This window comes from Gelatiniphilus marinus (assembly GCF_042684345.1).
Lineage (GTDB): Bacteria > Bacteroidota > Bacteroidia > Flavobacteriales > Flavobacteriaceae > Gelatiniphilus > Gelatiniphilus marinus.
The window spans coordinates 173,014-288,356 of sequence record NZ_JBHULK010000001.1 but is presented as its reverse complement, the minus strand read 5'-3'; the positions used below and the strand labels follow the sequence as shown (position 1 = coordinate 288,356).

Sequence of the window (115,343 nt, the reverse complement as noted above, 5' to 3'; positions counted from 1 at the left end):
ACAATAAGCATCTTATTATAATTGAAAACCTAACCAAACACTATAACAATTACCAACTTGCCGCACAAACCAGAAACGAATTTATTATAAACTCTCAAATATTAGAACTAAAGAACAAGTATTTATTAGAAAAAGAGACGTTTAAAAACAATTTTATAGCCAACTTTAGCCACCAGCTTAGAAATCCAATAACCGCATCAATTATATTTAGCGATTTATTAATTAACAGTAATTTAAGTTCAGACCAAAAAAATTATCTGGACATTATCCAATCTGCTAACAAAGATTTAAAGAATAGGATTGAAGATATTTTAGATATTTCAAAAATTGAATCTGGAAAATTAATATTAACCGAAAAGGTTTTCAGTTTAAAAAAACTTTTAGTAGAAATGGCTGTTTTTTACAAAGTTATAGCAGAAAAAAAAGGGCTTGTATTTAATTTTGAAACAGATAAAAAACTACCAGATTTTCTTAAAGGCGATCAATACAGGTTAAAACAAATTATTAGCAATCTTTTAAATAATGCCATTTATTATACCAACAAGGGATCTGTAAGCCTTAATGTATCACTTAATTATATGCGAGCCAGAAAAGCCAATCTTTGTATTGAAGTTTTAGATACTGGAGTTGGCATTGCGGCCAAAGATATGGACTCTGTTTTCGAGAGATTTACCAAAATTGAATCTGCTACACAAAATGATGAGCATACTGGTTTGGGTTTGGCGGTAGTTAAGCATTTAATCTCTAAAATGAAAGGGAATGTTAAAGTTGAAAGTGAAATTAACATAGGTTCAAAATTTATATGCAATTTAAGTTTTAAACTTTCAGATTATAGCCAAAACTTAAAAGCCGATCTATTACAAAACCAATTACCAAAACAGGACAAAAAACACCATATTTTACTTCTAGAAGATTCAGAGTTAATACAACTTACCATTTTAAAAATCCTTGCAGCTACCGGTAGCTTTTATTTAACCATTATCTCCAAAGGAGAGGAATTAATCACTAATATTATAGACCAAGATGTAGATGTTGTTTTAATGGCCAACACTATTTCTGGTTTTACCGCAATGGATTTGGCAGTTTCTGTTAGAAACCTACCAAAAGCGTATAAAAAAACCCCTATAATAGTTTTATCAACCGAAGCCTTTAAAGAAGACATTAAGCGCTTTAAACAGCATGGCGTTAATGAGGTTTTAGTAAAACCATTTGATGAAAAAAATCTACTAGATAAAATCTATAAGCACATAAAATAAAAAAGCGAGCATATAAGCCCGCTTTTCTCTATCAAATGGTTTGTATGCAAAACTGCTATTAATTAATCTTAGCATCCATAAGTATAGATTTTATAGTCTTTTCTACTTACATTTTAACAATTATAAATTCTGATCGTCTATTTTGTTGATGCTCCGTTTCAGAACAACTTACACCATCAGCACAAATATTTACTAGTTGCGATTCGCCAAAACCTTTTGCACTTTCAATTCTGTTGGCTTGAATGCCTTGACTTATAATATAATCTCGTGTAAATTTTGCTCTTCTATCAGACAAGCTTAAATTGTATGCATCAGAATTTCTAGAATCTGTATGCGATTCTATTTTAATTACCATTTGCGGGTATTGAGCCATTAACAAAACAATCTTATTCAACTCTATTGCGGCATCATTTCTTATATACGATTTATCTAAATCAAAATAAATAATACCTATTTTAATTTTTAAAACGCCTTTTTCTTCAACAATTAATTCGTTAAGCGTTTCTAAACCAAGAACAACAAGTGTTTCTCCATTTTCGTTTAATGTTAACACTGGCTTTTCTGTGCTTTCATAACCTGTTTTTGCGGCTGTAACTTTAAATTTTGTAGCACAGTTTAATACGGTTTTAAATGTATAGGCTCCAGCTTGGGTGGTAGTTGTGGTTTCTAAGGTTTTTCCGGTTTCAGTGAATAATGTCATTTTTACATTTGCTATACGCTCGCCTGTTATGGTATTAGTTACATAACCACTAATTTTTTGCTCACATAAAACATCTTCTTTTGGTAATCGTATAAAGGAATAAATATCGTCGTCGCCTTTACCCGTTAATCTGTTTGAACAAACAAAACCTTTATTTTTTTCTTCGTTTACAATAAATCCAAAATCGTCTAGTTTACTATTTAACGGCGCTCCTAAATTTTGTGGTTTTTGAAAACTTGAATCTATAATTGTGCTTTCAAAAACATCTAATCCGCCCAGTCCTAAATGCCCATCGGAAGCGAAATACAGTGCGTTATTTGTAATAAACGGAAACATTTCGCGACCAGCGGTATTTACTTTTTCTCCTAAATTTCTTGGTTTGGAATAGCCTGTATAGGTACTGTCTTGAGTTTTATTGTTAGCGTTTTCTTCTAGAATATCGACTACAAAAATATCTGTTGCTCCTATTGATCCTGGCATATCTGAAACAAAGTAAAGCAGCTTACCATCTTTACTTACTGTTGGGTGGCCAACCGAATAATCTTCGCTGTTAAACGGCAATTCTTTTACATTTTGCCATGTTAACACACTATCTTCATTTTTACGTAAATCTGCACTGTACAATTTTAAATGGTTTGTTCCTTTGTTATCTCTACCTAAATTGCCATTGTAATTATTTCTTGTAAAATATACTTTGGTTTGATCTGGAGAAAACGCCAAAGTAGCTTCGTGATAGCGGGTATTTAATTTATTTGAAAACTCGTCAATTAATTTTAAATCAGATTCAATTTGATTCAGCTCGCCCAAATACATATTTAAAAAGGGCTGCTCGTTCCAATGGTATATTCTGGTATGAAATGTTGAACTATCCACTGCTGATGAATAGACCAGTTTGTCTTTGTAATACATGGGGCCAAAATCTGAATATTTGGTATTTGTTGATACGTTTTTAAGAACAAATCGAGGTTCTATATTTAAAATATCTTCAATCGTTATCTTTTTTTGGTTTAGTTTTGGCGACCTATCGTCTTTATTTTCGGTTCTTTTTGCAAACTCTTTCATCCAGCGTTTTGCCTGCCTGTTTTCGCCTATACCTTGTAAGCTATGTGCATACCTAAAAATATATTCGGCATCGACTTCTTGATAAAAACCTGAAACAAGCTTATCGTACCACCGGTATGCATTTTCCATATCGGTGTTAAAATAATAGGCATCTCCTGCTCTTTTTAAAAGATTTGCATAATTTGTATTGTTATCTGTATTGTTTCTTCGTTCAATCTTATTAAGCTCTAATTCGTATAACACAGAGGCTTCTTTGTACCACATTCTATCAAAAAGTTTGTCTGCTTTTTTTGTTGAACTTTGAGAAAAAGAGATACTTATGGTAAATAGTAATAAAAGTGTAATTGTATTTTTCATGTAGTTCATTTTTTAAAAGAAACGTGGCGATTTTAATTGTTTTTCTCTAGATCTTAACTCGAAACGCAACATAATTTCGTGCGTTCCAGAATTAAAGTTTCGCAATCTGGTAGTTGTGGCATCATAGGCATAACCAACCATTAGTTTTGGGCCAAGTTGAAGGCCTATTAAACCGCTTACAGAATCGTCCCAACGGTATGCTACACCTAGCCTTAATGCGTCGTGAAACATAAAGTTTGTAGATAAGTCGGCAATTATTGGTGCACCAACAACAAACTTTGCTAAAAATGCGGGTTTAAACTTAATGCGCGGACTTAAATCAAATATTTTACCTGCTATTAAAAAATAGTGTAATCGCTCTGCTGCAACTGCATTTTGCACACCATCATAGTGCTGATCTGTTAAAAAATTTGGAACAGACAATCCTATGTAACTATTAACACTATGCCAATAAACTCCTGCGCCAATTGTTGGTAAGAATTTATTTTCTATATTTTGCTGAAATACATTTTCTTGTTCTTGATACGACCCTCTAGACCAATCAATATTTAACAATCTTCCGCCTCCTTTTATTCCAAAGGATAGACGACTATCATTATTTAAATTTATGGTATATGAAAAATTGGCGTCTAAATAAAACTCGTCTGATGGTCCTAAACGGTCGTTAACCAAAACCACGCCCAAACCAACATTCTTACCAACTGGCGACTCTATGCTAAACGACTGTGTGGTTGGTGCACCGTCTAAACCTACCCACTGTGTTCTATGCAGTCCTGTTGCTGTTAAATGCCCACGAGAACCTGCATAGGCAGAATTTACTGTTAAGGTATTAAACATATAGTCGGTGTACTGTGGGTCTTGTTGCGCGTTACTGGTTTGTATTGCCAGTACTAATATTAAACCAAATACTATTTTTAATTTTAAATTCATCTCTAAATTTTATATTATGGGTATTCTCTTGTTTATAAATCTACTTTTATCTAACTATATACAACCAACCTGCTCTAGGTTTGGATCCGTCGCCAAGGTCTAAAATATAATAATAAGTACCTACTGGTAATTTTTCATTTTTATTAACTACGGCTCTTCCGTTTGATATGCCATTAAAAGTATTGTTATATCCTTCTTTTACATATACCACATTACCCCACCTGTTATAAATTTGAAGCTCATTGTTAGGATAATTATTTATGCAGTCTATATAGAAGAATTCGTTTTTACCGTTTCCGTTTGGCGAAAATTCGTTGTATATTTTTAAACACTGTGGATTGATTGTAACATTATCCGTATCGTTAGTTTCATCGGAATCTATTTGATCTAAAAATTCGAGTAAAGCCGTATTTACATAATCGTTAACATCTAAGACTTCAACAGTAATTTCTAGTGTTTCTGATGTTCCTGCTGAAACTAATGGAATATTCCATAAACCTGAACCTTCATCATAAATTCCAGATGATGCGATATAAGATATAAACTCGTATCCGCTTGGCAATGCATCTAAAATTTCTATTGATGTGGCATCGATACCTCCTAAATTATTTGCCGTAATAGTGAACACTACCGTTTCGCCAATTGATGGGTTTGCATTGTTAACAACTTTTGTTACTGCTATATCTGCAATTGGTGTGTTGATAAATGTGCTATCCTCGTCGTTTTCGCTTTGGTCGCCATCATCATTATTGGGCTCGCTATTTGGATCGAACTGATCGCTTGCGGTAATTTGAGCAATATTCAAATATTCGTTAGCTTGCAATGTTGGCATGTTTACAGTAGCACTATACGTAATTGTTAAGCCAGATAATGGCACGCTTAAACCGCTCCAAATAATTTTATTACCAATGTGTTGCCCACCACTAGTTATGTTTGTAATATTACTGTAACCAATTGGTAAAACATCTTCTAAAGCTACACCTGTTGCAGTATCTGCTCCTGCATTATCTATTTGAAGTGTAAAGGTTACCACATCGCCCACATTGGCATTTACGTTACTTACAGATTTACTTAAACTTAAATCTGCGGTTTCAGTCATTACTAATATACTATCTTCATCATCTTCACTTTGGTCGCCGTCATCGTTATTAGGAGTACTATTCGGATCCATTACATCGCTTGCTGTAATTTCAGAAACATTTAAATATTCTCCCGCTGTTCCAGTTGGCTCATTAACTATTACATCTATAAATAAACTTTGCGAACTTCCGTTAGGAACTGTCCCTACGGTCCACAGCCCTGTTACTTCATCATAAATCCCTGAGGTTGCACTAAATCGAACAAAATTAAAACCTTGAGCTAACAAATCTACAACCTCGACACCTGTTGCGGCATTTGGTCCTGCATTACTAACCGTGATTTGGAATGTGATTTCGTCTCCAACATTTGGCATAATCTCGTTATCTACGACTGTTTTTGTAAGTGATAAGTCTGCAAGAGAATCAACAGGTGTTACCAAAACATTATCTTCATCATCTTCACTTTGGTCGCCATCATCGTTGTTTGGAGCAGAATCGTTGTCTAACACATCCGAGGCTGAAATTTCGGCTATATTAAAATAATCACCAGATCCGTTTACCAAGACATCTATTAATAAGATTTCGGAAGTACCATTAGCGATGTTTCCAACAGTCCAAATTCCTGTTGCTTCGTTATAAGTACCAGAGGTTGAACTAAACAAGATATAATCGAATCCAGATGGTAGTAAATCTGTTACTTCTACACCCGATGCGTCTTGTGGCCCATCATTTGTTACTGTTATTATAAATGTGATTTCCTGACCCACTAGAGGTGTTGTATCTCCATCTACAACATCTTTGGTTAACGATAAGTCTGCTATAGCTTGAACTGGTGTTACTGTGGCATTATCTTCATCGTCCTCACTCTGGTCGCCATCGTCGTTGTTTGGTGATGAATCTATATCAAACACATCAGTGGCTGTTACTTCTGCAATATTTAAATAATCTCCTGTGGCGTTTACTAAAACATCGATTAATAGGGTTTCAGACTCGCCATTGGCAACACCTCCAATATCCCAAACTCCATTTGATTCATTGTATATACCCGATGTTGAGCTATACAATACAAAATCATACCCAGAGGGTAACAAATCTGTAACTACAACTCCAGTTGCATCTTCAGGACCATCGTTAGTTACTGTAATTTGGAATGTAATTTCAGAGCCTACAAGAGGTGTTGTATCGCCATCTACAACATCTTTGGTTAACGATAAGTCTGCTATAGCTTGAACTGGTGTTACTGTGGCATTATCTTCATCGTCCTCACTCTGGTCGCCATCGTCGTTGTTTGGTGATGAATCTATATCAAACACATCAGTGGCTGTTACTTCTGCAATATTTAAATAATCTCCTGTGGCGTTTACTAAAACATCGATTAATAGGGTTTCAGACTCGCCATTGGCAACACCTCCAATATCCCAAACTCCATTTGATTCATTGTATATACCCGATGTTGAGCTATACAATACAAAATCATACCCAGAGGGTAACAAATCTGTAACTACAACTCCAGTTGCATCTTCAGGACCATCGTTAGTTACTGTAATTTGGAATGTAATTTCAGAGCCTACAAGAGGTGTTGTATCGCCATCTACAACATCTTTGGTTAACGAAAGATCGGCTTGTGCAGGCGCTATCGTTAATTCGTCTTCATCATCATCATCGCCGTTGCCATCGCCGTCTTCATCTACGGTGTTATCTGTTGTTGGGTTACTGTCTGGATCGTACTGGTCTGATGCTGTGACCTGTGCTACATTGGTGTACTCTCCTAACGCGCCGGTTGGAGCATTTACCGTTGCTTGGTATGTTACTACTCTAGTGCCGTTGTTTGCTGCTACGGTTAATCCTGCCCAAGTCGCGGTGTTACCTGATGCTATTCCGCCGTTGTTTACCGTACCTAAAGTATAACCTATTGGAAGGTTGTCTTCTATAGATACACCTGTGGCCACATCTGGACCAGCATTGGTTATTACTAAGGTAAAGGTTACCACATCGCCTACATTGGGGCTGGTGTTGTCTATTGTTTTTACGATACTTAAATCGGATTGTTGAATTGATACACCTACAGTGGCCTCGTCATCATCGGGTAATCCGTCGCCTTTATCATCGGTATCCGAATCACTTGTGGGTTCGCTGTCTGGATCAAACTGATCTGATGCGGTAATCTCTACTGTATTGATATACTCATCTGATGCGCCTGTTGGTGCTGCTACGGTGGCATCAAAACTTAAGGTTAATGTGTCTGTTCCTACTGGCACTGTAAGTCCTAACCAGTCTATTTGGTTTGCTACAGTCTCTGTTCCAGATCCACTAATGTTTGTAATATTGGTATAGCCCACAGGTAAAATATCTTGTACTGATACACCTGTGGCTGAAACTGTACCAGCGTTGCTTAACCTAATGGTAAAGGTTACCACATCGCCTACATTGGGCGTGGGGTTACTAACGGTTTTTACTATACTTAAATCTGCCGTTTGTGGGAGAATGATATAGCTATCTTCATCGTCTTCACTCTGGTCTCCATCATCATTAGCTGGTGTACTGGTTGGGTCGAATTGATCGCTTCCTGTAATTTCGGCAACGTTATTGTACTCGCCTATTGTACCGGTTGGGGCATTGACCACTACATCGTAACTCAACGTTACTGATGCACCGTTGGCAATACTCGCTATTGTCCAATCTATTTGATTACCTGTTGCTACCCCGCCATTATTTATTGTACCTCCTGTTACCGTATAGCCCGATGGCACTAAATCGCTCGCGCTTACATTGGTTGCAGTATCTGGACCGTTGTTGGTTATCGTTACTTCAAAGGTTACTGTACCCCCTACGTTTGGTGTCGGACTGCTTGTGGCACTGATGCTTTTTGATAATACTAGGTCGGCTTGTGCTGGTGCAACCTCTTCTGCATCTTCATCATCTTCACTTTGGTCTCCATCATCATTGTCTGGGGCACTGTTTGGGTCAAACTGATCGCTTGCTGTTACTTCTGCTACGTTTCGGTATTCTCCTACTGTTCCTGTTGGAACATTAACCGTAACTTGGTAGCTTAGTGTTATGCCTTCTAGTGGTACGTTAAGGCCACTCCAAATAATAGTTGTTGCACCTGTATTATAAACACCGCCATTGCTAATACTACCAGGTACTAAAATGTAACCTATTGGCAAGGCATCATCTATACTTACTCCTGTTGCTGTTGTAGTTCCTGAATTGCTTACTGCGATACTAAACGTTAATACATCGCCTACATTTACAGGTGCTCCGTTGTTGTCCACTGCAGTTTTATCTAGTGATAAATTTGCTGTTTGTGGTACAATGATAAAGCTATCTTCATCATCGTCATGGCCATTACCGTCTCCATCTTCATCTATAGCATTTCCTGTTGTTGGATCGCTATCTGGGTCATATTGATCGCTCGCTATAATTTGCGTACTATTTAAATACTCGTTTGCTGCTCCTGTTGGAGCATTTACTGTCGCTTCATAAGTTACGGTTATACTTCCGCTTGACGGTACACTTAATCCTGACCAATTTGCCGTGTTTCCTGTGGCTGTTCCTGCATTGTTTACAGCACCTAAGGTATAGCCTATTGGTAATACATCTTCTACTGAGACGCCTGTTGCGTTATCTGGTCCATCATTAGTAATTATTAATTCGAATACCAAGGTATCGCCTACATTTGGTGTGGCACTTCCTGAGGCTAAGCCTTTGGATATGCTTAAATCGGCTTGTGCAGGCGCTATCGTTAATTCGTCTTCATCATCATCATCGCCGTTGCCATCGCCGTCTTCATCTACGGTGTTATCTGTTGTTGGGTTACTGTCTGGATCGTACTGGTCTGATGCTGTGACCTGTGCTACATTGGTGTACTCTCCTAACGCGCCGGTTGGAGCATTTACCGTTGCTTGGTATGTTACTACTCTAGTGCCGTTGTTTGCTGCTACGGTTAATCCTGCCCAAGTCGCGGTGTTACCTGATGCTATTCCGCCGTTGTTTACCGTACCTAAAGTATAACCTATTGGAAGGTTGTCTTCTATAGATACACCTGTGGCCACATCTGGACCAGCATTGGTTATTACTAAGGTAAAGGTTACCACATCGCCTACATTGGGGCTGGTGTTGTCTATTGTTTTTACGATACTTAAATCGGATTGTTGAATTGATACACCTACAGTGGCCTCGTCATCATCGGGTAATCCGTCGCCTTTATCATCGGTATCCGAATCACTTGTGGGTTCGCTGTCTGGATCAAACTGATCTGATGCGGTAATCTCTACTGTATTGATATACTCATCTGATGCGCCTGTTGGTGCTGCTACGGTGGCATCAAAACTTAAGGTTAATGTGTCTGTTCCTACTGGCACTGTAAGTCCTAACCAGTCTATTTGGTTTGCTACAGTCTCTGTTCCAGATCCACTAATGTTTGTAATATTGGTATAGCCCACAGGTAAAATATCTTGTACTGATACACCTGTGGCTGAAACTGTACCAGCGTTGCTTAACCTAATGGTAAAGGTTACCACATCGCCTACATTGGGCGTGGGGTTACTAACGGTTTTTACTATACTTAAATCTGCCGTTTGTGGGAGAATGATATAGCTATCTTCATCGTCTTCACTCTGGTCTCCATCATCATTAGCTGGTGTACTGGTTGGGTCGAATTGATCGCTTCCTGTAATTTCGGCAACGTTATTGTACTCGCCTATTGTACCGGTTGGGGCATTGACCACTACATCGTAACTCAACGTTACTGATGCACCGTTGGCAATACTCGCTATTGTCCAATCTATTTGATTACCTGTTGCTACCCCGCCATTATTTATTGTACCTCCTGTTACCGTATAGCCCGATGGCACTAAATCGCTCGCGCTTACATTGGTTGCAGTATCTGGACCGTTGTTGGTTATCGTTACTTCAAAGGTTACTGTACCCCCTACGTTTGGTGTCGGACTGCTTGTGGCACTGATGCTTTTTGATAATACTAGGTCGGCTTCCTCTATTGTAAAAGTAGCTGTATCTTCATCATCATCATCGCCACCTGTATTTGGGTTATTATCACCATCGGCATTATCTTCATCTAGAGTATTATCTGTGTTTGGATCACTATCTGGATCATCTAAGTCGCTTGCTGTTATTTGAACACTATTTGTATAATTTCCTGTATCATTTACAACAGCATCATACGTTAAAGTTCTTGAAAGACCATTTTCTAAAGTTAAATTGTCCCAAACAATAGATTTATTTCCTAAGATAAATACTCCTGCATCAGAAATTGTTCCTGGTACAATATCAAAACCTGAAGGTAACAGGTCTTCAATTTCTACTCCAGTGGCATCTCCTGGGCCAAAATTTTCTAAGATAATTGAAAATGTAACTGTATCGCCAACAGCACCTGAAGTTGGTAAAACAGACTTTGTTATCTGTAAGTCTGCAAGTTCTAATGTTATTTCAGCATTATCCTCATCATCTTCACTTTGATTGCCATCATCGTTATTTGGTGTGCTATTTGGATCTGCTTGATCGCTATTTGTAACTTCTGCAATATTGAGATATTCATTACTTGTTCCGGTTGGCGTATTAACAATTGCTGTAATATTTAAAACAGCAGGAATTCCAGTAGTAATGGAACCAATATCCCAAACGCCTGTTACTGAATTATAATTACCGGCAGAATCATCAGATTGGTATGTGTAACCACTTGGTAATTGATCTATAACCTCAACATTTGTAGCTGTATCGGCTCCTGCATTAGAAACTGTGATTGAGAATGTAACAGTATCACCAATACTTACATTTGTTGGAGAAACTGTTTTTTGTAATGATAAATTTGCAGATTGAATTGTAATTTCCGCAGTATCTTCATCATCATCATCTCCATCTCCATCTCCATCTTCATCTACTGTTTCATCTGTTGATGGATCACTATCTGGATCTAAATTATCACTTGCCGTAATTTGTGCAAAGTTAACATACGGACCTGAAGCGTTAACGGTTGCATTAAAAGTTAAGTTTAAGGTGGCTCCGTTTATAACGCTTAAATTAGTCCAACTAATGGTTTGTGTTCCCAAATCAAAAGTACCTCCATTTGATACGGTTCCCGGCACTAAAGAAAACCCTAATGGCAAAACATCTGACACGTTAACTCCAGTAGCATCAGAATTTGTTGCACTTGCATCATTATTAAAAATGGAAACAGTAAATGTTACAACATCTCCTATATTTACGTTTGAATTTGATACCGTTTTGGTTAATTCTAAATCTGAAATTGGATTAATGGTAATAATAACTTCATCTGAAGCATCGCTACATGTTCCATTAGAGACTGTCCATCTAAATACATAAGAACCTACTACTGTTGCTGTAACAGCAGTGGACGGATCATTTTCATTGATAAAATTAACCGTATTAGGCCCTGATACCTGGGTCCAAGTACCTACTCCTGAAGAAGCTGGAGTTGCTCCTAAATTTACCGCTGAAAATTGTGGCAAAGATTGATCTGGACCTGCATTGGCTGTTATCGGATCTGAATAAATAAGTATCTCCATAGTATCTGAAGAAGAACACCCCCCTCCAGCTGCGGTCCAGGTAAATTGATATGCACCTGCTGATAATCCGAGTACCAAACTATTTGGATTGTTAGGTGCTGCAATTGTAGCTGGTGTACCTGCGGTCTGGGTCCAAGTTCCTGTACCTTTAGATAAAGGTGTAGCTGAAAGAAAAGCTTGGGTATTATCGCAATATTCTTGATCTGGACCTGCAAAAGCTTGAGACGGTGGTGCACCTGCATAAGTTAAAGTAACTGTATCTGTTTGCGGTGCGCAGGTAGATGGGGCTATAAAAGTTACTCCAGACGACGCTGGAGGATCGTTATTAACTGTCCATGTTAAGACATATACATCGTCAATTCCATCATTTCCTACATCGTCAGGTATATTTGATAATGTAGTTTGAGGATTATTTGGACTATCTATTACCACTATTCCTCCTGATGGATCGTCTCCTGGGTTTGCAAAAGTCCATTGACCAGTACCTGCGGTAGGTGTAGTGGCATTAAGCTGTGTATTTTCTTGACATGCAAGTGGCTGGTTAGCGCCAGCTTCAGCTGGACTAGGAGCTTCAAAAACTTCAATTCTAACTATATCTGCATTGTCTAAACAAAAACCAGTAACAAAGTTTAATTCTACAACATAAACACCCGGAACTGTTAATCCTGTAACATCAGTAGTAGTACTATTATTAGGTGTAGTAAATCCAACTGTTGCTCCTCCAGGTTGCGATAATAGTCGCCATTCTGAAGTTACATCTCCAGGAATAGCAACATTACCAGCCAATAAAGTTGCAATAGTAGTATCTCCTAAACAAATAACCTGATCTAACCCAGCATCGGCATCTTCACTTGGGCCGTTACTAACTGTTACCGTTACTTGTTCGGTATTATTACATGCTGCTCCTGCGCCAATATAATCCGTTGTATATTCAAATATATATACTGAACCTGCATCTACGTTTACATTTGCAGTATTACTATTACTTGGCGATTGTGTTGGTGCATATGGAGCGATTACCGCAGGTGTTGTATCTGCATCTACAGAAACTATACTCCAAGTACCTGTTGTACCTGGTGTTGCTTAAAGAAAAACACTACTAACCAAACATAGTTCTTGATCTGGCATAGGTGCAGCGGGTGCAAAAACATCAACCGTTAGGTCATCAGAAGAATTTGGACAAAATGGAGAACTTCCTACGGTAGTCCATCTAAAAACGTAAGAACCTGTTTGAAGGTTTGTAACATTTATTGAATTATTTCCTGGATTGTCTATAGTAGGTGTATTTGGTCCTGATACTACTGTCCATGTTCCAGTTTCAGCATCTGGATTAGCTAAAGGGTTTGCTGTAATAATTGTATTAGTTACTCCACAGATTACTTGGTTGCCCCCTTGTATTACAGCCGCTGTTGGAGGTATTCCTACTTCTATTGTAACCTGATCTGGTGTAGCAGAAGCTAAGCAATTACCATAATCTATTACCCATTCAAAAACATAAGTTCCATCTAATAAATTTGAAAATGTTGCTGTTGGGCTATTAACATCATCAACTGTATAACCTCCAAAACCAGAAACCAATGTCCATGTTCCTTGACCTCCATCTGGCGCAGGAGAGGCATTCATGGTAAAAGATAAAGTAGGATCTAAACATAATTGTAATTGATCTGGCCCTGCGTTTATAGTTGTACTTGTATCTGCCACAACCACTTCAACTGTATCTAATGTTGAAGGGCAAGCATTAGGAGCTGGAACTGAATATGCTATTTCCCATTGAAACTCGTATTGTCCATCAATTAAACCTGTTACTTCAGAATTTTCACTGTTTGGGTTGGTAAATGTTACTACCGAAGGCCCCGAGATTTGTGTCCACGTTCCTGTTTCATCTACATCTGGTGTGTTTCCACTTAAATTTGGAATTGTTGTTACCCCTGTTCCAAAGCAAAAATCTGCTCCAGCGTCAGCTATTGTTGGCGATTCATCTGCCGTGGTTGTTATTATAACATCATCGGTTGCTGCAGGTCCACAATTAATAAAATCATTTAAAAGCGACCAAGTTAGTGTGTAAGCTGTTGATGGCAAAACAAAACCAGTTGCAATAGCATTCGGGTCATTTACATCTGAAAAAACAACACTTGGATCTGATGCTGTCCATGTTCCTGTTTGACTAGCCGTACCGGGATCTGCTGCTAATTGCACAGGCGCATTGAAACAAACCGCTTGATTTGCACCAGCCTCAACTGGAGAGTTATCTAAAGGAGAAACAAAAACACTAGTATCCGAGACTTGCGGTGGTATACAATTTGGACCAGCTGTTACTGTATATCTAAACACGTATTCCCCAGGAATAAGCCCAGATATTGAAGTCGTTCTAGCGTAAATATCTGCAATAGATGCCGTATTGGGGCCAGATACCTGAGACCAAACTGAAGTTTCTCCAGGTAAAATAGCACTGCCTGCAATATTACCTATAACTTGACCACAAATAAATGTTTGAGGTGATCCTGCATTAGAGCCCGATATGGGGGTAGAAATAAATATGTTGATAGCATCGTTAGCCGTATCGCAACCTTGTAAAAGATTACCTGTTCTTCTTCTCCTAAAGTTTACTGTATATGTACCAGCTACATCAAAAACATTAATATTTGCTGTACCACTACCCGCACTACCTAAATTTGTATAAGCTGTTGGAAAAGTTAACCCCGAATCTGCAGGCCCACTAACAATACTATATTCGGTTATATTACCACTGGTTGAAATATATGGCACATCAATTGAAGTATCTCCGCAATCCCCAATAATATCAGCACCAGAATTAACACTGATACTTATAGGGTTTGTATTGTATGTAATATTAACAATATCTACTGAAGTACAATTAGTAATTGTATTAGTAATTGTATACCTAAACCTATACGAGCTAGGAGAAGACAATCCGGTAACTTGGGTTGTAGCACTTGTAGGGTTTGCAATTGTTGCTGCTGGTCCTGTTAGCTGCTCCCACAATACTGTTTCGTTTGTAAAATCTGGCGAGTTACCTACTAAAGTAGTTTGGGTAATTGATGCATCACAAAACCTCTGATTATCGTTTGTAACAAAAGCTTGGGTAACATCCTGTGTTGCAGGAGGTACAGTAACAGTAACTGTATCACTTCCAGAAATACAAGGTCCAACAACATCCCACCTGAAAGTATAAACCCCTTCAGATAAACCATTTACACTTGTATTATTTGCATTAGGACCAACTATGTTTGGGCTTGATGGCCCACTTACAAAAGACCAAGTACCAACTTGACCGTTAATGTTATTACCTGCAAAACTTCCGTTTAAATTTGTATTTTGGCTTACGGTATAACAATTGGTTAATACTTGATCTGTACCAGCATCAACTGGAGTTTCCCCACCATAATTTGTAATTGTAATTTCATCAAAAGATTCACAAAATTGACCAGGAGCGTATTCAGCACCAGTAATTGTCCATCTTAATGTTGTTGTTCCAGCACTACCTTCAGGCAAAGTAATTGTTGAAGTTGGAGAATTTGGCAAATTAATAGTTACTCCAGCTCCATTAGTACCATTTACAGTCCAAACCCCTGTTTCACCTGGGTTACTGGGTGTATTACCACTTATTAACAAGGCTCCCGAATTATCTGGACAAGACAACACGTCTGGTCCTGCATCTGCAATAGTTATTGGCTCTACAGTAAACGATACTGTTTGAGAGGGTGTATCTCCGTTTAGACAAACAGCAGATAATTGAAACACGTATGTATTTCCGCCTGTAAAACCTGTAATAGTAGGGTTATCTATTGAAGGATCACTAATTATAACTGTAGGCCCTCCTATTTGTGTCCATGTTGGTCCTTCTGCATAGGTATCTGGTGAGTTTCCGCTTAATTGAAAAACATCATTTACACATATAGTTTGATCTATACCTGCATTTATAGTACATGATTGGGCGTTTAATGAACCAGTACCAAAACATAACAAAAACAATAAAAAAGTAAATGTGTATGTAATTATATATTTTTTGCCAGAGTAGAAATTATCCATTTAAATTTATTTATAGTTGATTTAATTTTATTAAAAATATTAATTGATTTTTTAGCGACCTTATCAACGAAAAATATTTACATTTAATAGATAAAAAACATAATAATACGACTAAAAATCTAATTTGAAAGAAAAAACACCTTTTTACAAGGGTGTTACATTCAAATATAAAATCATTTTTCTACTTCTTCAAAATAATTTGTTAACAAATATTTGTTAATATATTTCTCACACAAAAAATATTTGATTGTTTTTAGCAGTAGTTATAGAGCATAAAATTTTAAGCCCCACCCGTTGTTGGTTAAGACTTAAATAAAAAATTGTGAATCTTACATAATCAGCAAGTTATTTTAAAAATAAAAAAACTGATTATAACTAACTTAAATATATATTTTAAGAAAACAGAAAACACCATTATATCAACTATAAAGCTATAAAAAACGTAAACCCAAAACCAAAGACTTAAAACTGGTTGGTTATAGCCTAACGTTAAAAATTATGCAAATCTGTAGTGATAGTTAATTATTTATAAAAATACCCAATCCCTATTTAGTAAAGATATTTTTTTCCTAAATACAATTGGGCTTTAAAAACGCCTATGAATTTTATTGTAAAATCCATTTAAGATTATAACATTGCTGCCATAAAGCTATTACCAATATCAAAAAAATAATATTATTTAATATGGTTTTTTTATAAGGAAATGTATTTATATTTGCTAAATATTACTATATATATAAATAATATTACCTAACTAAATTATGCGTTCTCAATCCAAAATACATTAGAAATGAAGACCTTACAAAAACTATTATTTATTTCTATACTGTTTGCCCTCACTTGTCTTTCTTGCGTAAATAAAAATAAAAAAAAACCTAATATTGATAAACCTCAAAAAGACGAGCTAATTTTAGCTATTGGTGGCGAGCCAGAAACTGGTTTCGATCCTACAACAGGTTGGGGCCAATACGCAAGACCCATTTTTCAAAGCACATTACTAAAACACGATAAGGACTTTAATATTATAAATGATGCCGCTACCAACTATAAAATCAGTGATGATGGCTTAAAATGGACTGTACAATTGCGCGATAGCATCCAGTTCTCAGATGGCAAACCACTAACTGCAGACGATGTTGTTTTTACTTTTAAAACGGCAAAAAACAGCGCATCTTTAGTAGATTTAACCAACCTGGAAAAAGTTGATAAAATTAATAATCATGCCGTAGAATTCACATTAAAAAAACGAAATTACACCTTTATACATCATTTATTAACCATGGGCATTGTACCAAAACATGCGTATAGTGCTTCATACAGCGAAAAACCAATAGGTTCTGGCCCTTATCAATTTGTTCAATGGGATAAAGGGCAGCAGCTTATTCTTAAAGCCAACCCGCTTTATTACGGCAAAAAACCCTATTTTAATAAACTTGTGTTCTTGTTTTTATCTGAAGACGCCGCTTTTGCCGCAGCTAAATCTGGACAGGTTGACGTTGCTGCAATATCGCCTACATTAGCTGATGAAAACATTAAGGGTATGAAATTGGTAAGTTTAAAGAGTGTTGATAACCGAGGTTTGGCATTGCCATACTTGCCAGACGAAGGAAAAACAGTTAACGGCAGAACCCTTGGAAATAACGTAACCTCTGATATAGCCATACGCAAAGCCATGAATATTGGCATAGATAGGCAGGCTCTGGTTAATGGATTGTTAAAAGGTTACGGTACACCTGCCTATTCTGTAGCCGATAGCTTACCTTGGTGGAATCCAGAAACCAAAATTGATAACGATGGTGATATTGAAAAGGCAAAAGAAATTTTAGATAAAGCGGGTTGGAAAGAAAATAAAGAAGGCTTTCGAGAGAAAAACGGCACTGAAGCAGCATTCACCATATATTACCCAACTAGCGAACAAATCAGACAATCTTTAGCCATTACCTTTGCCGATATGATGAAAAAATTAGGTATAAAGATTCAAACCAAAGGCGCAAATTGGAACGAGATTGAAAAGCATATGCATTCCAGTGCGGTACTATTTGGCTTAGGAAGCCATGACCCGCTTGAAATATACAATGCCTTTAGCAGTAAAGTAAAAGGCATAGGGCTTAACAATGCCAACTTTTATGCTAATGATACTGTTGATGCCAATTTTGAAAAAGCACTAGGAGCCTTATCTCAAGAGGAAGCAAATACCTATTGGAAAAAAGCACAATGGGATGGAAAAACAGGATTTTCCAATAAAGGAGATGCTTCTTGGGTTTGGTTGGTTAACATAAACCATTTATTCTACATGAGGGAAAAACTTAATATTGGCACTCAAAAAATACAGCCTCACAAACACGATTGGCCTATAATGGATTTTATTGAAAATTGGCACTGGCAAGACTAAAAAACTATAAATGATTAAATTCATCCTTAAAAAAATCGGGAAATTAGCTGGCTTATTGTTTGCTATAAGCCTGTTGTCTTTTACCTTAATAAGCTATTCGCCCGTAGATCCTGTGCGTTCTTATGTAGGTGCTGAGGTATCAAAAATAAGTCCCGAACAACGTAAAAACATAGAAGACTATTGGGGATTAAACCAATCTAAACCCGAACAATTTATGCTATGGGGCAAAGCACTGCTACAAGGTAATTTAGGAAACTCATTAATTTATAGAGAACCCGTTTCAGAAATTATTTCCAATCGTTTTTCGGCATCTATCGCCCTTATGGGTATTGCATGGGTTTTGTCGGGTATTTTAGGATTTTTATTAGGTGTTTTTGCAGGAATGAATGAGGGCTCTTTTATAGATCGCTTTATTAAGAGTTTTTCTTTCATCTTAGCTTCTACACCATCCTTTTGGTTTGGTTTATTGCTTTTAATGGTTTTTGCTGCTTGGTTGGGTTGGTTTCCTGTAGGGCTAGCAGCCCCGGCTGGTAGTATTACAAGCGAAGTAGGCTTTTTTGATAAAATGAAACACTTGGTTTTACCAGTTTTAACATTAAGCATTGGTGGTGTAGCAAGTATTGCATTACATACCAGATCAAAATTAATTGAAGTTCTTAATAGCGAATTTATCCGTTTTGCCAGAGCCAAAGGAGAAAGTGGCACCAGATTATTATGGCGCCATGGTTTACGCAATATTTCATTGCCCGCTATATCATTGCATTTTGCATCTTTTGGAGAACTTTTTGGTGGTGCGGTATTAACCGAACAGGTGTTTTCGTATCCTGGTTTAGGGCAAGCCGTTGTAAAAGCTGGTCTGGGAGCAGATATTCCTTTACTACTTGGCATTACACTTTTTAGCGTGATATTTATATTTATCGGAAATTTTTTGGCCGACCTATTATATGTTGTTATTGATCCTAGAATGAAAACTAAAGCATCGCATGGCTAAGATAATCTCTAAATCCTTTCCCTTAAGTCAATTTAAAAATTTGAATACACGAAAACGTGCATTACTGGCCTCTGTTTTAGCCGTTGCTTTGTTGTTAATACTAGTAATTTCTGGATTTTTTATGGGAGATAACGGCTTAGCTGTTAACCTCGATGCTCAAAATAACGCCCCCTCGTGGAAACATCCTTTTGGTACAGATTGGTTAGGGCGAGATATGTTTGTTCGAACCGTTAAAGGTTTAGCCCTAAGTTTTTGGGTAGGCTTATTAGCTGCTTTTCTAAGCGCGCTTATTTCGCTTGTTCTTAGCTTATTTTTAATAGTTAGTAAAGCGGCAGACTCCTTTGTAACCGGACTAATAGATTTATTTCTCGGTGTACCGCATATTGTAGCGCTTATCTTAATATCTTTTATGCTTGGTGGCGGACTAAAAGGGGTTATTATTGCAGTAGCATTAACGCATTGGCCACGATTGGCACGTTTGCTTCGTGCAGAAATTAAACAAATTAAAAACACAGAATATATAACAGCATCTCGAAATATGGGCAAATCGTGGTTCTGGATTGCACAAAACCACATCCTCCCGCATTTGCTACCGCAATTGGGTATCGGGTTTCTTTTAACATTTCCGCATGCCATTTTACACGAAGCCAGTATTACGTTTTTGGGCTTTGGGCTACCTTCAGAGCAGCCTGCTATTGGTATTATCTTATCTGAAGCTATGGGGTATTTATCATCGGGCATGTGGTGGTTAGCTTTATTTCCTGGACTAATGCTATTGGTTATGGTGGGTATTTTTGATAACCTGGGGCGTAATTTGCGTAAAGTTTTCGATCCGCTTAAAGGGCAAAAACATTAAATATTTGCTATGAAAAACAACTCGTTCTCCATTCCAGAAAAGAAAAAACCGTTACTTGAGGTTAAAAATTTCTCGCTTTCATTTCCGCAGTACAAGGAAGGCTTTGAAGAATCTAATATTCATGTCATAAAAAATTTCGAGCTAAGCATTAATCCAGGCGAAATCGTTGCCGTTTTAGGTTCTAGTGGCTCCGGAAAAAGCCTACTTGCAGATTCTATATTGGGCATTTTGCCCGAAAACGCAAAAACTCAAGGCCATGTTTTTTTTGAAAATGAACCTTTAACAGCAAAAAAACAGAGCGAACTTAGAGGAAAGGAAATTTCGCTAATTCCGCAATCGGTAAAAGCTTTAGACCCCTTAATGAAAACAGGGAAGCAAGTACAGAGCATTGTTCGCAATAAAAAAGATAAAAAAAAGATTCAAGAAGATGCATTTAAAAAATTAGGGCTACCAACTGCTACCGGCAAACAATATCCTTTTGAGCTTTCCGGAGGTATGGCTAGAAGGGTTTTAATTGCTACCGCCATGGTTTGCGATGCCAAATTAATAATTGCAGACGAACCTACTCCCGGACTAGATAAGAAAACCTGGAACGAAACCTTAGAATATTTAAAACAATTAGGTAAAGCTAATAGCGGTATGATGTTTATTACTCACGACATTCATGCTGCCCTAAAAATAGCAGATAAAATTGCAGTATTTTATGCTGGTGAAACGGTAGAGATTGCAAATAAAGCAGATTTCTCGGGACATGGCGAAAACCTTCAGCACCCATATACTAAGGCGTTATGGCAGGCTTTACCAGAAAACGACTTTATACCTTTAAAGGGTAACCAACCCGGATTTAACGAGCTTATACCCGGTTGCGCCTTTGCACCACGATGTTATAAAGCTACCGAACTTTGTCAAGAAAAAAAACCAGAATCAACTTGGGTAAATAATACAATGGTAAGATGTTTTTATGCTAGAAATTAACAACATAAGTTTTCGATACAATCCAGACAAATGGATATTTAATCAAATTAACTTCGTATTAAAACCAGGAGAAATAATAGGATTATACGGAGAAAGTGGCACAGGAAAAAGCACCTTTGCAAAAGTTATAGCCGGCCATTTAAAACCCGATAAAGGAAAGGTTACCGTTAACGGTGTGCCATATAATCAAAAAGGCAGAAACCCAGTACAAATAATTGGCCAACATCCAGAAAAGGCCATTAACCCACGCTGGAAGATGAAACAAGTTTTAGCAGAGTCTGGTGGTTTTGATGAGGCGCTTTTAGAAATGTTCGGAATTAACCAAGAATTATTGCAGCGTTACCCCTCGCAACTTTCTGGAGGTGAATTACAGCGCTTTTGCCTAGCACGAACCATGGCACCAGAAACCAAGTTTTTAATAGCAGATGAAATGACCACCATGCTAGACACAATTAACAAAGCACAAATCTGGAAAACCGTTTTACAAATCGTAAAGCAACGCCAACTTGGTATGTTGGTAGTTAGCCATGAGCTGCCTTTGTTAAATCGAATCTGCACTAGTCTATTAAGTTTTGAAGATATGTTAAAAACAAATCAAGAAAAAAAAAATCATGGTTTTAACATTTAAAAATACTTTGTAAACACTACAATAACCAATAATAGCCCCACTCGAAAACGTAAATTAACTACTTAAAAACCTAAAAACAAACAAGTATTACTTTCCTTATAATACTAAAAATTAAACCCATAAAATAAATATGTAATTTCTTTTCCAATAATTAAAATAGTATATATATTTGCAGTATTACGAATTACAAAAAAAATATTACTTGTTAAATGTTTAAACTATAAAATCATTAAAATGAAAATTGCAAAATCACTATTTTTAGTAGCTGTAATGCTACCCTTAGCCAGTATAAATGCCCACGAAACGGGTACTATTAGCGGGAAAATTATTTCTCCAACAAATAAACCGCTAGATCGTGTTAGCGTAGCACTGGTAGGAACCCAAACAGGGTCTTATACTAATGAAAAGGGATTGTATTCAATATCTGATGTTAAAACAGGTGAATATATTCTTGAAGCCACAGCTATTGGTTTTAAAACCTTTAGAAAAACCATTATTGTTGAAGCCAACAAAACCACCATTGTAGATATAACACTCTACGAAACACCATTGGAATTAAATGAAATAGTTGTGAAAGGAGCGGGATTAAAAAAACGCAATAGAACAGAAACCGTTAGCACCATAAACCTTTTAAGCCTAAAAGAACTAAGCCTTAGCAATCCGTTTGAAATTTTAAATCAAGTACCAGGTGTAGAAATTGGTGCATACAATCAAGGCGGAGTTGCAGATGTTTTTATTATGCGCGGTTTTAACGGTGGCGGACACTCTGGTGAAGCCGCTATTGAAATTGATGGTGTTTCTTTAAATGAAGGCGAAAGCCATAGTGATGGTTACGCCGATGTAAATAGCATTATTCCTTTAAATATTAGTAAGGTTGATGTTTATAAAGGCCCTTCCTCTGCTCTTTTTGGTCGTTTTGGTATGGCAGGCACATTAGCCTTCGAAACTAGAAAAGGTGGAGAATATCAAGACTTAAGCCTTAAAGGCGGTTCTTACGAAACTTTTGATGCTCAGGTAGCTCTTGGAAACCCTATTGAAATTGGTGAGAAAACCTTAGAAACCAATTTTGCTGCGCAATTGTTTAGAACCAATGGATTTACTGAAAACTCCAAGTTCTTTAAAGGAAATTTAAACGCGCGTGTAGGCTATCAACTTACAGATGCCACAGATATTGCATTAACACTAATGGGCTATAGCGGTAACTGGAACGGCCCGGGCTATATACCAACCGAACAATTTAACGATAAACACCGCCGTTTCGATCAAGCTATAAATGCTGAAAACGATGGTGGAAGCAAAGTTTTTGCCTCAGAACGATTTGATATAAACCATACGTTTAACGATAACCTCCGCTTATTGGTTTTTGGCTATGCCGTGCAACAAGATTTTCAGCGTTTTGCGAAATTTGGATTTAATCCAGGTGGGCAGACCGAATATTTTGCCACTCGAAATGTTTACGCTACCGGCGCCAACTTAAACGGACAAAATGCTATTGGCGCTACTGAGGTTAATTGGATAAGTGGAATTGAATATTTTAATGAAAATACAGATTACGAAAGATGGAATACAAGTAACAGAGTACGCAACGGCTTAAGTGAAAATCGACTATACAAACTCAATTCTTTTGCAGTTTTCGGACAAGCCGAATTTGATATTAGCCCATATTTTAGACCAACCATTGGACTGCGTTACGATGTGTATAATGGCAATATGGAAATTCTTGATCCCGGGGTTACTTATGAAAATAAACCATTAAATGATTTATCGCACATTAGCCCTAAGTTTGGATTTCGTTCTACTTTAATTGAAGGGTTTGATTTTAGAGTTAACATTTCTAATGGGTTTTCTTTACCAAGCGGATCATACCGATATAACAAAGATACCGATTTAGATCCCTCTGAAATTTGGCAATACGAAGCTGGTTTAGAATATAACCATAGTGATAAATTAAGCCTTAATTTAACTGGTTTTATATTAAACAGTACTAAAGAAATTAACGAAACTGCTCCTGGTTCTGGTGTGTTTATTAATGCTGGTAAGACACAACGTAGCGGACTTGAATTTGGAATTAAAGCACAACCCGTAAAACGCCTAAACTTTAACGGTTCGCTTACTTATTTTAAAACCGAAATAACAAAAAATCAAGATCAATCTATTGTTGGTAAAGAGTTAAGTAATGTACCTAAAACAATAACTACCGCCTCTGTAGATTACACCTTTAACTCTGGTTTTGGTGCGCGATTAAATGTTAGAGATGTTGGTAAATGGGCAAGTGGCATTGAGAATTTTTTCTACTATGGTGGTTATACAAGAACAGATGCTAAACTATTTTACAACTTTGCAAAAACATCTCCCTACAAAGGTCAGCTTTTTATAGAAATTAATAATATGTTTGATGAGCATTACTCGACATTTGCTTACGATAACGGTGGACCAGCTGATGGACAAGCATATTCTGTAGCTGCTCCTCGGAACATATCAATTGGAGTGAGTTATAATTTCTAATAATTTTGCTTTATTTTCTCATAATGCAATAAAAAAAGACCTGATATTTTAAAATATCAGGTCTTTTTTTGTTCTAAACGAAACAAGTAAAAAAATTACATCAAGTTTTACTATGTTAATTAAGAAATTTCCTTGCCAGCTGTTGTAAGTGTTAATTTACCGTGTTTTACCCCTTTTATTGTAATTAAAGAATCTGCTAATTGCCTAATTTTATTACCCTTACCTTTTACAGCAATAATCTCCAGACAATTATCATGGTCTAAATGAAGGTGCATAGATGAAATAATTAAGTTATGGTGCTGGTGCTGCCTGTCGTTTAACTCTTCTGATAACGAGTAACGGTGGTGATTATAAACCAGGGTAATTGTGCCAATAGCCTCTTCCTTTTCATCCCAATCTTGGGTAACTAAGCTGTCTCGTATTAAATCTCGAACAGCTTCAGATCTATTAACATAACCCTGTTTATCTATTGCACCATCAAAACTTTCCAGCAATTCACGATCTAAAGAAACGGCGAATCTTACAGTATTTGACATAGCTTTAATAATTAAATTTAACGTAAAACTACAACCTAAAAACCTAAAAACCTAACAAATAATAAAGCACTTACCACAATTCTATATGTTTTGATATTCTTTTAATAAGTTGCGCTGTATTTTTAACTTTAAATTTTTCTATAAGGTTTTTTCTATGCGTTATGGCAGTATGGTTACTTATAAAAAGCTTATCGGCTATTTGTTTTGAAGAAAAACCATCGGCTACCAATTTTAACACCTCTTCTTCTCTGGGTGAGATTAATTTTTTTTGTTTATATGCATTTTTATTTGTGCTCTGCCGATTAAAATAAGCTTCAATTTTTTCCTTTTCTGTAATATCAAAAAAATAATTAATGGCCAAAAGGTTACCTTGCAGATAATGTAGCAATAATTCGTGCCTTAGCAAAATTAGTCTGCCCGAATGGTCTCTGATATGGTATTTTAAAACATAAGGCGCTTTAAAATAAGGCATTGAAAGAAAGTTGTTTATTTTATTTTTTACAGCCAAAAGTTCGTCTTTAATAACCAAATCGAACCAAAAATCCCAATTTTGGTTTATAATTTTAGAAGCCTTTACTCCTATAATTTTCTTTAGCGCCGCATTGCTATAAATAAATTTTTCTTGGCTTATGTGATAAATTGATATCTGCAAATTATCAAGGCAGTCGCAGGCTTTGGTTAAATCTGAAATTTTACATTGGTCAGATTTGTTTTTAATACGGTTAAGTACAGTATGGTTACCTTTAGAGCTCATAAAATTAAATTTACATCAGGTAAATGGCTTTGTACAATAGCAAAGCATAATTAATTTTCAAGCTATTAAATTAGTTGATATTGTTTATAGATTTTTAGGGGAATCTAAAATATAAATTGAGAGAAATTTAGGGTTTATAAGGTAAATTTGCATGATAATTACCAAACACTAATTAGTAAATATACTGATTTGCAATTGTTTAAACAAATTTTTTTTATTAAAAACACTATAATTTACAAATATAGCGACTTCCCTTCTTTTTGGTATTCTTTCTTTATGCCTTCTATAATATGGGATTTTAAAATGAACGCATGCTTTTCTGAGATGGTTTTTAAACAAGCATATTGGATAACGTTTACAATATTGGCGCCAGTGATTTCGTACTTTTTTGATAACGCTTCCAAATCCATTGATTTTTCAACGGTAATGGTTCGAGGTAAATTATTTTTCCAAAGTGCCAAACGTTCTGCGGATGTTGGCAACTCAAACTCGATTATAGACTGAAACCGCCTTGTAAATGCCGCATCTATATTGCTTTTAAAGTTAGAGGCTAAAATAACCAAACCTGGATGCGCCTCGATACGTTGTAACAAATAAGAAACCTCTTGATTGGCGTATTTATCGTGGGCATCGCGCACATTGGTTCGCTTTCCAAAAATCGCATCAGCTTCATCAAAAAACAGAATCCAATTTTTACTTTTGGCTTTATTAAAGAGTTTCGATAGGTTTTTTTCGGTCTCTCCAATGTATTTTGAAACGACTAACGACAAATCTATTCTATACACATCGCGTTGGGTATATTTACCAAGCAAATTGGCCGTTAAGGTTTTTCCGGTTCCCGGTGGCCCATGGAACATAACCCGATAACCAGGTTTTATTCGGCTTTTCATGTTCCAATCATTAAGGAGGATGGTGTTGAATTGAAGCCAAGTTTCTATTTCCTTTATTTGTTGCAGAGTTTTTTTGTTAAGTATAAGATCTTCCCAAACCAAATCGGTATCGATGCGTTGCGCTGGGAAATCGTTAGACAGTTTTGGTTTTAATATGTTTCCTGTGGTGAGCAATTGTACAAATTCTTCATCGAGAATAAGTCGCCCACTCATTGCTGGTTCGCCTTGTGGCACGTTCTGGATATATAATATACCTTCTTTTGCAAACACGCGGTCTTCATTAAACAACTTGCTAAGTTCTATGCGTTTTTCAACATCGTTACCCGCTAAAATAAATTGTACAGTTTCCCCCGTAGGCAAAATACCCCGATGGTTTTTACCTTTTACTCCACCAAATTCTGGAAATTCGCCGCCTTTGGGCAGATACTCTGAAATAATGCTATTAAAGAAATTTGGTGATATGTGTGGGACTAATGCGATTAGTAAGATTATGGTTTCGGTTTCTGATAAATTATGGCTTACTATGAGTTTTGAAAGATGAGAGTTGTTTATTGCAATGGGTTTTGGCGAGATTGGTGTGGTATTACCATATTCACTATCCAAACGGTATTCGATAACCTGTTTTAGGTAGGAGAGTGATTTGTTGGTGTTATGTTTTTTGGTTTGGTTCATGATATTATTTTAAATTTTTAGCGTTTTATAATTTTTTATAGCTTATATTTTTTTATAGCTTATATTTTTTGGTGTATTTTTCAAACCTGATACTAAACAACACTTATTAAATATGTGGCTTTTCATGTAGCACACAGATTTCTTTTTAATTTTTTAAAGTATATTCTTTGACATTCATTATAAACATTAATACCAATTGATATTATTTAATTATTGGCATAAACTAAGTGCTTTGTATCTGTTCAATGGTCATTTCTTCCGATGTTGCAGCTTCTCCTGAAGGCATTGGTCCCGAAATATTCCAACCAGCATTTCTCAACCTATTTAAAGATTCATCTGTCGAATCCAATTCTCTACAAACACCTTTTGTTGCGAAAACCTTTGACCATGAAATGGTAAAAACCGTTGAAGAATTTAGGTTGGAATCATTAATTACCCTGATTAGATCAGACACACAAAAAGCACATGGACTAAGAGATTGAAGGCTTAATTCAACTTGATTAATCCCTGCCTTAAAGCTAGTTGATTGCGTATTAAACCATTCCACAAATTGGTGTTCTGCATGGCTATCATTATGACATACATTAGTTTGGATTCCTCCATTGCTCCAAGTTAATAACTCTATCACATTAGAAGGTGTACTCGGGATTAAAATAGCCCCACCTACACTTCCCGAAACTCGTCCTCTTGTTGCTAAACTAGCAAAATCAAAAGTTCCATCTTGAGAATGTCTTGATGGGAACTCCCTCGTTCCAACGGTACCACTTTCGATACCGGGTTGACCTTCTACCACATATGGTCTAACATATCCCGGTATAATTTCTCGATTCTCTGTTGCGACTTGAAAACTCTGCTCAGGATTAAGAGTAATTCTTACGGCTAAGGTCACGGCTGGTCGTGTATTTTTAATCTTTGGTCGCAATTTCAATAAATGGGACAATGGACTTGCTGTAGCATCTAAATAAAATTCATCTTCAAGATTAGGAATTGGAGTGATTTGCAAATTATCTAATCCTTGAGGTCGTAAATCAGCAAGGACTCGAGTAACTATCTGTCTTGCTCTTTCAGTAGTGAAATCTTGACCAAGCCCCTCAATTACACGTCGTTCGGCCAATTGTTTCACATCTTCATCTCCATCATCTTCTTCACCACTCCTACCAATTCCTAATCTTCTCAAAAGTTTCCTAGCTGCCTTCTTCGCCTTCAAGATCAACTTATTAATGGCTCTATCTATACGTTTTCGAATTTTCTTAATAATTTTTTGTACTTTTTTAACCAAACCACCCAAACCGATAATGCGTGCAAACAATTTAATAACGAGTGGCAATAGTGTTGCCAAACCTCTTTCTACAGCGTTGGCAACCATAGAAATACTACCAACTGCCATGGCACGAATGGCCTCTATTAATGTGGGAATAAGCATTATTGCAGATTCTACAAAAAAGACAATAAAATCCTTTATAGCCATAATGGCTTTAATGAATCCGGCTCCCGGAATAAGCAAACTTACTAACCATCTGATACCTGCTTGAATGACTTGGACGATTAGCATATCTTTTATAGAATCCATAATGGTTTCCTTAAGGTCGGTAAACTGTTCTTTAATGTATTCCCAAATCCCTTCTATACCTTTCTCTTTTATAATTTGAAACATTTCAAGACCAAATTCCATAGCTCGAACCACTGGCTCACCTAAAAGTTTAACCGCTTTTTGACGCATGTAATCCCAGGTTAATCCCAAAACTTGCATCACTAAACTAAAAATGCCTTTAAGACTGAATAGATTTTCTGGAATAGTAATGCCAACAGGTCCCAATGCACCTGTAAGCCATTGAACAAATCCTGCGATAAGATGGGTTTGAATATTGCTAACAAAATTATCAAAGCCTTGTTTTACCCCTGCAAATAGATTGGATACAAACCCAATGGGATCTGCCATGATTATTGCAATTGACGACCTAATCTCTGCCAACAAATCTGATATTAACTGTTTGAGTTGTCGTATGGTATCAATCACACCATTAATGGCATCTAAAGCCATGTCGATAAGCCCTCTATTTGCAGCCTGCATTTCTTCGATACGGGCATCTACTTCCTGAAGGCTGTCGTTATATTGCTGCGCAAGGGAATCGATTAGTTCGTCTTGTTTTGAGTTAACGTCATCGGACAATTGATCGAACCTATCTTGAATAGCTTCGGAGGCTTCTTCTCCTATCGATTGCAAGTTTTCAGGCAAGGACTCTACATAGGTGGTAACATCTTGTTTACCTGTTTCAATTCGTTGTTGCGCTTTGGTAAGTTGCTCTGCGACATAGTTGGAAATATCGGTCAATGCCCTATCCATTTCGGCGATATACAAAGCTCTTCCATCCACAAAAAATTGGTTTACCTCGTCTGGAAGTCCTTTAAACTTATCTACAAGCCATCGTGCTGCGCCTCTAAGTCCACTGTAACGCCTGTCTTTGTAACGATTCATTTCTCGGGTTACATAGTTCTCGAATTTTAGTTTTGCTTGTCTTGCTGCTTTATCAAATTTTTCGGTGACTTTGGCATCAAGTTCTTCGAGAATGGCTTCAACATCGGTTTTTGTGGTATTGTAGATGTCGTTAATTTCATTTGAAATACGTTCGCGTTCTGCTGTGTTTTGAGTGCCCGTTTCGGTTTGTTGGCTAACTACTTCATTTAGAATATTACTGCGATCACCGTGCATACTTTCTAAATTAGTCGCACTTGCTGCCTCTGCTTGCTGTTGCGAATTGCCCAATGCTTGCGATTCTTGCTGTCTGAATTGCGAAGGTGCCGTATCGGTATTGGTTCTTGCTTCGCTTCTGGAATCTAAAGCACTTGTAAATTCAGGCTCGTTGGATCTTGCTAATTGTTCTTCGGTAACCTCGTTGTCTATCATTTGCTGGTCGACTTCTTGCATATTCTCTTGAAGCGGTTGGGTTACCTGACTGTTTGGTCTAGGGTTGGGCATGGCCGTATTAGCATTTACAGAGGTTGGCGCACTACCTATTGGAGCTTCTGGCAATGCAATAACCTCGCGCTCTGGTACAGTATCTACGTTTGGAGTTGCGGCTGTAGCTTCTGAAATAGGTCCCGCTGTATGTTCTTGTGCTTGAGAGGCATCTTCTGATGCGGCATCACTAATCTCTTGTATATTGTTATTATCTTCAAAATCGGTGGCTTCTTCTTGGTTTTCTGGAAGCTGCATACTTTCAATACGTTGCATCAATGCAGCTTTAAATGCTTCGGCATTAAACGCTTCAGGCTCTTGCTCATCCATTACTTCCACCTGATTTGCCTGTGCAGCACCCATACGCTCGTTCGATGGAATAGCCGCCGCTACTTGAGCTGCTTGGGCTTCTTGTTGAGCCGGAGCGGTAGTTTGTTGGTTCTGGGCCGCACCTTCCACTCGATCTTGTAAAGCATTAAATGCTGGATCTTCTTCTGGGGACATTGGAAATACTTCGACAGATTCACTAGCTTCTGCGTCTTCAGCTTCAACTATGTTTTCGCTATTTTCTAGACTTTCCTGCCCGCCTTCTAAGTTATCTTCTTCTTGGGTTTCAACACGGGTGTCAATTTCGGGCAGTTCCGATTCTATCGCAGCTTGGTTTGTTGTATTAGTGTTAAAAACATCTGCTGTTTCATTGTCTTGTTCAACTGTAGTGTCTGCCAAGGGTGTTTCAAGATTAGCCTCTGGTTTTTGTATGGCCACTGAAGCTCCTTGTTGAATGGTATGCGTTAGCTCGTGCGCCAATAATGTTTGTCCGTTTTTTGATTGCGGATTGAATTCGCCTGCATTAAAAAAGATGTTATTTTTATTGGTAAATGCCCTAGATCCAAGGTCGCGATTCATAGATACCGACTCTGAATCTGTATGGATTTTAACACCGCTAAAGTCTGCACCAAAGCCCTGTTGCATTTTACTTAAAATAGGATTAGCAAGTGGTTTGCCACGACCTCGGTTTTGTTGAATACGGGTGCCTAAATTAGCAAGAGGATGGGTTTGTTTCTCGGTTTTGGCCTGTACGTTTTCTACGTGGTCTTCTTGTTTTTTTTGTAGTGCATCTTCATTTTTGGAATTCTGATATTTTTCCTGAATGGTTTCCTCGTCTTCAACAGCTTCTAACTGAACTACGGGCGTTATAGTTTGGGCAATAGGTTTCTCTTGAATAATTTTATTATCCTCTTGCTTTTGAATGTCTTTTTTTTGGATGTTAGTTACTGGAGGGAAAAACGAAGATTTAGTGTGTAAATTGGTTTGATTTACTACTTTATCGGCTATGGTATCGGCTTCAATTTCATATTTATCGTTAGGCTTTCCAACATTAAGTTTAGGCTGTATAAAGGTTTCTTGCTCCGTTTCTCTATGAAAGGGAGAAGAATTACTCGATTTAGCACTTGCCCTATCTGCTGTAGCCGATTTAAACATGCCTAGTTTTTACAAAACCACGAGCCCCACCAGCTTGTTTAAAACAATGTTGATAACCCTGTTTTTATAGTGTCCCGCTTTTATTTTGTTGACTCCCGCTTTTACAAGAGCTCGCATAACCAACAGGTCTTTTTGGCTTTTTAGCAACCATTCCAACTCGTCTTTGTCTATGGCGCCCGCAATAAAAAGGCCTGCCCATTTTTTTAGTTTTTCTTCTGAAGATTTAAGATAATCTTTCATATCTTCAACAATAAGTTTGCCTTCTTCTCCGAACTTTTCTTTGGCATCGGCTACAATTTCTTCTTTTAATTCTTTTAATAGTTTTTCAAAATCCATGATATTACAAATTAAATTGGTTGATAAATTGGGTTAACGCATTTTGGCTTTGTTTGTCCTTTTTTTCCTCATAATAAATCATAAGATTAAAAGCTTCTTCAATTTGGGGTTTTGCCTCTTCTTTAAATGCTGGATTTAGCGCCCCTTTTTCTTCCCAAAGCTTAAGATAGCTTCCCATTAAATGTTTATCGCTACTTATAAGTTCCCACATTTTTGTGGTAAGTTGGTTTTTAGCTTTGCCTTTTTCGTAAATAACCATTTTTTCCATTTGGTTTTTTAGAGCCGTAATTTGTACTTCTGAACCGCTATAAGGCGTATCGCTTTTATCGATAAGGCTTATGGCATCCAGCTTGGTTTTTATGGTTTCGGTATAGGTAAAATGGTCGTAAAGACTGGTGCAACTTACCAGAGTTACTGCCATAAAGGCGATAAAGGTTTTTTTGAGTGTTTTCATAATGTATTAGTTTTTGTTAAAAGTTGATGTTTTTGTTTGTATGTATTTTCTATTAAAGTATTGCTGCGTTTTTGGGTTGATGGTTTTAATACTCTGAATACGCGCTTTTAGCAGCAGACTATCTTTCAAAATAGTTGAATCTTTTTTTATGTCTTTTTGAATATTGGCCAATGCCTTGATACCTTTTAACTCCCCGACTCTACTTGAAACAACATTGTTAGCCTTAACTAAATCTTTTGGAGTGGTTTTATCTGATGGTGGTTTAACTGGTATTGTTTTAGCATCTTTGTTAATCGCTTTATCTGCAAACGAAATAGCCTTTTCTGGTTTTTCAAGCAATAAATAAGACTTACTTATTACTGCCAAATCTGCGGGAGTTGTTGCTCTTTTTTCTAATTTATCGGTTATTTTTGCTAGTTCTTCTTTTGCAGACTCGTCTTCGGGATTGTTTTTAACTTTATCTTGATACTTTACAATGGCGAGTTTATCCTTTTCAATTTGGATTTCTTGAATACTGGGATAGGCAATCATTATTATGGGAATGGCAAAAAAATACAGTAATTTCTTTATATCGTGCTTTTTAGCTACGGAATAGACCAATGATGCGCATAAAATCATAAAAAGAAAAACACCTAAAAAAAGTAGGACGATTTCGTATATAAATAAGTTTTCAAATAGTTTTTCCATGGCTTTTTGTTTGATGATCTATATTTCTGATTTATTTTTTCTTATCCTTAAATTCTTGAATATCTGGTAGTCCACATTTTTTGCTGGCCAAATCGTTGGTGGCTTCGGTGTCTTGACCCGCGAGGTGCATCATTTCATGAATAAACATGCCTGCAAGAGACCATTTGCCCCATCGCCAAGTTTCGGAGGTATATGCCAAATCGTTTGGAGTTATGCTTGAACCGTAAACCGAATCGTCTTTATCGAACCAAACAGTCATCCTATCATAAATCTCCTTTAGCGTTTTTGCTGTACCGCTCGGGGTATTGTCTTTAAAGAAATTGTGGCAAACAGGGTACTTATCTGGGTTATCGGCAATTTTTTTTACTATGGCCATGGCTGTATCAATTCTTCCCTTTTCGTCGGTTGGCACCTCACTATAATCGCTATGTGGTGCACTACCGCTACCATAAGACAGTTTTTGTATTTTCTTATGTACCATGCCTTTTTGCTGAATGGTATGCGTCAACTCATGCGCCAATAAATGCTTGCCCGCATTTGATGAAGGGTTATACTTGCCTTCATTAAAATAAATATCATTACCATGCGTAAATGCCTGTGCTTGCAACTGCTTGCTCATTTTAACGGCATTGTGGTCTGTGTGAATATTAACCTGACTAAAATCAGTACCAAAACTAGATTCCATATTCTGCTTAACTGGTTTTGATAGCTTTTGCCCGCTGCCTTTAGAGTTTTTTAAAGAAGATTCAACGTTTGTTAATGTCCCTTTTGAGCCTTCAGTTTTCATTTGTAAGGGTTCTTCCTCTTCTTCCATGCGCTGCACGTTTTCTTCTTGTTGGCAATCGGTACATTTGGTTTGAACGGTTTCTTCATCAGAGGCTTCAGATTGTTTCTGAACTAAAGGAGAAATTGATGCCGCCAATGGTTTTTGCTGCACATCTTCTTCTGAACTTTCTGCTTTTTGAATGGTGTTCTGCGTGCTGTTGTTGCTCACTACTTTGTTTGCCATGGCATCTGCTTCGACTTCGTATTTATCTCCTGGTTTGCCAATATTTAACTTGGGCTGGATAAAAGGCGTATGCTTTGTGTCGTTAGCTTTTTCTTTATAGCGTCTGTAAGTTTTCATAAGTCGTTTGTATTTACCATTCTACAAATATTAAATTATCAAGCCAAGGCAGTTTTATTAGGTGGATATTCCACGGCATTTTATCTAAAAGGATGTCTTGTGCTTTTCGCTCAACAATAATTTTGCAATTATTATTCTCAACAATTAATTTACCTTCGCGCTGTAAAAACCCTGTTCGCAAACCATCTGGCGATGTGTTTTTTAGTGCATCCCAATGCGTTATGGCAGATTGCAACACCTCTTCTGCCATAAGTTTTAATTCTGGTGGTAATGCTGTAAATCGCTGCATGGTTTGGTTTATAGGATAAGCACAAAGAAATTTCTCAAGTACCAATTCGCTTTCCAACTGCTGCTCTTGTTTTGTACTTAAATAATGTAACAAATGAATGGCGGTTTCTTTTTCGGAATCCATCAAGTTACCTTTAGAATCTGCAAGTTTTGCATTAATGAAAAAATGTTTTAAAAATGGATGCATAAGTACCAATCCAGCATTGTTTATATAGATGCTTTTATCTGATTCTATTTCTTTTTCCTGTTCTTTAACTTCTTGTTCTTTAGTTGCATTTGTTTTTAAAAACGCATCTTTTTCGTTAGGCGGTTCAATTTCTTTTTTTAGCTTTATAGGCATATCCGCCATTTCATTCGCAAAATTCTCAAGCATTTCAATCTCTTTTAATCTACTGGTTTTTATTGCCTTTAATTGATTTAGCATGGTTTTAATACTACTGCTATTGTTATGTCTGTAAGTCTCGATAATGGCCATCCAAAACGTATTCCTCAATTCGATTCTCCTCTCTAAAACACTAAATATCTTAGGTTTAGCACTTATTTTTTTAGAATTGGGTTTTGATAAAAGCAGCACTAGAATATTATCGGGAAACTGATTTACGAGTCTTTGTCTTACTTTTTTGTACGCTAATATTTTTATGAATCTTGAAGAAAACCCTGTTTCTGTAATAATGGTTTTTATGCCTTTTTCGTTAAATAAGGTCGATATATTTATTTGCCACCACGGTTTTTCACCCGTTTGCAAAAAATACAAGAAAGTATCTAGCTTGCTTTTGTTTTTAGATAGTACGACTAATTTATTTTGATCTTCTGTGTGGTTACCTGCATTTTGAATTTCAGAATCAATCTTTTCTTTGAGTTTGTTAAAAATGTTGGTTTTAAGATTGTTTAAATTTTCAATATCCGACTGATTTATTTCAATTTCAATTGTATTGAATCGCAATGTTGAATCCGATAAAACGGCATTTTTTGTTTCAAAATACTGTTCAATCATTGGGAATAATTGCTGTTTTAAAAACGCACTTAAATTATCTTTTAAGGCAAAGGCTTTTTTACTTGAGTTGGTATTAAACTCAATAAAAACCTTATTTATTATGTGTGTTGCCTTTTGCATTGTAAATTAAATTAAGCGTTGCACACGTATATTTACTTTTGTTTTAAACGTTTTGGTGCCACAAACTTTACTACTAATATTTAGTTTAGCTTCAAAAGATAAAACCTGTCCGTTTACAGCATTTCTAGGTGCTTTATAAACGTGTCTTGGGTTTTTAAGTGAGCTTTTGCCACCATCACCAAAATCCCATGCGTAGGTTTGGGTATTTTCGCTAAACGCATTTAAATTATGTATTCTAAAAGGTACATCAAGCCTATCGGAAGCAGCATTAATTACCAATTTATCTGCTGGCGGTAAAATAATACGCGCCTGTGGACTTATTCTTGCTATACATTCGGTGCCAACAGCTTGCCCGTTTACCGTAAATCTAATAGGTATGTTAAAGGCTTTAAAGCCAGCTTGAAAAATGAGATTGTTGTCTTTAATTAACAGTCTTTCAATTGATCTTGCTAGTTTAACCGTAGCATCTTCTGGTGTAATCTCAAAAGGTATTACAGTATCGCCGTTTTCTCCGCCCGTTAAGCATATTTCATTAACAATACTTAATTTAAAAATAACTGGAGCTATGGTAACATCGTGTTCTACGGTATGGCTACAACGGCCATTGGCTACTGTTAATGCCACTTTAAAAGTTTGGCTTCCATCGTCTCCAAGTTTTAATTGATAGACGTGTTTAGGGTTCTCTTCGTTGAAATTATCTGGCAGCGAATCATCTCCAAAATTCCATTCAAAAGTTACATTATCTGGTAAATCATCGTCTTTTACATTAAAGTTTACACGGGCAATAGTATTGTCTTTAAAGAACACGGGCTCTGAAGCCACGAAATCGAAATTTGGTTTTTTAAATACGGTAATTCGCGCATCTGTAAATTGATCGTTAACCTTAAATTTTATTTCATTACCGTGCAACGATTCGCTTACGGCATTGGCATCGAACATATATTTACCATCTTCTTGTATAACCCCACCATTAAGTCCTGAAGCCACATCGGCAGTAACAACGCCATCAGATGGCGATACTTCGAAGGCTATTTTATCGGTGTCCTCGTCCAGACAAACAAAATCTACCGGCAATCTCAACGATATTGGGGTTTTAGGTACAATAAAAGCAATTGGCGAACAATCTGAACAACAGATGTACGGCAACATAAAATCTGCTACAACCGTGTTTTCGGAGATATTGGAAATGGGTGGTAAAATAAACCTATCTTTTATAGCCTCTAAAATATTTGGGTTTATTAGATTATCTATATCTAATCTATCTTTTATACTCGGATTGATGTTCGATAAATCTATATTTCTGGTAAGCTTGTCTTTTATAACATGACTTCCAAAATTCCTAATAGGCGATATATTTTGTACAGGATTCCTAATTGCACCAATGTTTGGGTTTATAACGGCGTTGCCGAAAACATTGCCAAATGATGGGTTAATAGGAAAAACAGGCTTCACTTTTGGTATGCCGCCTTTGTAAACCATAACAAAAGTACCACCTGGTTTTACGCCTGCTTTATGTTCCAATCCCGTATGTTTTTCAACAAATTTTGAAAGTAATTTTTGCTCTAAAATTTTCTTTTTACGGATTTCAATTTCGGCTAAAAGCGATTTCATTTTTGCGGCCGAACAGCAATTAACCGACAATTGGTTGAGCAACAAGGCATACTGTTGTTCGTGCCCAAATCTTTTATAAGTGGTTTCGGGTTTATATAACAACGATGTCATGTTTTTCTTAAATCGCTCTACGCGAGAACAAAGATCTTTAATGGTACTGTTGTATTTATCTACTCTTTCGGGATCTATTTCTGTAATATCGTTAGGTATATACCTCGACGCTATTTTGGTTGAAGCCAATATTTCTGCGGTGTGGTACAAATTCACTTTTTTAATATCTGCATCCCAATTGGCTATATCTTGATCTTCATCGATTTTAATTTTAACCAAATTTACAATATCTTCTGCCGAACCTTCTGGTTTCTCGCGCATCGCCTTATCAACTATATTACCCAAAACATCGTCGTCTTTTTCTAAATTATCCAGAACTACCGTATCTAAATTATATAACTTTAAGCCGTGTAAGGTTTTAAAACTACCTAAAATGGCTTTGGTATCAATGGTTCCGAATCCGCCAAATGCAGTATCCGAGCTCAAGATTTTTCTAGTAGATCCGAACAAAGGCTGATTGAAGGTTGCCGATGAAATATGAGAAATTGCTCCAGTTGATGGACGCTCGGTTGGAGTAACATCATTTGATGCCGAATCTCTTAAAGTTGCCCTGCCACCTTTAGATAATTTATAAAATTTATGCTCGCCTTGTTTTTTTATACTAAAGCCCGAAAAGAATTTTGAAACGCCAGCATTCAGGCAATTTTGCTCTGCTCGCCATGCTTTTAACACGGCATTAATATCCTCAAATTCACACTCGTAATCATTGGGGTTAATGCTTTCAATAGTTTCGTCGATGCTTAACACTTTTACATCAAATGCCAATCCTTTTTCGGTTTTTATGGTATCTAAATCTTTTATGGCATCGCGGTAATCTTTTCCTAAATGACCTTCAATTCTATAAAAATTATGGGCGTCGAGATCGTAATCCAAAGGGTTTTGAATGGCATCACTTTCTGATAAATTAGCAGATTGATAGCCTAGATTTTCATCGGATTTATATTTTATTGTTTTGTCGTAATCCCAGTTTTTAATTAGATTTCGCGATGTTTTGTAATAATACGGAACTGCTCTTTTACCGAGTTCGACCGATGGTTTTTTTGATGGTGTTATTTTTATTTCCGAAGAAGAACTCGGGATGTTGTATTCATTCAACATAAAATGAATTCTTAAAATTAGGGTTCTTATTTTTTCTAATTTTTCCTTTCCGTGCGGAATTATTGGCGACGGATAAAATTTATGGCGGCATTGAAAAAATGCTTCAACTGGTTCAAGTTCGCCCAATAAAACGTGTTTTGGAAATGAACTGATTTCTGGATAGCAAACCACCCTTAAGTCGAATAAAAGACACTTTATCTCGTTATAAGTATCAATCAAATCCTTTAGTAAATCATAACGATATTGAATATCTAGCGGCAAATTTCTGGACGATAATTTAAAAAGTGCCGTAATTTTTGAATTGATGGTGCTGGCTTTGGTTCCTACCGAATCGGTATCCAACAGCACCTTAAAATCTGTAAATATTTTATTAATACCACTTTTAAGATTGGCAATAACCGTGGTGTCTTGCATGGCTTTTCTGTAGCTATCCTTTAGCCTGAAATAACTTGCCGTATTGGAGTCTTGCGAGATAACCTGAACCCGATTTCTTGTTAAATACGTGTTCTTTAAAACCACTTTTTTAAGATTAACATCGGGCAAATCAATAAATTTTTTATCGTTATTGTGCGCATCAAATATGGGGTCGTTGTCTTTGTTGCTAATGCGTTTGGCATAGTCTTTATCAATTAAAAGCACCCTTACTTTTGCGGTTTGCCCCTCGCCTTGGGTATCGCAATCGGTGGTTGTGCATGGGGTTTCTTTTTTGCTAAAATACTCCAAATACAGCACCACTACCATATCCTCTAAATTGGCAATACTGTTTAAGGGTTTCGTATTTTTTTCTTCTGAAGCCTTTGTAAAAAGCTCCATTAAATTTACGCCATTAAAATGGCCGTATTTAGCCTCGACATCATTATATGTTTTGGCCTGCGAATAAATAGCACCAGGAAAGGGTATTAAATCGCCATCGGTGGTTACCGCACAACCTTTACCAACTTTAATCGATTTGTTTTTATTGTATGTTATTTCCAATCCGCAAGCAATACCAACGCCACTAAGGCAAATACGCGTAAAACGGTCTTGGCATTCAAAATGGTCGATAACGTCGTTAAGCTGCGATGCCGTTAGCACTTGGTCGGGTACAAACCTTCTGTATGCGGGGTCATTTATGTCTTTATCTAATTTTGTTGTTCCCATGATGTTGTTATTTAGAGGTTGCCAATGTTTGTTCTTCCTAATATTATTTTATTACCTTTTGTTTCGGTGGCGTCGTTGTCGCAGTCGTGCAGATTTCCTGAATGGTAAATCGTGTGAATGTTGTTAAATGTTTGAATAAAATCGCTTAAAACATTTCTATACGTTGTGATTTCAGCTTCTCTTAAAGGATGATTTGCACATTTAATTTGTAACTGCTCCAAAAACAATTTATACTTAAGTTGCATTTGAAGCATGTCGTTTTCGGCATCTGGTTTTACACCTTTTACATGCCCAATCCAACAGATGCGCGCCAAAACATGCGCTGGTATTTCTTCGCGAATAATTTTTTCGGTGTAATTTCTAAAATCCTTATTTGAAAACCGCGTGGTCCAACCCGGTAATATTACAGAGACCCTAAACGAATACGGATCTGTTGGTCCGCAGCTCTCGCAATCGCCATCCAAACACGAGGGCATAAAGGTTTGTGCTGGTGCATCTGGAATTTGAGATTTTGGAGTTTTCGGTTTTTTATCGGCGTTGGCCGCATTGTAAGTGTCTGGTCTGAGTAGTAGGTGTTCTATTAAATACAAGCCTTCTTCGTACGCACTCAAATCTTTTAAATAAGCAATAATTTCATCACGCTTTTGTTCCGATTTTTCTTGGGTTGCCGTATAGGCTATTCTGCGTGCCACAATAAAATCTTCACTTTGTTTATCTGTAATTTTTGGGTTGACAATGTTAAAATACGTTCTACCTGTTTTGGTTTTTTTTAGCTCGTAATGTTCGGTACTTTTTGCCAATTCAAAAGCCAAAAAGAGTTCTTTTAAAGCATCGCTTAGCGCATGGTAATGCTTGCTTGAGGAGATCAATATATCATCGCCGTTTTTTATACGCCATCGGTATTCGGTAAGGTTGTCTTCGGTTTTGTCTTTTTCATCATAAATTTCAATAGCATCGCCCAATAGATTTCTACGACTATAATCCGTAACGCCAATAAGTCTAGCGATTCGTTTTTGTACGCCTGAGACATTTTCGGTATCCCAAACCTCGGGATCGCAGTAATTAAAACCGATACCGCGCTCGCAACTTATGGTTTTGTAATCTTCGACAAACTTGGTCTTTGCCTTTAAAATTTCGTATTTGGCATTGGCATCGCCATAAATCATTTTCATAATAAAGGCGTAATCGCTAAACCTTTCGGCAAAACGTGCGATTAAATGATCTAATAATTGGTTTCGGCGTTCGTAAAATGTGTTTTCGGCGGAATTGGTCGTATCATTTTTTAAATTATTGAATATTTTAATCAAATTAGCGTTGTAGTTTGCCGTGTCAACCAATTCGTCAATTTCAGGAATATCGGTAACCGTTTGAGAAAAATAAGTCTGTTTATTGGCTTCGGACAGTTCTGAAATCGCATTAACCTTGTACAGTGCTTTTAAGCCATCATCAACAGTCAATAAATCTTTTACTTTTGAAAGATGCGCAAAATAATTAGCCAAAATTTGATCAAAAAACAACAAATATGCTTTTAGCTGTTTTGCTTTGGCTTTACGTTGTTTATTGGCGTTGGCGGGCAATCCGTTTCTAGATATGCCATAAGTTTCTGGAAAGTCGTTTTGAATACTCGTGTAAGCCTTGGCACTTGAAAATTCTCCCAATGGAAAAACAACATCTTCGGTTTTAATGTTTTCGAGTTGATTTTGTTCCTCTAATTCTAATTCTTTAAGCATAGCGATAACCCGTTTTTTGTTAACGCCAATTGGCAAAAAACCTTTACTAAAATTGAAAATACTAGTACTGCAATTTTTACAATCTTCATCGTCTTTATCCCAGCACAACACGGGTTTGTGGTTCTCTTTTACACAGATTATCCATGGGTCGCTGTTGGTTTCATCGCCGTCGCAGGTTTTTATAGAAATATCTTTGATGGTTAAAACACCTTCAATATTCATTATGATTTTAATAATATCAGAAAGCCGAATCTCCTTTCGCAAAGACGCGTTGTAAAGTTCTTCGTTATCAACAAATCCGCCTTGAAAATCCTCGGGGTCAATACAGCCTTTTTCAAAAGGTACGGGCCCTTCAAATATTTGATCGGTTGTGTAGCCTTTATCATACATTTGTTTGAGCGAATAAAACGAAACCGATGGTGCCAAATAAAGCCCAATCGCTCTAATTATTAAGGCCTGAATACGCTCCTCGTCGGCATCGGGACTAATATCCAAATAGGCGCAAACCGATATGTGTTGCTCGGGTATTTCGCATACATTTACTAAATCTTCGCAAAGATTTCTATTTTTATGATACAGTTTTTTTACTTTTTTGAATACCGCATCTTTATCTTCAACATCAGCTTCAAAATCGATGTAAATATCATTTAGGCCTTTTAAAGTGAAGTTTTTCTGACTATCATCATCAACCTTAAAAGCGTTGTACGACATTTGATGGTTTTCGCAATTCAAGAAAATCTTTTGTTCGTGCTTAACTATCCAAGCGTTTTTTACTTCTTTTATATGAACGAATAGCTTGCGATAATCCAAAGCCGACACGGGTTTTGATGGCAAAATATTAACAGCCGACAAAAACTGCTGATGCATCTTTTTAAAGTTATCGGTTTCTGATGCCAATAGGTTTTCAATGGGCATCTCGATGCGTTGAGACAAATCTGTAATGGCATAACAGAGCATTTCCATGATGGTAATTCCGGGGTCATGGGTGTTGTAATCGGTCCATATTTTGCTTCCAAAACTTTCAAGGTGTTTAAGCCCTAATTCGCGCAGAAAGGCAAAATCCAAATCGTTTTTGGTATTTACTTGTTTTGGTATGGTAACAGATTCGCTCATTTAATTTATAGTTTTAAGTCGTTACACATGCATTGGTGCTAATCGTTTCAACACTATGTTTTTCATATTTTACTGAGGTTAAAATCACCTTTTGGTTAGCGGGTACAATGGCACGCACAGGATTGAATATCATCTCGCCCTTGTTGTCGGTTTTATTGGTTTCTTCAAGCAATTCGAAATCTTTTATATAATCTACATAATCCAATTGTTCGATGTAATAAAGCACCACGCTTTCGTGCAATGTTAGTCCAAAATTGATTTCGGCGGTTTCTTCGTAAGCCCATGGTGCCAAGAATTTCGAAATGTCTTTTTGAAGTTGTTTTTTATAAAAACTCTCATCTTTTCCGGCATAGAATTTTACTTTCAACGCAATTTTAACTTCTTGGTACATGGGGTTTTCAACCAATGCATCGACATGCAAAGTGTTAATGGCATTGATAAAATTTTGAATTTCATTGCGTTTTGCCTTACTAATTCTTGGCTTAAAAACATCAAAAATATTTTGGTTGATAATATTTGGCACCACTATTATAGTTACAAAACCAGGCGCTAATTCCGATTCTCCAAAAGTGTGCTTTAAGCAATTCACCTTATAAATTTCTGGAAATTGCTGAAGGATTAATTGCTCGTAATCCCATATGGTTATAGCTCTTTGTTTGTGGCGCAAGCGCTCGCTAACACGTCTGTAAAACTGGGCATCGGTTTCTTTTGGCACACCACCAAACGAACTGTAAGGCTGTGTTACGCCTTTTAAAGTGGCTTTTCGCTCTACTAATTTCGAAATGGTTTTTTCGGGCAACCCGTTTTCGAGATGCGAAAGCTCATTATCGTTGTTGTAAAACTCAGCAATTTCGGCTTGGGTATGTATGTTTACCATTTGGCAAACCGCATCAAAGGCTTTTATATTGGTAACTTTTAGCCAAAATAAATCTCCGGGGATTCTGTTGTTATTACTTGTGGCTTCTTTTGGAATGGAAACTTTTACGATACCAGATTTTAGGAAATTATCGGTGTTGTTAAAGATTATAAAATCATTGTTTAACGGTTTCCATTCGTCTTCACTTAAAATATACCACGCTAACTTTTCATTACCCTGGTAGGTTTCTTCACCCTCGTATTCGGGGTTTTCACTACCTTCTAAAACCTGTATTAAAAAAGATATTTGCTGAAGTTGATTAGCGTTTTCAAGACCTATAAACAATTCGCCTTTTTCGTATTTAGGAACCAGCGTGCATTGCGTTTTTGTACCTAAAAATTGGTGCTTAGATTTTAAATACGTATGCTGTTCGGACTGCCCAAACGGATGCTCGTGGAACAACTCCAAAGACTCATCTAAATAATTGCTTAGGTTTTGTTTTAAGCTATCAGAAGACGCTGATAAATTAAAGGTTTTGGTAACCGATGCCTTGTAATCAACGCTCATGTTTTCAGCCAATGGCGTGTAGGGTTCGTTGGGAATTAATGCGGTTTCTCCCTCTTTAGACAGAGCCACGGCGTAAATCCTTGGAAAGAAATCGTGCAGAAAAGATTGCAATAACGATATTCTAATAAATCCTTTTTTGGCATTCGATGAAAAATTTTCCTGTTGAATCGGGTTATCGAAAAGTCCTGATACACCTTCGGAAATGGCATCCCTAAAATCGAAAAACGAATTGTTGAAAACGTTTATAACATCGTTATAAATAGTATTGTTTCGCAATTTATTGAATCCAGCGATGCGTTCCATAAAACTGCCGCTACTTGTTTTTTTTGATTTAGAAGAAGTTTTTGGAACCCTGGAACTTGCACTGGCATTCTGTGTATTCGAAATTGTAAAATTAGAACTGTAGCTGCCGTTTTCGTTTTGGTTAAATAATGCGCCGCCAGTTATCTTTGGTTCCCAATTCTTATCAGCAAGCACTTCTAAATCAATTTTAAAAACGTTTGAATCCGGGACAATTAAATCACTTTCAACAATAGGGTCAGACGAATCGGTACTCAGCGTATAAGTTGTTTTGGATAGATTTTGAAGATGACTTTTTCGATACGCCAAATAATGCTCCCTAAAATGGTCGTTTTCAGAAGCGTTTTCGTAAAGTGGCGTGTCTTTCCATTTTAGGTTTAGCTTAACTTCTGTCCATGGTTTGTTCAATGCTTCTTGGCAACCAATATAAAATTTTGAATCTCTTAGGGGTTGTGGTCCAAACGGAAAAAAGGGTTTAGATGCATCCAAACGGCCCAAATCGTTTTCAAGCAGAACATCCTGCATGTTTTTTATATCCACATCTATTTTAATTGATGTTACAATGGCGCCACTTAAAAACTCATAAAATTTATAGCCCAAATCATCATCGCCGGTTTTAAATAAAAAACGCGCAATGGGGTTTGTTGATGTAAAATTTTCAAGCAGAACGGTTACATCATAAGGCACAATGGGATCGGTTGCTTCAGGGATTTCAACAACCAATTTTAATGTATTGTTTACTACGGAAGAAGTAACCGTGTTTATTTGAGCCGAAATCCATTCTTTTTCACCGCTTAGCAATACATCAAAAACATTTTCGGGTATTTTATTTGATGGCGTTGAGGGTAGTTTAGAACCGAAAGTTATGGTAAAAGTGATGGTTCGCAACCCTTCTTTTAACAATAATATGGGCGATGCTATGGCAAACCCTAATTTTGCATTTGGAAGGTTGGGAAAACCATCTGAATCTTTAAAATTAGGATGTCCAAACGGCCACCATTTAATATTATCATCTGGAAAATCGCCCCCTAATCCATCAAAGGAGTTGGCGATTTCGGAATATTTTACACCCGCACCTTTTTTATGTAATACGTTTTTTAACGCGGTTACTTTGGCGCTGTTAACAATAAGTTCGTTTTGGGTTTTATAGATTCTTTTGTTGCCATTGATGTCTTTACCGGCATCGGTTGCGGTGCCTTCTTCAACCCTAACATCCGAAGCATTTTTAGCCAATTCAAAAAGCAGGTGTACTTTATCTGGCACAGCCTCTTTGTTGCTGAGTTTAAGAACCTCTTTATAATAAAAATCCAAATGCCGTTTCGAGAGGTTGTTTAAACGATTTTGACTTAATTCAATTAGTCTTAAAAAGCAAACAAACAATGTTAAATGCGGATTTAAGTCCTTGTTGGTTTCAGCTTCATTCAAAAGATTTTTAATGTTTTCTTTTTCAACAAAAAATTGCTCCCAGCTTCCATCTTTGGTATTCATTTTAGTGTCAAAATAATTGACATTTTTGGCAAAAGCATGAGCAAAGGCCATCCAATCATCAATACTAAAATCGTGAAGCTTTACGGAATTTGGACTGAGCGCATCAATATGCCTTTGGCTCTGGCTGGTTCCGTTTCGCTTTAAAAGGATGTTGTTATGGTTGCAATCTTTACTCATCGGTTATTTTCGGTTTTAGGTTTCGGTGCCTTCGGCTTTGTAAAACGGATACACCAAATTGGCTCTGGAATTTGTGGCTCTTACGCGATAATCTATTACAATTAGCAGTTCGCCCTGTAACTCGTTGGTGGGATCGATATCTATTTTTTCAACATCAATTCGAGGTTCGTGGTACAGGATGGCGGTTTTAATCAAATCGACAACAAATGTTTTTAAGGTGGTATTTAAAGGTTTAAACATCAATTCTTCGAGGTTGCAGCCATAAGTGGGTTGCATGATGCGTTCGCCCAATCTTGTAGCCAATAGAATTTCGAGGCTTTTTTTAATATCTACCTCGTCTGAAGTCATGACCACTGTTTTTTTAGCCTTGTCAAATTCTGGAGGAAAACTCCAACCTGTCCCTAAAAATGATTTATTATTATCCATAATTATCCTATTAAAACCGTGGGCAAGCCCAACACAATTACACCACCATGCGCGGTAGAATCTCCCATGCGTGCGGCCGGCATACCTCCAATAAGTACCGTTGCAGACCCCGCAATAATGGTATCCGGTGGGCCAACGCAAACTGCCATATCGCCAACCCGTGCTGCGGGCATACCACCAATAAGTACGGTGGGTGCGCCGGCTGGTAAAATGGGACCGCCAACATGTGGTACTGTACCTGTTACCATAGGGCAAGTGTGCATATCTCCTATTCTTGCAGCTGCTGGCATATTGTTTTATTATTTATTGTTATTATTATTCTTTATTTTCTATGCACTTTTATAGTTTGAGGCATCAATTAATTTGCACCAATGAGCCTTTTAAAACGGCTGTTGCGCTAGACGACATTTCAACACCCGCAGACCCTTCTGCCTTAAATTGAATATTCGCCTTAGCATTAACATTGCTGCCTTCTATATTTACATCGCCACTCGCTTTTATTTGAATATCCCCAGCACTTTCCATGGCAATACCGCTGGAATCCATAGTGAGTATATTGGAGTTATCATCTTCAATAACAATACTTCCCGCGTCTTCATCCATGGTGATTTTTTTACCTGCCGGAGTTTCAATGGTGATTGATTTTATATCGTCGTTAAACATAATTTTCATGTCGCTTCGCGATACAAATCCTTTTTCGTGGTTATCATCCGATGCTACCACGGGCGCAGGTTTCGCGCTACTATGAAGCATGCCTAAAACAATGGCATCGTTAGGATCGTCGTTTATAAAACCGACAATCACTTCATCGCTTATTTCGGGTCTGAAAAATGCCCCCCTGGAATTACCCGCATCTAACGAGGATACTCTACACCAAATGCCTTGTTCTTCGTTATTAATTATGGGCAATTGTACTAAAATGCGATCTTCGCCATTGGGGTCGTCCTGCAATTGGGAAACGATGCCCACTTGCAGTCCGTTGATTGCTGAAATAATGCCTGAAGCGGGTTGCGGACTGATGTCAAAAGTTTCGGAAAACCACTCTGGGTTTAATCCAAATTGGGCATCGACAGTCCAATTGCCTTCTGCAATTTGATGCCTTACGCCTGTTACATATACTTTTCCGTTAAAACGGTCGCCCACACCTTCAAGCTTTAACAAGGTTCCTGGTTTTACCGCAGGAATACCTTGAAATTTTACTTTGCCCCGAACCTTTGCCAGTTGTTGAAACAGCATTTTGGCATCTGCCCAATCTTGTAACTCGACATCGCTTACCTCGCCACCGTGCCTTAATTCTAAATTGTCTAAATCTATAGTAGATGCCAAATCTGACGACGACAGGTTGCCATTAAGTTGAATGTTTGGATTGTTGGCTTCAATTTCAATGATTTCCTGATCGGAAGGATTCCAACCATAACTCGACACTTTTTTTACTTGGCTTCTGGCATCGATTTCGGCATCAAAATCCAATAAAGTTGCTCCGAAGCTAATGGTTTCAATCGCTTCGTCATCCACCTTGGGTTTCATAATCGTTATTTTACCATCATCAGTAAAACACAATTTACCGTTGGCTTGTGCTCGCGATACCATAAAATCCCAATCGGAAGTATGGTATTGTACGAGTACTTTATGCGTTTGGTTGGTGGTTTCTACATCCTTTTCCAAACCATACGTATTTATAATGGTTTCGAAAATATCGCTATCTGTATTCTCGTAATAGTATTTGCTTTTTCTACCAATGGTTAGTTTAACGGCTTCGTCTTTACATTCAATTATGAGCAACGAGGAATTGGCTCTGATTTTTAAATTATGTTTAATGACCAGACCTTTGAAAATGGTTTCTTCATCAGAATGATACCCCGCAGTAATCTCTATTTTTTTTCCTGGAATCAACAAATCTTCATTACTTAATTCGAAGTCTTGTTTTGCCGCATCACCATCAATCAAGGTTATTGTTGCAGACGCAATTCTGTTCACTTCTTTATTGACCAGAATGTGTTTAACCTGATACTTTTTTGAAAGCTCCTCGCCTTCCACAAGCACTTTAAACGTGATAAGGTCGGGACTTTTTGAGGTTTGTATGGTTCTGCTGTTGTTCATAATTTACGAGGTTTTCTGTATCGGCGGAAAAACAAGTTGCTGCCCAATGGTTAATTGCCTAAAATTGGTAATACCGTTAGCTTTTGCTACTTCCAAATAGTATTTGGAATCGCCATAAATTCTGTAGGACATCAACGGCAAGGTGTCGCCGTCCTTTACAGTCCTTAGATGCGTTAAATCCGGTGATTGGTTGTTTTCTTTTGCCAATCGCAAATCTTCTTCGGCCGTACCCTGAAACTTAACATTGGCCATGGCTCTAATTGGTGTGCCATCCGGATTAAAGAGCTTGTATTCAATACTCATTTCGGTTAAGCTTCCTTTAAAAAGCAAAGTGCCCCACGCAATTTTTAAATAATTGGGTTTGTGCTGATCGCCATTATAATCGAACACCACTTTTTTAAATTGCTCGATGTCCTCAATAACACCATCTTCTGAGGCTTCGGAGGTTTTTATAGCACCCGTGCGGTCGAAAACAAAATTAATATCGAGATGCTCTGGCAGAATTTTGTTAAACCTTGGCGCAGTTGCGCTGGTGCCCTGTGCTTGGTCTTCGTTTTGTTCAATTTTATAATTAAAGGCGTATTTTTCCGGATTGATTAGCGTGGTAAATTCGCCATCGCTAACCTCGTTTTCAAACGTGTCGTCGCTATAAGCAATGATTTTCAATTTTGTAAGTTCACCTCTAGAAAACATGGTTTATCGTTCTTTAAAATTTGATATGATTTGCATAACCTGATCCACACATTCTGCAACGATTTGTTCTTTATTACCGTTTGAATTCGCTCTGGTATTTGACTTTTTATCGATATCGTTATCGACATTAATCTTAACATGTAATTCTTTAATTTCAATGGGCATAATTTTGAAAACTTAAAATGGTATAAGGTCGTTTGCTGAAATGGACTGATAATATTGGTATTTAAGCTCTAAACTTTCAATGGCCAATTCGCTGTTCTCCGCGTTAAAATCGGACACCGACCAACTCACCGGAATGGCATGTACCACTTTCCATGAATACAACGGCAAGTGTTGCTCGTTATGAAGAATAACCAACAGATCGATGGGTTTAAAGATGAATTTTTCGATAGCATCTTCGCACCAAGCCGTGACGCTTGAACTTATTTGCAAACTTCGTTTTAGCACCAAATTAGGAAACGTAATGCCGGTTGGAAGCTGATGCTTAAATCGGTTTTCTCCACCTTCGGCAACCGTTTCTGTTTCAATAGTACCCGAAAGTCCGCTAACGGATTGGAAACCAATTTCGATATTAGGCTGCAAATCGAGAAAAATCACCGAAAAATGAAAGCTCGTAATAGGCGGTAACAATCCCATATTTAATCATTTTGAATAACCAAGCCTTCGTGCACAACTTCTACCGATTCTATAGCGGTTTCGTTGCCATCGGCTTTTAGGTCTGTAGATTGTACTTTTGTAGGCCATGCATTTTTTACTTTCCATGTAACCACTGGTTCGTGCTCTTCATTTAGAAGATTAATGGTGATGTCTCGTCTTTCAATGGTATTTAATTTTACGGTGTTCCACCAGTCAAAATATTCGTTATCACTATTAAACGTACCTCGTTTTAAAGTAATATTTGAAAATTTCTGCATCCCGGGCATTTTTATTTTACTGTATTCAGGACTTGAGCCTTCTCTGTATTCGATGACTTCTGTTTCTACATCCAGTCCTGAAACTTCAGTGAAACCTATTTTTGTTCCTCCCCAATCTACTGAGAAATGAAACTTTGCTAACGGATAATCTGCCATGATTTTGTGTTTTTTAAATTATTTTTTTGATTTGTGAGTTCCCACTTTTCAGCGGGATTAATTCAACCTTCAATATTGAAAATCGTTTATAGCGAATTCAATATTGGGTTTCATTAAGCTTCTTGCATTTTATGAGAGAACTTAAGAATGATAAATTCTGCTGGACGCACAACGGCCATTCCTATTTCAACATTCATGCGGCCTTCCAAAATATCGAGTGCTGTCATGGTTTCGCCCAAAGCAACACGAACGTAAAAAGCCTGCTCGGGTTTTGCTCCTGCCAACGCACCTGCACGCCACTGTAGGGTTAAAAAGTTCTCGATCATTGCCCGTACCTTAATCCATGTATTGGCATCGTTTGGCTCGAAAACAAATTGCTCGGTGGCTTTTTTTACAGATTCTTCAACCATGTTAAAAAAGCGTCTTACGGGTACGTATCGCCATTCGTTGTCGTTACCTGCTAGTGTTCTCGCGCCCCAAACAATAACGCCTTTTCCTGCAAAGGTGCGGATGGCATTAATGGATTTGCCCGAGGTATCAATATTCAAACCTTCTTGTTGCTCGTGTGTGATTTTTATGGTGGGCTCTAAACAGGAACTTACCGAAACATTTGCGGGTGCTTTCCAAACACCGCGATTGCTGTCTACTTTAGCGTAAATACCGGCCATAGCGCAACTTGGTGGTAAAGTGACTGTTTTTTTGTTGATTTCCAACTTAATTTGATTGAAGGCTACCAAATCGAAAGACGCCGAAGTGCTATCTTCCAAATCGCTTAAATTGCCGCCATCAAATTGTCCCGTTCCGGCAGTTGCAGTTTCATCAACCGTGTTATGCGCTATGGTAACATCGGCCGCATCAAAAGCAAAATTATATACTGTTTTAAGGAAGGGATGGTACGAAGCGCCGTACTTTAAAAGGTCGGTGCCGCTACCCAAGGTATTGCTGCTTCTTAAATTAGCACTATCGTTTCCATACATATCTATAATGGTAAAACGATCACCTAAATCGACACATTGGGTCATGGCCCTATTAATTAAGGTATAGTAGTTCGCAGCCGTACCAAGATTTATGGCATCTGGAAAAACAAATAACGTGGGCTCATCAAAAGCTTTAACGGCATTAAGCCCATTGGTTAAATCGGTTAAGCTAATGCTTGCCGTATAATCTCCAACAGAGGTTATATAACATGGGCCACCGCCATTATCAAAATACATACGCATGGCGTAGTGCATTAAATACGGTTGGGTAGCACCTTCGGCGACACTTATTCTGCGATTGAGCAGTGTTGGTCCGGTGCTATCAATTTCATCGTCAATAGTTACGGTTATATTGGCTTCGTTTAACGCTTTGCCAAAGTACGTTTCGTACTCCAGAAGCGAGGTAATTCTTGTGGGTTTTAGCACTAAGCTATTGGTATCTTTATCTGCTTTTTCTGTGTAGCCAATAAATGCAGGTATTGCGGTCTCTACTTGAGCTACCGACGGAGGAAATATTGAAATTTCTTCGACGTAAACTCCTGGTGTTCTGTACGTTTTTGCCATGGTTTCTTAATTTAAATGTATATTTCTGAAAAAAAGTTATTATTATCTGGAATGAGATGATTGGCGCTTGGATTTGGAAATTTATCACCGGCATGAATCACCTCAATAAAACCGTATTTGGTCAATGGATTTGCCGTAGCCGTTGTGAAAATTTCCGAATCGTCTGAAACGCGTTTGTAACGCCAAAACGTCTCTCTGTTTTTAAAATGAATTTTAAATGTGGGCAATTGGCTTCTTAAATCGCCAAGTGTGGTTAAGATGCTTAAATCGCTGTTATCACCGGTCATGGTTAACTCAATAATCCCGAAAACCCCTATTTTATTTTGGTCTTTTAATTTTTCCAAAAGTGCCGTTGTTCCTGCGGCAGATAATTGGTAAGCATCTGTTACTTGTGTGTTATCGGTGCTTTTTGCTATGTACTCGAAACCCGAGCCTTCGGTACTTGGTTTGGTGTTTCCGAAAAAGAAAATATTGGTGCTGCCTATTGCTAATTCGGTATAGTTCTCAAAAAACGGGTCGCTAAGCTTCATTATAAAAGTTAATTCCAAATCGCTTGGCAGCGGAATAAATGGTGTGTTTTGCGCTGGGTTTTCCAATTTACAGTAAGCCGATAATCCGGTTTTATACTTTTTAAGAACAATTTTGTGGCCTGCCATTTTCTCAATGGTGTCTTGAGACGGTATAACATCTATAAATTCTGAAATGTCAATTAGTTTTAAACGCTCTTTTTTATCGGTATCACTTAATGTTGAAAACACGGTAGTGCCATCATTCAAAAAATAATCGTGCAGCAGTTCAATTTCAAATAACTGTTTATATGTGGTGCAAAATGCCATTAGTTTTTGTGTGTTAAATCGCCATTTACCTGACTTATTAAACCGCCTTTGCCCAAAATGGCCTCTCGTTCTATTTCAACCAGACTCACTTTGTACATTACGGACGGTATTTGCTTGCCGCCCAATGTGCCCCAAACAAAATTGAGCTCCTCAAAAGTTGGGGTAAACAAATCGACCACGAACCTAAAATTGGTGATGTTGCCCATCGATACGTTGTCTCTATTATAAATGGTATTGGCTTGGGTAAACACTTTTTTACCTTGAAAAAACTCAATAATCTTGGATAGGTTTTTAAGAGCCTCATCATATTTATCGTTAGTGGCGCTAAAAAGGACATAAAGATTAAGGTTTACAATGTTGTTTTTGTAGGAAATACGCGTGCCTTCAACTGCATAATTGGGTTTGTTTTTAAGTGTAGCCTCTTCTTGTAAATTAAGTAAGGTTAAGATGATATCTGATGAAGTGCCCGTATTATCACCTTGTTCTGAAGCTACAGATGCAATATTATCGAGCGACACGGGACTGTCTCCAAAATAATTATTAACATCTTCGGTAATAATTTGTAGAACTTCAAAAATCATAATTTAAATTTTAAATGCACATCTATTTGTTAATCAATATTTTGCACATTTAAAGGTATTTATTAAAAGTAAGTTTATCAATCCCCATTTTTAGGGATTTATGGGTTTGTTTTATAATAGCCAACTTTGGGGAAGGTATAGGAAGTATTAATCCCGATGGAAATCTGGACAAATGGCAAAAACAAAATTCCAATAAAAAAAATAAGAAATGAAAAGAACTGATACCATTTGCAAAAAAGAAAGCATAAAAAAACCAGCCTAAATAGCTGGTTTATATATTTATAAAAAAGGTTAAATATTAATTAACCACTAGCCTAAAGCCCTCGCCATGGATGTTAAGTATTTCTACCTTGTCGTCTGGTTTTAAATATTTACGCAGTTTGGCAATGTAAACATCCATACTACGGGAGGTAAAATAATTATCGTCTCTCCATATTTTTGTTAGTGCCAATTCTCGCGGCATCAAATCGTTTTCGTGCAATGCCAATAAGCGCAACAATTCGTTTTCTTTTGGCGATAATTTAATAGGTTCGCCACCGTTGTAGCGCAAAAACCGCAGTTTGGAATTTAACTCGAAACCACCTATTTTAAATTCGAATTGTTTACTATCTGAAATGGTTTCGGTAGCTTTTCTTTGCATGATGGCCTTTATTTTCATTAAAAGGACTTCGCTATCAAACGGTTTGTTTAAATAATCGTCTGCACCAACCTTATAGCCTTTTAAAACGTCTTCTTTCATAGCTTTTGCAGTTAAGAAAACAATGGGAACATCGGTGTTTTTTTCTCGTATTTCCTTGGCTAATGTAAAGCCGTCTTTATAGGGCATCATAACGTCGAGGATACAAAGATCGAAATCGTCTTTTTTAAACTTCTCGAAGCCTTCCATACCGTTTTTGGCATGAACCACATCGTAATCGTTCATCATTAAATAATCTTTAAGAACCGTTCCGAAATTTGGGTCGTCTTCTACTAATAAAATTTTCTTTTTTTGCTCTTCCATAATTATGTTATTATTGGTAGTTTAATTGTAAATGTGCTGCCTTTACCTTTCTCACTCTCAACCGATACATGACCTTGGTGGTCATCTACTATTCGTTTTACATAAGCCAGCCCCAATCCGTGGCCTTTAACGTTATGTATATTTCCGGTGTGTTCTCTATAAAATTTTTCGAACACACGCTTTAAGGCAGCTTTACTCATGCCACTACCATGATCTTTTATTTTTAATATTATATTAGTTCCTATGTTTTCTGTTGATACTTCTATTTTTAATTGTCTTGGAGAATACTTAATAGCGTTATCCAGTATGTTTACTATTACATTGGTAAAATGCATTTCGCTTGCCAAAACCGATGATTTTTCGGCTGTAAAATGGGTTTGTATCGTGCCGTTTCTATCTTCTATTAAAAGCTGTACGTGCGTTATGGCGTCTTCTATTAAGTCGTGCAGCTCTACCCTGTCCTTACTTATATTAAGTTCGTTTTTTTCTAGTTTAGATATTCTCAACACGTTTTCTACTTGGGCATGCATGCGTTTGTTTTCTTCTTTTATCATGTTAAGATAACGTATTACTTTCTCTTTATCGGCTATTATTTTGGGGTTCTTAATGGCGTCTAAAGCTAAGTTTATGGTTGCTATTGGCGTTTTAAACTCGTGCGTCATGTTATTGATAAAATCTGTTTTTATTTCAGATATTTTACGCTGTTTTACCAATTGGTACAAAGCACTTGAGTAGGCTAAAATAATAACCGATGTAAAGATTACAGACAAAATAATCATGCCCATTATAGAGGATAGAATAAATTTTTTATCGTCTGGAAAATTTACTAATAGTTGATAATTACTTCGGTTGTTCTGGTCAGGAAAAATGGGAGCGCTAAAGGTTGAGGCTTCTTTTTTTTCGAAGGCTTCGCTTTGTACCTTTGTAGCTAGACCGTTGCTGTAAATGGCAAACTCGAAATCGATATCGATATTGTCTGCGCTTAATTTGCTTTTCAACAAGCTTTTAATGTCTTTTGCTGAAACCCTTTTGTGCAAAGGTTTTCTTGACAACATTGCCTTGAAGCTTTTTTCAAGGCTGCTTTTTTGAGCCTCGGCTATGCTTCCACTGTTAATGATGTTCAATATGGGGCTTTGCGATATGTCTTTATCTGAAAAATCGGCATCGCTGTAAACCTCCATTTGCGATCTGCCGATGATGTTTTGAACGTTGATACTATCTAAACCAATGTCAAAGAGCGAAGAAGATAATTTATAGTTCTCTTCTAAAACTCCACTTCTGTAAATAAGTGTTTCTTTTGTATTGTTGTTTTGCTGATAAATAAAGAGTTGGGAAACCGCTGCCGAATCGCTTTTTTTCTCATGATCTAATCTTTGGTACCTTTGAAAATGCCTTTCAAACTCATCATCGCCAATCTTGTTGGAAACAGCATACAAAGCACTTGTAACACTAGATTTGAAACGCTTTTTTTCATTATCAACAGAATCTTTAATATAATAAGCTTGCACAAATATGATGCCTATAAGCGATAAACTCATCAATAGCACCAGTAGGATGAATATTCTCTTGCTCATCATTCAAAATTAACATTTTAACATTTAGCGGACTTATGATTTAACCTTACATTAACAAAAATGTTAATTTTTAACGATTAAAAACATTATTTAAGATTTGCCCGTGCACTTTAACAACTTGTTTTTTTGTGTTTTCAAATGAAGTATTTTTAATTTCAAAATCGGATAGTTTTACTTTTTCGGCATCGCTCCATTGGTTTTTCATTATTGCTTTAATTTTGCCTTCTGTGGTTTTATCGCGTTTAAGCAAACGTTCAATTCGCAAATCTAGGGGTGCGGTAACGGTTATAACGTAATCGCAGAGTTTGTGTCCGCCATTTTCAAATAAAATAGCAACTTCTTTTATTACATACGGTGCTTTTTGTTTTGCTGCCCATTTATTAAAATGTTTAGCAACCCTGGGATGGATTATAGCATTCATTTTTTCTAAATAACGGCTATCGTTAAAAATAATATCGGCAATAAAGGGTTTGTTTAAAGTATTGTCAATATAGGCATTATCTCCAAAAAGCTGAATGAGTTTTCGTTTAATAATTTTAGATTTATGCATTAATTTTTTTGCTTCTTCATCAGCAATATAAACGGGTATGCCCAAAGCCATAAATTGCTTTGCAACTGTGGTTTTACCACTGCCTATGCCGCCTGTAAGTCCAACTATAATCATTCTATTATAATAAATTCAATGTGTTGCTGATTAATTTTTGCGCGTTTTACAGTTGCTGGAAATGTTGTAAGTTCGGGCAGCAAAAAAGACTGGTTTGTTATGGTTTTGCTAAAATCGCACTCTACCCTAAAATCTTTTGCCTTAATTGCTTTAAAGTTGTTAAGGCTGGTGTAATAGGTAACATTTACTGTTTTAGGAAAATATTTTATGCTAATATTATTGGGTATGTTTTTTATGGTAACCGGTACTTTTAATGTGCCTTCTGTAAATTTTTCAACGGTTGCGGCTAGATTTACCGTTTTGTTAGAAAACTTTAAATCTTGGCTGTTTTTTGGTAATATTAGTTTGATTGCTTTTTTTATATCTGATTTAATATCGATCATTTTGATACTTTCAGTTTCAATACTATTTACTTGAGAAGCTAAAACATTTGGGCCAATAACCTTTATAGAATCTGGGGTAATTTTATAAGATTCCACACTATCAAAACCTTGGGCAAATTTTATATCGGCATTTAAAATTACGGGTACTTTTTTAACCAAATTAACATCAAACCTAAACCGCAGCGTATCGGGTGCAATATTTAACAGTTCAACCTGTTTGCCAAATTGTGTACTGGCCAATAAATAGGCTTTAGATTTGCTCCAAACAAAAGCAGAATCTATTATATCGACGTCTTTTACAAAATCTATAGCAATTTTTGGTTTGCTAAAATAATAGGTTAGCCACCTAAATCCGTGGGCTTTAAGCGTTATGTTTAAAACCGCGTTAGAATCGTTTAAAATAATATTCTCTGGCGGCACATTAATTTTATCGATTTTAAAAACCACGGTATTGGTGTATTGTTTTGATAGTTTTGTAAAAATTAAAATGATAAATGCAAAAAACAGAAACAAAAAAAACACATTGATTTTTCTGGTTTTAATTGAGGTTTTAATATCTGATTTTATTTTTTTTATCATTTTTATTTAAAGAATAATCCTGGAAAATGTACTTCGGGGGTCTTTTTTAAAACACCAATTGCTAAAGTAGATTTTAAAAACCCATAGCCATACCCAAAAAACTGAACCGCAATGGCCAACAAAGATAACAACGCCACAACTACACTTTTAGTGGTTACTAAAGCTGTTAAAAACGCTATTACAAAATACAATATATAGGCTATTATTACCCATTTTATATGAATTAAAAGTAATATTATTGAAATAAAAAAACCAACACAAAATACCGTTGGAAACCAATAGGTTATTTTTTTAGTTGAAGGATGCCATACATTTAAAATAGGACGAACCAACCCGAATTTATGGACTTGCGAATAAAATTTACGCCAAGAAATACGGCGTTTATGATACACGAAAGCTTCGGGAATTAACCTGGTTTTAAAACCCAAATGCCATAAACGAATGGATAAATCTGGGTCTTCGCCCGGGTGAATGCGCCCAAAACCTTTTGATGCTATAAATGCTTCTTTTGAAATACCCATATTAAAACTACGAGGTTGAAACCTATCGACACTTTTTTTATTGCCGCGAATACCACCGGTTGTAATAAACGAGGTCATTGAAAAATTAATGGCTTTTTGAAGGTTTGTAAACGAATGGTGCGCCGCATCGGGTCCGCCAAAAGAATCTACATAATTGGTTTTTAGGCTTTTTTCTACTTCGGTTAAATAATTTTTGGGCAGAATACAATCTGAATCCAGAATGATAAAATAATTGCCTTTGGCGTGCTGCATGCCGAAATTACGGGAATCTCCGGGACCGGAATTTTCTTTAAAGAAATACGAAATATCTAGTTTGTCTTTGTAACTATCAACAACCGGTTTCGACGAGATATTTGAGCCATCTTCTACAATTACAATTTCGTATTTAGTCATGGTATTCAACTTAACAAAACTTTGTAAGAGCTCTTGTGTTTCGTTGGGGCGGTTATAAACCGGAATGATAAATGAAAACTTTAATGGCATAGCACAAATGTAATTAATCCTATTACAATAATTGGCAAACTTACTGTTGCTTTTGGGCCATTATTGTTTTTGGCGGATAAGCGCGGGAGCGATAGTAGTGGTTAGCTTTTGTAAAACTTCCATTTAAGGTTTTACAAAACTAGTAACGGATAGCGCGGTTTTTATTTTTCAAAAAAACCCGCCATAAAAATAGAGGTTTAATAAAAAAAAAGACCTGTCAGGTTTTAGAAACCTGACAGGTCTAAACCTTATATAATACAATTTTATTCTTTTGTAAAAGTTTCCATAACGGCTTCGCTTACGCCCATGTTGCTAAAACCGCCGTCGTTATAGAGGTTTTGCAGGGTTACGCGTTTGGTTAAATCGCTAAAAAGGGACACGGTGTAGTTGGCGCAATCCAGCGCGGTGGCGTTACCCAGTGGCGACATTTTATTGGCGTAGGCTATAAACCCGTCGAAGCCTTTTACGCCGCTGCCCGCCGTAGTTGGTGTTGGCGATTGCGAAATGGTATTAACGCGCACTTTTTTATCGCGGCCAAAAAAGTAGCCAAAACTACGTGCTACACTTTCTAAATAGGCTTTGTTATCGGCCATATCATTATAGTCCGGGAACACGCGTTGTGCCGCCATATAGCTTAAGGCCACAATACTGCCCCAGGCGTTCATGGCATCGGCTTTGTAAAGGGTTTGCATAACTTTATGGAAAGACATGGCCGAAACATCGGTGCCTTTTTGGGTCCATTCGTAATTTTGGTCTGTGTAATGTTTGCCTTTTCTAACGTTTATTGACATGCCAATGGAATGTAAAACAAAATCGATTTTACCGCCAAGGATTTCCATGGATTGTTCTACCAATTTCTGTAAATCTTCTTCCGATGTGGCATCGGCAGGAATAATTTGCGAGCCTGTTTTTTTGGCAAGCTCGTTAATTTGCCCCATGCGCATCGCAACCGGTGCGTTGGTTAATACAAATTGTCCGCCTTCTTCATGAACGCGTTCTGCGGTTTTCCAAGCAATTGAATTAGCATCTAATGCACCGAAAATAATCCCTTTTTTTCCTTTTAGTAAATTGTATGACATGTTATTGGTTGTTTAGTTGTTTGTGGTTTAGTCGTTTATAGATCCAAAGATAAAAATTTTAATTAAGCAATTCTTTGGCGTGTGCAATGGCCGAAGAGGTCATTTCTACGCCGCCCAGCATTTGTGCAATTTCAACGATACGCTGGTCGTGATTGAGTTTTACCAAATTGGTTTGTGTTACGTTACCGACATCTTCTTTAAACACTTTAAAGTGCGAATGCCCTTTGGCCGCAATTTGTGGTAAATGTGTTATTGAAAATACTTGCATGGTTTTGCTCATTTGCAACATTATATCGCCCATTTTGTTTGATATTTCGCCTGAAACTCCCGTATCGATTTCATCGAACATAATGGTTGGTAACTGAATGTATTTTGATAACACCGATTTTATGGCGAGCATAATTCTTGATAATTCTCCGCCCGAAGCCGCCTTTTTTAAGGTGTTAAAACTACCGCCTTTGTTTGCAGAAAACAGAAACGACAATTCGTCTTGACCATTTGCAAAAAATTGTTCGCTGTATAAAACCTCTATTTTAAATTGGGCGTTGGGCATACCCAAACTTGCCAAAATAGTTTCTAATTGTGCTTTTAACTGCGGAATAACTTCTGCGCGTTTTTTATGTATTTTTTTTGCAATGCTTTTTAGCTGATTGGTTTTAGATTGTATTTCAGATTGCTTTTTTTCAATGCTGGCATCTAAGTTTTCGGTTACGGCAACTTTGTCTTCTAATTCGTTTTTTATTTTGATTAATTCTGAAACATTGGCAGCGACATGCTTTTGCATTAAATTATGCAGGGTTTTTAATTTTGAATCGACTTCTTCCAACCTATTTGGATCTGCTTCCAAACCCTCTTGAAGCGCATCGATTTCGCTAAAAACATCGTCTAAATCTATTAAGCTGCTATTGACTCTATTGAATAAATCTTCATATTTTGACGAAAAACCCGCTATACTTTGAAGATTGTTTTTAATGGTGGTTAGCGTAGTTAAAACGCCTATTTGTTCATCATTTAATAATTGATAGGATGCTGAAAGTTTTTCTTTTATACCTTCAATATTATTTAGGGTTTCGTACTCTTCTTCAAGGGTTTGCTGCTCGCCTTCAATTAATTTGGCTTCAATTAATTCGTTTAATAAAAACGAGTTATAATCGTGTTCTTTTATAGCTTCCGCTTGAAAATTGAGTAAATCTTGTAATTCTTTTTGAAGCGTTTTATACTTTTTTTGTTCTAAACTGTAATGCTGTAACAATTCATCATTACTCGCTAAAGCATCAATAACCTGAAACTGGAAATCGTTGCTTGTTAATTGTAGGGTTTGATGTTGCGAATGGATATCGATCAATCGTTCGCCCAAAAGTTGTAAACTATTTAGATTTACTGGCGAATCGTTAACGAATGCCCTGGATTTTCCTGAAGGTAAAATTTCTCGCCGGATAATGGTTTGAGATTCGTAATCGAAATCTTCGGCCTCAAAAAGCGATTTTAAATTGTAATTTGAGACATCGAAAACCGCTTCGATTATGCACTTTTGAGTCGCATCTTTTAAACTGTTTAAATCTGCGCGTTTACCCAAGATTAATGACAATCCGCCCAATAAAATAGATTTACCGGCACCGGTTTCGCCTGTTATAATAGATAATCCGTTGTTAAAATCGACTTGAAGTTTATCGATTAAAGCGTAGTTTTTTATTGAAAGAGAGGTTAGCATGTTTTTGTTTAGTATTCAGTTGGCATTATTCAACTTATCAAAATTAATATAATTTTAGATTCCCCTCTTCAAGGGAATGACAAATTATTGAAACAAAGCAAGCTTTGAGTGATTTTTAAAATTTAATATTTCGCCATTTAGCTGAGTGCGTTGGTGCTATTTTTTGAAGTGTTTCTTTAACATTGGTAATATTTACATTGGGGCCGTTTGAAAAAATTTGCTCAATTTCATCGGCTTTAGCATCAAAAAAAGTACGCAAAACAAAGGAATTTGGCCGGCGGCTATTCATGGCTTTAAATGTTGTTAAAGCATCGGCTATTTGCTCTTTTCCGCCTTTTGCATTTTCGCACATAATATCCAATCCGTTAATATGATAGTTGTACATAACGGTTCTATATTCTTTAAAAGTTGGCGATAACACATTGTCTATCAATGCAAATCTGCTTTGTAAACCATCTTCAATTTTCCAACCTTTAAAATTTTCTTGTTGCGAATAATTGGTAATGGTTTGTGCTTGCGCGTAAAAGGGGTCGCCACCTTTTTCTGAAAAAGAATCGGCATCTACGGCTAAAATCATATAAATATGAAACGCCAAAACCGAAATTAAGTTAGATTCGAATTGTGTGGGGTTGAACGTTAAATTTTGAAACTCTAAATACCTAAAAGTAAAATCTTTATCGTTAAAACTGTAAAGTGGCGTGCTGTAAGACGAGCCAAAAACGGGACGCGACGATTGCACTTGCAAAGTCCCCTGAAAGGCTTCGCCACTAAAATTGGTAATGCTAATAAGCATGCTGCAATTAATGCGCTCTTGGTTGGCAAAGGTTTTGTTGGTCCATTTGGTATTGTTTACAAACTCGGTTAATTGTTTTTCAAGGGTTTTAAAAATCTGCAAATTCTCGTTTCCCGTTTGCAAGGCATTCACAACAACCTTACAGTTCAATTCTTGCGAAAGGCCTTTTGCGCCAAAGCATAGCAATAAAATTATGAGTATGTTACGCATCGATTTGTTTTATAATTTCGGTTAATAAATCTTGGGCGACGCCGGCTTTCGTTTTTAATTGATGTTCGGTTATCGTTTCCTTGTCATCAATAAAAGTTACTTTATTGGTTTCGGTTTTAAAACCTGCGCCTTTGTCGTTTAACGAATTTAAGACAATTAAATTTAAGTGCTTTCTTTTTAATTTCCCAATGGCATTTTCAAGTTCGTTGTTCGTTTCTAACGCAAAACCAACTAAATATTGTTGTTTTTTAATTTTTCCTAAAGATTCTAAAATGTCTTTGGTTTTTGTTAACTCTAAGGTTAACGTAGAATGGTTCTTTTTTATTTTTTTAGATGAAACTTCTTTTGGAGTAAAATCTGCAACTGCTGCCGATAGTATGGCAATATCAACAGTATTAAAATATTTGTGGGCAGCATCGTACATATCTTGTGCGCTAACAACGGGTACGACATGTATTAAGGTATGGTTTACTTTTTGATGTGTTGGCCCTGTAATTAAAGTAACCGATGCGCCAAGATTTGCTGAGGCTTTCGCGATTTCAAACCCCATTTTACCGCTGGAATGATTGCCTATAAAACGTACCGGATCGATAGCTTCGTAAGTTGGGCCTGCGGTAATTAATATTTTTTTCCCGCGAAGCGGAAGTTTGTCTAAAATATCGTTTTCTATAAATGTGATAATATCCTCGGGTTCTGCCATGCGCCCCTTGCCCACTAAACCGCTTGCTAATTCGCCACTTGTTGCAGGAACCATAATGTTACCGTAGGCATTAAGTTTTTTAAAAGAATTTAATGTTGACGGATGTTTGTACATATCTAAATCCATTGCCGGTGCAAAATAAACAGGGCATTTTGCTGATAGATAGGTTGCCAAAAGCAAGTTGTCGCAAACCCCATTTGCCATTTTAGAAAGTGTGTTTGCCGTGGCCGGAGCTATAACGAAATAATCTGCCCAAAGCCCTAAATCGACATGATTGTTCCATACTGCATTGTCATCTTCTTCATTTGTAAAAGAAGAATGGACCGGGTTTTTTGAAAGTGTAGATAAGGTTAAAGGTGTAATAAAATCTTTTGCAGAAGACGTGATAACAACTTTTACGTTGGCGCCCGATTTTACAAACAACCTAACTAATGAAGCTGTTTTATAAGCGGCAATACCACCACTAATTCCTAATAGTATGTTCTTGCCGTTTAGGATACTCATAATAAATAGCTTTTCAGAATTTTTTTCTTTTTTCTTTTGTCTTCGTTAAAATTTACAACCGTAACTTTGGCTATGCTTGAAAATTTGTGCCTTGATAAAAGAAAAAATTAATGCGCTAAATTCTCCCAAAAGCTACTTATTATGAGTATATCTTAAATATTATTCTTGAGAATCTTCCTCGGTATTTCTGTGGTAAATTTTATCTGTTAACCATTCTTGTACTGCTAAAGCATGTGGTTTTGGCAACTTTTCGTAAAATTTAGAAACTTCGATTTGCTCTTTGTTTTCAAAAATTTCTTCAAGGCTATCGTTGTAAGTGGCAAATTCTTCCAACTTATCAATAAGTTCTTTTTTAATTTCCGAATTGATTTGTTCAGCGCGTCTTGCTATGATAGAAATTGATTCGTAGATGTTCTCTGTGGGCTCATCTATTTGATTTCTATCGTAAGTTACTGTATTAACAGGAGCGTTGGTTTTCTTTAAGTCCATTGACATAATTATTTAACTTTTAGTGCTGTAATTTTTTAATGCTTCGTCCATTACCAAAACCATATTATTTATAGTTTCAATATGTTTTGAGTTTGGATATTTTTCTATAAAGGCTTGGTAGTATTCTTTTGCCGTTTTTAATCGATTTTGCTTTTTGTACTCTACACTGTTTAAGGCTAGTTTGTAGGCAGAATCCAATCTGTAAAACAATGCATCCTCGCGTAGGCTGGAACCTGGAAAATCGAAAATAAAGTTATCGAACGATTTTATGGCCGCCTCCAATTCTGTAGATGTGTAGGCTATTTTATTGTATTGCTTGGCAATCTCAAAGGCTTTCTTTTCTAACTTATAATCTAATTCTTGCACCAATGTGTTAGCTTCTGTGCTATACTGAGACTCCGGATATAAATTTATAAAAGCTTGAAGTTTTTCGAGGGCCTCGACAGTTTCTTTTTGATCTTTAGAATATACTGGCGAAAGCATATAGTAGCTTTTGGCACTTAAAAACGCGGCTTCTTCTACTTTTTCACTTTTAGGATAACTCGATGCAAAACGCTCGAACTGATAACCTGCTACATAATAATCTTTGGTTTTATAAAACGTGTTAGAATATAAATACATTAGTTTTTCGGCCTGTGGTTTACCCCTGTAGTTTGGTACTATTTGAGCAAAAAGCTTGTTGGCTTTGGCATATTTGCCTTCGTTGTACAAAGCTTCGCCCATTTTGAATTTAGGCGCTATCTCTTCGTTTTTTAAAACTTTTTGATACTCGCTGCAAGAGCTAAAAATAGTTAATGTTATTATGATGTAAAAAAACTTTTTCATTTGATAGCGTTGATTTCTTTTTTTTAAAAGACAAATGTAATTTGCACAATAAACATCTTGCTTAGACTCAAGATTTTAAAAATGCTCATTCCATAGATTTTAAAACAGAGTGCAAAATTAAACTATTAATATGGATTTTAAAAATATAATTTCTCTGCTAAAATAAATGATGAAATGTAGCAACGCTAAGGTTTATGTTATATTTAACATTAGTTAAATGTTTTAATAAATGAAGCAATTTTTTCTTTTAAGGAATTTGATGCCGGAACCAACGGCAACCTAACGGTGTCTTGGCAAAGACTCAAGGCTTCAAAAACGGCTTTTATACCTGCCGGATTATTCTCTTCAAAAATATGGCCAACCACATCCATTAATTTAAAATGAATGGCATAAGCGGCTTTGGCATCGCCTTTTAAACCCAAACGAATCATCTCTGAAAACGCATTTGGAAAGGCCTGCCCTATTACCGATATAACGCCTGCGCCCCCTGCCAAAACAACGCCCAAAGCCAAATCGTCGTCACCAGAAATTACCGAGAAATCTTCAGGTTTGTTTTTTAGCAATTGTAGATATTGAGCGACGTTGTTGCCCGCTTCTTTAACGGCTACAATGTTTTTAAAATCGTTTGCCAATTTTAAGGTGGTTTCTGACTCCATGTTTTTTGAAGTACGCCCGGGTACATTGTACAAAATAATATCTGTGGGGCAGGCTTCGGCAATCGCTTTAAAATGCTGGTACAAACCCTCTTGCGTGGGCTTGCTATAGTAGGGAGACACCGATAAAATGGCATCGATACCGCTTAAATCGGTTGTGTTTATTTCTTCAATAACAGCTGCCGTATTGTTGCCTCCAATACCCAAAACCATTGGCAAACGGCCTTGGTTTGCTTTGGTTATGGTATTAACAACCGCTTGCTTTTCAGTTTTGGTAATAGTAACGCTTTCACCGGTTGTACCACAAATTACAAGGTAATCTGTACCGTTTTCAACATTGAAATTTACAATATTCGCCAAGGCCTCGTGGTCTATACTTAAATCATCTTTAAACGGTGTAACCAATGCCACTCCGGTTCCTAAAAACTTACTGCTCATTTTTAATTTTATTTAATATGGTTAAGTATTTATGCACTTCGGCCTTAAATACGTTAAATTCTTTTATGCTAGTATTAATTATTAAATCGTTTAATCGGACATCGGTTTGTAAAATGCCTATTTTAAATTGTGCTTCAGATTTTGCCGTAAGCAATTTTAATTCTAAATCCTCATTGGCGTAGTAGCTAATCAGGGCATCAAACTTTGTGTTTAAAAACGTTTGCAATTCAGTGTTTTTAATTTTGCCGTTCCACCCAAAATCCTTGGGGTTGTAACAGGCATCCCAATTGCTTAGTTGTTCTTTTTTATTGGCCGAAAAAGCTATTATTTTTAGTTTGTTTGGGCGTACATTAATAAGGTTTGCCAAGGTTCTAAACAACTCGAAATCATCAAGCTCATCGCTATTTAAGATTACACCTAAACTTTCTACCCTGCTGTTACCAACAGGCATTATGCGCTGCGACAACAATTTATTTAAGTGTTTTTTATTAGATTTTTCTTTAAAACCTTTTAAAATCATTTATCTTTATACTTTTGGCAAAGGTAGCAAAAGTACACTCAAAAAAACCGTTTCGTGCATGAGGTTCACACATTTTATTTTTTTGTTATATATTTTAATTTTTTGGGGATGCAAGCAAGAAAAATTGCACCTAACTAAAGTTGAGGGCAAGCAAATACAGGTTACAGATAGCTTGCCTTTGAAACCCGAAATTGAATCGTACATAAAGCCTTTTAGAGATAATATTCAAAAAGACCTGGATAGTGTTTTGGCATATTCTACCAACACCTATTCTAAAACAGATGGCCATTTAAACACAGCTATTGGCAATTTTATGGCAGATGCGGTTTACAATGAAGCCAACCCTATATTTAATAAAAGAACCGGAAAGCATATCGACATGGTATTATTGAACCATGGTGGGATCCGATCGATTTTACCAAAAGGAAATATTAGCAAAAGAACCGCTTTTAAATTGATGCCTTTCGAGAATAGCATTGTTGTTGTAGCATTAAAAGGAGCTCAAATCTACAATATTATCGAGTATTTGAGAACAAGAAAAAGAGCGCACCCTATTTCGAAATTAAAACTTGTTCTCGATAAAGACTTTAATGTATTTGAAGCGAAAATAAACGGTAAAAACATTGATAAAAACAAAACCTATTATGTGGCTACCAACGATTATTTATACAATGGCGGAGATAGCATGTTGTTTTTTAAACCCAACGACAGCCTCTATGTTCTAAACTATAAAATAAGAAATGCCTTAATTGATACCTTTAAAAAATTAGATACCGTAAAACCCGTAATCGATGATAGGTTTATTACAATTGATTAATTAAATGTTGCTTATTATTGAGTTATTCGGGCAATACGCAAAAACAACAAAAATGAAACGCAGAGATTTTATACAGCAAGCCACGGCAGGAACCGCGTTGGTAGCACTTGGTGGTTTAGGATTGCAATCTTTTGCATGGGCTACCAGAACAAGCAAAATTACCATTTTGCATACCAACGATGTGCACAGCCATATTGATGCTTTTGGGCCAAACGATGGCAGAAATGCCAATAAAGGCGGTGTAGCCAGACGAGCAAGTTTAATAGAATCTATTAGAAACGAAAACCCAAACACCCTTCTGTTTGATGCGGGCGATATTTTTCAAGGCACTCCCTATTTTAACTACTATGGTGGCGAGTTGGAGTTTAAGCTAATGAGCAAGCTAAAATACGATGCCGCGACTATTGGCAACCACGATTTCGATAATGGTATTGAAGGCCTTTACGCCCAATTACCGCATGCCAAATTTGAGTTTGTTTCGGCCAACTACGATTTTTCAAACACCATAATGGACACCCATGCAAAGCCTTATAAAACTTTTAAAAAAGAGGGTATTAAAATTGGGGTATTTGGTTTAGGAATAGAGTTAAATGGATTAGTTGACCCATCTATGTTCAAGGAAACCAAATATTTAGATCCTATTGAAATATCTCAAGAAACTACCAGAATACTAAAACAAGACGAGCAATGCGATTTAATAATTTGCCTATCCCATTTAGGATACCATTATAAAAATAGCAAAACAAAAATAAGTGACTTAAAACTTGCCGCTGCCACAAAAAACATCGACTTAATTATTGGCGGTCATACCCATACCTTTTTAAAAAAACCAACGGTTGTAAAAAACATTGATGGCAAAAACATGCTTGTTAACCAAGTGGGGTGCTATGGTATAAATTTGGGCAAAATCGACTTTTACTTTGACACCGATAAAAACAAAGCCGCTAATGGTACATCTATAATTGTTTAGGCAAAAATATTATCTCGGTTAAAGGCATTAACAGTGCTTTTTTGGATCGCAGTGCTTTTATTTTCTTCCACGACATAGTTTAGCAATAAATATAAGCCTACAGTGTAAACAACGCTTTCAATCATTACAAAACCCCAGCTATGCACATAATACAAATCAACATAGTTTAGAACTGTAGAAAACACCAAACACATAGCTACCATTAAAAATAGAATAGCAGCCTTGGTATCGCTATGTAAATACTTTCCGAAAGCCAAAAAGGCCAATATCAATAAAGCAACACCCTTGATTCCAAACAAAAACACCGCAAAATTATCTGGTACCACTGTCTTTAAAAACCCGTAAAACAAATACAAGAAATAGATACTTATAAAAAACACCAACGCAAGATAAGCGCCAACAACTATATCGACTTTAAAAAACCTAAATTTATAAATGGCAATACCTATTAAACATACATAGCTTAAAAAGTAGAAAACACCCGAGGCTTTAACAAAAAATGGACTGTTAAACAACGCTAAAGAGGCATCGCCTAAAAAAGAAAATAAAAAAAACAAAATAAACGGAAGACTTAGCACTTTATTACCAAGGTAAAACAAAAATAGCAATACTGGAACAAATAGTGTCTTCACAGTTTGTAAAAACAATACATCTGAGTTGTAAGTTGCTAAAACATTAACGGTAACAAAAAATAATAATACACAAAAAAACACTTTTTTAAAGTGAAGAGCAAACAAATTTTTCATGATAATTTACAAGTAGGTTGGATGCAAATATAAAAATAAAACTTTATTACATCGATAAAACCGTGTATTTTGTCGATTAATTTCTTCATTTATTGTATTTTATCGATAAAAATTTACTAAAAATGTTAGCTAAAAGAATATTTTTTTTAACATAAGTTCAATTTAAAAATCCCATTTTCAAATACTAATGGCCTATTCATTCAATTTGTTCTTTCCTTAGATATTGAAATTACCGATGGTTACTTACAAAACACCTTTAAAACCAAAAAACCCATTAAGTTTAGACTCCAGTTTATCTAAAACCAAGCAAAGGGAATCAACCTAAAACAATCTGTAAACACAAGATTATAAGCAGTAAATAAAACCAATTATATTAAACCCAAGCCAAACACCTTCGTTTTTAAATTTATAGCAAGAACATTGGGGGCTAATACCAAAAAACCGTATTTAGGGGATTATAGAGGCTTCTTTTTAATTTTTTTTTTGAAATTTATTTTTTATGAAGCCTAAAGAAACATTGCTTTTACCAATACAATTAAGGCTTTAATATTATTTTTTCATCTACTTCTTCCTCTAGTTTAGACTGCTGATAAAAGAAAAAGAAAGCCAAAACAAATAAAGTAACAAACATAAAATTAAGCATGTTTTTATTAGCAATGTACAAGTAAGCAATGTTAATTACCTCGCTAAAAACAATGCACAAAGACCCTAGAAATAAAAGGAAAGATTTGTTATCGTCTTTATCAAAATAATTTAAAAGCGACAAAGAAAGCACCAAAAGTATTAAAACATTATACGAGATTTCTAAAAAATACTCGATAGATACTAGTAAATAAGGCGAGATAATTTTAAATAATACATAACCCATGTATAAACTTAAAATTACAAGTACAATAATTTGCAGCTTAAATCGTTTTAAAACCACTTGGTAATTAATAGATTTAAAAATCTCGATCAACAAAAACAAATAAGCCAAAACACTTAAACCGTTACATATATAATAGTAAGTTTCGTAAACCAATTTATCTTTTGCAAAGAACATCAATTCAGGAATAGAGTAACCAATTAAAAACAGACTAAAATACAGTGTTTTACGCTTTACAGAAACAAAATAAAGCAGCGCGATAAGCGGTATAATTAACACACTTAATTGTATGGCCAAGGTATTGTTGCCAAAAAACTCCAACCCAACAAAAAAGAGGTAAACCAAACCAATAAAAGTAACTAACATTCTAGATATTAACATAAGACTATAATTGTAATTACCACGCATCCAAATTAATATAACTCGGCTAAAATATTATTTTTAGTTTATATAATGTTATACTTATAGATTTAATATTAAAATTCAACAGGATTAATTATATTAGAATAGCTACATTTTGGAGATATCGTCATCTTTTGTTTCAATAGGTTTTAATTTAGCTTGTTGGTACAAGAAATAAAAAGCCAAAACAAACAAAGAAACCGATAAAAAATTAAACAGATTTTGATGCGATACATATAGGTAGGCCACATTTATCACTTCTCCAAATACTATACACAAAGCGCCAAAAAAGAAGAATAAAGATTTTTTATCATCTTTATATATATAACCTAAGAGCGCTACAGATAGCAGTAAAAGCATAACAACATTGTACGTAATTTCTACTAAACACTCTAAAGTCAAATCTAAATACGGACCTATGGCTTCTTGCAAAATAAATGCTATATATGTGTTTAAACCAATTAATACCACAATATGGATTTTAAAATTCTTTAAAACATGCATTGCACAAAGTAATTTACAAACCTCGACTATTAAAAAAGCATACGATAGCAAGCTTAAAATATTTCCGGTGAAATAAAAATACAGATAGGGTACATAATCAACGACAAAGAAAATTAATTCTGATAATGAATAACTGATTAAAAACAAACAAAAAAACAATGTTTTGGGAGTAACAGATTGGTAATATAGCACTGCAATTAACGGAAATATTATTGAACTAAAGCTTTCTGCAACAACTGCTTTCCCGCTAAATTGAAAAACAACAAAGAGGATGTAAGCCAATGTAATTAAACTAATCAAGACCATAGTCTTGACCTTAGTAGTTTTTATACTCATGTTACAAATATATATAAATTTTACAACTAAACTGATAAAAACCACATTTTATCGATAAAATCTATTAATTATTTTATTTTTTGTAAGAAATCGTATTCGCTCAATATATCAATATTTAATTTTTCTGCTTTTTCCTTTTTGCTGGGCCCCATGTTGTCTCCAGCAACTATATAGCTTGTTTTAGAAGATATGGAGCTACTAACCCTACCTCCGTTGTCTTCGATGAGTTTTTTTAAATCGTTTCTTGAAATAGATTCAAAAACCCCGGTTACCACAATAGATTGCCCTTGCAAAATATTGGTTTGCCCCAAAAGCTGTTCGGCAGACATTTCTAACTGAACTCCAAATTCTTTTAATTTATTGATTATTGAAATATTTTTTTCATCTTTAAAAAACGCTGTAACGCTTTGTGCAATTTTAATGCCTATTTCATCAACATTTACCAAATCTTCTTCTGAAGCATCAGCAACAGCATCGATACTTTTATAATGTTTAGCTAGTTTTTTGGCCACGGTCTCACCAACAAAACGGATACCGAGCGCAAACAAAACACGCTCAAAAGGAATTTGCTTAGAGGCTTTAATTCCTGCAACTAAGTTATCAGCACTTTTTTCTGCCATACGCTCTAGTGGCATTACCTGCTCTTTTGTTAACTCATACAAATCTGAGTAATTGCCAATTAAGCCCTCGTTAACTAATAGGGCTACGGTTTCGCCGCCCAAGCCTTCAATATCCATGGCCTTTCTGGAAATAAAATGCTGGATACGACCAATTATTTGGGGTTTGCAACCGTTGTAATTTGGGCAATAATGCTGCGCTTCGCCATCTTGCCGCACTAATTTGGTGTTACATTCGGGGCAATGTGTAATGTATTGGGTTGGGAAAGAATCTGGTTGGCGTTTTGTTAAATCGACAGCGATTATTTTTGGTATAATTTCACCGCCTTTTTCAACAAATACGGTGTCGCCTACTCTAATGTCCAATTTTTCTATTTGATCGGCATTGTGTAACGAAGCACGTTTTACCGTTGTGCCAGCCAACTCAACAGGTTCTAAATTTGCTACTGGCGTAATGGCTCCTGTGCGTCCAACTTGATAGGTAATTTCGTTTAACTTTGTTGAAACCTGTTCGGCTTTAAATTTATATGCCATCGCCCAACGCGGTGATTTTGCTGTATAACCCAATTCTTCTTGTTGTTGCAAATTGTTAACTTTAACAACAACACCGTCGGTCTCATAAGGCAAATCGTGCCGATGCACATTCCAGTAATTTATAAACTCTAAAACTTCATCAATGGAATGCGCTAGTTTGGCTGCACTTGGGACTTTAAATCCCCATTGTCTGGCTTTTACCAAGCTTTCAAATTGGGTTTTAATACCTAAATTAGAACCTGAAAGATTATACAATAAACATTCCAACGGACGTTTTGCAACTTCTGCACTATCTTGTAATTTTAAACTTCCAGAGGCCGTATTTCTTGGGTTTCTGTATGGCTCTTCTCCTAATTCAATACGTTCTTCGTTCATTTTATTAAACCCATCAAAAGGCAAAACGATTTCGCCTCGAATATCAAACTTTTTAGGATATTCGCCTTTTAATTGAAGTGGCACCGATTTTATGGTTTTTACGTTTGCCGTAACGTTGTCGCCTTGAAATCCGTCGCCCCGGGTTACGGCTTTTGTTAACAATCCGTTTTCGTAAGTTAAGCTTATTGATGCACCATCGTATTTTAGTTCGCAGGTGTATTGAATATCGCCATCAACCAGTTTTTTAATACGGGTTTCCCAATCTTGTAAATCTTCTTTTGAGTAGGAATTATCTAGTGAATACATGCGATGCTCGTGCGCAATGGTTTCAAAATTTTTGGTTACTGCGCCCCCTACGCGTTGGGTTGGCGAATTGGCATCAAAAAACTCGGGGTGTTTCGCCTCGAGTTCTTGGAGTTCCTTTAGTTTTGTATCGAAATCGTAATCTGAAATGGTTGGATTATCGAGCACATAATAGTTATAATTATGTTCGCGTAATGTACTACGTAGGTTTTGTATGTGTTGTTTTATGTTCATTTTTTTGCCACTCCCGAAACTTCGGGACACTAGTTTTTTTTTAAATGGATTCCTGCTTGAAGAGGAACAAAAATGTATTTTTAATTATTAATTTTTAACTCAACTCACCTTTTATCATTCTATCTTTTTTAAAGATGTCTTGTTTTAATTCTATGTTTTTAAACTGTTTTTTATTCAACAATCTTATCATATCGTTGCCAAGGTATTCATTAATTTCAAAAAACAACATGCCATTGAGATTTAATTTATGGCTTGCAAAATATGAAATGGCCTCGTAAAACAACAACGGATTTTCATCATTTACAAACAGTGCCAAATGCGGTTCGTTATTTAAAACATTGTTTTTCATTTGAGGTTTTTCTTTCTTCATAACGTATGGCGGATTGGATACTATAATATCAAACTTGTGTGATGCCGAAACAAGTTCAGCATGACGACAGGTTAAAATATCGGTTTCAATAAATTCAATCTCTACTTTGTTTAATTCGGCATTTTGCTTTGCTAATTTCAACGCTTTTTTACTTACATCTAAAGCACAAACCTTGGCATTTGGTAAGTTTTTAGCAAGTGAAACTGCAATACATCCGCTGCCTGTGCCAATATCTAAAACGCTTAAAGACCTCTTGACTGCTCGCGAAGCGACAGAATTTATAACCCATTCTACCAATTCTTCGGTTTCAGGCCGCGGTATCAAAACATTTTTGTTTAATTTAAACGGCAGTCCGTAAAACTCGGTTTCGCCTAAGATATACTGTAAGGGTTGTTCTTGTTTTAAAGCTTCTAAAGCATTTAAAATAGCAGCTTTATTTTCAATTTTAAAATCGGGTGCCATGGCCAATTGCAATCTTGAAATTTTATAATAGAAATCTATCAGAATAAAAAAGAAACTATCAACTTCTTCTTTTCCGTAAACGGAATCTAAGGCTTTATGAAATGTATTTTGTATTTCTTTTAATTTCAAATTAATCTTTTTTACCGTAAACTATAATTCCTTTATCATCCAGACCCCACAAGAATAGTGTCCCGTATTTCCCAAAGCACCTTTTAGATGCTTAAAGCCATTGCTTTCGTATATATGAATGGCCGCTTTAAGTTGCGATGCCGATTCTAAATAGCATTGTTTATAACCCATTTTTTTGGCGGCTTGCATACATTTTTCAAACATTAATTTACCATAACCTTTTCCACGTATTGTTGGCGAAAAATACATTTTTTGGATTTCGCAAACATTAGCCTCAAAATCCTTTAAAGGTTTAATGCCTCCGCCACCTAAAATGGTACCGCTATCGCAAATAACATAATAAACCTCGTTGGTTTTTTGATAGGCTTCAAACATATTTGGTGTTTCGTTATCTGCATAAGCTGTACCTTCTAACGGAATTTTAAATTCGTGGAAACAGGCTCTTATAACGGCTTCAACTTGTGCATTATCCTCTGGCTTAATTTCTCGAATAACTATAGTATCTTTACTCACTTTAAAACAGTAATTTTATGCATGTGAAGATACTTAAATATAAAAATAAGCGAATGAAGCCTTTGATTATTTTATCAACAATATTATTTGTTTTTTTTGGTTGTTCAGTTAAAGAAAAACCTCTGTTCTTAAATGTTGAAAATATTAAGGTTGTCGAATCGACTTCAAAACATATAACTTTAACAGCAGATGCTTTGTTTTTAAACCCTAATGATATTGGAGGAGAACTAAAAACCAATGAAATAAAAGTATTTGTAAACGATAACAAAATGGCATCTGTTTCTACCAAAAGCTTTAACGTACCGGCAAAAAAAGAGTTTTCTATTCCTTTAAAAGCCAACATCCCTACCGATAGTATTTTTAGCAATAAAAACCTTAGCGGATTGCTTGGCAGCTTGTTTAGCAAACAAATTAAAGTACAGTATAAAGGTGATATTATTTATAAAGTTTTAGGCTTTTCTTACACTTATAATATTGACAAAACCGAAAATGTAAAGATTAAATTATAACATTGGCAAACCACGAAACCTATATAAAACGCTGTTTGGAAATTGCTAAAAACGGCTTAGGAACAACCAGACCAAACCCCATGGTTGGTGCTGTAATTGTTTATAACAATAGCATTATTGGCGAAGGTTACACCAGCAAATACGGCGAAAATCATGCCGAGGTTAATGCTATTAATGCCGTTGCTAATAAATCTTTATTAAAAAAAGCTACGCTTTACGTAACTTTAGAACCTTGTTCGCATTTCGGCAAAACACCACCGTGCAGCGACCTTATTATTAAACACCAAATACCAAATATTGTAATTGGTTGTGTCGATGACAACAAAAAGGTAGCAGGCAAAGGTATCGAAAAACTTAAAAATGCCGGTTGCCATGTTACGGTTGGCCTTTTGGAAAACGAATGTAAAAAGCACCACAAACGCTTTTTTACATTCCATAACAAAAAACGCCCGTACATTATTTTAAAATGGGCAGAAACCGCTGATGGTTTTATAGCGCCTAAAACTAAAAATGTACAAAAACCAGTTTGGATTACCAATGTGTTTTCCAGACAATTAACACACAAATGGCGCGCCGAAGAACAAGCTATTTTAGTGGGAACAAACACGGTTATTCAAGACAATCCGAGTTTAACTGCTCGGGATTGGATAGGACAAAACCCAATTAGAGTAGTAATTGATAAAGATAATAAGCTATCAAAAGATTATGCAGTTTTTAATGATGAAGCAGAAACGATTATTACTTCTAAAAAAGACATAAATTATAATAGTAACGTTGCAAAACAAATTTGTGATGTTCTATTTCAAAAAAATATAAATTCCGTAATTATTGAAGGCGGCACAAAAACACTTCAAACCTTTATAGACGAAAACCTTTGGGATGAAGCACGCGTATTCAAAGGAAACACAGTATTTAAAGAAGGTGTTAAAACACCTGTTTTTTTTGGAAAACTAATTTCTGAAGAAAAAATAATGACTGATAGCCTTAAAATTTACACAAATGAAACTAACAGCAGAAATTAAAAAATATATTGATAAAAGTGTTTTATGTTGGTTAGCTACGGCATCAAAAGATAACGTTCCCAATGTTTCGCCTAAAGAAATTTTTTCTTACTATAAAACCAATAACATAATAATTGCAAATATTGCTTCTCCCCAAACGGTAAAAAATATAAGGCAAAATAAAGAGGTATGTATTAGTTTTATAGATGTTTTGGTTCAAAAAGGATTTCAATTAAAAGGTAAAGCTCAGGTTTTAGAAAAAACAAACCCCGAATTTGAAGAAATGAACGTTATATTACAAAAATTAGCTAACGGGAAATTTCCCTTTGCAACCATAACAAAAATCTCTATAGAAAAATATAAACCTATAATTGCACCTAAATATTTGCTTTACCCTGAAACAACCGAGAAAGAACAAATAAAAAGTGCAAAAAAACTATACAGCTTATAAAACCTTATTTTAATACCATTGTAAATGATTAAAACCCTAATTTTCGATTTTGGCAACGTGTTTATTAATTTAGATATTGAAGGCGCTTTACAACACGCTCTTAGTACTTTTAAAATTGAATCGCTTTCAGATGAGATGACAGCCTTTAATAGTTTATACGAACAAGGATTGATTTCAACCAATGAATTTTTGGGGTTTTATACTGAAAATTTTCCGAAGCTTTCAAAAGAAGATTTAATTAAAGTTTGGAATTTTATGCTGAATGAGTTCCCAGAACATCGTTTAAAATTTATTCAAAATCTAAAAAAAGAGAACAATTACAAACTCATTTTATTAAGCAACACAAACGAGCTTCATATAAATTGGATTAAAGAAAACATTCCTTTTTACAACGAATTTAAAAACTGTTTTGATGCTTTTTATTTATCGCACGAGGTAAATCTTGTAAAACCAAATGAAGATATTTTTAAATTCGTTTTAAACGAAAACAACTTAAAAGCCAACACATGTTTGTTTATAGACGATAATGAAGATAACACAAAAACCGCTGAAACTTTAGGCTTTAAAACATGGCACATAAACCCGAATACCGAAGATATTACAAATCTTTTCAATATAAAAACCCATTTATTTGACTGAAAAAGACACATATAAAACCATTAACACATCAACTGAAGCTATTTTATTTAAAGACAAAAACAGTAAGTTCTTTGGTTATGCCTACCCCATTACTTCTGAAGATGATGTAAAGCTTCATATAAACAATTTAAAAAAAGAGCATCACGCCGCAAGACACTGGTGCTATGCCTACCAAATAGGAACAGAAAACATAAGCTATAGGGCAAATGACGATGGCGAACCCAATAATTCTGCAGGCATGCCTATTTACGGGCAAATACAATCCTTTAATGTAACCAACGTTTTAATTGTAGTGGTGCGCTATTTTGGAGGTGTTAAATTAGGCGTGGGCGGATTAATAAACGCCTACAAAACCACGGCGCAATTAACACTCGAATCCTCCAAAATTATCGAAAAAACCATTAATGTTAATTATTTGATAAGCTTCGGTTACAAAAACATGAATACGGTAATGCGAATTATTAAAGAGCAAAACCTAAATATTACCAATCAAAAATTAGAAATGGACTGCCAAATAACAATAGCCGTAAGAAAGAAAAATGCCAATCAGGTTTTTAAAACCTTCAGCCATTTGTTCGAAATCAATATCGAACAACTTTAATTACAATGCAATCGCGTCCAAAATATATTTTGGTGCCTTAATCGGTCTTTTTGTTTTGGTATCTATAAAAACCAAAGTGGTATGGGCCTGGGCTAAAATTTCACCCTTTTCGTTGGTAATTTCGTACTCAAATTCAATCTTGGCAGATGGGGTGTTTTTTAGTTGAGTTTTTACATTAATTACATCATCATAACGCGCTGGTTTTTTATAGTTTATGCTTAAAGAAACAACAGGTAGCATAATGCCGTTTTCTTCCATGGCCTTGTACGAGAACCCTAGTTTGCGTAACCACTCAACCCGCCCCATTTCAAGATATAACGCATAATTACCATGATATACCACTCCCATTTGGTCGGTTTCTCCATAACGTACTCTTATTTGTATTTCATCGAATTTCATAGGCAGAATTGAATAATTTTTTGTAGTTTCGGCTAGAGCTTAAACATGGGGAAAAAATTCTAGAAATTCAATAGTAAATCATTTTTTTTTTAAGAATTTTGTTCACATATTTGCCAAACGATATAGGTGTTGGAGAATTCCAAAAATTTCTCTCGAATTTACAATAACAAACAAACTACAGCAACAAAAAATGAGTATAACTGCGCAATCGGTATGGAGCAATTGTCTTGAATTTATAAAGGATAATATTCAGCCGCAAGCCTACAAAACTTGGTTCGAGCCAATAAAAGCAGTTAAACTTACCGATAATGCCCTAAGCATACAAGTACCAAGTAAATTCTTTTACGAATGGCTTGAAGAGCATTATGTAAAAATCCTTAAAGTATCGCTAACCAAAGAGTTGGGCGACAAAGCCAAATTGGTTTACATTATTAAAATGGAAAACACTTATGGCAACAAACAACCGTTTACAGAAAAGATACCAAGTGCCAACAGAAGTGCGGTAAAAGCGCAAGATGTTGACATTCCCTTAAACAACAAAAACCCAGAATTACGCAATCCGTTTGTAATTCCCGGCATCAGGAACGTAAAGATCGAGTCTCAACTCAACCCTAATTACAGTTTTGAAAACTTTTTAGAAGGCGACTCCAACCGTTTAGCACGAAGCGCAGGTTTGGCCGTTGCTGCAAAACCTGGTGGCACATCCTTTAACCCATTGCTTGTTTTTGGAGGTGTTGGCTTAGGCAAAACGCATTTAGCACATGCCATTGGAGTAGATATAAAAGACAAATACCCCGAAAAAACGGTTTTATACATTTCTGCTGAAAAATTTACCCAACAATATATAGATTCTGTAAAGAAGAACAACAGAAATGATTTTATTCATTTTTATCAAATTATCGATGTGCTGATTATTGACGATGTACAGTTCCTTTCAGGAAAATCCGGCACTCAAGATGTGTTTTTCCATATATTCAACCATTTGCACCAAAACGGAAAACAAGTGGTTTTAACAAGCGATAAAGCACCTGTTGACATGCAAGATATCGAGCAACGCTTGCTATCTCGTTTTAAATGGGGCCTTTCGGCCGAATTACAGCACCCGGATTTTGAAACCCGAGTGTCCATATTGAAAAACAAACTCTATCGAGACGGTGTTGAAATGCCCGACGACATAATTGATTATGTTGCCAAAAACATTAAAACCAACGTTAGGGAATTAGAAGGAGCCATTATTTCTTTAATTGCCCAATCGTCTTTTAACAAAAAAGAAATCACCATAGATCTTGCAAAACAAATTGTTGAAAAATTTGTTAAAAACACAAAGCGCGAAGTATCTATAGACTATATCCAGAAAATCGTATCGGACTATTTCCAAATGGATGTCGATACCTTACAATCTAAAACCAGAAAACGCCATATTGTTCAAGCCAGACAATTAGCCATGTTTTTTGCAAAAAAACTAACAAAAGCGTCCTTGGCAAGTATTGGCTCGCAAATAGGCAAGCGCGACCATGCCACCGTACTGCACGCTTGCAAAACGGTAAACAACTTATCTTCAACCGATAAACAATTCAGAAAATACGTTGAAGATATTACAAAAAAACTATCGGTTTAACACCTAAAATTAACACCCTATATTTATTGGGATTCGCAGAATATTATTATGACTAAAATTCTTATGGTTTGCCTGGGCAATATATGCCGTTCGCCATTGGCCGAAGGTATTATGCGCTCAAAACTTAACAACAACTCGTTTTTGGTAGATTCTGCAGGAACAGCAAATTACCACCTAGGAAAGTCACCAGATAAACGCTCTATAGCTGTAGCAAAAAAATACGGCTTAAACATCTCCCACCTAAAAGGCCGCCAATTTAGTATTTCGGATTTTGATGCCTTTGATGTGATTTATGTAATGGACGAATCTAACTTTAAAAACGTTATGGATTTGGCCAGAAACGATGAAGATATAGCAAAGGTGAAATTTATTTTAAACGAAGTGTACCCCAACCAAAACTATAGTGTACCAGACCCTTATTACGGTGGCGACCAAGGTTTCGAGAACGTTTACAAAATGCTTGATGAAGCCTGCGACAATATTGCAAAGTCGTTAAACTCTTAATTTCTAGGGCAAAAAAGCATCTTATTTATTAACTTTACTAAATAATCGAGATTAACTCGCTCTACTGCTTGCCTCGAAATTTAAAGGTCTTTTCTTCTAAAAATACCTTATGAGCTAGCTTATTTCGATATAGTTTACTTAAAAAAAAGATGCCTTATGAAAACACTAGTTTCAATACTTATTTTTAATAGTTTTATTTTTTTGGGATTTTCTCAAACCGTTGAACTTCAAAATTTTGGTCCAAATTTTTCTAATCCGGTTGAAATTGCAAACGCAAACGATAGCAGGCTTTTTATTGTAGAGCAAGCCGGCATTATTAAAATTTTAACCCCTAGCGGTACAGTAAACCCAACACCCTTTTTAAATATTACAACAAAGGTTGGTTCGGGTGGCGAGCGTGGGTTATTGGGTTTAGCCTTTGCCCCAGATTACAAAACCTCTGGCAGGTTTTACGTTAATTATACAGACAATACGAGTACTACAGAACCCAACACCATAATTGCAAGATACACGGTAAGTACTAACCCCGATATTGCAAATACTACTGAAACCGTATTGCTTACAATTAAACAACCATTCGACAATCACAACGGCGGAAAATTAGCTTTTGGACCCGATGGTTTTTTATATATCGCCACAGGCGATGGAGGAGCCGGTGGCGATCCTGGAGATAGATCACAAAATACCAGCTCGCTTTTAGGGAAACTTTTGCGGATAGATGTTAGCGGAAGCTCATACAACATACCAAGTTCAAATCCTTTTTCCAGTTCTGCCAACGGACAAAATGATCCGCGTCCAGAAATTTATGCCATTGGGTTAAGAAATCCTTGGAAATTTTCCTTCGACAAACTAAATGGCGATTTATGGATAGCCGATGTTGGGCAAAATGATTTTGAAGAAATAAACAAAGTAACAGGCTCTGGCACACCCGGAGACAATTACGGCTGGAGGTGTTACGAAGGTAACAACCACGTTTTTAACGATACCGGCAACTGTCCTGCAAGCTTTAACGAAACCATAGCTCCTGTTGCAGAATATGCGCATGTTGGCAACGGATGCTCTGGCTCAATAACTGGCGGTTATGTGTACAGAGGCACGATGTTCACTAATTTTATTGGCAAGTATTTTTTTGCCGATTTTTGTACCCAACAAATCGGTATTTTAACCGATGCAGGTTCCGGTTGGTCTATGGCCATGCAAACGCCCAATATTGCTCGCAGATGGACCACATTTGGAGAAGATAATAATGGCGAACTTTATATTGTTGGTGGCTCGAATATTTTCAAAATAACCGATCCTAATTTAAGTGTGGACGAAAGTAAGCTGTTTAATTTTAAACTGCATCCTAATCCTTCAAATAACAATGTTTCAATTGATTTATCTTCAAAATTCAAAACCGTAGAATCTATTTCCATTTACAACATTCACGGTCAAAAAATCGAATCAATTTCAAAATCTAATAAACAAATACTAAATATTTCTGTAAAAAATTACCATAGTGGTTTATATTTTGTGGAAGTTTGTACCAACAACGCATCAAAAATCGTAAAAAAACTAATCATCAATTAAATGGAAAACAAACTTGGCAATTTATACCTTATCCCAACTACATTAGGAGACACGGCGCCTTTGGAGGTTTTACCCATGTCGGTAAAAAAAGTTATTGAAGAGGTAAACACTTATATTGTTGAAAACGAAAAAACAGCACGACGGTTCATAAAAAAGATAAGTTCGGGGAAATCGCAATCGGCATTACAGATGTTTCATTTAAACAAATTTACCGATGCTCTAGAATTACCTGAATTTTTAGAACCCTGCTTAAAAGGCATAAATGTTGGTTTATTGTCTGAAGCGGGATGCCCTGGCGTTGCAGATCCGGGTGCCGACATAGTAAAGCTTGCCCATCAAAATAACATAAAAGTTATTCCTTTGGTTGGGCCTTCTTCAATTTTAATGGCGATGATGGGCTCTGGGATGAACGGACAAAGTTTTGCATTTAATGGTTATTTGCCTATTGATAAAGCTGAAAGAAAAAAGGAAATTAAACGATTGGAGCGCTTATCTTTTGAGCGAAATCAATCGCAAATTTTTATTGAAACACCTTACCGAAACAATAAAATGATTGAAGATTTAAGCCATATATTAGACAACAACACCGCTGTATGTGTAGCTTGCGATATTACTTTACCAACCGAGTTTATTAAAACACAAACCGCAAATGCTTGGAAAAAAAACATGGAAGACCTACACAAAAGACCCTCCATATTTATTATCCATAAAAGTTAATTTCGCCTAATAGCGACAATGCATTAAATAGCTTTGGCCTTTCTGTTTGGCTTTACAAAAGAAGTATCGTAACCAGAAAAACGTTTCATGTAATATTGTACCGTAGTACCATAGCCATCGGTAAAATTATCCAAGCCATAGCTTCTCAAATATTTTTTTACGCTACCTGGACCAGCCAAATGTGCCGCTGCCAAAATACCGGATTCTGTAACAAGAACACCGTTAATGCGTTTACCAACAAAGTTTTTAATGTCGCGTCGCAATATCCATTTGTTACGTGCCGCATTTGCTATAAATGCTTTTTCCTGTAATGCAGGGTTTTTTAAAAATTTTGCAGGATTGTTAATACCAATTAATTTTAAGGTAGAAGCACCAAATTGGTATTTGCCCAAATAGCCAAAAGTGTTTACAGAAAAATAATCGCCCCTGGACTCCTTAAAAGCTAAAGCCTCTTTAAAACCAACGAAAGATTTCCCCAAATAAGGAGAAAATGATTTATTGGCATCATTTAAAACAGATGCCTCGTCTTTATTGTTAGTATCTGAACTTACGGTATAGTTTAAAACCAAACCTTTAGTTGAGTACTTACCTAGATTTATCGTTTCATCAGATGAAAACGAACTGTACAACAGAATGCATATTGTAAGTGTTAGGGTTAAGTAACTTGCAATACTTTTTCTCATATATTTAAATTTCTTCAGTATATTTTAATAGTAAAGTACACTTGAAAATTTGAGCGTGCAAAATTAGGCTTTTTTTTAATAACTTCAAAATTAATCGTTTATCTGTTATCTTTAGTAGTACAATAGATGAAATACACTGCCTTTTTTATTGAATTCTAGAGCTGGAAATGGCACTTTTAAGACGTTAAAAATACTAAAAACAGATTTTAAAAAGCGTGATTTTGTTTTAATCTTGTTTAAATTTACATCGAAACTCAAATAGAATTGCCGTTGTCTATCTATATTTATTAACGAACCATTGCCAATATCTTTAACACCTTGCAACATCCCATTGGCACTGTAACCTATGGCGAAATTTAGCCATTTAGGGATTTTACTGGCTTTTAAAAAATCGTGTAAATTAACACTTAACCAATAAGTTTGTCCGTTATAATCCTTTAATATCTGCTCTAAAAACCCATCGCCTAATTTATCTGGATTTTGCATCGCATATTTAGTTTGATGAAAAGAGAATTTTAAATGGATGCGTTGTTCGTTCCAAAGTAATTCTTGCCCTATATATAAAGCCGTTCCGGAAGCATTTGCAGCAATATCGCCCCAAGAAAAACCCCATTCTTGCGAATAGCCATCTAAAATTTCGACAGCAGTTAAAAACCCAAAACCAAGGGTTGCGCCATAAATCAATTGGTTTTTTTTACTTACACCGCTCCAGTTTAAAGCCTCTGCCCCAAACTTCCCTATTTGATAAGATGCAAAGACATGCCCTATTTTATCCATTTGAAGCCATTCGTTATTATCATTAATGGTATGGAATTTAGAACGTTTGAAATCTGAGTACCACAATTGGTTTAATCCTAACAAGGTAATACCCGACAAAGAAGTTGTAGTTATTGCAACGGCATTTCTTCGGGATGTATTTAGGGTGTCGCTAGGAGTTAAAAACGCATCGAGCTTTGTTTGCGAAAACGACATTGATGATATTAAAAAAACGAAAAACAGGTATTTAAAGCAATTAAACACCATTATCGTCTTATCCCTTTGCTGTTAATCCAACGAATATATTCTTGCCTATTTCGGTTATGCTGCGCTAGGGTTTTAGCGAACTTATGATAGCCAAAATTTTCAACGTTTACTACAAAATAATAGTAGTTGTGCTTTTCGTAATTTAAAACGGCATCGATTGACGATACATCTGGCATGGTTATTAAACCAGGTGGCAAACCAGCATATTTATAAGTATTGTATGGCGAGTCTATTTCCAGATCTTTATAAAGCACGCGTTTTATAACCTGCTCAAAATTGCCAGATTTTTTCTTTATGGCGTAAATTACCGTTGGATCTGCTTGCAGTGGCATTCTTCTTTTAAGCCTGTTTACATAAACACCTGCAACACGTGGACGCTCATCTACTTTAGCGGTTTCTTTTTGAACAATGGAAGCTAGTGCAATCACTTCGTGTTGAGATAAACCCAAGGCTTTTGCTTTTGCCTCTCTGGCCGCGTTCCAAAAACGCTTGTATTCCTTAAGCATACGCTTGGTAAATTTTTCTGCAGAAGTATTCCAGAAAAACTCGTAACTATTGGGAATGTACATACCTAAAGCTGTTTCATCTTTAAAACTATTTTCGGTTAAAAAAGCTTCATCTTTCATAGCATTAATAAGCGATATGCTATCGGCTTCAATTTGAGATGCTACTCGACCTGCCAATTTCTCAAGTGTTTCTTGGTTGTTAAACGATAATTTTACAGGTAGGTTTTTACTTCTAATTGTGTTAATAATATCGTTATTGTTCATGCCCTTTTTTATGGCATATCGACCTGCTTTAACGTTATTTACATATTTTTTTCGTTTAGCCAAAGCATCAAACCTATCAATATTTTTAAGAAGCGGGATTAACTGCTGCCGCACATTGTTGTAGGTATCGGTAGATTTTATATATACATAAGCCGTATCGTTATTAAAGGCTGTATTTGGCACAAACATGGTATTATACACAAAATAGGCAAAATAGGCAGCTACGGCTAACCCAATAAATACGATGGTTAAGAGAATTTTTTTTATGTACATTTAGTTATTTATTAGCTGAAATAAATATTCGTTTTTATATAAACCATTAATGTGGTTCCAATCTTTTTTTATTCCGATTTCCTTAAACCCTTGTGCTTTAAAAAGTTTGATGCTTGTTGTATTATCTTCAGAAATATTACAATACAATTGATGCAACCCTAAATGCGAAAAACTATATTTAATCAATAATTGCAAGGCTTCGCTACCGTAACCTTTTTTTCTGTTGCTTTCTTCTTTAATTAAAATACCAAGTCCTGCCCTACTGTTTTTAAAATCGAAATCGAACAAATCAATTAACCCTAAAGGCTCTTCATTATAACTTGAAACCACCAAGCGCAATTGCTTCACTTCATAAATGTCTTTGTGGGCTTGCTCTAAATATTGTTTGATTAAAAATTTAGAATACGGTGCTTGGGTATTGCTAATTTCCCAGACCGATTCGTCGTTTTCTATGGCGTATATAAACTCTAAATCCTCGGGTTCTAGAGCACGCAAATAAATGTTTTTTCCTTTTAAGGTAATCATATAATGCCTTGAAAAACTAATTTTGCCGGACCCATTAAGCAAACATTTTTATAAACACCGCTTTCTTTGTTAAAAGACACTTGCAAATTGCCGCCTTGGGTATGCAAAGTTATTAGGTTTTTTTCGGTTTCACCAATATAATGCATGGCCAAGGCTACTGCTGTAACACCGGTTCCGCAAGATAAGGTTTCGTTTTCAACACCGCGCTCGTAGGTTCTAACTTTAAATTCTGTGCTCGAAACTTTCTTAACAAAATTAACATTAGTACCTGCTTTGTTATAAGGCTGTCCGTATCTAATTTTGGCACCTTTGGTTTTAATATCGAAATCATCAATATTGCTTTCAAACTGTACATGGTGGGGCGATCCCGTATTTAAAAAAACATGGTGGTCGTATTTTTTAACTGTATCAACATTGTGCATTTGTAATTTTACAATACCATTGCTTAGGCTTGCGCTATGTTTACCGTCTATTGCCAAAAAAAAGGCCTTGTTTTTTATTATCCCCAGTTGTTTTGCGAAAGCTACAGCGCATCTTGCGCCATTGCCACAAAAACTTTGGCTGCCATCGGCATTGTAATAGATCATTTCAAAATCCAATGTCTCGTGGTTTTCCAGTAGTATTAGTCCGTCTGCACCTATGCCAAAACGTCTGTCGCACAGATGGGCGATGCGTTTGGTATTGTTTTTGTCGAATGTTTGTTGACGATTATCAATCATCACAAAATCGTTTCCAGTTCCTTGATATTTATAAAAAGTTTGTTGCATAATAAAGCACAAATATAAAGAAGTCTTTTGTACTTTTTTGTTGACTAGTAAAAATTTAAAGGTGTAAAAATACCGTGTGTTGGTTTTGCGTTAGGGATTGAACGGCATGTTTGAGCTCGCCGATCCCGAAGCTTCGGGAGAGGAAGCGAGTAGTGAAAGCCCGACCCCTTTTTTGGGGTAACGCCCAAATGATTTTTGATTGTTAAACAGCCGTTAAAAAACACGTTAAATATCGTTAAAATTGATTTTGAAATTCAATAAATATTTAATTTTAATCGTTAACAAATAATACTTAAAACTGAAAAAAAATGAAAAAGATTTTAACCCTTGTATTGGTTTCGGCATTAGGTGGAATTTTAACCCTAGGCGCATATAAATTATTATTAGAACCTGAGCAAAAACCTATTATTGCTTCAAACCACAATACATCAACCTATTTGCCAACCAACCATGTAAAAAGCATCTATAATGTTGAAGAAAAAGCCAATTTTGTTGCCGCTGCCGAAAGTACGGTAAACGCGGTTGTACACGTAAAAAATGTTTCGGTAGGTAGCAGCCAGATGTCTATTCAAGATTTGTTTTTTGGCAGAAACCCTAACCCACAATATCGATTAGGTACGGGCTCTGGTGTTATTGTAGATCCATCTGGTTATATCATTACTAACAATCATGTTATAAAAAACTCTAAGGAGTTATCGGTTACTTTAAATAACAATAAAACCTACGAAGCAGAAATAATTGGTGCCGACCCAGAGACCGATATTGCTGTTTTAAAAATTGAAACAGATGAAGATTTACCAGTTGTAAATTTTGGTGATTCTGATCAAGCACAAATAGGCGAATGGGTTTTGGCCGTGGGCAACCCTTTTAATTTAACATCTACAGTAACGGCGGGTATAATTAGTGCAAAATCAAGAGATTTAACAGGTAGCCGTTCGCAATCTTTTATACAAACCGATGCGGCTGTAAACCCAGGTAATTCCGGTGGCGCTTTAGTAAATACCAATGGTGAGTTAATTGGCATAAATACTGCCATATCGTCTCAAACTGGTTCTTATGTGGGCTACTCTTTTGCTGTACCTAGCAATATTGCCAGAAAAATATTTATGGATATTTTAGAATACGGTAATATACAAAACGGTGTTTTAGGTGTTTCTATTTTAAACAAAAACTCTGAAGAAGCTAAAGAATTGGGAGTAAACGAAATTGAAGGTGTGTATGTAAGCGAAGTTACCCGTAAATCTGGTGCCGAAAAAGCGGGCCTAAAAAAAGGAGACATAATAAAAAAACTAGACCATATAGAAATTTCTAAGTTTGAAGATTTAAAAGGCTATCTAAAAACAAAACGCCCCAAAGATGTTGTAAATGTTAAGGTGCTTCGCGATGAAGAATTTTTAACCATTCCGGTAACCATCTCCAACATAGATATATTTTCTGCAGAGTTTATGGATATGGAATTTAAAGATTTATCTACCGATGTAAAAGACAAACACAACATACCGCATGGCGTTAGAATATCAAAATCCAACAACAAATGGCTTAAAAACAATCTAGGTATCACAGAAGGTTACATTATTACCAAGATTAACGACAAAAAGATAGAATCCATACAAGATATTTCAAAATTAAAAGAAAAATATGGCGACGATTATCTTGAAAATCTTAAAAGCTTAGCGTTTATTAATCGCTACGGAGAAAAAAAGGAAGTTATTTTTAAGTAAAACACTTTATAAAACCAAGGTATTACAACCTCTTAAAACACCAAGATTTTAAGAGGTTGTTTTTTTTTGCCAATACGCTACGAAAACGTTTGAAATATAGTATTTTTGCCAAAATTTTATCTTTTATGGCAAGGCCAAAAAACTAAACATTAAAAACAATGCCTTTAAACAAAACATACGAAAAAGAATTGGCTTTTCAGGCCGACCGCCGAAAAGCAACCGTAGAGTTTATAAAAATTGTAAACGACCTTTGGTACGATAAATCCATCGAATTAGTAATTTTTAGAAACCAACTAATAGACAGAAACGTAAGCCAGATTTTAAACCTGCACAACTACGCAGGTAAATTTGTACAAAAACCCATCTCAATTTTTGATTCGGTTGAAATTGCCCAAGCCATTAAGGCACTCGATTTGCCACCAGCAAAATTGGATATTGGAAAGCTAACCTACGAATTTCATTTGGATAACAATAAACACGGCAATGCCACGGCTTTTATTGCAAGCAAATTAAAAGACGCTAGAAAAAATGGCAATATTACACCCAAAAATGTTGTTCTTTATGGTTTTGGGCGCATTGGGCGCCTAGTGGCCAGAGAGCTCATGACGCGTACAGGTAAAGGAAGCCAACTGCGATTAAGAGCCATTGTTACCCGAGGCGATATTACTGAAACCATTTTAGAAAAAAGAGCGGCTTTACTGCGCAACGATTCCGTACACGGCGATTTTTCAGGAACCGTTTCTATCGACGCAAAAAACAAGGCCTTGATTATTAACGGGACCACGGTAAATATTATTTCTGCAAACGCACCAGAAGACATAGACTATTCTAAATACGGCATAAACAATGCTTTGGTAATCGATAACACCGGTGCATTTAGAGATAAAGGCGCTTTAAGCAGGCATTTAAAATCTAAAGGCGCAGACAAAGTGCTACTTACCGCCCCAGGAAAAGGCGTACCAAATATTGTTTACGGTGTCAATCATTTAGAAAACAACCCTGATAAAGTCGATATTTTTTCAGCGGCATCTTGTACAACTAACGCCATTACACCTATTTTAAAAGCTATTGAAGATTCTTTTGGTGTTAAAAGCGGCCATTTAGAAACCATACACGCTTATACTAACGATCAAAACTTGGTTGATAATTTTCATAAAAAATACCGCCGTGGTCGTGCTGCCGGATTAAATATGGTTATTACAGAAACCGGTGCAGGCAATGCTGTAGCCAAAGCTTTACCGAGTTTAGAAGGTAAATTAACCTCAAACGCCATTCGTGTACCGGTACCTAACGGCTCTTTGGCCATTTTAAATTTAGAGATTGAAAACAAAACATCGATAAACGGCATTAATACAATTTTAAAAAAATATGCCTTAGAAGGCGATTTGGTAGAGCAGATAAAATACGAACTTAGTGATGAACTTGTTTCTAGCGACATTGTAGGTAGTTCTGCGCCATCAATTTACGACAGTAAAGCCACTATAGTTCGTGCCGATGGCAAAAATGTATTGCTTTATATTTGGTACGATAACGAATACGGTTACAGCCACCAAGTAATACGATTGGCAAAATATATAGCTAAGGTAAGACGTTATACCTACTATTAACGAAACCCTTAGTTGCCTAAACAAAACCCAATGGCAACACGCCTTGTTTAATATGGCCAAACTTTTAAATTTTTTTTTGAAATCTAAACCCAAATTTCAATCGTATATAAAGCAGCCTCATTTTATGAGGCTTTTTCTTAAATGCAAAGCCATTAATAAACATAATTTTATAACTTCGTAAAAACCAAAAAACAACCCTTTTTAAACCAATCGTAAATGAATCCTATTAAGCACGCCCCATTTATCATTCTTTTTTTAACAATTTCACTAACCGGTTTTTCGCAAGCTAAACCAGAAGAAGACCTCTCTTTAAAAAACGGTACTATAGCCAATCAATTTGAATATGTTTTAAGAAAATCAGGCAATTTTAAAGGCACAAACGGGCAAGCCTACGAAGCCGTAAAACGCAGCATGTTTTTTACCTTGCGAGCAAACACGCTAGATTCTTTAAAAACATTAAAAACCAAATTAGAAAACTCTAAAACCACTGTTGGAGCCCAACAAAAAGAAATTAACGATTTAAAAACCGCACTAAACAGCACACAATCAACACTAGACGCTACAAATTTAGAGAAAGACAGCATGTCGCTGCTGGGTATGCGAATGAGCAAAACCAACTACAATGTGGCAATGTGGACTATTATTGCAAGTTTAATGGCCTTATTTGTTTTATTTGTTTACAAGTTTAAAAACAGCAATGCCATTACGCGAGATGCTAAAAAAGCTTTGGAAGAAATTGAAGAAGAATTTGATGAACACCGCAGAATAGCTTTAGAGCGCGAGCAAAAGGTAAGGCGCCAACTGCAAGACGAAATAAACAAACAGAAAGGTGTTTAATGCTACCAATTGTTATTTTGAAAGTATGCAAAAAGCCTTAAAATATTTGTTTTAATGCTGAAATTTGCCAAATATCACCAATTTAATTTTGTAAAGCCATACAAAAAACGAAGTTGCTTTTTTGTTCTACAACGCTGCAATTGGTTTGTATAGCTGTAGCTATGGAAATTATGAGCAAGGGATAGAGTTGAAAATGAACCCGTTTTAATTAAATTAGGTGTAACACCAACAAAACACCCAAAAGAATCTATGGCTACATGTTTCTTCGGTACTGCCCGCCAACTTCAAACAAAGCCTTGGTAATTTGCCCAAGCGAACATGTTTTGGTAACATCCATTAAAGCTTCAAAGATATTTTCGTTGTTTAGAGCTTTCTTTTGAAGCCCTTTTAATAACGCTTTTGCATTATTTGACTTATGAAGGTTTTCTAGTGTTTTAATTTGAAATTGCTTTTCTTCTTCTGTAGCCCTAATGATTTCCTTAGGAACAATAGTTGGAGACCCTTTAGAGCTTAAAAACGTATTTACTCCAATTATCGGGAATTTACCGCTATGTTTCAAAGTTTCGTAATACAAACTTTCTTCTTGTATTTTACTGCGCTGATACATGGTTTCCATGGCTCCGAGCACACCGCCGCGATCGGTAATCCTGTCAAACTCCAAAAGCACAGCTTCTTCAACCAAATCGGTTAATTCTTCAATAATAAAAGAACCCTGAATTGGATTTTCGTTTTTGGCCAAGCCCAATTCTTTATTAATAATTAATTGAATAGCCATGGCACGACGAACCGATTCTTCAGTTGGTGTTGTAATGGCTTCATCGTAAGCATTGGTGTGCAGCGAGTTACAGTTATCGTAAATAGCATACAAAGCTTGTAATGTGGTACGAATATCGTTAAAATCAATTTCCTGGGCATGCAAACTGCGTCCGGAAGTTTGAATATGGTACTTTAACATTTGCGCCCTGGCATTGGCACCATATTTATGCTTCATGGCTTTGGCCCAAATTTTTCTGGCAACACGACCAATAACAGCATATTCCGGATCGATGCCGTTTGAAAAGAAAAACGATAGGTTGGGCCCAAATTTATTGATGTCCATGCCACGGCTTAAATAATATTCTACGTAAGTGAAACCATTGGATAAAGTTAGTGCCAATTGCGTAATAGGGTTTGCCCCTGCTTCGGCAATATGATAGCCAGAAATAGAAACCGAATAAAAGTTACGAACATTATTTTCAATAAAATATTCTTGTACATCGCCCATTAAACGCAAGGCAAATTCTGTTGAAAAAATACAGGTATTTTGCGCTTGGTCTTCTTTTAAAATATCGGCTTGAACGGTGCCACGAACCTGAGCAATCGTTTTCTTTTTAATGTCTTGGTAAACGTCTTTTGCTAATACTTGATCTCCTGTTACACCTAACAACATTAAGCCTAAACCATTATTTCCTTCGGGTAAATCGCCATTGTATTTTGGACGCTCTTTGCCTTTATATAGTTTATCAATTTTTGTTTTTACGTCGCCTTCCAGTCCGTTTTCTTTTATATAAATTTCGCACTGTTGGTCGATGGCCGCATTCATAAAAAACCCCAAAAGCATGGGTGCCGGCCCATTTATAGTCATACTTACCGAGGTCTTTTCGCTTGCCAAATCGAAACCGGAATATAATTTTTTAGCATCGTCTAAACAGCATATTGAGACACCTGCGTTTCCTATTTTACCATAAATATCGGGTCTGAAACCGGGGTTGTTTCCGTAAAGCGTTACGCTATCGAAAGCAGTCGATAAACGTTTTGCGGGCAAACCTGCGCTAAGGTAATGAAAGCGCCTGTTGGTTCGTTCCGGTCCACCTTCGCCGGCAAACATTCTTGCTGGATCTTCGCCAGTTCGTTTAAACGGATATAAACCTGAAGTGTATGGAAATTCTCCTGGTACATTTTCTTGTAAGCACCATTTTAAAATATCGCCCCAAGCTTGATATTTTGGTAACGCTACTTTTGGTATTTTTAAATGTGAAAGCGATTCGGTGTGGGTTTCAATTTTTATCTCTTTATCTCTAACTTTAAATGAATAGATTGGGTTTTTATATGTATTTACTTTATCGTTCCAACCTGTAATTATTTCCCAGCTGTATGGGTCGAGGTTTAGTTTTACGCGGTCGAATTCTGCGATAAGCATGCTAATGAAGTCTTTGTTCTCGACTGTGCTGGAACTGATAGACTCGGTTTCAATTCCTGCTTTATCTAATCGTGGTTCGGTTCCAATAACAGATTCTAAGGTTTTATAAATACCGTAAAGTTTTTGAGCAACCTGAACATACGCATTGGCTTTCTTGTCGTAAGCCCGATTGTTTTCGGCAATTTCTGACAAATAACGGATCCTTTTAGGCGGAATAATAAAAATCTTTTCGCTCATGTCTCCTGAAATTTCGAAAGTCGATTTTAAATCGGCATCTGTCTTATCAACCAACTTATCCATAATGGCTTTGTACAGCCTGTTCATTCCGGGGTCGTTAAACTGAGATGCAATGGTGCCAAAAACGGGCAATTCGTCTAGATTAACATCCCAAAGATTATTGTTACGCATGTATTGTTTTTTTACATCGCGCAGTGCGTCTAAGGCCCCTTGTTTATCGAATTTATTAATAGCTACCAAATCAGCAAAATCCAACATATCGATTTTTTCCAATTGTGTTGCTGCGCCAAATTCTGGGGTCATTACATAAAGCGCTACATCAGAATGTTCTATAATTTCGGTATCCGATTGCCCAATTCCGGAGGTTTCTAAAATAATCAAATCGTATTCGGCAGCTTTTAAAACCTCAACCGCTTCATTTACGTGTTTAGACAACGCCAAGTTAGATTGTCGTGTGGCCAAACTGCGCATATAAACTCTGGGATTGTTTATAGCATTCATTCTAATTCTATCGCCTAAAAGGGCGCCTCCTGTTTTACGTTTTGAAGGATCTACCGATACAATACCAACTGTTTTCTTTGGGAAATCTATTAAAAACCTTCTAACTAATTCATCGACCAAAGAAGACTTTCCTGCGCCACCGGTTCCTGTAATTCCCAATACAGCCCCTCCTAACCTCCTCAAAGGGGAGGAATCCTTAATAGGATAAGGAAACACTCTCTTATAATCTTCGTTATTATTCTCTGCAAGCGAAATTAATCTTGCTATGGTATTTACATCTTTATTTTTTAGGCTTTCTAAAACCTTATTTTTTCCCATTTCCAGTAACCAAGAACCGTCTTCATTACATACTTTTCCATGAGTATCTGGCTTCCCTTCTTTGGAGGTGTTTGGGGAGGCTTTCTCTACCAAATCGTTAATCATGCCTTGCAAACCCATTTCTCTTCCATCATCTGGAGAATAAATTCGGGCAATCCCATAGGCCATCAATTGCTTAATTTCATGTGGCAGAATAACGCCGCCGCCGCCGCCAAAAATCTTGATGTGGGATGCGCCTCTTTCCTTAAGAAAATCGAACATATACTTAAAATACTCGTTGTGCCCACCTTGATACGAGGTTAAACAAATGGCATTTACATCTTCTTGAATGGCTGTATTTACAACCTCTTCTACACTTCGGTTGTGCCCCAAGTGAATTACCTCAACACCTGTTGCCTGAATAATGCGCCGCATAATGTTTATAGAAGCATCGTGCCCATCAAAAAGCGATGCGGCAGTTACAATTCTAACTTTGTGCTTTGGTTTGTATGGTTTAGTTTGTGCCATTCTTAAAGAATCTTGAATTTTATGTTGCTAATTTACGGAATATTCAAAAAATTGGAGTGTTTATATTGGATTATCTAAAGTTTTAAAAATTTCATTTTTTGCTTAGATTACCGATTTCTCGAGAATAACTCCCAACGCTTCGGGACAACAGAAACCCAGAAACTGAGCCTCGAGGTATTCTTTTCGATTAAAATGTGACTTTATTTTTTTCTTGTGTCTAAAAAAACATTAATAAAACCTAAGCAACTAATTATCGGATTATTTGAAGTTTTGCTCTCAAAGGCATCTGCTCCCTAGATGCCTTTTTATTTAAACTATGCCCATTAACTACAACCCATAAATAGCGCCTTGTTTAGCAAAACGGAATCCTAAATTTTGAATGCTATCTTTTAACCTATGACTATCTTTTATAGTGGGATTGGTGTGATTAAAATGAATAAAGTGGATTTTGTTTTTCGTTTCAATGGATTCATTTTCAAACAGCGTTGTAGTCTCGGTGGTAAACGGATGCGGTATTTTACTCATATCCCTGTCTAATTCGCCAGCTTTAAAAAAAGAGGCATCTAAAAATGCGTAATCTACTTTTTTAACTTCTTCAATAATATCTCTTTTCCATACATTCCACTTATCAATATCTGGAATAAATAAGGCTGATTTGTTTTGCCCCTTAATTTTATACCCCACCGTTTCGGAATATTCGTCGCGATGCGGCACTAAAAAAGGAATCACTTTTAATTTTGAATTTAATACGATAGTTGAATCGTTTTGAAGCCGTTTCAAATCAATATTATTTAAGCTTACCAATTGACTCCACGGCCCGTTATTTTCTAAATATGTTTTCATTTTTGGCATCGCGTAAACCGGAATGCTATTTCCACCTAAAGCTTCTCTCCCAAAATACATCAAACCTGTGTAATGCCCAATATGCGCATGGGTTAAAAATACGCCATCAATCACGTTGTTATTATCTAAATGCGTTTTTAGCAACTGCGTTTGTGCAGCAATATCTGGCGTGGCATCAAAAAGCCATTTTTTTTGATTTTCTAAATCTAACAAACCCAAACACGAAATTAATTTCTTTGATTCTTCAGCATTATAAAAAGCTTCACAACAGGTTTTATTACAATTAATTTGAGGAAACCCGGCATCTTGTGCAATACCTAAAACCGTAATGAATTGCATGGGTTTTTCATCTAAATTACAACCTGTTTTCTTTTCTTTATTTTGACAATTAAACAGCATAAAGCAAAATATTAGGCATCGTATTTGCAACATCTTCATTAGTAAAAATATATCTTTGTTAAATATATAAAACATAAATTATGATTCGTAAATTTTTAGCAGTCTTCTTAATATTAAACTTAAGTGCTTGTGCAGAATTACAAGAAATAGCAAAACAACTACCGCATAGCGGAGGTGTTGGAAATGCCGAAATAGCCTCTGGATTAAGGCAAGCTTTAGACTTTGGAATAGACAAACAGGTTACCAAACTAACCCAAAAAGACGGCTTTTTTAAAAATGAATTGGTTAAGATTTTATTGCCCGAAGAGTTACAAAAAGTTGATAAAACACTTAGAGATATTGGTTTAAGCAAATTAGCCGACCAGGGTTTAAAAGTACTTAACAGAGCTGCCGAAGATGCCGTAAAAGAAGCCACGCCAATTTTTGTGAGTGCTGTAAAAGATATTACCTTTACCGATGCCAAAAATATTTTATTGGGAAACGATGATGCCGCAACCCAATATTTAACCAGCAAAACACAAGCGGCTTTGTACGATAAATTTAATCCTGTTATTGAAAACTCGTTTGCTAAAGTTGGTGCCAATAAAATTTGGAACAACTTAATAAACAAATACAACAACTTGCCGTTTACAAACAATGTAAACCCAGATTTAACCGATTATGTTACCGGCGAAGCTTTAAAAGGTGTTTACACCATGATTGCTGTTGAAGAAAAAGACATACGTACCAAACTATCGTCGAGAACCACAGATTTGCTGAAAAAAGTTTTTGCTTTGCAGGATTAGAATTACAAAAACTACTAATTATTTAAAGGATTGTAACCCAAATAAGGCACTTTTATTTCGTTAAATTGAATACCAAAACCTTTTAATTCCTTTAAAATAGGCTTGTAAACTTCTTTAGTGATGGGTATTTGCACACCTGGAGTTGTAATTTTTTTGTTTAAAATAGCAAGTGTTGCCATAGCCACAGGCAAACCAACGGTTTTGGACATAGCAGTATAGGTTTGGTCTTCGCCCAGTACAACCATATTTGCATCTATTTGGTGTTTTTTACCGTTTAACTCGTACCCAAATTTATGGTACATTACAATCATATCTTTATCGTTTGTTTCTAAAGTCCAGCTATCCATCAGTATTTTTTGAAGGATTTGGGCCGGTGTAGCTTTATTTAGTTCTACTCTTTTTTCAGCATTAAAAATATCTAATTCAACCAATTTATCCCAAACAATATCGTCTTGGTCTATTTTAAGTGCGTGCCTTAATTTTAATTCTACCGAATCAGAAGGACTATACGGCAAAAAGGCATTAACAAAATCGCGGTAACTCATGTTTTCGCTATCGTCAATGGTGTAGCTATCGTCTGTCATTCCCAAAACCACAAAAATATTCCAAGCCCGACTAAAGCCAACACGACGCATGGTACCTCGATATAATGTTTTTATATTTTCTAATCCGTAAACGCTTTGGTACTTTAAAGAGTCTCGGTTGGCATAAGCTTCAAATCGACCAAAACCATCAATTTCCAAAAACTCGGTACGCCTAAATAATCGGTTGTACGGAATGTATTTATAGGTGCCTTCCTGTAAAAATTTTGCGGCTCCACCTTGGCCGGCAACAACCACATTTCTGGGATTCCAGGTAAATTTATAGTTCCAAAGGTTTGTATCGCTTTCGGGAGCTACTAGCCCACCGGTAAACGATTCAAATAAAATAATTTTGCCGCCCTTGGCTCTAATGTGGTCTAAAACTTGCATGGCACTCATGTGGTCTATCCCGGGATCGACCCCAATTTCATTCATTAAAACAAGTCCGTTTGCTTTTGCAGCAGCATCTAAAGCTTGCATTTCTGGGCTTACGTAAGATGCCGTTACCATATGCTTTTTGTAAGTAACACAGTCTTTGGCAACCTCAATATGAAAACGTGCAGGAAGCATAGATACTACAATATCGGTATTCTCAATGGCTTTTCTGCGCTGGGTTTCATCAAAAACATCTAAATTAATTAGGGTTGCGTTTTTATGATTTCCAACCAGTTTTTTAGCATTTTCTGTGTTAATATCTCCAATGGTAACATGTAGGTTTTCAGACCGAGATTTATCCAATAAATATTTTATGAGATAGGATGCCGATTTTCCGGAACCAATAACTAAAATCTTTCGCATAGTGAGAATTGTTGAGTAATTTTGTTTTTTAGATTTCCGCTTTATTCATTGATTCTTAATTCAAATTAATTCATGAATCTTCGATTTTGTGAGAATAACAATTTTAATGGTATTTTTCAAGATTTTGTTTTGAAAACATTTTATTGACAAACACCCTTTTAAGCGGATTAATTTTACGAATTTAATAAAAATTAAAGGGATTTTTTATGAATAATTAACATAAATATGAATAATAAAATTTTAATTGCTGCGTCGCTTTTGGGGATAACCAGTGTTATTATGGGTGCTTTTGGCGCACATGGGTTAAAGGCCTCAATCTCGGTTGAATCTTTACAAACCTTTGAAACCGGTGTACGCTATCAAATGTATCATGCCTTATTTCTTTTGTTTGTTGGAAGCACACCATTAATTAGCAAAAAAACAAAACGACTTATTTTTTACTTTGTGTTAATAGGCGTTTTTCTCTTTTCGGGGTCTATTTATGGTTTGGCCACTAACCCTTTAACGGCTTTCAATTTTAAGACCATTGCTTTTATAACTCCAATTGGGGGATTGTTATTAATTATATCTTGGGGGATTATATTTATGGATTTCTTAAAAATAAAGTCGAAAAATGATAATTAAATAATTTGATGGGTAAAAATAAAGTGTAATTTTGCCAAATAAATATTTTTTCAATACAAAATGGTAAAAAACAATCCAGTTACGAAAACGATTGCGTTAGAATCTTACGGTATAAAACATGCCAAAGTTTATTATCAACTCACTCCCGAAGAGCTTCATGGTATTACTATTAAAAACGGGCAAGCAAAAGAAGCCTCGTCTGGTGCTTTAGCGGTTAATACCGGAGAGTTTACAGGACGATCACCAAAAGACAGGTTTATTGTAAAAGACCAAATTACAAAAGACCGCGTTTGGTGGGGCGATATTAATATCCCGTTTAGTGCCGATAAGTTTGATGCATTGTACAATAAAGTTGTAGATTATCTTTCTGGAAAAGAAATTTTTGCAAGAGATAGTTACGCTTGCGCGGATGAAAATTACAAATTAAATATTCGTGTTATTAACGAATATCCTTGGAGCAACTTGTTTGCATACAATATGTTTTTACGCCCAACCGAAAAAGAGCTAAAAGATTTTACACCAGAATGGACCGTAATTAACGCGCCAGGTTTTATGGCAGTTCCAGATGAAGACGGCACGCGCCAACACAATTTTGCCATTTTAAACTTTACGAAAAAAATCGCTTTAGTGGGCGGAACGGGTTACACCGGCGAAATAAAAAAAGGTGTGTTTTCGGCTTTAAACTTTATACTGCCAGTATTTAAAAACACTTTGCCCATGCATTGTAGCGCCAATGTTGGTAAAACCGGAGATACCGCAATTTTCTTTGGGCTCTCTGGCACTGGAAAAACAACCCTATCCACAGACCCCAACAGAAGCTTAATTGGCGATGACGAACACGGTTGGACCAACGAAAACACGGTGTTTAATTTTGAAGGCGGTTGTTACGCCAAAGTAATCAATCTATCAAAAGAACAGGAACCAGAAATTTACGCCGCCATTAAAAAAGGCGCAATTCTTGAAAATGTGATTTTAGATGAAAAAAGCAATGTAGATTTTGAAGATGCTTCAATAACCCAAAACACAAGGGTAAGCTATCCTATTTATCATATTGAAAACATAAAAGAACCATCAATCGGTAAAAACCCAAAAAATATTTTCTTTTTAACCGCCGATGCTTTTGGGGTATTGCCTCCAATTTCAAAATTAACGCCAAGTCAGGCTGCGTATCATTTTATTTCGGGCTACACCGCAAAAGTGGCCGGTACAGAAGCTGGAGTTGTTGAGCCTCAACCGTCTTTCTCTGCCTGTTTTGGTGCGCCTTTTATGCCCTTGCATCCCGCAAAATATGCCGAAATGTTAAGTAAAAAAATGAAAGAGTCTGGAGCAAACGTATGGTTGGTAAACACAGGATGGACCGGTGGCCCTTACGGCGTGGGAACAAGAATGAAATTAAAATATACACGAGCCATGATTAATGCTGTTTTAAATGGCGATTTAGGATTGTATAATTATGACGATTACCACATACACTCTGTATTTGGAGTGGCACAACCCAGAACCTGCCCTGGTGTTCCAACCGAAGTTTTAAGTCCGCGTGCTACTTGGAATGATGATGAGGCGTATTATACAACAGCTTTTAAGTTAACCAATGCCTTTAGGGAAAACTTTAAAAAGTTTGAGGCTCATTGTAATGAAGAAATTAGACGTGGCGGACCACAGCGCTATGCGTTTTAAAAGCTAGTGACTAACTCAAAAACAAAAAATCGTCTATAATACAATTTATAGGCGATTTTTTATTTTAGTTCAATATAATCTATTACCCCATCTTTTGTTAAATTACCAAGTTTAGTTTTATTCAAAATTCTTTCGATGGACATTTTATAAAAATAATTAAACGCAATACTATGCATCCGGTTGTTTTTATAATATATAAGTTCGCAATCTTGATCTATATTCCAAATATCATTTTTTTTCATTAATTAATATAGGGGAATACCATGCTATGTTGAAGAAATTATATTTTATCAAAGCCCATTTACAATTATACTTCAAACTTATGTGTTCGCCACAGCAGTAAAGCCATAATAGAAAAGCTTTATCTGATTTTTTACTTTTTTTCATTACCAATTGAGTAATCTTTTCAAAGTTATCATAATCAGAAACATCAACCTTTCCATGATTAATAAATTGAAAAAGCTCAGATAGTTTTTCTTCTTTATTTTTGTGAATATTTAGTAAAAAACCTTGATGAGTTTGAAAGTTACTTAATTTATCAAACATGATTTTTAACTAAATTTTATGCATATTAAAAGTAATTAAATCTATTTGGGAATAATAATTACAAATATAATTTTCTGTATAAATCAAAAAAAAAAAAAAAACGATTTCAAAATTAATGAAATCGCTTTTTTTTTTTTTGAATTTAGCTTTTTGTTTTTTGGGGCTTAATACCGCGTGGGCTTGCCCAAGGTGTTTTATTTCCCTTTATTAGCCTTATCTATATATTTTTGCAACGCCATGGTCATGGAAGGCGTTTCGGGTGTTGGAGCAGCAATATCTACGCGTAAGCCTTTATCTTCAACAGCTTTAATAGTGGTGTTTCCAAAAACTGCGATACGTGTTTTGTTTTGTTTAAAATCTGGGAAGTTATGGAATAACGACTCGATTCCAGACGGACTAAAAAACACCAATACATCGTAAGTTACATTTTTTAAATCTGATAGATCGCTAACTACGGTTTTGTAAAAAGTTGCTTGTTTCCAATCTACACCAAGAGCGTCTAAAGTATCAGGTACTTCTGGCTTCACTTTATCGGTATTTGGCAACAGGAATTTTTCGTCTTTATATTTTTTAATTAAAGGAGAAAGCTCAGAAAAAGTACGTTTACCAACATAAATTTTACGCTTTCTGTAAACCACATATTTTTGTAGATAGTAGGCTACCGCTTCAGACTGACAAAAATACTTCATAGAGTCTGGAACTTTAAAGCGCATTTCCTCAGCAATTCTAAAAAAATGATCTACAGCATTTCTACTAGTTAAAATAATGGCGGTATAATTGTTTAAATCTACCTTTTGCTGCCTAATTTCTTTTGCAGAAACGCCTTCAACATGTATAAATGGCCTAAAATCTATTTTTACCTTTTGCTTTTCCTGTAAATCAAAATAAGGGGAGTTTTCTATTTTAGGTTCTGGCTGAGAGACTAAAATTGTTTTCACTTTCATACACACAAGTAGTTTATTTTGTTGCTTTACCAAACAAACACCTTATATAAAACAATATAAGGTGCTATTTCGAGAGCGCAAAGATACAAAATAAAATAAAATAAGTTACCTTTTATTGTGTTTTGATGTGTTTTAAATGTTGTAATTACACCAGAGATATTTACTATAAGCAACAGCCCGATTATAGTAAAAAAAACGGGTAACGTAGGATCTACAGAATAAACCAATATAGCGTTTATGGGCAGCAATAACAGACCCAAATAATTCTTGTAGCTTATTTTTTGAAACAGGTACTGGTCTATAAGCTTATCCAACTCGAAAAGGCTGGCTACAAGGCGTTCAACAAGCACTTTTATCAGCACAAAACTACCTATGCCAAAAAACAGCTTAAAAAGCAGGTTAACCGAAATATCTTTGGTCTGGGTAACACAGCGAAAAGCTAAATAACAAAAAATTGATGCCGATATAACCAGATTAGTAAACAATAAGGCATCAAATTTATCTAAAAACTTTTGGTCTCTGGTGTATATCTTTAAGTATTTAGAGTTTCCTAAAACATAAATAAAGTCGTTAAAACGCTGAGGTGCCACTAATTTTGCAGTTGCAATAATAGCTAGCCCAACAACCATTAAAACCGTAATAATTTCGTTAGAGATAATGTCGCGATACATGGCCTAAAATTATTATAATTATTCACACTTTAGCTATAATATTAAGGAATATTTAAAAAAAATAAACTTTTAAATAATGTACATTTGCCAAAAATATATCGTTACCAAATGCAAGACACGGTTGTTATAATTCCAACATACAACGAAATAGAAAATATTGAAGCCATTATTAGAGCGGTATTTTCTGAGTCGAACACTATTCATATTCTTGTGGTTGACGACAACTCACCAGATTTAACAGCATTAAAGGTAAAAGAATTACAACAAGAGTTTAGCAATCGATTATTTGTTGAAGTACGTAAAGAGAAAGCAGGATTGGGCACTGCCTATATACATGGCTTTTATTGGTGTTTGAAAAAACCTTACCAATATATATTTGAAATGGATGCCGATTTTTCGCACAATCCAAAAGACCTCATAAAACTCTATAATGCCTGTAAAAAGGATGGCGCAGATATGGCCATTGGCTCGCGGTACATAAACAATACCGTAAATGTGGTTAACTGGGACATGAAACGCTTGCTAATGTCTTATTTTGCTTCAAAATACGTAAAATTCATTACCAGAATGCGCATACACGACACCACCGCAGGTTTTGTGTGCTACAAAAGGCAGGTATTAGAGGCCATAGATTTAAGCAAAATTAAATTTATAGGCTATGCTTTTCAAATAGAAATGAAATTTAAAACCTACCTGAAAAATTTTAAAATCATTGAAGTACCCGTAATATTTACAGATAGATCGCAAGGCGAATCAAAACTAAGCTCAGGAATTATTTCTGAAGCTGTGTTTGGCGTAATTTCTATGAAACTTAAAAGTTTATTTAAAAATAAAAAAAGAGTAAAATGACCTTAAAAACAACACTTATTAAAAATGCCAATATAGTAAATGAAGGCAAGATTTTTAATGGCGATATTTTAATTGAAGGCGAATTTATAAAACAGATAAGCAAGTCTATAAGCGCAAAATCTGCCGATGTGCACGTGCTAGATGCAGAAGGCAAATACCTGCTTCCAGGTGTTATAGACGACCAAGTACACTTTAGAGAACCCGGATTAACGCACAAAGCCAATATTGAAACCGAATCTAAAGCAGCCATTGCGGGCGGCATTACCTCGTTTATAGAGATGCCTAACACCAATCCGCAAACCACGACTATTGAGAAATTAGAAGAAAAATTTGAGATAGCTGCCAAAACATCTTCGGCAAATTACTCGTTTATGTTTGGCGGCACCAACGATAATTTAGATGAAATTTTAAAGGTCGATGCTAAAAACGTTGCAGCATTAAAGCTGTTTTTAGGCTCATCAACAGGTAATATGTTAGTTGATAACCCTGAAGTTTTAGAAAATATTTTCTCGAAAACCAACTTATTAATCGCCGTGCATTGTGAGGATGAAGGCACCATAAAAGCTAATTTTGAAAAGTATTTAAAACAATATGGCGATGCTATTCCTACTAAATACCACCCAGAAATACGCAGTGAAGAAGCATGCTATTTATCCTCTTCAAAAGCCATAGAATTGGCCAAAAAAACTGGTGCTAGATTGCACGTTTTTCATTTATCAACAGGAAAAGAAACTGCTCTCTTTGATAATAAAACACCGTTAAAAGATAAAAAAATTACTGCCGAGGTTTGTATCCATCATTTATGGTTTACAGATAAAGATTACGATAAAAAAGGTACACTTATTAAATGGAATCCTGCTGTAAAAACCCAAAAAGATAAAGATCAATTATGGGACGCTTTGTTAGATGATAGAATTGATGTTATAGCCACAGACCATGCTCCGCATACTATAGAGGAAAAAGAAAACGTTTATACTAAAGCACCTTCGGGCGGCCCTTTAGTGCAACACGCATTACCTGCAATGTTAGAAATGCATCATAAAAATAAAATTTCAATTGAAAAAATAGTTGAGAAAATGTGCCATAATCCAGCTATTTTATTTCAAATTGAAAAACGCGGCTTTATAAAAGAAGGCTTTTTTGCCGATTTGGTATTGGTGGATTTACACCATCCGTGGACTGTAAAAAAAGAAAACATCCTTTACAAATGTGGTTGGTCTCCGTTTGAAGGCACAACCTTTAAATCCAGAATTACCCATACCTTTGTTAACGGTAGTTTGGCATACAATAATTTTAAGTTTATTAATGTAAATGCCGCAAAACGCTTAACCTTCAACAGATGATTTTAAAACGCTTATTAGCATATTTTAGCATCGTATTGCTGGCAACAGCTTGTTATAAATACGATAAACCAAAAAAGCCAGGGAATTTAATCCCAAAGGAAAAAATGGTTAATATTATAATGGATGTTAGGTTGCTATCTTCTGCTAACGGCGCCAACAAAACAGTCTTGGAAAAAAACAATTTGCAAGCCGAAGCCTATATTTATAAAAAATACAATATAGATAGTTTGCAGTTTGCCTTAAGCAACAATTATTATGCCTATTTTGTTGATGATTATAACGCGATTTACGAAAAAGTTAAAGATAGTTTTCAAGTTTTAAAAACCAAATATGCCGATTTGGCAAAACAAGAAGAGCAGGAAAAAAAATATAGAGATTCCATTCATGCCATTATAAAAAAAGACTCAACACGCATTATAAAACTTAAAGAACAACTAAGCGTACTGGTAAAAAAAGATTCGCTAAAGCCCTTGATTAAAAAAGACTCTATTCAATTAATAAAATTGAAAGATTCTTTAAATATGCTAATTAAAAAAGATTATACAACCCGGTTTAAGCTAAAATCTAAAAAAGAAGAAGGGTTAATTATACCTGTTTCAGATATAGGTTTCCAACAGTAGTGATGCTTTCGCTTATTGGTGTAAATTCAAAGCCTGTGGCATTTTTAATTTTAACATTGCTGTAATTTGTTTTAGAATGTAACGATGTTACCAATTGCTTTGTTAATTGCCTTCTTTTCCCTGTTAATTTATGTGTTAACCAATCCATCCTCCAAGCTATTTGCAACAACCCATATTTAGCTTCTTTTACAGGTGGCTTTGCGTTTACGGCTTTTGCCAGGGTTTGTAAAAACTGCTTGTAGGTCCAATTTTCGGCTACTATTATAAAACGCTCGTTTTTAATATCGCTTTTTAAAAGTGAAATCATATTAGAAACCACGTCTTTTACATCAACCAATCCAACAGTTCCGGCGGTGTAATATTTTAAGCCTTTATGTGCTTTTTTAAATAAACTGCCGCTGCCATAGTGCCAAATTCCCGCACCTAAAATAACCCCGGGGTTTACAATAACCACATTTACACCTTCTTGTGTGGCCCGCCAAACTTCCATTTCGGCACCGTATTTTGTAATGGCATAAACACTGTTGTCTTGTTCTGGGTTCCATTCTGTATTCTCGGTAATAGGTTGGTTATTTATTGTATTGCCAAGGGTTGCAATAGAACTTACATAACATAATTTTTCTATGTGGTTGGAGATACAAAGGTTAACAATATTTGCAGTACCATCTATATTGGTTCGACGTAAAAGCTGGTATTTATCAGGTTCAAAAGATACAAATGCAGCACAATGATACAGGTATTTTACACCATTAAAAGCATCAGATAATAACGGCATATCTAAAATATCGGCTTCAACCCAATCAATAGATTTAAAGAGCGACTCGTAATTTTCGGTATAACTAGAGAACACTTGTTTTACATTCTCAAGTTTACGCTTATTTCTATAAATCGCCCTTACGGTTTCGTTATTACTAACCAGTTTGTACAGTAAATGCGCACCAACTAATCCTGTGCCTCCGGTAACTAAAATCATGCCACTAAAGTAATGAATAATTCAAATAGATAATGGGAAAAGTTGGTTTTCAGTCTCAGCCTCAGTAGCGGCGGCAGTAATCAGTAAAAAAAATACATTTTTGGTTCCCGTGCAAAAAGAGTTTATTAACCCAAAACCCATCGACCTTCGTCTTTTAACCCAAAGAATTATTAATAATACAAGCGTAATTATACACGTATTTTTATCTTTGCATAGTTTTTTAAAAATAATAGAGAATGATAAAGAATTTTGTTGAAGAATTAACTTGGAGGGGCATGATACAAGATAGCATGCCAGGAACAGAAGAACACCTTATGGAAGCAATGCGTTTGGCGTATGTGGGCATTGACCCAACGGCAGATTCGTTACACATTGGCCATTTAGTAGGTGTTATGGGTCTTAAACATTTTCAGTTATCAGGACACAAACCCGTTGCCCTAGTTGGCGGAGCCACAGGGATGATTGGAGACCCTTCGGGAAAATCGGCAGAGCGCAACTTACTTAACGAAGAAACACTTTTGCACAACCAAAATGCTATTAAAGAACAATTATCGCGATTTTTGGATTTTGATAGTGATGCTGAAAACGCTGCCATTATTGTTAACAATTACGACTGGATGAAACAGTTTTCTTTTCTAGAATTTATTCGCGATGTGGGCAAGCATATTACCGTAAATTATATGATGGCAAAAGATTCAGTAAAAAAACGTTTATCATCAGAATCATCGGTAGGCATGAGCTTTACAGAATTTACTTACCAACTGGTGCAGGGCTACGATTTTTTACACCTTTACAGAGATAAAAACTGCACCCTTCAAATGGGCGGTAGCGACCAGTGGGGCAATATTACCACAGGTACAGAGTTAATAAGACGTGTTGATTCTGGAAAAGGATACGCCTTAACATGGCCATTAATTACCAAAGCCGATGGCACCAAGTTTGGAAAAACCGAAGGCGGGAATATTTGGCTTGACGCCGAAAGAACATCGCCATACAAGTTTTACCAATATTGGCTAAACACCAGTGATGCAGATGCCGAAAAGTATATAAAAATCTTTACTTTTTTAACCCGTGCAGAAATTGAAGGCCTAATAGAACAACACAAAGAAGCCCCACATTTGCGCGTCTTGCAAAAACGCTTAGCCGAAGAAATTACAACCATGGTACACTCTAAAGAAGATTTAGATAATGCCATAAAAGCCAGTTCTATTTTGTTTGGAAAATCTACAAGCGACGATTTAAAACAATTAAACGAGCAAACTTTTTTAGATGTTTTTGATGGTGTACCACAAACCGAAATCGCAAAAAACGATATTGAAAACGGATTGGATATTATCGCAGCCTTGGCAGAGAAAGGCGGATTTTTAAAATCTAATGGTGAAGCGAGACGTGCGTTAAAAGAAAACTCTATTTCGGTAAATAAAGAAAAGGTAAAAGACGATTACAAAATTACCTCTAAAGACCTAATTAACAACAAGTTTGTATTATTACAGCGCGGTAAAAAAAATTACTTTGTATTGCGGGTATAAGGTATAAAGCTTATAAGACACTTATACCATTTGCAATTAACGTTAATGGTATAAGCAGGTTTTCTTGCAATTTTGGGCTTTGCGCCAAACCACTATTTTGATTTTTTGTACAAGCCATCAAAAGCTACGCTTACTTTATTATTGCTGGTAATGGTTTCCCAGTATTGGCGTACGGTGCCGTCTGGATTTGAGGTCCACGTTACGCGATGGTAAAACGGGTTTCCATCCTTGTTGGTTTTGGTTTGGGTTTTTAAAATCATTTGGTTTCCTACCCTATTGCCTTTTAAATGCAAGATCGCCCCTTGGTTGTCCACCCATATTTGCTCCCATTGTTTGGTTTTGGCATTGTAAAAATTGTTGCTGGTTCCTGTATAGTTCCCTTTTGCACTAATCCACTGCTCTCGAACAATACAGTTGTCTTGAATTTTATCTATTCGATTAGTTCCTGCAACAGTTCTGTCTGGGTTTGTTACGGTCCAACTGCCTATCCAAAAATCGAATTCCTTATGTTTTTCCGTACAGCAAAAACAATTATTACTTTGTGCAAATCCGATTGATACAACTAGCAAAAACAATATTGAAAGTTTAAAGCATTTCATTATTTTAAAAATTTAGGTAGCGCATTTTATTTGATAAAAAATTAAATCTTTATTCTGGTGCAAGTAAAACTTAAAACACTAAAACTAAATTTAGTCGCTGTTTAAAATGGTAAACGTTGTTTTAAATTTATAAAATATAAACAAAAAACAACTTTAAATTAACACAATGTTAGTATTTAAGTTTACTGTTTGTTGTCTTAAATAAAAAAATACCCATTGGCTGCTTTTTATTATTAATAAAAAAATGTATATTTAATATCTACTTTTTTACAAAAAGCAAAATGGACAGAATAGAGGTTATTAAAAGCAATCAAGCCCTGCTTAACAAACGCTATAAAGAGCTTATGGAAATTGCTTATAATTTTAGGCAAACCGATTCTGCTCTAAGTGATATTTCAGAATACAAAGCCATAAAGCTTCTTAACAAACTCAACAGATTAAAATATCTGTCTAGAGAATTAGCGCAAAGCCCTGTGCAATCTTAAAGTTTTTTAACTTTTACAAAACATCCAAAAAACTGGTTTACACGTAATTTATATAAGTTAAGTGCCAATTATATTATTGAAAAAAAAAACGTTATGAGTCCGCATTTTTGTAAAGTTGGAAAAATTAAGCCCAATCTAAATAAACTGATAAGTTTAAAGGAATTAGAAAATAAAATCGCAAATTTTGTAGAAGATACCACAAAGCTTGAAACACCCCAAAACCTAAGCACCGGTTTTTAAATAAACCACTATAACTGGCCGGTAATCATCTTTTATATAATCTCATTTTTTAAAATATTATCTTCTATTAAAAACAACACTACATAACAAAAACACCTTTGTGTAAGACTTACCATTTACGCTATTTAAAAATTAAATATCTAAAGAAATCTCACTTTCACACAATTAAAACATACGCCTTTCAATTTGTTTTTGTTAAAAAAATAGCTTAATATTACTACATATTTCTCCTTATTTTTTTATTTATAGCATTGTAATAATAATAATAAAGACGCCTTTAAAATTAAATTATAAATGCATTTTATTATGCTAAATTACAGTCTGTTGCTAAAAGCAGTCTTTCATACATTCTACCATTAATACCAATTTAGCAATTTGTAGATATGGTGCTGTTTATTAATCATACCAATAAATCCTATTTTTATGAAGCTATTAACCACTCTAGTTTGTACTTTAAGTTTAATGTTTCAAACTTTTTCGCAAGAACAAAAAACACCATCTCCAATCTTGTTTATCTACGATGCCAGCGGCTCTATGTGGGGTAAACTGGATGGTAAAACCAAAAAGGAAATTGCTTTGGAAGTATTAACAACATCCGTAAATAACCTTCCCGACAATCAAAACATCGGACTAATGGCGTATGGCCATCGCAAAAAAGGCGATTGCAACGACATTGAATTTTTAGTCGATTTAAAAAACGCATCCAAAACCCATATTACAAAAGCGGTAAGCAATATAAATGCTTTAGGGAAAACGCCTTTAGCGCGTTCGGCAGCACTCGCAATCAATTCATTAAAAGAAAGCAAAACCAAAGCAACCATTATTTTAATAACCGATGGCATTGAATCTTGCGACGGCAATATTTGCGATATAGTTTCAAAAGCAAAAACCGATGGCATCGATTTTAAACTCCATATTGTAGGCTTCGGACTTGAAGAAGGTGAAACCGAACAATTAAAATGCGCTGCCAATGCCGGTGGCGGAAAGTATTACGATGCCGCTAATGCGAGCGATTTGGGTAAAGGGCTCACAGAAGCAACAAACACAACCGTAGATGATCCTCCTGGGAATTTTTCAATTTATGCTACAAAAAATGGAGAGCCTGTTGATGCTTGGGTTAGAATAGTAAAAACAGGTACCAATAAAGAAATTGATGGCACACGAACCTATCGCGATACGGGTTGGGTACATCTGCCTCCGGGAAAATATAACATGATTGTAAACCCTTTAGAAAACACCAAAATTAATGGAACTACTATAATTATTGAAAGTATAAAAGATAAAATCGGACATAAAACGGTAAGTTTTGATGGCGGAAAAATAAATCTTTTAACGCTTAATAATAATGAAGGTTGGGATGCCACAAGCAAAGTAAAAACACAAGAGGGTAAAGTAGTTGGTGGTAGCAGAACTTATGGAAGAACGCAGACCATTGAGGTAAACCCGGGTACTTACGATATTGAAGTGATGGGTTTACGCATGAAAGGTTTAGAAACTAAATACACAATTGAAGATGTTATAGTAGAATCTGGTAAAACCATTGAAGTTTCACATAATTTTAAAACAGGCATTGCCATGATTGGTGTAAAAAGCGGAGAAACTTTAGTTGATGCTGTTGTTAGTATAAAAGAAAAAAAATCTGGAAAAAATGTTGCAGGCAGCAGAACCTACACTTCAAATAACAGCAACCCCAGAGAGTTTTTATTAAATCCAGGAATTTACGAAGTAAAAGTTAGTGCTGTAAAAAAAGAATACGCTGGCAAAAAAGAAACATTTACTATTCAAGTTAAGCAAGGAGAAACCGTAACCAAAATAATTCGTTTTTAATCATGGCACATAAAATGTTCAAAGCTTATAGTTTTTTAATGTACTTTCTTGCAATTATTGCCTTTTTCTTTTTAGGGTTGGTTTATGCTGGTATTACAGAAGCCGCAAAAGGGCAAATGTTGGCTGGTGGCGCTATTGTTTTTGGCTACGGGGTTATTGGCGCTTTTATTGGCTTATGTTTAGCAATTATATTTGCCTATAACCTTAAAAGACATTTGATTATAAAAATTAATGTATTGCTGGTATTAATTATTGCAGCCTCGGTTGCTTATTTTACCATTAAATACCAACAACGCCAAAAAGAAAAAGAACAACATAAAATTGAGCAACAAAAAACAAAAAGACCCACCACTCGGGCTGAAAATAAAACAATGAATTCTCTGGCGTTATTCACTAAAAAAATTGAAACCACAAGCGATATGGAATTGAAAAGCGAAATGGGGTTGGGCATGTTTACTCCTAATTTCCACGATAACAAAACGCTTTATTTTTACGGTAATTTAACCCAAGGAAAATCGGTTCAAGAGCATACACCAATAGACAGTATTACCTTTAAACAACGTGAATACGGTGGTTTTGATATTGCTACTGCACCGCCTTGGTTAGTGCCCGATCATTTAAAATTAGATTACGATATGTTGTATTTTAAAGTACAGTCCATATCCCATGATTTTATTGAAGTTACTGTTAATACCACTAACAACCAAACCCGTTTTGTAGATCGTTATGCTGGAAAATTAATGTATTGGCCAGAGTTTCTTTTGGTGATAAACAGCGTGAAGTTTCCCAATCCCGAAAAGCATAATATTTATACACGACCTTTTGAGGAAGCAGGCACAACAAAAACACCATATAGTTTTTTACGACCAATAAAAATTAAAGATGAATGGATGTACGTGGCGTTGCTGGATTACGATTTTAATGTGAAGGGTCAGGGTTGGATTCGGTGGAAAAAAGGTGGCAAAATGCTGATTAGGTATTCATTGTTAAGTTGAAACACACCGAGATTACTCTCAAAGCTTCCCACTGAAAACACTCACTCTAGAATTAAACGGATTTCCCGAAGCACGACGCAACATCACCACTTGCCCACAATGCCAAAGCGCATCTGCAATGGGGCCGTTAATAAGATTCCAAAACGGAAATCTTTCGTTATCAAATTCAGAAAGATCTTTGGTTGCTTTTAAAATTTCCGAAGCCTCTTTTATGTTTAACAGGGTTTGTTTTCGTTTTTCTTCAAAGGTAAATTCCTTTTGGTTTTCATCTCTTTTTTCTTCGGATAAAGCATTAAGTAAAAAATTAGATAATCCCAATAAATGGTCGATGGTTTCAGCACTCGTTCGTCCGCTTTCACTGGGTTTATAATTTAGGTCTTCTTGTCGTAAGCCTTCGGTTGCCCAATAATATCTAAAGCCCAAACCATCAACCATTCTAGCGGCTACGGTTCCTGCGGTATAGGTTTGCGGGTATTCCGGAATTTGGTAATACGGTAATTTTTCTTCATTTTGGGCCATAATAACTGTTGTTAATATTAAGGCTAATATTAGGGCGGATTTCTTCATTTTATTTAGGATTTAAAGTCATGACATAATCGTAACTTTCGTTTAAATAATATGCAACGTTATCTAAATTTTCAAGCATGTGGTCTGGAATTAACACGTAACCTTTCATGACCGCACCGTAAGATGTATATGTTGAGGAATTGAATGCTTTGATGTATTTTTCTTGTACCTCTTTTGAAAATCGAATGCCTATTTCACCGGCCTTATTCAGCAATGAAAACATATACCCATTTGCCGAGGTATAAATCATCGATTTTCCTTTCCGCTCAAATCTCGGGCATTTATTAATGAGTTCGTCGTAAATTTTCAGTTTTTCTTCCCACATAAAAACAAGCTTAAATTAATCTTTTAATTGGTCCTCATTCAGAATAGGATTCACCCCATATTTATCAAACAAATACACCAAAGCGGTCATGGTTGCTGCACCTAATTCCAACTCTCGTTTATTAACATGTTCGAAGGTATCGTTGGCGGCATGGTGGTGATCGAAATACCTTTGGGAATCCGGCCGCAAACCTGCCAATACATTGGTATTGCTTTTTAAGGGGCTAACATCGGCACCGCTTCCGCCCTTTTCAAAATAATGGATAAAATAGGGTTTAAATAAAGGCTTCCAACTTAATATTTGATTGAAACTGGCATCGTTACAATCGAAACTAAAACCGCGCGGGGTAAATCCGCCCGCATCACTTTCTAATGCAAATATGTGGTTTTCGTTTTTTTGTTTGGCAACTTCGGCATATTTTTTCCCGCCTCGCAAACCGTTTTCCTCATTCATAAACAAAACGACTCTAATACTGCGTTTGGGTTTAATTCCAGACTCCTTTAACAACCTTAAAACGTCCATAGATTGCACTACTCCGGCACCATCGTCGTGCGAGCCATCGCCTAAATCCCATGAATCCAGATGCCCGCCAACTATAATGTATTCATTAGGGAATTCGCTTCCGGTAACTTCGCCAATCACATTATGCGACAACACATCGTCCAACTGTTTGCAATTTTGCTTAAAATAGAATTTAAGCGATTTATCTAGCTTTAACATCGAGCTCAACAATTCGGCATCGTTGGTGCTAATAGCCGCAGACGGAATGCGTTTATTAACAGGCAGGTTGCCATAAGTCATGCTGCCCGTATGTGGCAAATCGTCCAATCGTAAATTCATGGAGCGCACAATAACACCCACGGCACCGTATTTGGCAGCTTCAACGGCGCCCATGTAGCGTTGGTTTACGCAACCTCCGTAGGCCTCGAAAGTACTAATAACATCGGGTTGCATCGGGCGATTGTAAAACACGATTTTGCCCTCAATATTTTCTTTTCCCAGAACCTCTAGCTCATCAAAGTTTTTAACTTCGACAACATGAGCTTTTAACCCAATGGCCGGTGTAGCTATGGAGCCGCCCAATGCACAAATGTTTACGTTCGTGGTTTTTTTGGTGCCAAAACCACTGGGAGCCGTTTCGATATAGGCAAATTCTTTGGCGCCACGCACCCATTTTGGTACCATTACGGGTTGCAACCATACTTTATCTAATCCTAATTTTTCGAGTTCTGCCTTGGTGTATGCTACTGCTTTTTCGGCATTTAAAGAGCCTGACAACCGGCCACCTATTTGGTTTGACAAATGATTTAACCAATCGTAACTTTTACCGTTTGTTAGAGATTGCGTGTAAATTTCTCTTATGACTTCTTTGTCGGTTTGGGCAAAACTAATTATAGAACTTAATAATGTTGTAATTAAAAGTATTCGTTTCATGTAGAATTTTTATATGTGGATTCCTGCTTTCGCAGGAATGACAAACTTAAATTATTTTAAAGTTTAAATATACTATTTATTGAAAGTTGAGTGCTAACTTGAAACATAAATTTGTGTTAATTACCTGCGGTAAGTGCGTTAACGATTGAACGGCATGTTTGAAATCCTTTTTGCTTTTTCTGCAAAAAGATTGAGTAGTGAAAGCGTGTTAAAACGCCCAAAAACTACTACTCGTTGTTTAACTGATTTATGTATTCTGCTAGGTTTGCTTTTACTTTATCGTCTAATTCTGGCTCTTTAATATCGGTGTATTTGCTCAACGTATCGTACATAATTTTAGCGACAATATAGCGCGCCGTTGGTTTATCGTTTGCAGGAATATTGTACCACGGCGCGTGGGGTTTTGAGGTGCGGTTTATGGCATCTTCGTAACAGTTTTGGTATTTGTCCCAAAGGGCGCGCTCTTTTAAATCGTCTGGCGAAAATTTCCAATGTTTTTCCTTTTTATTCAAACGGCGAAGCAACCTGTTTTTTTGCTCGTCTTTTGAAAGGTTTAAATAAAACTTAAATATAATGGTGCCATTTTCGGCAATATGCTTTTCAAAATTATTGATTTGCTCGAAGCGTTTGTCCCAAAATGCCTCATTAATATCGGCAATAGAATTTACCGAAGGAATCCTTTCATTTAATATATAGTTGGGGTGCACACGGGTTACCAGTACGTTTTCGTAATGCGTTCGGTTAAAAATAGCAAATTTACCACGCTCTGGCAATGCAATGTAATGGCGCCATAAATAGTCGTGCCCCAACTCTAAATCTGTGGGCACTTTAAAACTATGGGAAATTACACCGCGGGCATTGAAATTTTTAAAAACCTCGCGAATTAAACTGTCTTTTCCAGAAGTATCCATACCTTGTATGCATACCAAAACCGCATATTTATCGTGGGCGTACATGGTGTTTTGCAGTTTTCCGAGTTTTTTGCTTACAAATTGCAAGGCATCTTTTATCTCGTCTTTTGAAGCGTTTAAAGGATAACTTGAAGGTTGATTGCTTAATTTTATTTTTGAGGTAATTTTAAAATCGTTGGTATCTATTTTTTTCAAAATGCTCTAGTATTTGTTATGGTTTTAAATATATAAAAATGAAATCGACTTCATTAAAATTATCATTAAAAAATACAAATGGTTTATTTTGAAAATAAGTTAGTGGTTTAATTTCGATGAACTACACAGTAAACCGCATTGTTTTTAATATATTCGCCGCACCTACTTAACATTAGCCCCAAATTTATGAAATACTTTTACTTACTTTTAGTTTTGGCAACCAGTTTAAAAATTAATGCGCAAACCGCTGGCTGCGACGAGG

The 115,343-nt window shown here is 36.0% G+C and carries 96 protein-coding genes (2 of these 96 only partly in view); 33 read left to right on the top strand and 63 right to left on the bottom strand.

Annotated features, from left to right (window positions below; genetic code table 11):
* Nucleotides 1-1,256 carry the 3' portion of an ATP-binding response regulator gene (locus ACFSQS_RS01260; RefSeq protein ID WP_388012857.1) on the top strand. 259 nt of this gene lie to the left of the window's left edge, so the window shows 1,256 of its 1,515 coding nt (coding positions 260-1,515); its start codon lies beyond the left edge, outside the window; the stop codon is at nt 1,254-1,256.
* A gap of 106 nt (nt 1,257-1,362) precedes the next feature.
* On the opposite strand, the gene ACFSQS_RS01255 is transcribed toward ACFSQS_RS01260, so the two are convergent.
* The 4 genes from ACFSQS_RS01255 to ACFSQS_RS01240 all read right to left on the bottom strand — a co-directional run bounded on the left by ACFSQS_RS01255 (nt 1,363) and on the right by ACFSQS_RS01240 (nt 15,979).
* Nucleotides 1,363-3,375, bottom strand: coding sequence for an OmpA family protein (locus ACFSQS_RS01255; protein WP_388012854.1), 2,013 nt, complete (start codon nt 3,373-3,375; stop codon nt 1,363-1,365).
* Between the two features lie 12 nt (nt 3,376-3,387).
* The gene (locus ACFSQS_RS01250) at nt 3,388-4,305 is read right to left on the bottom strand and encodes a PorP/SprF family type IX secretion system membrane protein (protein ID WP_388012851.1); all 918 of its coding nucleotides are present in this window, start codon (nt 4,303-4,305) and stop codon (nt 3,388-3,390) included.
* Between the two features lie 46 nt (nt 4,306-4,351).
* On the bottom strand, nt 4,352-12,715 hold the full coding sequence (locus ACFSQS_RS01245) for a T9SS type B sorting domain-containing protein (protein WP_388012848.1): 8,364 nt from the start codon (nt 12,713-12,715) through the stop codon (nt 4,352-4,354).
* Between the two features lie 297 nt (nt 12,716-13,012).
* Nucleotides 13,013-15,979, bottom strand: a complete 2,967-nt coding sequence (locus tag ACFSQS_RS01240) for a PKD domain-containing protein (protein ID WP_388012845.1) — start codon at nt 15,977-15,979, stop codon at nt 13,013-13,015.
* Nucleotides 15,980-16,769: 790 nt separating this feature from the next.
* Here ACFSQS_RS01240 and ACFSQS_RS01235 point away from each other — a divergent pair.
* The 6 genes from ACFSQS_RS01235 to ACFSQS_RS01210 all read left to right on the top strand — a co-directional run bounded on the left by ACFSQS_RS01235 (nt 16,770) and on the right by ACFSQS_RS01210 (nt 24,326).
* Nucleotides 16,770-18,371, top strand: a complete 1,602-nt coding sequence (locus tag ACFSQS_RS01235; RefSeq protein WP_388012842.1) for an ABC transporter substrate-binding protein — start codon at nt 16,770-16,772, stop codon at nt 18,369-18,371.
* 10 nt (nt 18,372-18,381) lie between these two features.
* Complete coding sequence (locus tag ACFSQS_RS01230; protein ID WP_388012839.1) at nt 18,382-19,362, top strand: ABC transporter permease; 981 nt, start codon at nt 18,382-18,384, stop codon at nt 19,360-19,362.
* Nucleotides 19,355-20,218 carry an ABC transporter permease gene (locus ACFSQS_RS01225; protein ID WP_388012836.1) on the top strand — a complete coding sequence of 288 codons (864 nt, stop codon included), beginning with the start codon at nt 19,355-19,357 and terminating at the stop codon, nt 20,216-20,218. Before ACFSQS_RS01230 ends, ACFSQS_RS01225 begins: the two co-directional genes overlap by 8 nt.
* A 9-nt stretch (nt 20,219-20,227) precedes the next feature.
* Nucleotides 20,228-21,193, top strand: coding sequence for an ABC transporter ATP-binding protein (locus ACFSQS_RS01220; protein ID WP_388012833.1), 966 nt, complete (start codon nt 20,228-20,230; stop codon nt 21,191-21,193).
* On the top strand, nt 21,180-21,821 hold the full coding sequence (locus ACFSQS_RS01215) for an ABC transporter ATP-binding protein (RefSeq protein WP_388012830.1): 642 nt from the start codon (nt 21,180-21,182) through the stop codon (nt 21,819-21,821). Before ACFSQS_RS01220 ends, ACFSQS_RS01215 begins: the two co-directional genes overlap by 14 nt.
* A gap of 234 nt (nt 21,822-22,055) precedes the next feature.
* Nucleotides 22,056-24,326 (top strand): TonB-dependent receptor, encoded by a 2,271-nt coding sequence (locus tag ACFSQS_RS01210; RefSeq protein WP_388012827.1) that lies wholly within the window; start codon nt 22,056-22,058, stop codon nt 24,324-24,326.
* A gap of 119 nt (nt 24,327-24,445) precedes the next feature.
* Here the strand turns inward: ACFSQS_RS01210 and nikR are convergent, their stop codons facing one another.
* The 35 genes from nikR to ACFSQS_RS01035 form a co-directional block, all read right to left on the bottom strand.
* Nucleotides 24,446-24,862 carry a nickel-responsive transcriptional regulator NikR gene (nikR, locus tag ACFSQS_RS01205; protein WP_388012824.1) on the bottom strand — a complete coding sequence of 139 codons (417 nt, stop codon included), beginning with the start codon at nt 24,860-24,862 and terminating at the stop codon, nt 24,446-24,448.
* Between the two features lie 70 nt (nt 24,863-24,932).
* On the bottom strand, nt 24,933-25,616 hold the full coding sequence (locus ACFSQS_RS01200; RefSeq protein WP_388012821.1) for a response regulator transcription factor: 684 nt from the start codon (nt 25,614-25,616) through the stop codon (nt 24,933-24,935).
* A 233-nt stretch (nt 25,617-25,849) separates the two neighbouring features.
* On the bottom strand, nt 25,850-27,178 hold the full coding sequence (locus tag ACFSQS_RS01195) for an ATP-binding protein (protein WP_388012818.1): 1,329 nt from the start codon (nt 27,176-27,178) through the stop codon (nt 25,850-25,852).
* 223 nt (nt 27,179-27,401) lie between these two features.
* Nucleotides 27,402-31,616, bottom strand: a complete 4,215-nt coding sequence (locus tag ACFSQS_RS01190; RefSeq protein ID WP_388012815.1) for an eCIS core domain-containing protein — start codon at nt 31,614-31,616, stop codon at nt 27,402-27,404.
* A 9-nt stretch (nt 31,617-31,625) separates the two neighbouring features.
* Complete coding sequence (locus ACFSQS_RS01185; RefSeq protein ID WP_388012812.1) at nt 31,626-31,952, bottom strand: hypothetical protein; 327 nt, start codon at nt 31,950-31,952, stop codon at nt 31,626-31,628.
* A 4-nt stretch (nt 31,953-31,956) separates the two neighbouring features.
* Nucleotides 31,957-32,406, bottom strand: a complete 450-nt coding sequence (locus ACFSQS_RS01180; protein WP_388012809.1) for a hypothetical protein — start codon at nt 32,404-32,406, stop codon at nt 31,957-31,959.
* A gap of 6 nt (nt 32,407-32,412) precedes the next feature.
* Entirely contained in the window at nt 32,413-33,093 is a 681-nt protein-coding gene (locus tag ACFSQS_RS01175) for a hypothetical protein (protein WP_388012806.1), read from the bottom strand.
* Between the two features lie 31 nt (nt 33,094-33,124).
* A complete protein-coding gene (locus ACFSQS_RS01170) occupies nt 33,125-34,219 on the bottom strand; it encodes an eCIS core domain-containing protein (protein WP_388012803.1) in 1,095 nt (364 codons plus the stop codon).
* A gap of 13 nt (nt 34,220-34,232) precedes the next feature.
* Nucleotides 34,233-35,621 carry a contractile injection system tape measure protein gene (locus ACFSQS_RS01165; protein ID WP_388012800.1) on the bottom strand — a complete coding sequence of 463 codons (1,389 nt, stop codon included), beginning with the start codon at nt 35,619-35,621 and terminating at the stop codon, nt 34,233-34,235.
* 6 nt (nt 35,622-35,627) lie between these two features.
* Nucleotides 35,628-39,581: a PKD domain-containing protein gene (locus tag ACFSQS_RS01160; RefSeq protein WP_388012797.1), complete on the bottom strand. Its 3,954-nt coding sequence runs from the start codon at nt 39,579-39,581 to the stop codon at nt 35,628-35,630.
* 11 nt (nt 39,582-39,592) lie between these two features.
* Nucleotides 39,593-42,424, bottom strand: a complete 2,832-nt coding sequence (locus tag ACFSQS_RS01155; RefSeq protein WP_388012794.1) for a hypothetical protein — start codon at nt 42,422-42,424, stop codon at nt 39,593-39,595.
* Between the two features lie 13 nt (nt 42,425-42,437).
* Nucleotides 42,438-45,812, bottom strand: a complete 3,375-nt coding sequence (locus ACFSQS_RS01150; RefSeq protein ID WP_388012792.1) for a baseplate J/gp47 family protein — start codon at nt 45,810-45,812, stop codon at nt 42,438-42,440.
* A gap of 15 nt (nt 45,813-45,827) precedes the next feature.
* Complete coding sequence (locus tag ACFSQS_RS01145) at nt 45,828-46,238, bottom strand: GPW/gp25 family protein (RefSeq protein ID WP_388012789.1); 411 nt, start codon at nt 46,236-46,238, stop codon at nt 45,828-45,830.
* 2 nt (nt 46,239-46,240) lie between these two features.
* Nucleotides 46,241-46,528, bottom strand: a complete 288-nt coding sequence (locus tag ACFSQS_RS01140) for a PAAR domain-containing protein (RefSeq protein WP_311942447.1) — start codon at nt 46,526-46,528, stop codon at nt 46,241-46,243.
* 64 nt (nt 46,529-46,592) lie between these two features.
* Entirely contained in the window at nt 46,593-48,338 is a 1,746-nt protein-coding gene (gene vgrG, locus ACFSQS_RS01135) for a type VI secretion system tip protein VgrG (protein ID WP_388012786.1), read from the bottom strand.
* A 3-nt stretch (nt 48,339-48,341) separates the two neighbouring features.
* Nucleotides 48,342-49,031, bottom strand: coding sequence for a CIS tube protein (locus ACFSQS_RS01130; protein ID WP_388012783.1), 690 nt, complete (start codon nt 49,029-49,031; stop codon nt 48,342-48,344).
* A 3-nt stretch (nt 49,032-49,034) separates the two neighbouring features.
* A complete protein-coding gene (locus ACFSQS_RS01125) occupies nt 49,035-49,196 on the bottom strand; it encodes a DUF5908 family protein (RefSeq protein WP_388012780.1) in 162 nt (53 codons plus the stop codon).
* Nucleotides 49,197-49,208: 12 nt separating this feature from the next.
* Entirely contained in the window at nt 49,209-49,670 is a 462-nt protein-coding gene (locus ACFSQS_RS01120) for a phage tail protein (protein WP_388012777.1), read from the bottom strand.
* Nucleotides 49,671-49,672: 2 nt separating this feature from the next.
* Complete coding sequence (locus ACFSQS_RS01115; RefSeq protein ID WP_311942429.1) at nt 49,673-50,104, bottom strand: phage tail protein; 432 nt, start codon at nt 50,102-50,104, stop codon at nt 49,673-49,675.
* 113 nt (nt 50,105-50,217) lie between these two features.
* Nucleotides 50,218-51,645: a phage tail sheath C-terminal domain-containing protein gene (locus tag ACFSQS_RS01110; RefSeq protein WP_388012773.1), complete on the bottom strand. Its 1,428-nt coding sequence runs from the start codon at nt 51,643-51,645 to the stop codon at nt 50,218-50,220.
* Between the two features lie 11 nt (nt 51,646-51,656).
* Nucleotides 51,657-52,481 carry a hypothetical protein gene (locus ACFSQS_RS01105; RefSeq protein ID WP_388012770.1) on the bottom strand — a complete coding sequence of 275 codons (825 nt, stop codon included), beginning with the start codon at nt 52,479-52,481 and terminating at the stop codon, nt 51,657-51,659.
* A complete protein-coding gene (locus ACFSQS_RS01100; RefSeq protein ID WP_388012767.1) occupies nt 52,481-53,062 on the bottom strand; it encodes a DUF4255 domain-containing protein in 582 nt (193 codons plus the stop codon). Before ACFSQS_RS01100 ends, ACFSQS_RS01105 begins: the two co-directional genes overlap by 1 nt.
* Nucleotides 53,063-53,360: 298 nt before the next feature.
* On the bottom strand, nt 53,361-54,062 hold the full coding sequence (locus ACFSQS_RS01095; protein ID WP_388012764.1) for a response regulator transcription factor: 702 nt from the start codon (nt 54,060-54,062) through the stop codon (nt 53,361-53,363).
* Nucleotides 54,063-54,064: 2 nt separating this feature from the next.
* A complete protein-coding gene (locus tag ACFSQS_RS01090) occupies nt 54,065-55,636 on the bottom strand; it encodes a sensor histidine kinase (protein ID WP_388015094.1) in 1,572 nt (523 codons plus the stop codon).
* A 70-nt stretch (nt 55,637-55,706) separates the two neighbouring features.
* The gene (gene coaE, locus ACFSQS_RS01085) at nt 55,707-56,300 is read right to left on the bottom strand and encodes a dephospho-CoA kinase (RefSeq protein WP_388012761.1); all 594 of its coding nucleotides are present in this window, start codon (nt 56,298-56,300) and stop codon (nt 55,707-55,709) included.
* A complete protein-coding gene (locus ACFSQS_RS01080) occupies nt 56,297-57,262 on the bottom strand; it encodes a YbbR-like domain-containing protein (protein ID WP_388012758.1) in 966 nt (321 codons plus the stop codon). Before ACFSQS_RS01080 ends, coaE begins: the two co-directional genes overlap by 4 nt.
* Before the next feature lie 2 nt (nt 57,263-57,264).
* Nucleotides 57,265-58,266 (bottom strand): glycosyltransferase, encoded by a 1,002-nt coding sequence (locus tag ACFSQS_RS01075; RefSeq protein ID WP_388012755.1) that lies wholly within the window; start codon nt 58,264-58,266, stop codon nt 57,265-57,267.
* Nucleotides 58,267-58,529: 263 nt separating this feature from the next.
* Nucleotides 58,530-59,345: an enoyl-ACP reductase FabI gene (locus tag ACFSQS_RS01070; protein WP_388012752.1), complete on the bottom strand. Its 816-nt coding sequence runs from the start codon at nt 59,343-59,345 to the stop codon at nt 58,530-58,532.
* 58 nt (nt 59,346-59,403) lie between these two features.
* Nucleotides 59,404-61,056: a DNA repair protein RecN gene (recN, locus tag ACFSQS_RS01065; protein WP_388012749.1), complete on the bottom strand. Its 1,653-nt coding sequence runs from the start codon at nt 61,054-61,056 to the stop codon at nt 59,404-59,406.
* 115 nt (nt 61,057-61,171) lie between these two features.
* Nucleotides 61,172-62,059: a type IX secretion system protein PorD gene (gene porD, locus ACFSQS_RS01060; protein ID WP_388012746.1), complete on the bottom strand. Its 888-nt coding sequence runs from the start codon at nt 62,057-62,059 to the stop codon at nt 61,172-61,174.
* The gene (gene coaBC / locus ACFSQS_RS01055; RefSeq protein ID WP_388012743.1) at nt 62,052-63,263 is read right to left on the bottom strand and encodes a bifunctional phosphopantothenoylcysteine decarboxylase/phosphopantothenate--cysteine ligase CoaBC; all 1,212 of its coding nucleotides are present in this window, start codon (nt 63,261-63,263) and stop codon (nt 62,052-62,054) included. Before coaBC ends, porD begins: the two co-directional genes overlap by 8 nt.
* A gap of 159 nt (nt 63,264-63,422) precedes the next feature.
* The gene (locus tag ACFSQS_RS01050) at nt 63,423-63,752 is read right to left on the bottom strand and encodes a DNA-directed RNA polymerase subunit omega (protein WP_034040273.1); all 330 of its coding nucleotides are present in this window, start codon (nt 63,750-63,752) and stop codon (nt 63,423-63,425) included.
* 12 nt (nt 63,753-63,764) lie between these two features.
* Nucleotides 63,765-64,577 carry an outer membrane protein assembly factor BamD gene (locus ACFSQS_RS01045; RefSeq protein WP_388012739.1) on the bottom strand — a complete coding sequence of 271 codons (813 nt, stop codon included), beginning with the start codon at nt 64,575-64,577 and terminating at the stop codon, nt 63,765-63,767.
* A gap of 209 nt (nt 64,578-64,786) precedes the next feature.
* Nucleotides 64,787-65,668 (bottom strand): 4-hydroxy-tetrahydrodipicolinate synthase, encoded by an 882-nt coding sequence (gene dapA, locus ACFSQS_RS01040; RefSeq protein ID WP_388012737.1) that lies wholly within the window; start codon nt 65,666-65,668, stop codon nt 64,787-64,789.
* The gene (locus tag ACFSQS_RS01035) at nt 65,658-66,188 is read right to left on the bottom strand and encodes a DUF6913 domain-containing protein (RefSeq protein WP_388012735.1); all 531 of its coding nucleotides are present in this window, start codon (nt 66,186-66,188) and stop codon (nt 65,658-65,660) included. Before ACFSQS_RS01035 ends, dapA begins: the two co-directional genes overlap by 11 nt.
* A 124-nt stretch (nt 66,189-66,312) precedes the next feature.
* Between ACFSQS_RS01035 and ACFSQS_RS01030 the strand changes: the two genes are divergently transcribed.
* Together ACFSQS_RS01030 and ACFSQS_RS01025 are read left to right on the top strand one after the other, a co-directional pair.
* The gene (locus tag ACFSQS_RS01030) at nt 66,313-67,005 is read left to right on the top strand and encodes a 5'-nucleotidase C-terminal domain-containing protein (RefSeq protein ID WP_388012732.1); all 693 of its coding nucleotides are present in this window, start codon (nt 66,313-66,315) and stop codon (nt 67,003-67,005) included.
* Between the two features lie 52 nt (nt 67,006-67,057).
* Nucleotides 67,058-67,975 (top strand): bifunctional metallophosphatase/5'-nucleotidase, encoded by a 918-nt coding sequence (locus tag ACFSQS_RS01025; protein ID WP_388012729.1) that lies wholly within the window; start codon nt 67,058-67,060, stop codon nt 67,973-67,975.
* Here the strand turns inward: ACFSQS_RS01025 and ACFSQS_RS01020 are convergent.
* The 6 genes from ACFSQS_RS01020 to ACFSQS_RS00995 form a co-directional block, all read right to left on the bottom strand.
* A complete protein-coding gene (locus ACFSQS_RS01020; protein ID WP_388012726.1) occupies nt 67,972-68,607 on the bottom strand; it encodes a hypothetical protein in 636 nt (211 codons plus the stop codon). The two genes, ACFSQS_RS01025 and ACFSQS_RS01020, sit on opposite strands and share 4 nt — an antisense overlap.
* A 649-nt stretch (nt 68,608-69,256) precedes the next feature.
* The gene (locus ACFSQS_RS01015) at nt 69,257-69,952 is read right to left on the bottom strand and encodes a hypothetical protein (protein WP_388012723.1); all 696 of its coding nucleotides are present in this window, start codon (nt 69,950-69,952) and stop codon (nt 69,257-69,259) included.
* Nucleotides 69,953-70,096: 144 nt separating this feature from the next.
* Complete coding sequence (locus ACFSQS_RS01010) at nt 70,097-70,828, bottom strand: hypothetical protein (protein WP_388012720.1); 732 nt, start codon at nt 70,826-70,828, stop codon at nt 70,097-70,099.
* Nucleotides 70,829-70,896: 68 nt separating this feature from the next.
* Nucleotides 70,897-72,891 carry an NAD-dependent DNA ligase LigA gene (gene ligA / locus ACFSQS_RS01005; RefSeq protein ID WP_388012717.1) on the bottom strand — a complete coding sequence of 665 codons (1,995 nt, stop codon included), beginning with the start codon at nt 72,889-72,891 and terminating at the stop codon, nt 70,897-70,899.
* Between the two features lie 94 nt (nt 72,892-72,985).
* The gene (prmC, locus tag ACFSQS_RS01000) at nt 72,986-73,852 is read right to left on the bottom strand and encodes a peptide chain release factor N(5)-glutamine methyltransferase (protein ID WP_388012714.1); all 867 of its coding nucleotides are present in this window, start codon (nt 73,850-73,852) and stop codon (nt 72,986-72,988) included.
* A 21-nt stretch (nt 73,853-73,873) separates the two neighbouring features.
* On the bottom strand, nt 73,874-74,365 hold the full coding sequence (locus ACFSQS_RS00995; protein WP_388012711.1) for a GNAT family N-acetyltransferase: 492 nt from the start codon (nt 74,363-74,365) through the stop codon (nt 73,874-73,876).
* A 53-nt stretch (nt 74,366-74,418) separates the two neighbouring features.
* On the opposite strand from ACFSQS_RS00995, the gene ACFSQS_RS00990 reads away from it, so the two are divergent.
* The 5 genes from ACFSQS_RS00990 to ACFSQS_RS00970 are packed head-to-tail and all read left to right on the top strand — an operon-like array spanning nt 74,419 to nt 77,566.
* The gene (locus tag ACFSQS_RS00990) at nt 74,419-74,874 is read left to right on the top strand and encodes an LEA type 2 family protein (protein WP_388012708.1); all 456 of its coding nucleotides are present in this window, start codon (nt 74,419-74,421) and stop codon (nt 74,872-74,874) included.
* A 2-nt stretch (nt 74,875-74,876) separates the two neighbouring features.
* Nucleotides 74,877-75,896, top strand: a complete 1,020-nt coding sequence (gene ribD / locus ACFSQS_RS00985; RefSeq protein ID WP_388012705.1) for a bifunctional diaminohydroxyphosphoribosylaminopyrimidine deaminase/5-amino-6-(5-phosphoribosylamino)uracil reductase RibD — start codon at nt 74,877-74,879, stop codon at nt 75,894-75,896.
* On the top strand, nt 75,874-76,326 hold the full coding sequence (locus ACFSQS_RS00980; RefSeq protein ID WP_388012702.1) for a pyridoxamine 5'-phosphate oxidase family protein: 453 nt from the start codon (nt 75,874-75,876) through the stop codon (nt 76,324-76,326). Before ribD ends, ACFSQS_RS00980 begins: the two co-directional genes overlap by 23 nt.
* A gap of 24 nt (nt 76,327-76,350) precedes the next feature.
* A complete protein-coding gene (locus ACFSQS_RS00975; RefSeq protein WP_388012699.1) occupies nt 76,351-76,965 on the top strand; it encodes an HAD family hydrolase in 615 nt (204 codons plus the stop codon).
* Entirely contained in the window at nt 76,958-77,566 is a 609-nt protein-coding gene (locus ACFSQS_RS00970) for an IMPACT family protein (RefSeq protein ID WP_388012696.1), read from the top strand. Before ACFSQS_RS00975 ends, ACFSQS_RS00970 begins: the two co-directional genes overlap by 8 nt.
* On the opposite strand, the gene ACFSQS_RS00965 is transcribed toward ACFSQS_RS00970, so the two are convergent.
* Complete coding sequence (locus ACFSQS_RS00965; RefSeq protein ID WP_388012693.1) at nt 77,567-77,965, bottom strand: acyl-CoA thioesterase; 399 nt, start codon at nt 77,963-77,965, stop codon at nt 77,567-77,569.
* Nucleotides 77,966-78,155: 190 nt separating this feature from the next.
* Between ACFSQS_RS00965 and dnaA the strand changes: the two genes are divergently transcribed.
* From dnaA to ACFSQS_RS00945, 4 genes are all read left to right on the top strand, one after another.
* Nucleotides 78,156-79,583 (top strand): chromosomal replication initiator protein DnaA, encoded by a 1,428-nt coding sequence (gene dnaA, locus ACFSQS_RS00960; RefSeq protein ID WP_388012690.1) that lies wholly within the window; start codon nt 78,156-78,158, stop codon nt 79,581-79,583.
* Nucleotides 79,584-79,631: 48 nt separating this feature from the next.
* A complete protein-coding gene (locus tag ACFSQS_RS00955) occupies nt 79,632-80,087 on the top strand; it encodes a low molecular weight protein-tyrosine-phosphatase (RefSeq protein WP_388012686.1) in 456 nt (151 codons plus the stop codon).
* Nucleotides 80,088-80,243: 156 nt separating this feature from the next.
* Nucleotides 80,244-81,656 carry a PQQ-dependent sugar dehydrogenase gene (locus ACFSQS_RS00950; protein WP_388012683.1) on the top strand — a complete coding sequence of 471 codons (1,413 nt, stop codon included), beginning with the start codon at nt 80,244-80,246 and terminating at the stop codon, nt 81,654-81,656.
* Nucleotides 81,657-82,373, top strand: a complete 717-nt coding sequence (locus ACFSQS_RS00945) for an SAM-dependent methyltransferase (protein ID WP_388012680.1) — start codon at nt 81,657-81,659, stop codon at nt 82,371-82,373. It abuts the gene before it with no gap.
* Between the two features lie 23 nt (nt 82,374-82,396).
* Here ACFSQS_RS00945 and ACFSQS_RS00940 read toward each other — a convergent pair whose 3' ends face one another.
* The 5 genes from ACFSQS_RS00940 to dapF form a co-directional block, all read right to left on the bottom strand.
* On the bottom strand, nt 82,397-83,056 hold the full coding sequence (locus ACFSQS_RS00940; protein ID WP_388012677.1) for a peptidoglycan-binding protein LysM: 660 nt from the start codon (nt 83,054-83,056) through the stop codon (nt 82,397-82,399).
* Nucleotides 83,057-83,167: 111 nt separating this feature from the next.
* Nucleotides 83,168-84,028 carry a DUF2279 domain-containing protein gene (locus tag ACFSQS_RS00935; protein WP_388012674.1) on the bottom strand — a complete coding sequence of 287 codons (861 nt, stop codon included), beginning with the start codon at nt 84,026-84,028 and terminating at the stop codon, nt 83,168-83,170.
* 50 nt (nt 84,029-84,078) lie between these two features.
* On the bottom strand, nt 84,079-85,122 hold the full coding sequence (gene mltG, locus ACFSQS_RS00930) for an endolytic transglycosylase MltG (RefSeq protein ID WP_388012671.1): 1,044 nt from the start codon (nt 85,120-85,122) through the stop codon (nt 84,079-84,081).
* On the bottom strand, nt 85,123-85,647 hold the full coding sequence (locus ACFSQS_RS00925; protein ID WP_388012668.1) for a GNAT family N-acetyltransferase: 525 nt from the start codon (nt 85,645-85,647) through the stop codon (nt 85,123-85,125). It abuts the gene before it with no gap.
* Nucleotides 85,644-86,414, bottom strand: a complete 771-nt coding sequence (gene dapF, locus ACFSQS_RS00920; protein WP_388012665.1) for a diaminopimelate epimerase — start codon at nt 86,412-86,414, stop codon at nt 85,644-85,646. Before dapF ends, ACFSQS_RS00925 begins: the two co-directional genes overlap by 4 nt.
* A 308-nt stretch (nt 86,415-86,722) precedes the next feature.
* On the opposite strand from dapF, the gene ACFSQS_RS00915 reads away from it, so the two are divergent.
* The 3 genes from ACFSQS_RS00915 (at nt 86,723) to ACFSQS_RS00905 (ending at nt 90,579) form a co-directional block, all read left to right on the top strand.
* Nucleotides 86,723-88,135 (top strand): trypsin-like peptidase domain-containing protein, encoded by a 1,413-nt coding sequence (locus ACFSQS_RS00915; protein ID WP_388012663.1) that lies wholly within the window; start codon nt 86,723-86,725, stop codon nt 88,133-88,135.
* A 158-nt stretch (nt 88,136-88,293) separates the two neighbouring features.
* Nucleotides 88,294-89,742, top strand: coding sequence for a glyceraldehyde-3-phosphate dehydrogenase (locus ACFSQS_RS00910; RefSeq protein WP_388012660.1), 1,449 nt, complete (start codon nt 88,294-88,296; stop codon nt 89,740-89,742).
* 216 nt (nt 89,743-89,958) lie between these two features.
* The gene (locus ACFSQS_RS00905) at nt 89,959-90,579 is read left to right on the top strand and encodes a tRNA (guanine-N1)-methyltransferase (RefSeq protein ID WP_388012657.1); all 621 of its coding nucleotides are present in this window, start codon (nt 89,959-89,961) and stop codon (nt 90,577-90,579) included.
* A 253-nt stretch (nt 90,580-90,832) separates the two neighbouring features.
* On the opposite strand, the gene ACFSQS_RS00900 is transcribed toward ACFSQS_RS00905, so the two are convergent.
* Complete coding sequence (locus ACFSQS_RS00900; protein WP_388012654.1) at nt 90,833-94,321, bottom strand: methylmalonyl-CoA mutase family protein; 3,489 nt, start codon at nt 94,319-94,321, stop codon at nt 90,833-90,835.
* Nucleotides 94,322-94,648: 327 nt separating this feature from the next.
* Nucleotides 94,649-95,563, bottom strand: coding sequence for an MBL fold metallo-hydrolase (locus tag ACFSQS_RS00895; RefSeq protein WP_388012651.1), 915 nt, complete (start codon nt 95,561-95,563; stop codon nt 94,649-94,651).
* An 80-nt stretch (nt 95,564-95,643) separates the two neighbouring features.
* On the opposite strand from ACFSQS_RS00895, the gene ACFSQS_RS00890 reads away from it, so the two are divergent.
* Nucleotides 95,644-96,348, top strand: a complete 705-nt coding sequence (locus tag ACFSQS_RS00890) for a DUF4197 domain-containing protein (protein ID WP_388012648.1) — start codon at nt 95,644-95,646, stop codon at nt 96,346-96,348.
* Nucleotides 96,349-96,362: 14 nt separating this feature from the next.
* On the opposite strand, the gene ACFSQS_RS00885 is transcribed toward ACFSQS_RS00890, so the two are convergent.
* The gene (locus ACFSQS_RS00885; protein WP_388012645.1) at nt 96,363-97,727 is read right to left on the bottom strand and encodes a saccharopine dehydrogenase family protein; all 1,365 of its coding nucleotides are present in this window, start codon (nt 97,725-97,727) and stop codon (nt 96,363-96,365) included.
* Between the two features lie 225 nt (nt 97,728-97,952).
* Here ACFSQS_RS00885 and ACFSQS_RS00880 point away from each other — a divergent pair, with 225 nt between their 5' ends.
* Both ACFSQS_RS00880 and pckA read left to right on the top strand, forming a co-directional pair.
* Nucleotides 97,953-98,351, top strand: coding sequence for a DUF423 domain-containing protein (locus ACFSQS_RS00880; RefSeq protein ID WP_388012642.1), 399 nt, complete (start codon nt 97,953-97,955; stop codon nt 98,349-98,351).
* 60 nt (nt 98,352-98,411) lie between these two features.
* Nucleotides 98,412-100,028: a phosphoenolpyruvate carboxykinase (ATP) gene (gene pckA, locus ACFSQS_RS00875; RefSeq protein WP_388012639.1), complete on the top strand. Its 1,617-nt coding sequence runs from the start codon at nt 98,412-98,414 to the stop codon at nt 100,026-100,028.
* Nucleotides 100,029-100,256: 228 nt separating this feature from the next.
* On the opposite strand, the gene ACFSQS_RS00870 is transcribed toward pckA, so the two are convergent.
* The 3 genes from ACFSQS_RS00870 to ACFSQS_RS00860 all read right to left on the bottom strand — a co-directional run bounded on the left by ACFSQS_RS00870 (nt 100,257) and on the right by ACFSQS_RS00860 (nt 102,189).
* Complete coding sequence (locus ACFSQS_RS00870; RefSeq protein ID WP_388012636.1) at nt 100,257-100,574, bottom strand: hypothetical protein; 318 nt, start codon at nt 100,572-100,574, stop codon at nt 100,257-100,259.
* Between the two features lie 194 nt (nt 100,575-100,768).
* On the bottom strand, nt 100,769-101,518 hold the full coding sequence (locus ACFSQS_RS00865; RefSeq protein WP_388012633.1) for a uroporphyrinogen-III synthase: 750 nt from the start codon (nt 101,516-101,518) through the stop codon (nt 100,769-100,771).
* Nucleotides 101,519-101,544: 26 nt separating this feature from the next.
* Nucleotides 101,545-102,189 (bottom strand): DUF4271 domain-containing protein, encoded by a 645-nt coding sequence (locus tag ACFSQS_RS00860; protein ID WP_388012630.1) that lies wholly within the window; start codon nt 102,187-102,189, stop codon nt 101,545-101,547.
* Nucleotides 102,190-102,297: 108 nt separating this feature from the next.
* Between ACFSQS_RS00860 and ACFSQS_RS00855 the strand changes: the two genes are divergently transcribed.
* The 3 genes from ACFSQS_RS00855 to ACFSQS_RS00845 are packed head-to-tail and all read left to right on the top strand — an operon-like array spanning nt 102,298 to nt 105,001.
* Nucleotides 102,298-103,038 carry a polyprenol monophosphomannose synthase gene (locus ACFSQS_RS00855; protein ID WP_388012627.1) on the top strand — a complete coding sequence of 247 codons (741 nt, stop codon included), beginning with the start codon at nt 102,298-102,300 and terminating at the stop codon, nt 103,036-103,038.
* Nucleotides 103,035-104,381 (top strand): dihydroorotase, encoded by a 1,347-nt coding sequence (locus ACFSQS_RS00850; protein WP_388012624.1) that lies wholly within the window; start codon nt 103,035-103,037, stop codon nt 104,379-104,381. The genes ACFSQS_RS00855 and ACFSQS_RS00850 overlap by 4 nt, the downstream gene beginning before the upstream one ends.
* The gene (locus ACFSQS_RS00845; protein ID WP_388012621.1) at nt 104,378-105,001 is read left to right on the top strand and encodes a DUF4296 domain-containing protein; all 624 of its coding nucleotides are present in this window, start codon (nt 104,378-104,380) and stop codon (nt 104,999-105,001) included. Before ACFSQS_RS00850 ends, ACFSQS_RS00845 begins: the two co-directional genes overlap by 4 nt.
* Here the strand turns inward: ACFSQS_RS00845 and ACFSQS_RS00840 are convergent.
* Nucleotides 104,967-105,974, bottom strand: coding sequence for an NAD-dependent epimerase/dehydratase family protein (locus ACFSQS_RS00840; protein WP_388012618.1), 1,008 nt, complete (start codon nt 105,972-105,974; stop codon nt 104,967-104,969). The genes ACFSQS_RS00845 and ACFSQS_RS00840 overlap by 35 nt on opposite strands.
* A 236-nt stretch (nt 105,975-106,210) precedes the next feature.
* Between ACFSQS_RS00840 and tyrS the strand changes: the two genes are divergently transcribed.
* Nucleotides 106,211-107,503: a tyrosine--tRNA ligase gene (gene tyrS, locus ACFSQS_RS00835; protein WP_388012615.1), complete on the top strand. Its 1,293-nt coding sequence runs from the start codon at nt 106,211-106,213 to the stop codon at nt 107,501-107,503.
* A gap of 92 nt (nt 107,504-107,595) precedes the next feature.
* Here tyrS and ACFSQS_RS00830 read toward each other — a convergent pair whose 3' ends face one another.
* Entirely contained in the window at nt 107,596-108,102 is a 507-nt protein-coding gene (locus tag ACFSQS_RS00830) for a hypothetical protein (RefSeq protein ID WP_388012612.1), read from the bottom strand.
* Nucleotides 108,103-108,383: 281 nt separating this feature from the next.
* Here ACFSQS_RS00830 and ACFSQS_RS00825 point away from each other — a divergent pair, with 281 nt between their 5' ends.
* The 4 genes from ACFSQS_RS00825 to ACFSQS_RS00810 all read left to right on the top strand — a co-directional run bounded on the left by ACFSQS_RS00825 (nt 108,384) and on the right by ACFSQS_RS00810 (nt 111,649).
* Nucleotides 108,384-108,587 (top strand): Lacal_2735 family protein, encoded by a 204-nt coding sequence (locus ACFSQS_RS00825; protein WP_388012609.1) that lies wholly within the window; start codon nt 108,384-108,386, stop codon nt 108,585-108,587.
* A 93-nt stretch (nt 108,588-108,680) separates the two neighbouring features.
* Entirely contained in the window at nt 108,681-108,827 is a 147-nt protein-coding gene (locus ACFSQS_RS00820) for a hypothetical protein (RefSeq protein ID WP_388012606.1), read from the top strand.
* A 423-nt stretch (nt 108,828-109,250) separates the two neighbouring features.
* The gene (locus tag ACFSQS_RS00815) at nt 109,251-110,654 is read left to right on the top strand and encodes a vWA domain-containing protein (protein ID WP_388012603.1); all 1,404 of its coding nucleotides are present in this window, start codon (nt 109,251-109,253) and stop codon (nt 110,652-110,654) included.
* A gap of 2 nt (nt 110,655-110,656) precedes the next feature.
* Nucleotides 110,657-111,649, top strand: a complete 993-nt coding sequence (locus tag ACFSQS_RS00810) for a hypothetical protein (RefSeq protein ID WP_388012600.1) — start codon at nt 110,657-110,659, stop codon at nt 111,647-111,649.
* Nucleotides 111,650-111,667: 18 nt separating this feature from the next.
* Here ACFSQS_RS00810 and ACFSQS_RS00805 read toward each other — a convergent pair whose 3' ends face one another.
* The 4 genes from ACFSQS_RS00805 to ACFSQS_RS00790 all read right to left on the bottom strand — a co-directional run bounded on the left by ACFSQS_RS00805 (nt 111,668) and on the right by ACFSQS_RS00790 (nt 115,081).
* Nucleotides 111,668-112,216: a hypothetical protein gene (locus ACFSQS_RS00805; protein ID WP_388012597.1), complete on the bottom strand. Its 549-nt coding sequence runs from the start codon at nt 112,214-112,216 to the stop codon at nt 111,668-111,670.
* A gap of 1 nt (nt 112,217) precedes the next feature.
* Nucleotides 112,218-112,541 (bottom strand): hypothetical protein, encoded by a 324-nt coding sequence (locus ACFSQS_RS00800; RefSeq protein ID WP_388012594.1) that lies wholly within the window; start codon nt 112,539-112,541, stop codon nt 112,218-112,220.
* Nucleotides 112,542-112,556: 15 nt separating this feature from the next.
* Nucleotides 112,557-113,975: a M20/M25/M40 family metallo-hydrolase gene (locus ACFSQS_RS00795; RefSeq protein WP_388012592.1), complete on the bottom strand. Its 1,419-nt coding sequence runs from the start codon at nt 113,973-113,975 to the stop codon at nt 112,557-112,559.
* A gap of 227 nt (nt 113,976-114,202) precedes the next feature.
* Nucleotides 114,203-115,081, bottom strand: coding sequence for a PPK2 family polyphosphate kinase (locus ACFSQS_RS00790; RefSeq protein ID WP_388012589.1), 879 nt, complete (start codon nt 115,079-115,081; stop codon nt 114,203-114,205).
* Nucleotides 115,082-115,267: 186 nt separating this feature from the next.
* Between ACFSQS_RS00790 and ACFSQS_RS00785 the strand changes: the two genes are divergently transcribed.
* On the top strand, nt 115,268-115,343 hold the 5' end (the start) of the coding sequence (locus ACFSQS_RS00785) for a hypothetical protein (protein ID WP_388012586.1). Its footprint extends 674 nt past the window's final position; only the first 76 of its 750 coding nucleotides appear in the window; its start codon is at nt 115,268-115,270; its stop codon lies beyond the right edge, outside the window.

Bases quoted from the DNA above. Each gene is read 5' to 3' on its own strand.
- dapF (WP_388012665.1), bottom strand. From the start codon at position 86,414: ATGCAACAAACTTTTTATAAATATCAAGGAACTGGAAACGATTTTGTG.
- ACFSQS_RS01125 (WP_388012780.1), bottom strand. From the start codon at position 49,196: ATGCCCATTGAAATTAAAGAATTACATGTTAAGATTAATGTCGATAAC.
- ACFSQS_RS01225 (WP_388012836.1), top strand. From the start codon at position 19,355: ATGGCTAAGATAATCTCTAAATCCTTTCCCTTAAGTCAATTTAAAAAT.
- ACFSQS_RS01185 (WP_388012812.1), bottom strand. From the start codon at position 31,952: ATGGATTTTGAAAAACTATTAAAAGAATTAAAAGAAGAAATTGTAGCC.
- ACFSQS_RS01250 (WP_388012851.1), bottom strand. From the start codon at position 4,305: ATGAATTTAAAATTAAAAATAGTATTTGGTTTAATATTAGTACTGGCA.
- ACFSQS_RS00885 (WP_388012645.1), bottom strand. From the start codon at position 97,727: ATGCGAAAGATTTTAGTTATTGGTTCCGGAAAATCGGCATCCTATCTC.
- ACFSQS_RS01140 (WP_311942447.1), bottom strand. From the start codon at position 46,528: ATGCCAGCAGCTGCAAGAATAGGAGATATGCACACTTGCCCTATGGTA.
- ACFSQS_RS01050 (WP_034040273.1), bottom strand. From the start codon at position 63,752: ATGGACTTAAAGAAAACCAACGCTCCTGTTAATACAGTAACTTACGAT.
- ACFSQS_RS00905 (WP_388012657.1), top strand. From the start codon at position 89,959: ATGAATCCTATTAAGCACGCCCCATTTATCATTCTTTTTTTAACAATT.
- ACFSQS_RS01180 (WP_388012809.1), bottom strand. From the start codon at position 32,406: ATGAAAACACTCAAAAAAACCTTTATCGCCTTTATGGCAGTAACTCTG.
- ACFSQS_RS00830 (WP_388012612.1), bottom strand. From the start codon at position 108,102: ATGAAATGCTTTAAACTTTCAATATTGTTTTTGCTAGTTGTATCAATC.
- ACFSQS_RS00815 (WP_388012603.1), top strand. From the start codon at position 109,251: ATGAAGCTATTAACCACTCTAGTTTGTACTTTAAGTTTAATGTTTCAA.
- ACFSQS_RS01160 (WP_388012797.1), bottom strand. From the start codon at position 39,581: ATGGGAACAACAAAATTAGATAAAGACATAAATGACCCCGCATACAGA.
- tyrS (WP_388012615.1), top strand. From the start codon at position 106,211: ATGATAAAGAATTTTGTTGAAGAATTAACTTGGAGGGGCATGATACAA.
- dapA (WP_388012737.1), bottom strand. From the start codon at position 65,668: ATGAGCAGTAAGTTTTTAGGAACCGGAGTGGCATTGGTTACACCGTTT.
- ACFSQS_RS00855 (WP_388012627.1), top strand. From the start codon at position 102,298: ATGCAAGACACGGTTGTTATAATTCCAACATACAACGAAATAGAAAAT.
- ACFSQS_RS00840 (WP_388012618.1), bottom strand. From the start codon at position 105,974: ATGATTTTAGTTACCGGAGGCACAGGATTAGTTGGTGCGCATTTACTG.
- vgrG (WP_388012786.1), bottom strand. From the start codon at position 48,338: ATGAACAACAGCAGAACCATACAAACCTCAAAAAGTCCCGACCTTATC.
- ACFSQS_RS01240 (WP_388012845.1), bottom strand. From the start codon at position 15,979: ATGGATAATTTCTACTCTGGCAAAAAATATATAATTACATACACATTT.
- ACFSQS_RS00980 (WP_388012702.1), top strand. From the start codon at position 75,874: ATGAAACTAACAGCAGAAATTAAAAAATATATTGATAAAAGTGTTTTA.
- dnaA (WP_388012690.1), top strand. From the start codon at position 78,156: ATGAGTATAACTGCGCAATCGGTATGGAGCAATTGTCTTGAATTTATA.
- porD (WP_388012746.1), bottom strand. From the start codon at position 62,059: ATGCGTAACATACTCATAATTTTATTGCTATGCTTTGGCGCAAAAGGC.
- ACFSQS_RS01080 (WP_388012758.1), bottom strand. From the start codon at position 57,262: ATGATAAAAAAAATAAAATCAGATATTAAAACCTCAATTAAAACCAGA.
- ACFSQS_RS00915 (WP_388012663.1), top strand. From the start codon at position 86,723: ATGAAAAAGATTTTAACCCTTGTATTGGTTTCGGCATTAGGTGGAATT.
- ACFSQS_RS01130 (WP_388012783.1), bottom strand. From the start codon at position 49,031: ATGTTTTCTAGAGGTGAACTTACAAAATTGAAAATCATTGCTTATAGC.
- coaE (WP_388012761.1), bottom strand. From the start codon at position 56,300: ATGATTATAGTTGGACTTACAGGCGGCATAGGCAGTGGTAAAACCACA.
- ACFSQS_RS00990 (WP_388012708.1), top strand. From the start codon at position 74,419: ATGAAGCCTTTGATTATTTTATCAACAATATTATTTGTTTTTTTTGGT.
- ACFSQS_RS01115 (WP_311942429.1), bottom strand. From the start codon at position 50,104: ATGGCAGATTATCCGTTAGCAAAGTTTCATTTCTCAGTAGATTGGGGA.
- nikR (WP_388012824.1), bottom strand. From the start codon at position 24,862: ATGTCAAATACTGTAAGATTCGCCGTTTCTTTAGATCGTGAATTGCTG.
- ACFSQS_RS01100 (WP_388012767.1), bottom strand. From the start codon at position 53,062: ATGATTTTTGAAGTTCTACAAATTATTACCGAAGATGTTAATAATTAT.
- ACFSQS_RS00965 (WP_388012693.1), bottom strand. From the start codon at position 77,965: ATGAAATTCGATGAAATACAAATAAGAGTACGTTATGGAGAAACCGAC.
- ACFSQS_RS00795 (WP_388012592.1), bottom strand. From the start codon at position 113,975: ATGAAACGAATACTTTTAATTACAACATTATTAAGTTCTATAATTAGT.
- ACFSQS_RS00805 (WP_388012597.1), bottom strand. From the start codon at position 112,216: ATGAAGAAATCCGCCCTAATATTAGCCTTAATATTAACAACAGTTATT.
- ACFSQS_RS00880 (WP_388012642.1), top strand. From the start codon at position 97,953: ATGAATAATAAAATTTTAATTGCTGCGTCGCTTTTGGGGATAACCAGT.
- ACFSQS_RS01165 (WP_388012800.1), bottom strand. From the start codon at position 35,621: ATGCAAAAGGCAACACACATAATAAATAAGGTTTTTATTGAGTTTAAT.
- ACFSQS_RS01150 (WP_388012792.1), bottom strand. From the start codon at position 45,812: ATGAGTAAAGATTGCAACCATAACAACATCCTTTTAAAGCGAAACGGA.
- ACFSQS_RS00845 (WP_388012621.1), top strand. From the start codon at position 104,378: ATGATTTTAAAACGCTTATTAGCATATTTTAGCATCGTATTGCTGGCA.
- ACFSQS_RS00900 (WP_388012654.1), bottom strand. From the start codon at position 94,321: ATGGCACAAACTAAACCATACAAACCAAAGCACAAAGTTAGAATTGTA.
- ACFSQS_RS00800 (WP_388012594.1), bottom strand. From the start codon at position 112,541: ATGTGGGAAGAAAAACTGAAAATTTACGACGAACTCATTAATAAATGC.
- ACFSQS_RS01170 (WP_388012803.1), bottom strand. From the start codon at position 34,219: ATGAAAACTTACAGACGCTATAAAGAAAAAGCTAACGACACAAAGCAT.
- ACFSQS_RS00945 (WP_388012680.1), top strand. From the start codon at position 81,657: ATGGAAAACAAACTTGGCAATTTATACCTTATCCCAACTACATTAGGA.
- ACFSQS_RS01045 (WP_388012739.1), bottom strand. From the start codon at position 64,577: ATGAAAAAGTTTTTTTACATCATAATAACATTAACTATTTTTAGCTCT.
- ACFSQS_RS00865 (WP_388012633.1), bottom strand. From the start codon at position 101,518: ATGAAAGTGAAAACAATTTTAGTCTCTCAGCCAGAACCTAAAATAGAA.
- ACFSQS_RS00825 (WP_388012609.1), top strand. From the start codon at position 108,384: ATGGACAGAATAGAGGTTATTAAAAGCAATCAAGCCCTGCTTAACAAA.
- ACFSQS_RS01235 (WP_388012842.1), top strand. From the start codon at position 16,770: ATGAAGACCTTACAAAAACTATTATTTATTTCTATACTGTTTGCCCTC.
- pckA (WP_388012639.1), top strand. From the start codon at position 98,412: ATGGTAAAAAACAATCCAGTTACGAAAACGATTGCGTTAGAATCTTAC.
- ACFSQS_RS01210 (WP_388012827.1), top strand. From the start codon at position 22,056: ATGAAAATTGCAAAATCACTATTTTTAGTAGCTGTAATGCTACCCTTA.
- ACFSQS_RS01110 (WP_388012773.1), bottom strand. From the start codon at position 51,645: ATGGCAAAAACGTACAGAACACCAGGAGTTTACGTCGAAGAAATTTCA.
- ACFSQS_RS00860 (WP_388012630.1), bottom strand. From the start codon at position 102,189: ATGTATCGCGACATTATCTCTAACGAAATTATTACGGTTTTAATGGTT.
- ACFSQS_RS01155 (WP_388012794.1), bottom strand. From the start codon at position 42,424: ATGAGCGAATCTGTTACCATACCAAAACAAGTAAATACCAAAAACGAT.
- ACFSQS_RS01090 (WP_388015094.1), bottom strand. From the start codon at position 55,636: ATGAGCAAGAGAATATTCATCCTACTGGTGCTATTGATGAGTTTATCG.
- mltG (WP_388012671.1), bottom strand. From the start codon at position 85,122: ATGTACATAAAAAAAATTCTCTTAACCATCGTATTTATTGGGTTAGCC.
- ACFSQS_RS00895 (WP_388012651.1), bottom strand. From the start codon at position 95,563: ATGCTGTTTAATTGTCAAAATAAAGAAAAGAAAACAGGTTGTAATTTA.
- ACFSQS_RS00850 (WP_388012624.1), top strand. From the start codon at position 103,035: ATGACCTTAAAAACAACACTTATTAAAAATGCCAATATAGTAAATGAA.
- ACFSQS_RS01200 (WP_388012821.1), bottom strand. From the start codon at position 25,616: ATGAGCTCTAAAGGTAACCATACTGTACTTAACCGTATTAAAAACAAA.
- ACFSQS_RS01230 (WP_388012839.1), top strand. From the start codon at position 18,382: ATGATTAAATTCATCCTTAAAAAAATCGGGAAATTAGCTGGCTTATTG.
- ACFSQS_RS00870 (WP_388012636.1), bottom strand. From the start codon at position 100,574: ATGTTTGATAAATTAAGTAACTTTCAAACTCATCAAGGTTTTTTACTA.
- ACFSQS_RS01010 (WP_388012720.1), bottom strand. From the start codon at position 70,828: ATGAGTATAAAAACTACTAAGGTCAAGACTATGGTCTTGATTAGTTTA.
- ACFSQS_RS01215 (WP_388012830.1), top strand. From the start codon at position 21,180: ATGCTAGAAATTAACAACATAAGTTTTCGATACAATCCAGACAAATGG.
- ACFSQS_RS01105 (WP_388012770.1), bottom strand. From the start codon at position 52,481: ATGGCATTTTGCACCACATATAAACAGTTATTTGAAATTGAACTGCTG.
- ACFSQS_RS01120 (WP_388012777.1), bottom strand. From the start codon at position 49,670: ATGGGATTGTTACCGCCTATTACGAGCTTTCATTTTTCGGTGATTTTT.
- ACFSQS_RS00925 (WP_388012668.1), bottom strand. From the start codon at position 85,647: ATGATTACCTTAAAAGGAAAAAACATTTATTTGCGTGCTCTAGAACCC.
- ACFSQS_RS01075 (WP_388012755.1), bottom strand. From the start codon at position 58,266: ATGCCATTAAAGTTTTCATTTATCATTCCGGTTTATAACCGCCCCAAC.
- ACFSQS_RS01015 (WP_388012723.1), bottom strand. From the start codon at position 69,952: ATGTTAGTTACTTTTATTGGTTTGGTTTACCTCTTTTTTGTTGGGTTG.
- ACFSQS_RS01025 (WP_388012729.1), top strand. From the start codon at position 67,058: ATGAAACGCAGAGATTTTATACAGCAAGCCACGGCAGGAACCGCGTTG.
- ACFSQS_RS00935 (WP_388012674.1), bottom strand. From the start codon at position 84,028: ATGTCGTTTTCGCAAACAAAGCTCGATGCGTTTTTAACTCCTAGCGAC.
- ACFSQS_RS01070 (WP_388012752.1), bottom strand. From the start codon at position 59,345: ATGTCATACAATTTACTAAAAGGAAAAAAAGGGATTATTTTCGGTGCA.
- ACFSQS_RS01175 (WP_388012806.1), bottom strand. From the start codon at position 33,093: ATGGAAAAACTATTTGAAAACTTATTTATATACGAAATCGTCCTACTT.
- ACFSQS_RS01220 (WP_388012833.1), top strand. From the start codon at position 20,228: ATGAAAAACAACTCGTTCTCCATTCCAGAAAAGAAAAAACCGTTACTT.
- recN (WP_388012749.1), bottom strand. From the start codon at position 61,056: ATGCTAACCTCTCTTTCAATAAAAAACTACGCTTTAATCGATAAACTT.
- ACFSQS_RS00955 (WP_388012686.1), top strand. From the start codon at position 79,632: ATGACTAAAATTCTTATGGTTTGCCTGGGCAATATATGCCGTTCGCCA.
- ligA (WP_388012717.1), bottom strand. From the start codon at position 72,891: ATGAACATAAAACAACACATACAAAACCTACGTAGTACATTACGCGAA.
- ACFSQS_RS01195 (WP_388012818.1), bottom strand. From the start codon at position 27,178: ATGAACCAAACCAAAAAACATAACACCAACAAATCACTCTCCTACCTA.
- ACFSQS_RS00820 (WP_388012606.1), top strand. From the start codon at position 108,681: ATGAGTCCGCATTTTTGTAAAGTTGGAAAAATTAAGCCCAATCTAAAT.
- ACFSQS_RS00890 (WP_388012648.1), top strand. From the start codon at position 95,644: ATGATTCGTAAATTTTTAGCAGTCTTCTTAATATTAAACTTAAGTGCT.
- ACFSQS_RS00810 (WP_388012600.1), top strand. From the start codon at position 110,657: ATGGCACATAAAATGTTCAAAGCTTATAGTTTTTTAATGTACTTTCTT.
- ACFSQS_RS01095 (WP_388012764.1), bottom strand. From the start codon at position 54,062: ATGGAAGAGCAAAAAAAGAAAATTTTATTAGTAGAAGACGACCCAAAT.
- coaBC (WP_388012743.1), bottom strand. From the start codon at position 63,263: ATGAGTATCCTAAACGGCAAGAACATACTATTAGGAATTAGTGGTGGT.
- ACFSQS_RS00940 (WP_388012677.1), bottom strand. From the start codon at position 83,056: ATGAGAAAAAGTATTGCAAGTTACTTAACCCTAACACTTACAATATGC.
- ACFSQS_RS01190 (WP_388012815.1), bottom strand. From the start codon at position 31,616: ATGTTTAAATCGGCTACAGCAGATAGGGCAAGTGCTAAATCGAGTAAT.
- ACFSQS_RS01145 (WP_388012789.1), bottom strand. From the start codon at position 46,238: ATGGATAATAATAAATCATTTTTAGGGACAGGTTGGAGTTTTCCTCCA.
- ACFSQS_RS00975 (WP_388012699.1), top strand. From the start codon at position 76,351: ATGATTAAAACCCTAATTTTCGATTTTGGCAACGTGTTTATTAATTTA.
- ACFSQS_RS00910 (WP_388012660.1), top strand. From the start codon at position 88,294: ATGCCTTTAAACAAAACATACGAAAAAGAATTGGCTTTTCAGGCCGAC.
- ACFSQS_RS01255 (WP_388012854.1), bottom strand. From the start codon at position 3,375: ATGAAAAATACAATTACACTTTTATTACTATTTACCATAAGTATCTCT.
- ACFSQS_RS01035 (WP_388012735.1), bottom strand. From the start codon at position 66,188: ATGATTTTAAAAGGTTTTAAAGAAAAATCTAATAAAAAACACTTAAAT.
- ACFSQS_RS00950 (WP_388012683.1), top strand. From the start codon at position 80,244: ATGAAAACACTAGTTTCAATACTTATTTTTAATAGTTTTATTTTTTTG.